The sequence below is a fragment of the Curtobacterium ammoniigenes NBRC 101786 genome, from assembly GCF_001571045.1.
Classification (GTDB): Bacteria; Actinomycetota; Actinomycetes; order Actinomycetales; family Microbacteriaceae; genus Curtobacterium; species Curtobacterium ammoniigenes.
Genome location: NZ_BCSV01000002.1, coordinates 450,538 through 562,848 on the forward strand (window position 1 = coordinate 450,538; position 112,311 = coordinate 562,848).

Annotated in this window: 119 protein-coding genes (2 of these 119 cut by a window edge); 91 read left to right on the forward strand and 28 right to left on the reverse strand. The window is 67.8% G+C overall.

What is annotated here, in order from left to right; genetic code table 11:
• Both CAM01S_RS05880 and CAM01S_RS05885 read right to left on the reverse strand, forming a co-directional pair.
• Positions 1-2,264, reverse strand: partial view of an ATP-dependent helicase gene (locus CAM01S_RS05880; protein ID WP_066517604.1) — the 5' portion only. It extends 2,344 nt beyond the left edge of the window; only the first 2,264 of its 4,608 coding nucleotides appear in the window; it begins with the start codon at positions 2,262-2,264; its stop codon lies off the left edge, out of view.
• A gap of 57 nt (positions 2,265-2,321) precedes the next feature.
• A complete protein-coding gene (locus tag CAM01S_RS05885; RefSeq protein WP_066517606.1) occupies positions 2,322-4,289 on the reverse strand; it encodes a chloride channel protein in 1,968 nt (655 codons plus the stop codon).
• 98 nt (positions 4,290-4,387) lie between these two features.
• Here CAM01S_RS05885 and CAM01S_RS05890 point away from each other — a divergent pair, with 98 nt between their 5' ends.
• The 7 genes from CAM01S_RS05890 to CAM01S_RS05920 all read left to right on the forward strand — a co-directional run bounded on the left by CAM01S_RS05890 (position 4,388) and on the right by CAM01S_RS05920 (position 11,353).
• Entirely contained in the window at positions 4,388-4,882 is a 495-nt protein-coding gene (locus CAM01S_RS05890; protein WP_169795845.1) for a MarR family winged helix-turn-helix transcriptional regulator, read from the forward strand.
• A 129-nt stretch (positions 4,883-5,011) separates the two neighbouring features.
• Positions 5,012-6,988, forward strand: coding sequence for a bacteriocin-associated integral membrane family protein (locus CAM01S_RS05895; RefSeq protein ID WP_066517611.1), 1,977 nt, complete (start codon positions 5,012-5,014; stop codon positions 6,986-6,988).
• Positions 6,989-7,004: 16 nt separating this feature from the next.
• Entirely contained in the window at positions 7,005-7,670 is a 666-nt protein-coding gene (locus CAM01S_RS05900) for an ATP-binding cassette domain-containing protein (RefSeq protein WP_066517613.1), read from the forward strand.
• Between the two features lie 42 nt (positions 7,671-7,712).
• A complete protein-coding gene (locus CAM01S_RS05905) occupies positions 7,713-9,191 on the forward strand; it encodes a glycosyltransferase family 39 protein (protein ID WP_066517616.1) in 1,479 nt (492 codons plus the stop codon).
• Positions 9,192-9,332: 141 nt separating this feature from the next.
• Entirely contained in the window at positions 9,333-9,899 is a 567-nt protein-coding gene (locus CAM01S_RS05910; RefSeq protein WP_083527792.1) for a DUF421 domain-containing protein, read from the forward strand.
• Positions 9,900-10,041: 142 nt separating this feature from the next.
• A complete protein-coding gene (locus CAM01S_RS05915; RefSeq protein ID WP_245631552.1) occupies positions 10,042-10,752 on the forward strand; it encodes a PadR family transcriptional regulator in 711 nt (236 codons plus the stop codon).
• 58 nt (positions 10,753-10,810) lie between these two features.
• A complete protein-coding gene (locus CAM01S_RS05920) occupies positions 10,811-11,353 on the forward strand; it encodes an NUDIX hydrolase family protein (RefSeq protein WP_066517619.1) in 543 nt (180 codons plus the stop codon).
• Between the two features lie 83 nt (positions 11,354-11,436).
• Here CAM01S_RS05920 and CAM01S_RS05925 read toward each other — a convergent pair whose 3' ends face one another.
• Positions 11,437-11,631, reverse strand: coding sequence for a CsbD family protein (locus tag CAM01S_RS05925; protein ID WP_066517628.1), 195 nt, complete (start codon positions 11,629-11,631; stop codon positions 11,437-11,439).
• Between the two features lie 194 nt (positions 11,632-11,825).
• Here CAM01S_RS05925 and CAM01S_RS05930 point away from each other — a divergent pair, with 194 nt between their 5' ends.
• On the forward strand, positions 11,826-13,685 hold the full coding sequence (locus CAM01S_RS05930; RefSeq protein WP_169795846.1) for a cell wall-binding repeat-containing protein: 1,860 nt from the start codon (positions 11,826-11,828) through the stop codon (positions 13,683-13,685).
• A 7-nt stretch (positions 13,686-13,692) separates the two neighbouring features.
• Here CAM01S_RS05930 and CAM01S_RS05935 read toward each other — a convergent pair whose 3' ends face one another.
• The 5 genes from CAM01S_RS05935 to CAM01S_RS05955 all read right to left on the reverse strand — a co-directional run bounded on the left by CAM01S_RS05935 (position 13,693) and on the right by CAM01S_RS05955 (position 17,706).
• The gene (locus CAM01S_RS05935) at positions 13,693-15,279 is read right to left on the reverse strand and encodes a DEAD/DEAH box helicase (protein ID WP_066518661.1); all 1,587 of its coding nucleotides are present in this window, start codon (positions 15,277-15,279) and stop codon (positions 13,693-13,695) included.
• A 251-nt stretch (positions 15,280-15,530) separates the two neighbouring features.
• The gene (locus tag CAM01S_RS05940; RefSeq protein ID WP_066517635.1) at positions 15,531-15,902 is read right to left on the reverse strand and encodes a GntR family transcriptional regulator; all 372 of its coding nucleotides are present in this window, start codon (positions 15,900-15,902) and stop codon (positions 15,531-15,533) included.
• An 11-nt stretch (positions 15,903-15,913) separates the two neighbouring features.
• A complete protein-coding gene (locus CAM01S_RS05945; RefSeq protein WP_066517641.1) occupies positions 15,914-16,555 on the reverse strand; it encodes a DUF1684 domain-containing protein in 642 nt (213 codons plus the stop codon).
• Positions 16,556-16,560: 5 nt separating this feature from the next.
• Positions 16,561-17,058: a hypothetical protein gene (locus tag CAM01S_RS05950; protein ID WP_066517644.1), complete on the reverse strand. Its 498-nt coding sequence runs from the start codon at positions 17,056-17,058 to the stop codon at positions 16,561-16,563.
• A gap of 18 nt (positions 17,059-17,076) precedes the next feature.
• On the reverse strand, positions 17,077-17,706 hold the full coding sequence (locus CAM01S_RS05955; protein ID WP_066517647.1) for a GNAT family N-acetyltransferase: 630 nt from the start codon (positions 17,704-17,706) through the stop codon (positions 17,077-17,079).
• A 114-nt stretch (positions 17,707-17,820) separates the two neighbouring features.
• Between CAM01S_RS05955 and CAM01S_RS05960 the strand changes: the two genes are divergently transcribed.
• Complete coding sequence (locus CAM01S_RS05960) at positions 17,821-18,378, forward strand: 2-phosphosulfolactate phosphatase (RefSeq protein WP_083527835.1); 558 nt, start codon at positions 17,821-17,823, stop codon at positions 18,376-18,378.
• A gap of 61 nt (positions 18,379-18,439) precedes the next feature.
• A complete protein-coding gene (locus CAM01S_RS05965; RefSeq protein ID WP_066517652.1) occupies positions 18,440-18,742 on the forward strand; it encodes a DUF427 domain-containing protein in 303 nt (100 codons plus the stop codon).
• Here CAM01S_RS05965 and CAM01S_RS05970 read toward each other — a convergent pair.
• The 6 genes from CAM01S_RS05970 to CAM01S_RS05995 all read right to left on the reverse strand — a co-directional run bounded on the left by CAM01S_RS05970 (position 18,732) and on the right by CAM01S_RS05995 (position 23,994).
• Positions 18,732-19,961 (reverse strand): Nramp family divalent metal transporter, encoded by a 1,230-nt coding sequence (locus CAM01S_RS05970; RefSeq protein ID WP_066517655.1) that lies wholly within the window; start codon positions 19,959-19,961, stop codon positions 18,732-18,734. The two genes, CAM01S_RS05965 and CAM01S_RS05970, sit on opposite strands and share 11 nt — an antisense overlap.
• Positions 19,962-20,039: 78 nt before the next feature.
• Complete coding sequence (locus tag CAM01S_RS05975) at positions 20,040-20,744, reverse strand: CGNR zinc finger domain-containing protein (RefSeq protein WP_083527793.1); 705 nt, start codon at positions 20,742-20,744, stop codon at positions 20,040-20,042.
• A gap of 17 nt (positions 20,745-20,761) precedes the next feature.
• The gene (locus CAM01S_RS05980; RefSeq protein WP_066517658.1) at positions 20,762-21,241 is read right to left on the reverse strand and encodes a SprT-like domain-containing protein; all 480 of its coding nucleotides are present in this window, start codon (positions 21,239-21,241) and stop codon (positions 20,762-20,764) included.
• Positions 21,238-21,891, reverse strand: a complete 654-nt coding sequence (locus CAM01S_RS05985; protein ID WP_066517667.1) for a hypothetical protein — start codon at positions 21,889-21,891, stop codon at positions 21,238-21,240. The genes CAM01S_RS05980 and CAM01S_RS05985 overlap by 4 nt, the downstream gene beginning before the upstream one ends.
• 148 nt (positions 21,892-22,039) lie before the next feature.
• Positions 22,040-23,119 carry a DUF4190 domain-containing protein gene (locus tag CAM01S_RS05990; protein ID WP_066517670.1) on the reverse strand — a complete coding sequence of 360 codons (1,080 nt, stop codon included), beginning with the start codon at positions 23,117-23,119 and terminating at the stop codon, positions 22,040-22,042.
• Between the two features lie 44 nt (positions 23,120-23,163).
• Positions 23,164-23,994 carry a spermidine synthase gene (locus CAM01S_RS05995; RefSeq protein WP_066517672.1) on the reverse strand — a complete coding sequence of 277 codons (831 nt, stop codon included), beginning with the start codon at positions 23,992-23,994 and terminating at the stop codon, positions 23,164-23,166.
• A 126-nt stretch (positions 23,995-24,120) separates the two neighbouring features.
• On the opposite strand from CAM01S_RS05995, the gene CAM01S_RS06000 reads away from it, so the two are divergent.
• The 8 genes from CAM01S_RS06000 (at position 24,121) to rpoC (ending at position 36,165) form a co-directional block, all read left to right on the forward strand.
• Positions 24,121-24,615: a hypothetical protein gene (locus tag CAM01S_RS06000; RefSeq protein WP_066517674.1), complete on the forward strand. Its 495-nt coding sequence runs from the start codon at positions 24,121-24,123 to the stop codon at positions 24,613-24,615.
• A gap of 7 nt (positions 24,616-24,622) precedes the next feature.
• A complete protein-coding gene (locus CAM01S_RS06005) occupies positions 24,623-25,960 on the forward strand; it encodes a sensor histidine kinase (RefSeq protein WP_066517677.1) in 1,338 nt (445 codons plus the stop codon).
• The gene (locus CAM01S_RS06010) at positions 25,957-26,643 is read left to right on the forward strand and encodes a response regulator (RefSeq protein ID WP_066517679.1); all 687 of its coding nucleotides are present in this window, start codon (positions 25,957-25,959) and stop codon (positions 26,641-26,643) included. Before CAM01S_RS06005 ends, CAM01S_RS06010 begins: the two co-directional genes overlap by 4 nt.
• A 90-nt stretch (positions 26,644-26,733) precedes the next feature.
• A complete protein-coding gene (locus CAM01S_RS06015) occupies positions 26,734-27,711 on the forward strand; it encodes an aldo/keto reductase (protein WP_066517681.1) in 978 nt (325 codons plus the stop codon).
• 100 nt (positions 27,712-27,811) lie between these two features.
• Entirely contained in the window at positions 27,812-28,336 is a 525-nt protein-coding gene (locus CAM01S_RS06020) for a hypothetical protein (RefSeq protein ID WP_066517684.1), read from the forward strand.
• Between the two features lie 38 nt (positions 28,337-28,374).
• Positions 28,375-28,515 carry a hypothetical protein gene (locus tag CAM01S_RS14630; RefSeq protein WP_157071448.1) on the forward strand — a complete coding sequence of 47 codons (141 nt, stop codon included), beginning with the start codon at positions 28,375-28,377 and terminating at the stop codon, positions 28,513-28,515.
• Between the two features lie 233 nt (positions 28,516-28,748).
• On the forward strand, positions 28,749-32,240 hold the full coding sequence (gene rpoB / locus CAM01S_RS06025; RefSeq protein ID WP_066517689.1) for a DNA-directed RNA polymerase subunit beta: 3,492 nt from the start codon (positions 28,749-28,751) through the stop codon (positions 32,238-32,240).
• Positions 32,241-32,283: 43 nt separating this feature from the next.
• A complete protein-coding gene (gene rpoC, locus CAM01S_RS06030; RefSeq protein WP_066517691.1) occupies positions 32,284-36,165 on the forward strand; it encodes a DNA-directed RNA polymerase subunit beta' in 3,882 nt (1,293 codons plus the stop codon).
• 152 nt (positions 36,166-36,317) lie between these two features.
• Here the strand turns inward: rpoC and CAM01S_RS06035 are convergent, their stop codons facing one another.
• On the reverse strand, positions 36,318-36,719 hold the full coding sequence (locus CAM01S_RS06035) for a VOC family protein (protein WP_066517695.1): 402 nt from the start codon (positions 36,717-36,719) through the stop codon (positions 36,318-36,320).
• Positions 36,720-36,914: 195 nt separating this feature from the next.
• Here CAM01S_RS06035 and CAM01S_RS06040 point away from each other — a divergent pair, with 195 nt between their 5' ends.
• The 52 genes from CAM01S_RS06040 to glmM all read left to right on the forward strand — a co-directional run bounded on the left by CAM01S_RS06040 (position 36,915) and on the right by glmM (position 78,039).
• A complete protein-coding gene (locus CAM01S_RS06040) occupies positions 36,915-38,585 on the forward strand; it encodes a GspE/PulE family protein (RefSeq protein ID WP_066517699.1) in 1,671 nt (556 codons plus the stop codon).
• Between the two features lie 40 nt (positions 38,586-38,625).
• Positions 38,626-40,083 (forward strand): type IV pilus twitching motility protein PilT, encoded by a 1,458-nt coding sequence (locus tag CAM01S_RS06045; protein ID WP_083527794.1) that lies wholly within the window; start codon positions 38,626-38,628, stop codon positions 40,081-40,083.
• Complete coding sequence (locus CAM01S_RS06050; protein WP_083527795.1) at positions 40,083-41,312, forward strand: type II secretion system F family protein; 1,230 nt, start codon at positions 40,083-40,085, stop codon at positions 41,310-41,312. The genes CAM01S_RS06045 and CAM01S_RS06050 overlap by 1 nt, the downstream gene beginning before the upstream one ends.
• Before the next feature lie 183 nt (positions 41,313-41,495).
• Positions 41,496-41,963, forward strand: coding sequence for a type II secretion system protein (locus tag CAM01S_RS15195; protein WP_083527796.1), 468 nt, complete (start codon positions 41,496-41,498; stop codon positions 41,961-41,963).
• A 106-nt stretch (positions 41,964-42,069) separates the two neighbouring features.
• Positions 42,070-43,497, forward strand: coding sequence for a prepilin-type N-terminal cleavage/methylation domain-containing protein (locus tag CAM01S_RS06060; RefSeq protein ID WP_066517703.1), 1,428 nt, complete (start codon positions 42,070-42,072; stop codon positions 43,495-43,497).
• Positions 43,494-44,189, forward strand: a complete 696-nt coding sequence (locus tag CAM01S_RS14815) for a prepilin-type N-terminal cleavage/methylation domain-containing protein (RefSeq protein WP_066517705.1) — start codon at positions 43,494-43,496, stop codon at positions 44,187-44,189. The genes CAM01S_RS06060 and CAM01S_RS14815 overlap by 4 nt, the downstream gene beginning before the upstream one ends.
• Positions 44,186-46,042, forward strand: a complete 1,857-nt coding sequence (locus tag CAM01S_RS06070; protein ID WP_066517708.1) for a hypothetical protein — start codon at positions 44,186-44,188, stop codon at positions 46,040-46,042. Before CAM01S_RS14815 ends, CAM01S_RS06070 begins: the two co-directional genes overlap by 4 nt.
• Positions 46,039-46,872, forward strand: a complete 834-nt coding sequence (locus tag CAM01S_RS06075; RefSeq protein WP_066518670.1) for a prepilin peptidase — start codon at positions 46,039-46,041, stop codon at positions 46,870-46,872. The genes CAM01S_RS06070 and CAM01S_RS06075 overlap by 4 nt, the downstream gene beginning before the upstream one ends.
• A 27-nt stretch (positions 46,873-46,899) precedes the next feature.
• Positions 46,900-47,952: a type IV pilus assembly protein PilM gene (pilM, locus tag CAM01S_RS06080; RefSeq protein ID WP_066517713.1), complete on the forward strand. Its 1,053-nt coding sequence runs from the start codon at positions 46,900-46,902 to the stop codon at positions 47,950-47,952.
• Positions 47,949-48,779: a hypothetical protein gene (locus CAM01S_RS06085; RefSeq protein ID WP_066517716.1), complete on the forward strand. Its 831-nt coding sequence runs from the start codon at positions 47,949-47,951 to the stop codon at positions 48,777-48,779. The genes pilM and CAM01S_RS06085 overlap by 4 nt, the downstream gene beginning before the upstream one ends.
• A gap of 4 nt (positions 48,780-48,783) precedes the next feature.
• On the forward strand, positions 48,784-49,578 hold the full coding sequence (locus CAM01S_RS06090; protein WP_066517718.1) for a hypothetical protein: 795 nt from the start codon (positions 48,784-48,786) through the stop codon (positions 49,576-49,578).
• A 61-nt stretch (positions 49,579-49,639) separates the two neighbouring features.
• Positions 49,640-50,113, forward strand: a complete 474-nt coding sequence (locus tag CAM01S_RS06095) for a DUF6121 family protein (protein ID WP_066517719.1) — start codon at positions 49,640-49,642, stop codon at positions 50,111-50,113.
• A gap of 280 nt (positions 50,114-50,393) precedes the next feature.
• Positions 50,394-50,762, forward strand: coding sequence for a 30S ribosomal protein S12 (gene rpsL / locus CAM01S_RS06100; protein ID WP_066517721.1), 369 nt, complete (start codon positions 50,394-50,396; stop codon positions 50,760-50,762).
• Positions 50,763-50,767: 5 nt separating this feature from the next.
• Positions 50,768-51,238 (forward strand): 30S ribosomal protein S7, encoded by a 471-nt coding sequence (gene rpsG / locus CAM01S_RS06105; RefSeq protein WP_066517722.1) that lies wholly within the window; start codon positions 50,768-50,770, stop codon positions 51,236-51,238.
• An 87-nt stretch (positions 51,239-51,325) separates the two neighbouring features.
• A complete protein-coding gene (gene fusA, locus CAM01S_RS06110) occupies positions 51,326-53,440 on the forward strand; it encodes an elongation factor G (protein ID WP_066517725.1) in 2,115 nt (704 codons plus the stop codon).
• Positions 53,441-53,594: 154 nt separating this feature from the next.
• A complete protein-coding gene (tuf, locus tag CAM01S_RS06115; protein ID WP_066517728.1) occupies positions 53,595-54,785 on the forward strand; it encodes an elongation factor Tu in 1,191 nt (396 codons plus the stop codon).
• 160 nt (positions 54,786-54,945) lie between these two features.
• The gene (locus CAM01S_RS06120) at positions 54,946-55,920 is read left to right on the forward strand and encodes a DNA topoisomerase IB (RefSeq protein ID WP_245631553.1); all 975 of its coding nucleotides are present in this window, start codon (positions 54,946-54,948) and stop codon (positions 55,918-55,920) included.
• A gap of 45 nt (positions 55,921-55,965) precedes the next feature.
• Positions 55,966-56,793 carry a DarT ssDNA thymidine ADP-ribosyltransferase family protein gene (locus tag CAM01S_RS06125; RefSeq protein ID WP_066517733.1) on the forward strand — a complete coding sequence of 276 codons (828 nt, stop codon included), beginning with the start codon at positions 55,966-55,968 and terminating at the stop codon, positions 56,791-56,793.
• Between the two features lie 458 nt (positions 56,794-57,251).
• Positions 57,252-57,560, forward strand: a complete 309-nt coding sequence (rpsJ, locus tag CAM01S_RS06130) for a 30S ribosomal protein S10 (protein WP_055950912.1) — start codon at positions 57,252-57,254, stop codon at positions 57,558-57,560.
• 13 nt (positions 57,561-57,573) lie between these two features.
• Positions 57,574-58,227: a 50S ribosomal protein L3 gene (rplC, locus tag CAM01S_RS06135; protein ID WP_066517736.1), complete on the forward strand. Its 654-nt coding sequence runs from the start codon at positions 57,574-57,576 to the stop codon at positions 58,225-58,227.
• A gap of 2 nt (positions 58,228-58,229) precedes the next feature.
• Entirely contained in the window at positions 58,230-58,889 is a 660-nt protein-coding gene (gene rplD, locus CAM01S_RS06140; RefSeq protein ID WP_066517739.1) for a 50S ribosomal protein L4, read from the forward strand.
• A complete protein-coding gene (gene rplW, locus CAM01S_RS06145) occupies positions 58,886-59,185 on the forward strand; it encodes a 50S ribosomal protein L23 (RefSeq protein ID WP_066517741.1) in 300 nt (99 codons plus the stop codon). Before rplD ends, rplW begins: the two co-directional genes overlap by 4 nt.
• Positions 59,186-59,204: 19 nt before the next feature.
• Entirely contained in the window at positions 59,205-60,044 is an 840-nt protein-coding gene (gene rplB / locus CAM01S_RS06150) for a 50S ribosomal protein L2 (protein WP_066517749.1), read from the forward strand.
• Between the two features lie 12 nt (positions 60,045-60,056).
• Positions 60,057-60,338, forward strand: coding sequence for a 30S ribosomal protein S19 (rpsS, locus tag CAM01S_RS06155; RefSeq protein WP_066517750.1), 282 nt, complete (start codon positions 60,057-60,059; stop codon positions 60,336-60,338).
• Between the two features lie 25 nt (positions 60,339-60,363).
• On the forward strand, positions 60,364-60,756 hold the full coding sequence (gene rplV / locus CAM01S_RS06160; RefSeq protein ID WP_066517751.1) for a 50S ribosomal protein L22: 393 nt from the start codon (positions 60,364-60,366) through the stop codon (positions 60,754-60,756).
• Positions 60,756-61,541 carry a 30S ribosomal protein S3 gene (rpsC, locus tag CAM01S_RS06165; protein WP_066517756.1) on the forward strand — a complete coding sequence of 262 codons (786 nt, stop codon included), beginning with the start codon at positions 60,756-60,758 and terminating at the stop codon, positions 61,539-61,541. The genes rplV and rpsC overlap by 1 nt, the downstream gene beginning before the upstream one ends.
• Positions 61,542-61,543: 2 nt before the next feature.
• Positions 61,544-61,963 (forward strand): 50S ribosomal protein L16, encoded by a 420-nt coding sequence (rplP, locus tag CAM01S_RS06170; protein WP_066517758.1) that lies wholly within the window; start codon positions 61,544-61,546, stop codon positions 61,961-61,963.
• Entirely contained in the window at positions 61,963-62,292 is a 330-nt protein-coding gene (rpmC, locus tag CAM01S_RS06175; protein WP_066517760.1) for a 50S ribosomal protein L29, read from the forward strand. Before rplP ends, rpmC begins: the two co-directional genes overlap by 1 nt.
• Positions 62,292-62,585 (forward strand): 30S ribosomal protein S17, encoded by a 294-nt coding sequence (rpsQ, locus tag CAM01S_RS06180; protein ID WP_066517774.1) that lies wholly within the window; start codon positions 62,292-62,294, stop codon positions 62,583-62,585. Before rpmC ends, rpsQ begins: the two co-directional genes overlap by 1 nt.
• Positions 62,586-62,617: 32 nt before the next feature.
• Positions 62,618-62,986 (forward strand): 50S ribosomal protein L14, encoded by a 369-nt coding sequence (rplN, locus tag CAM01S_RS06185; protein ID WP_066517778.1) that lies wholly within the window; start codon positions 62,618-62,620, stop codon positions 62,984-62,986.
• A 3-nt stretch (positions 62,987-62,989) separates the two neighbouring features.
• Complete coding sequence (rplX, locus tag CAM01S_RS06190) at positions 62,990-63,337, forward strand: 50S ribosomal protein L24 (RefSeq protein ID WP_066517781.1); 348 nt, start codon at positions 62,990-62,992, stop codon at positions 63,335-63,337.
• The gene (rplE, locus tag CAM01S_RS06195) at positions 63,337-63,927 is read left to right on the forward strand and encodes a 50S ribosomal protein L5 (protein ID WP_066517784.1); all 591 of its coding nucleotides are present in this window, start codon (positions 63,337-63,339) and stop codon (positions 63,925-63,927) included. The genes rplX and rplE overlap by 1 nt, the downstream gene beginning before the upstream one ends.
• 171 nt (positions 63,928-64,098) lie before the next feature.
• The gene (gene rpsH, locus CAM01S_RS06200) at positions 64,099-64,497 is read left to right on the forward strand and encodes a 30S ribosomal protein S8 (protein WP_066517792.1); all 399 of its coding nucleotides are present in this window, start codon (positions 64,099-64,101) and stop codon (positions 64,495-64,497) included.
• Between the two features lie 6 nt (positions 64,498-64,503).
• A complete protein-coding gene (rplF, locus tag CAM01S_RS06205) occupies positions 64,504-65,040 on the forward strand; it encodes a 50S ribosomal protein L6 (RefSeq protein ID WP_066517795.1) in 537 nt (178 codons plus the stop codon).
• 3 nt (positions 65,041-65,043) lie between these two features.
• The gene (rplR, locus tag CAM01S_RS06210; RefSeq protein WP_066517805.1) at positions 65,044-65,418 is read left to right on the forward strand and encodes a 50S ribosomal protein L18; all 375 of its coding nucleotides are present in this window, start codon (positions 65,044-65,046) and stop codon (positions 65,416-65,418) included.
• Positions 65,415-66,122, forward strand: coding sequence for a 30S ribosomal protein S5 (rpsE, locus tag CAM01S_RS06215; protein ID WP_083527798.1), 708 nt, complete (start codon positions 65,415-65,417; stop codon positions 66,120-66,122). The genes rplR and rpsE overlap by 4 nt, the downstream gene beginning before the upstream one ends.
• A complete protein-coding gene (gene rpmD, locus CAM01S_RS06220) occupies positions 66,122-66,310 on the forward strand; it encodes a 50S ribosomal protein L30 (protein ID WP_066517808.1) in 189 nt (62 codons plus the stop codon). The genes rpsE and rpmD overlap by 1 nt, the downstream gene beginning before the upstream one ends.
• Positions 66,307-66,780: a 50S ribosomal protein L15 gene (rplO, locus tag CAM01S_RS06225; protein ID WP_066517810.1), complete on the forward strand. Its 474-nt coding sequence runs from the start codon at positions 66,307-66,309 to the stop codon at positions 66,778-66,780. Before rpmD ends, rplO begins: the two co-directional genes overlap by 4 nt.
• A 130-nt stretch (positions 66,781-66,910) precedes the next feature.
• Positions 66,911-68,233 carry a preprotein translocase subunit SecY gene (gene secY, locus CAM01S_RS06230; RefSeq protein WP_066517812.1) on the forward strand — a complete coding sequence of 441 codons (1,323 nt, stop codon included), beginning with the start codon at positions 66,911-66,913 and terminating at the stop codon, positions 68,231-68,233.
• Positions 68,230-68,820 carry an adenylate kinase gene (locus tag CAM01S_RS06235; protein WP_066517820.1) on the forward strand — a complete coding sequence of 197 codons (591 nt, stop codon included), beginning with the start codon at positions 68,230-68,232 and terminating at the stop codon, positions 68,818-68,820. The genes secY and CAM01S_RS06235 overlap by 4 nt, the downstream gene beginning before the upstream one ends.
• A 1-nt stretch (position 68,821) precedes the next feature.
• Positions 68,822-69,655 (forward strand): type I methionyl aminopeptidase, encoded by an 834-nt coding sequence (gene map / locus CAM01S_RS06240; protein ID WP_066517821.1) that lies wholly within the window; start codon positions 68,822-68,824, stop codon positions 69,653-69,655.
• 206 nt (positions 69,656-69,861) lie between these two features.
• Positions 69,862-70,083 (forward strand): translation initiation factor IF-1, encoded by a 222-nt coding sequence (infA, locus tag CAM01S_RS06245; RefSeq protein WP_017885509.1) that lies wholly within the window; start codon positions 69,862-69,864, stop codon positions 70,081-70,083.
• A 103-nt stretch (positions 70,084-70,186) separates the two neighbouring features.
• The gene (rpmJ, locus tag CAM01S_RS06250) at positions 70,187-70,303 is read left to right on the forward strand and encodes a 50S ribosomal protein L36 (protein WP_066517823.1); all 117 of its coding nucleotides are present in this window, start codon (positions 70,187-70,189) and stop codon (positions 70,301-70,303) included.
• A 170-nt stretch (positions 70,304-70,473) separates the two neighbouring features.
• Entirely contained in the window at positions 70,474-70,848 is a 375-nt protein-coding gene (gene rpsM, locus CAM01S_RS06255) for a 30S ribosomal protein S13 (protein ID WP_066517827.1), read from the forward strand.
• A 9-nt stretch (positions 70,849-70,857) separates the two neighbouring features.
• On the forward strand, positions 70,858-71,256 hold the full coding sequence (rpsK, locus tag CAM01S_RS06260; RefSeq protein WP_017885507.1) for a 30S ribosomal protein S11: 399 nt from the start codon (positions 70,858-70,860) through the stop codon (positions 71,254-71,256).
• A 187-nt stretch (positions 71,257-71,443) separates the two neighbouring features.
• Positions 71,444-72,436: a DNA-directed RNA polymerase subunit alpha gene (locus tag CAM01S_RS06265; protein WP_066517830.1), complete on the forward strand. Its 993-nt coding sequence runs from the start codon at positions 71,444-71,446 to the stop codon at positions 72,434-72,436.
• A 62-nt stretch (positions 72,437-72,498) separates the two neighbouring features.
• Positions 72,499-73,149 (forward strand): 50S ribosomal protein L17, encoded by a 651-nt coding sequence (rplQ, locus tag CAM01S_RS06270; protein WP_066517836.1) that lies wholly within the window; start codon positions 72,499-72,501, stop codon positions 73,147-73,149.
• A gap of 874 nt (positions 73,150-74,023) precedes the next feature.
• A complete protein-coding gene (truA, locus tag CAM01S_RS06280; RefSeq protein WP_245631554.1) occupies positions 74,024-74,947 on the forward strand; it encodes a tRNA pseudouridine(38-40) synthase TruA in 924 nt (307 codons plus the stop codon).
• Between the two features lie 54 nt (positions 74,948-75,001).
• Positions 75,002-75,505 (forward strand): GNAT family N-acetyltransferase, encoded by a 504-nt coding sequence (locus tag CAM01S_RS06285; RefSeq protein ID WP_066517848.1) that lies wholly within the window; start codon positions 75,002-75,004, stop codon positions 75,503-75,505.
• A gap of 164 nt (positions 75,506-75,669) precedes the next feature.
• Entirely contained in the window at positions 75,670-76,116 is a 447-nt protein-coding gene (rplM, locus tag CAM01S_RS06290) for a 50S ribosomal protein L13 (protein ID WP_066517855.1), read from the forward strand.
• A 41-nt stretch (positions 76,117-76,157) separates the two neighbouring features.
• Complete coding sequence (gene rpsI / locus CAM01S_RS06295; RefSeq protein ID WP_066517857.1) at positions 76,158-76,643, forward strand: 30S ribosomal protein S9; 486 nt, start codon at positions 76,158-76,160, stop codon at positions 76,641-76,643.
• Between the two features lie 22 nt (positions 76,644-76,665).
• Entirely contained in the window at positions 76,666-78,039 is a 1,374-nt protein-coding gene (gene glmM / locus CAM01S_RS06300) for a phosphoglucosamine mutase (protein ID WP_066517863.1), read from the forward strand.
• Here the strand turns inward: glmM and coaA are convergent.
• Positions 78,036-78,983 (reverse strand): type I pantothenate kinase, encoded by a 948-nt coding sequence (gene coaA, locus CAM01S_RS06305; RefSeq protein WP_066517866.1) that lies wholly within the window; start codon positions 78,981-78,983, stop codon positions 78,036-78,038. The genes glmM and coaA overlap by 4 nt on opposite strands.
• 80 nt (positions 78,984-79,063) lie before the next feature.
• Positions 79,064-79,546, reverse strand: a complete 483-nt coding sequence (locus tag CAM01S_RS06310) for a glutathione peroxidase (RefSeq protein ID WP_066517868.1) — start codon at positions 79,544-79,546, stop codon at positions 79,064-79,066.
• A gap of 95 nt (positions 79,547-79,641) precedes the next feature.
• On the opposite strand from CAM01S_RS06310, the gene glmS reads away from it, so the two are divergent.
• The 9 genes from glmS to CAM01S_RS15200 all read left to right on the forward strand — a co-directional run bounded on the left by glmS (position 79,642) and on the right by CAM01S_RS15200 (position 87,964).
• On the forward strand, positions 79,642-81,489 hold the full coding sequence (glmS, locus tag CAM01S_RS06315) for a glutamine--fructose-6-phosphate transaminase (isomerizing) (protein ID WP_066517870.1): 1,848 nt from the start codon (positions 79,642-79,644) through the stop codon (positions 81,487-81,489).
• A 5-nt stretch (positions 81,490-81,494) separates the two neighbouring features.
• The gene (locus CAM01S_RS06320; protein ID WP_066517874.1) at positions 81,495-81,869 is read left to right on the forward strand and encodes a holo-ACP synthase; all 375 of its coding nucleotides are present in this window, start codon (positions 81,495-81,497) and stop codon (positions 81,867-81,869) included.
• Complete coding sequence (alr, locus tag CAM01S_RS06325) at positions 81,866-82,969, forward strand: alanine racemase (protein ID WP_066517877.1); 1,104 nt, start codon at positions 81,866-81,868, stop codon at positions 82,967-82,969. The genes CAM01S_RS06320 and alr (CAM01S_RS06325) overlap by 4 nt, the downstream gene beginning before the upstream one ends.
• Positions 82,966-84,129: an alanine racemase gene (gene alr, locus CAM01S_RS06330; protein WP_066517879.1), complete on the forward strand. Its 1,164-nt coding sequence runs from the start codon at positions 82,966-82,968 to the stop codon at positions 84,127-84,129. Before alr (CAM01S_RS06325) ends, alr (CAM01S_RS06330) begins: the two co-directional genes overlap by 4 nt.
• Positions 84,126-84,689, forward strand: a complete 564-nt coding sequence (gene tsaE / locus CAM01S_RS06335) for a tRNA (adenosine(37)-N6)-threonylcarbamoyltransferase complex ATPase subunit type 1 TsaE (protein WP_306306284.1) — start codon at positions 84,126-84,128, stop codon at positions 84,687-84,689. The genes alr (CAM01S_RS06330) and tsaE overlap by 4 nt, the downstream gene beginning before the upstream one ends.
• 56 nt (positions 84,690-84,745) lie before the next feature.
• On the forward strand, positions 84,746-85,408 hold the full coding sequence (gene tsaB, locus CAM01S_RS06340; RefSeq protein ID WP_066517881.1) for a tRNA (adenosine(37)-N6)-threonylcarbamoyltransferase complex dimerization subunit type 1 TsaB: 663 nt from the start codon (positions 84,746-84,748) through the stop codon (positions 85,406-85,408).
• Positions 85,405-85,905: a ribosomal protein S18-alanine N-acetyltransferase gene (gene rimI, locus CAM01S_RS06345; RefSeq protein WP_066517884.1), complete on the forward strand. Its 501-nt coding sequence runs from the start codon at positions 85,405-85,407 to the stop codon at positions 85,903-85,905. Before tsaB ends, rimI begins: the two co-directional genes overlap by 4 nt.
• Positions 85,892-86,947: a tRNA (adenosine(37)-N6)-threonylcarbamoyltransferase complex transferase subunit TsaD gene (gene tsaD / locus CAM01S_RS06350; protein WP_066517889.1), complete on the forward strand. Its 1,056-nt coding sequence runs from the start codon at positions 85,892-85,894 to the stop codon at positions 86,945-86,947. Before rimI ends, tsaD begins: the two co-directional genes overlap by 14 nt.
• 138 nt (positions 86,948-87,085) lie before the next feature.
• The gene (locus CAM01S_RS15200; RefSeq protein WP_066517891.1) at positions 87,086-87,964 is read left to right on the forward strand and encodes a DUF4190 domain-containing protein; all 879 of its coding nucleotides are present in this window, start codon (positions 87,086-87,088) and stop codon (positions 87,962-87,964) included.
• Between the two features lie 127 nt (positions 87,965-88,091).
• Here CAM01S_RS15200 and CAM01S_RS06360 read toward each other — a convergent pair whose 3' ends face one another.
• A complete protein-coding gene (locus tag CAM01S_RS06360; protein WP_066517893.1) occupies positions 88,092-89,306 on the reverse strand; it encodes a class I SAM-dependent methyltransferase in 1,215 nt (404 codons plus the stop codon).
• A 179-nt stretch (positions 89,307-89,485) separates the two neighbouring features.
• On the opposite strand from CAM01S_RS06360, the gene groES reads away from it, so the two are divergent.
• Both groES and rarD read left to right on the forward strand, forming a co-directional pair.
• The gene (groES, locus tag CAM01S_RS06365; protein ID WP_066517895.1) at positions 89,486-89,782 is read left to right on the forward strand and encodes a co-chaperone GroES; all 297 of its coding nucleotides are present in this window, start codon (positions 89,486-89,488) and stop codon (positions 89,780-89,782) included.
• 175 nt (positions 89,783-89,957) lie between these two features.
• Positions 89,958-90,944 carry an EamA family transporter RarD gene (gene rarD, locus CAM01S_RS06370; protein ID WP_066517901.1) on the forward strand — a complete coding sequence of 329 codons (987 nt, stop codon included), beginning with the start codon at positions 89,958-89,960 and terminating at the stop codon, positions 90,942-90,944.
• Between the two features lie 66 nt (positions 90,945-91,010).
• Here rarD and guaB read toward each other — a convergent pair whose 3' ends face one another.
• Positions 91,011-92,513, reverse strand: a complete 1,503-nt coding sequence (gene guaB, locus CAM01S_RS06375; protein ID WP_066517905.1) for an IMP dehydrogenase — start codon at positions 92,511-92,513, stop codon at positions 91,011-91,013.
• A 166-nt stretch (positions 92,514-92,679) separates the two neighbouring features.
• Here guaB and CAM01S_RS06380 point away from each other — a divergent pair, with 166 nt between their 5' ends.
• From CAM01S_RS06380 to guaA, 7 genes are all read left to right on the forward strand, one after another.
• Positions 92,680-93,801 (forward strand): GuaB3 family IMP dehydrogenase-related protein, encoded by a 1,122-nt coding sequence (locus tag CAM01S_RS06380; protein ID WP_066517907.1) that lies wholly within the window; start codon positions 92,680-92,682, stop codon positions 93,799-93,801.
• A gap of 39 nt (positions 93,802-93,840) precedes the next feature.
• Positions 93,841-95,667, forward strand: coding sequence for a glycerol-3-phosphate dehydrogenase/oxidase (locus CAM01S_RS06385; RefSeq protein WP_066518681.1), 1,827 nt, complete (start codon positions 93,841-93,843; stop codon positions 95,665-95,667).
• Between the two features lie 62 nt (positions 95,668-95,729).
• Entirely contained in the window at positions 95,730-96,260 is a 531-nt protein-coding gene (locus CAM01S_RS06390; protein ID WP_066517912.1) for a cation:proton antiporter regulatory subunit, read from the forward strand.
• 2 nt (positions 96,261-96,262) lie between these two features.
• Entirely contained in the window at positions 96,263-97,690 is a 1,428-nt protein-coding gene (locus CAM01S_RS06395; protein ID WP_066517915.1) for a cation:proton antiporter, read from the forward strand.
• Between the two features lie 44 nt (positions 97,691-97,734).
• Positions 97,735-98,583: an SURF1 family protein gene (locus tag CAM01S_RS06400; RefSeq protein ID WP_169795847.1), complete on the forward strand. Its 849-nt coding sequence runs from the start codon at positions 97,735-97,737 to the stop codon at positions 98,581-98,583.
• 10 nt (positions 98,584-98,593) lie between these two features.
• The gene (locus CAM01S_RS06405; RefSeq protein ID WP_066517927.1) at positions 98,594-99,055 is read left to right on the forward strand and encodes a DUF3817 domain-containing protein; all 462 of its coding nucleotides are present in this window, start codon (positions 98,594-98,596) and stop codon (positions 99,053-99,055) included.
• On the forward strand, positions 99,052-100,644 hold the full coding sequence (gene guaA, locus CAM01S_RS06410; RefSeq protein ID WP_066517934.1) for a glutamine-hydrolyzing GMP synthase: 1,593 nt from the start codon (positions 99,052-99,054) through the stop codon (positions 100,642-100,644). The genes CAM01S_RS06405 and guaA overlap by 4 nt, the downstream gene beginning before the upstream one ends.
• Before the next feature lie 104 nt (positions 100,645-100,748).
• Here guaA and CAM01S_RS06415 read toward each other — a convergent pair whose 3' ends face one another.
• Positions 100,749-101,597, reverse strand: a complete 849-nt coding sequence (locus tag CAM01S_RS06415; RefSeq protein ID WP_066517937.1) for a Bax inhibitor-1/YccA family protein — start codon at positions 101,595-101,597, stop codon at positions 100,749-100,751.
• Positions 101,598-101,784: 187 nt separating this feature from the next.
• Here CAM01S_RS06415 and CAM01S_RS06420 point away from each other — a divergent pair, with 187 nt between their 5' ends.
• Positions 101,785-102,810: a glycerophosphodiester phosphodiesterase family protein gene (locus tag CAM01S_RS06420; protein WP_066518687.1), complete on the forward strand. Its 1,026-nt coding sequence runs from the start codon at positions 101,785-101,787 to the stop codon at positions 102,808-102,810.
• A 56-nt stretch (positions 102,811-102,866) separates the two neighbouring features.
• Positions 102,867-105,347, forward strand: a complete 2,481-nt coding sequence (locus CAM01S_RS06425) for an ATP-dependent helicase (protein ID WP_066517940.1) — start codon at positions 102,867-102,869, stop codon at positions 105,345-105,347.
• A 19-nt stretch (positions 105,348-105,366) separates the two neighbouring features.
• Here the strand turns inward: CAM01S_RS06425 and CAM01S_RS06430 are convergent, their stop codons facing one another.
• The 8 genes from CAM01S_RS06430 to CAM01S_RS06470 form a co-directional block, all read right to left on the reverse strand.
• Complete coding sequence (locus CAM01S_RS06430) at positions 105,367-105,732, reverse strand: hypothetical protein (protein ID WP_157071450.1); 366 nt, start codon at positions 105,730-105,732, stop codon at positions 105,367-105,369.
• A complete protein-coding gene (locus CAM01S_RS06435) occupies positions 105,729-106,325 on the reverse strand; it encodes a hypothetical protein (protein ID WP_066517945.1) in 597 nt (198 codons plus the stop codon). The genes CAM01S_RS06430 and CAM01S_RS06435 overlap by 4 nt, the downstream gene beginning before the upstream one ends.
• Entirely contained in the window at positions 106,322-106,984 is a 663-nt protein-coding gene (locus CAM01S_RS06440) for an enhanced serine sensitivity protein SseB C-terminal domain-containing protein (protein WP_066517948.1), read from the reverse strand. The genes CAM01S_RS06435 and CAM01S_RS06440 overlap by 4 nt, the downstream gene beginning before the upstream one ends.
• 219 nt (positions 106,985-107,203) lie before the next feature.
• Entirely contained in the window at positions 107,204-107,668 is a 465-nt protein-coding gene (locus CAM01S_RS06450) for a hypothetical protein (RefSeq protein ID WP_066517953.1), read from the reverse strand.
• Positions 107,669-107,701: 33 nt separating this feature from the next.
• A complete protein-coding gene (locus CAM01S_RS06455; protein ID WP_066517963.1) occupies positions 107,702-107,995 on the reverse strand; it encodes a WXG100 family type VII secretion target in 294 nt (97 codons plus the stop codon).
• A 116-nt stretch (positions 107,996-108,111) separates the two neighbouring features.
• Positions 108,112-108,837, reverse strand: a complete 726-nt coding sequence (locus tag CAM01S_RS06460; RefSeq protein ID WP_066517966.1) for an oxygenase MpaB family protein — start codon at positions 108,835-108,837, stop codon at positions 108,112-108,114.
• 43 nt (positions 108,838-108,880) lie between these two features.
• On the reverse strand, positions 108,881-109,126 hold the full coding sequence (locus tag CAM01S_RS14820) for a hypothetical protein (protein WP_066517969.1): 246 nt from the start codon (positions 109,124-109,126) through the stop codon (positions 108,881-108,883).
• Between the two features lie 279 nt (positions 109,127-109,405).
• Positions 109,406-111,145 (reverse strand): RecQ family ATP-dependent DNA helicase, encoded by a 1,740-nt coding sequence (locus tag CAM01S_RS06470; RefSeq protein ID WP_083527838.1) that lies wholly within the window; start codon positions 111,143-111,145, stop codon positions 109,406-109,408.
• 166 nt (positions 111,146-111,311) lie between these two features.
• Here CAM01S_RS06470 and sucC point away from each other — a divergent pair, with 166 nt between their 5' ends.
• On the forward strand, positions 111,312-112,311 hold the 5' portion of the coding sequence (sucC, locus tag CAM01S_RS06475) for an ADP-forming succinate--CoA ligase subunit beta (protein ID WP_281176688.1). The gene runs 185 nt beyond the window's last position; 1,000 of the gene's 1,185 nt are visible here — the first part of the coding sequence; it begins with the start codon at positions 111,312-111,314; the stop codon falls past the right edge of the window.

Consider the following 112,311-nt stretch of genomic DNA (forward strand, 5'->3'; position numbering starts at 1 on the left):
TCGTCTCGTTCGAACACGAAGAGCTCCGCACCCGGCGGCTCGGCGTCCGTCTCCGGAATCCGGACGACGATGCCGTCGTCGCTTGCCATCGCGCCGCCGTCGATGCCGAGCCGTTCGCGAAGGCGGGCACCCACCGCGAGTGCCCACGGCTGATGGACCTGCATGCCATACGGGGAGTGGAGGACGAGCCTCCAGTCGCCGAGCTCGTCGCGGAACCGTTCGACGACGAGGGTCGTGTCGGTTGGCACATGGCCGGTCGCTGCGCGTTGTTCGACGAGGAACGCGAGCAGGTTTGTGACGGCCCGGGCGTCGAGCCCGGCAGCGGCGACACGGCGCTCAGCGTCGGCGGGCGCTGCCGTGTCGATCTCCCGGAGGTATGCGCCGAGCGCTCGCCCGAGTTCTGCGGGTCGGCCGATGCCGTCACCCTTCCAGAACGGGACCCGGCCCGGTTGTCCGAAGGCGGGGCTGACGAGCACGCGGTCGTGGGTGATGTCCTCGATCCGCCAGCTGGTCGCACCAAGCGCGAAGACATCGCCGACGCGCGATTCGTAGACCATCTCCTCGTCGAGTTCACCGACGCGCGACGCCTTCTCGCCGACCATGAACACACCGAACAGGCCGCGATCGGGGATGGTTCCGCCGCTCGTCACGGCGAGCCGCTGCGCACCGGGTCGACCGGTGAGCGTGCCGTGCACGCGGTCCCACACGAGCCGCGGCCGCAGTTCAGCGAACTCGTCGCTCGGATAGAGACCCGTGACGAGATCGAGCGTGGCGTCGAACGCGGATCGCGGGAGCGCCGCGAACGGCGCGCTACGCCGGACGACGTCGTACCAGTGATCGACGTCGACGGTGTCGACCGCGCCCGCGGCGACCGTGTGCTGCGCCAGCACGTCGAGCGGATTCGACGGAACGGCGATCGCTTCGATCTGTCCGGACACCATGCGCTCGACCGTCACCGCGCAGTGCACGAGGTCGGCGCGGTGCTTGGGGAACACGACGCCCTCGGAGATCTCGCCGACCTGATGGCCGGCGCGGCCCACGCGCTGGAGGCCGCTCGCAACCGACGGCGGAGCCTCGACCTGGATCACGAGGTCGACCGCGCCCATGTCGATGCCGAGTTCGAGCGAGCTCGTGGCGACCACGCAGCGGAGACGGCCGGACTTCAGGTCGTCTTCGATGATCGCGCGCTGGTCTTTGGACACCGAGCCGTGGTGCGCACGGGCGAGCACGGGGATCCCCGAGCCGTCGGCCTCCGGTTCGCTCCGGCTGCCCGCCGTCTGTCCGGAGGCGCCGATCACCTGTGCCGCGACGCCGACGAGCGCCGGCGCCTCCTGCAGAAGCGTTCGTTCCTCGTGGATCTCGTTGAGTCGCGCGGTCAGGCGTTCGGCGAGGCGGCGCGAGTTCGCGAAGACGATGGTGGAGCGGTGCGTCTCGATGAGGTCGACGACCTGCTCTTCGACGTGCGGCCAGATCGACCCGTTCGTCGGCGTCGCCGAGGCATCGTCGCCGACGGCAGGCGCTCCGAGCTCGGCCATGTCGTCGACGGGGACGACGACGCGCAGGTCGAAGGTTTTCGTGCTCGGCGGCGCGACGATCTCGACCGGAGCGCGGCCGCCGAGGAATCGGGCGATCTCTTCATGCGGCCGCACGGTCGCCGAGAGCCCGATGCGCTGCACCGGCCGGTCGAGGAGGTCGTCGAGGCGTTCGAGCGACAGCGCTAAATGGGCACCGCGCTTCGTGGCGGCGACCGCGTGGATCTCGTCGATGATGACCGTGTCGACGTTGCGGAGGGTCTCTCGCGCCGACGACGTCAGCATCAGGTACAAGGATTCAGGCGTCGTGATGAGGATGTCCGGCGGTGTGCGGACGAGTCGCTGACGATCGGTGGAGGGGGTGTCTCCGCTGCGAACGCCGACCGTGACATCCGGCGGCTCGATGCCAAGCCGTCGCGCCATCTGCGTGACCCCGACGAGCGGGCTGCGGAGGTTCCGCTCGACGTCCACGCCGAGCGCTTTGAGCGGCGACACGTAGAGCACGCGAGTCCGCGACGGAGCGGGGGGTTGGCTCGGTGTGGCGATCAGCCGGTCGATTGCGGACAGGAATGCCGCGAGGGTCTTCCCGGAGCCGGTGGGCGCGATCACCAGCGCGTGCTGCCCCGAGCCGATCGCCCCCCACGCGCCCACCTGCGCGGCGGTCGGCGCGGAGAACGCCCCGCGGAACCAGTCGGCGGTGGCACGCGAGAATCGGCTGAGGGCGTCGGTCATTGCCGACCATCCTGCTCCGCCCCGCTGACATCCGGGCGGGACCGCTGCCGCCTCCGATCAGGACCCGGCGACCTGCATCGGGATGGTCGAGGTGTTCGCCTTCGCCGCGGTGACCAGCAGCGCGACGACGTCGCCGGCCTGCACAGAGGTGCTCGGCTCGATGGCGCGGACGTGCCCGTTGCGCGTGATCGACACGGCGACGGAGCCTTCAGGCCATGCCGTCGCCTCGGCCGGACGGCCGACGGCCGGCGAATCCGCCGGAATCGCGAGCTCGACCAGTCGGAACCCCGGCAGGGGTGCCGAGCTCAGCTCGGGCGCGACCGCGGGTCGTGTCTCCGCCCGCAGCGAGGCGCGCACGGCGCGGAGGACGCTCGACGCCGTCACCCAGCCCGTGATCCGGGTGCCTTCCGACGAGAGGACCGGCATGCCCTCGCGCCCGTACGCGTCGAGCTGACGGAGCGCCTCGGTGACCGGCTCGCCTTCGAAGACCACCTGCGGATCGCGATCGCCGATCACCGAGCCGAGCTGATCGAAGCGTTCGAGGCCCAGGTCGTCGTCCGCGGCCATGCCGGGGATCCGCCGCGGGATCGCCAGCGGCTCCTTCAACGCGTTCATCGTCGTCCCAGCGGTGAGCTGCGTGAACGCGCGCCAGGGAGCGATCCGGTCGAGGTCCTGTCCGCGGCGCAGAAGCTTGGTGGTGTAGACGGTTCCGTAGCTGATCCCGCGGGAGACCGCGGTGCTGATGCCGACGGTGAGCATCACCGGCAGCGTCAGCGTGAAGTCCCCGGTCATCTCGACGACGCTCGCGAGCGCGGTGAGTGGTGCTCGCGTCGCAGAGCTGAAGACGCCGGCCATCCCCATCGCCGCGTACAGGGCTGGGTTCCCCGCGCCCGGGCCGAAGATGTGGTCTGCGGCGACGCCGAACGCGGTGCCGGACATGAGTCCGACGAACAGGGACGGCGCGAATACGCCACCCGAGCCTCCCACCCCGAGCGTGACGCTCGTCGCCAGCACCTTGCCGACTGCGAGGACGAGGAGGAACCACAGGGAGTAGTTCCCGGCCAGTGCCCGGAACATCACCGGGTAGCCGACGCCGTACATCTGGGGGAGCGCGAGGATGATGAGGCCGACCAGGACCCCGCCGACCGCCGGCCGAGCCCACTCCGGCCGACCCTGCCACAGTCGATCGAACAGGTCCTCGATCAGGTACAGGAACTTCGAGAAGCCCTGCCCGATGAGCGCCGCGATGACGGCGAGCAGTGCGACGAGCACGTAATTGCCGGGGTGCTGCAAGGCAGTGTGCAGGGGGAACTGGCTGAGGAACGCCTGCGAGCCGAGGAAGGGGATCGCGACCGCGTCCGCCACCATCGCGGACACCATCACTGCGAAGAGCGCCTCCACGGACAGCTCGCGGAGGATGATCTCCGCGGCGAAGAACACCCCGGTGATCGGCGCATTGAACGTCGCGGCGATGCCACCGCCCGCACCGCAGGCAACCAGGATCCGGAGGCGGTTCTCCGGCACGCGAATCGCCTGTCCGAAACTCGACGCGAGCGCAGACCCGATCTGGACGATGGGACCCTCACGACCCACAGACCCGCCGGAGCCGATGGTGAGCGCGGAAGCGAGCGCCTTGACTGCCGCGACCTGTGGACGGATTCGCCCACCGTTTTCCGCGACAGCGATCATGACCTCGGGGACGCCGTGGCCGCGCGCCTCGCGGGCGAAGCGGTAGACGAGCGGCCCGTAGAGGATGCCGCCGACGATGGGGGCGAGGACGAGGAACGCCAGTCCGAGCCACGGCACATGACTGCTGCCCACCCAGCCGTCCTGCCCGAACTCAGCCTTGCCGGTGAACAGCCAGGTGATCCCGGAAACGAGATATCGGAAGACGACGGCCCCGAGTCCTCCGCCGACGCCGACGACGACGGCGAGTGCGAGCAAGCCGATCCGGGACTGCCGCGCAAATCGCCCCACCGAATCGGAGGCGCGCGCGAAGGCGGCGGAAGTGGGCGTGCTCGACATTGATCTCCTCTCGCATCGCGCAGGAGGGCGCGATCGGGTAAACATGTATGGAGACAATTATTGCCTATCAGCAACAAAAACGCGAGGGAGGGTCGCTCGTGGCAGAAGTCCGATCGTCCGTGACGGGGGATGCGGCGGTTGATATCGCCGCTGTAAGTGCAGTATTCGCGGCGTCGCGCGCGCTCCTCGGGGTGGTGGCCCAGTCGATGGGCGACGCGCTCGAGCTCGTGACCTTGCCGCAGTTCCGGGCGATCACGATCCTCAGCGTGAGCGAGCCGATGCCTGCTCGCGATCTCGCCGAGCGGCTTGGAGTGGCCGCCTCGACGATGTCGCGCTCCGTCGAGCGCATGGTTGTCCAGGGATGGGTCGAGCGCGCCTCCAATCCGAACGACCGGCGTGAGACCGTGTTGACGGCGACGCTGAAGGGGCGGCGGCTCATCGCCGACGTCGCCGGGCGTCGGCGGGCATTGCTCGAGGCGATCGTCGCGCGAGTCCCTGAAACGGAGCGGCCCGCGCTTCTCGCGTCATTCCAGACCTTCGTGGAGGCTGCGGGCGAGCCGTCCGCGACGGATCTGCAGCTGCTCGGACTGTAACGTCTGCCACCCGTCGACTCGGGCGGCCGTTCGGCATGCAGAATTGCACATTTCAGAGTTTTGGTGCAGGGTGGAGCTTGCTTCACTCGGGGTCCGCCGGATCTGCCACACGCCGGAGGACGCGCGACCATGTTCCGTTTTCTCGTCGGGGGCGCCGTTGCCGTTGTCCTCGTGCTGTCCTTCCTTGTCACGCGGGTTCTGGACGAGCTCGCACCGGTGGGGTCGACCGACATCGTCACGGTCTGGGACCAGAGCGCCCCGCCTTCGGGCTCCTTCCAAGCATTGGTGGAACGGACTGCCGTCGCGAACGGGATGACGATCCTGAAGGAAGTGCGAACCGAATCGGGGCCTGCGGTCGTTCGTCACGAGTACGTGGCGAACCTCCGAGAGGCACGCGCCTTTCAGGTCAGCGACCACGACGTGACGGGCTTCGATCCCACGCTCATCACCCGCTTTCGTCCGATCTCGGAATTGTCGTCCAACCGGATCAACGGGACGTACCTCACCGATGCTGGCACCGCGGCCGCGAATGGATTTGCGGCGTCGCTTCGTGAGCAAGGCGTCACGGTCACGGTTCACCCACTCAGCCCGGTCTCCGTCGCCTTCTGGGTGGCGAGCGAGGTTCCGGCGGTGCCGCTCGGCGCGGCGCTGCTCCTCGTCGTCCTGGCCGGTGTTGTCGCTTGGCAAGCATCGCGGCGGAACAGCGCTGCGATCAGTGCTTCCTTCGGCCGGAATCTGCGGAGATCGAGTTACCGGGACGCTGCCGGTCTTGCCGCGGTGCTGACGGCCGGAGGGTTGGTGGGAATGGCCGCGAGCGCGGCGGCGCTCCTCGCATTCAACGGCGCTGCCCGCTCCGCATTGTTCCTCACGGTCAGCGCAGCCGGGCTCGCGCTCGTGATCTGCTTCGCACTGGTCGTATTCCTCATAGCGGCTGCCTGCACGCGTGCGTCGCTCACCCGCGTCATCAACGGAGCCCGGCCGTGGCGGAGCGTGTTGACGGTCGCGCTTCTCGGCAACGTCATCGCGCTGGCATTTGCAGGGTCCGCCGCGACGACGGCGTGGCAATCGATCACGCTTGCCGCATCCGATTCGTCGGAGCGCGGCATGTGGCGATCCTCACTCGACCACGTACGTCTCAACTTCTTCTCCTCCAACGCCGAGCTCGATGCCGCCGAACCGGAGCTCGCGGCGCTCTTCACACGCCTCGATGCAGCCGGCGCCGTCGTGCTCGCCGATCACGTCGTCAACCCGGACCTGACAAGCCACGAACCGAACACCGGAAACGTGCTGCTCGTGAACAGCCAGTACCTCAACGAGCAGGTGATCCAGGAGCCATCCGGCACACGGATCACACCCGCGGCCCTCGATCCAAACGCGCTGACGTTGCTCGTCCCCGAAGGAGTCCGGGTCAGCGAACGTGACAAGCATGCCTGGGAAGCATTCCTGCGCTTCCAGCGGGGCAACGCCACGAACCCAGAAGTCATCCCCGCCACCATCAGAGTGACAACGCTTCTGACGACAACACCCCGTGTCTTCACGTACGCCACGGACGATCTCTGGTCGACGAGCTCCGCGGCGGACACTGTCGTCGCGGTGCTCCCGTCAGCGACGCCGTCCATGTCAGCAAACATGATCACGTCGAATATGACGACCGGCGAAGTGGTCTTCACCGACCCCGAGCTGCTCCGAGCCGACCTCGCCGCACATCACCTGACCCTCGCGGAGATTGAGCCGCTCCGGAACTCGGTCTCGTATCGATCCGTCGTCATCGAGCGCGCACTCTGGCAGTCGCTCGCGGCCGTGGGAGTCCTCGTTCTCGTTCTTGGAGTCTCCGCCGCCGTGACAGCACACACGCTGACGATGATCTGGAGTCGACGCACGATGATCGTCAGGACCCACGGACGTTCGATGGTCCGCGCTGTGGGATCGTCGCTCGCACTGCCACTCGCGGTCCTCGCCAGTGCCGGGTCGGTTCTGGTCGCGACCACGGCCGAATCGTCCATTCCAATAGTGATCGGTTCGGTGGTGGTCGATGCGCTCGTGGTGATCGTCGCCACCGCGATCCACGGCATTCGGTTGGCCCGACCCCGCCTTCGTCGCCCCTGACTCGATGGAAGAAGTAATGCACCTGCACCCACCTGTCCTTCATGCGAGCGGAATCGCAAAAGCGTACGGGTCGCGTCGCCTCTGGCACGGCATCGACGTCACCGTCCCGCGAGGGGGATCGCTCGCCATCACCGGACCGAGCGGCAGCGGGAAATCGACACTGGTCCGATGCCTCGGGCTCCTCGAGCACGTCGACATGGGCCGCATCGAGATCCTCGGCGAGACAGTCACGCATGTCACGTCTCGGCGTCGGATGCAGCTGTACCGGTCGACGATCGGACACCTCTTCCAAAACGGCGCCCTCGAGGACACCTGGACCGTGCGGCAAAACCTCGACGTCGCGTTCATCGGATCGACCCTGCGCGGGCGCGCCCGAGTCCCTGTTCGGCAGGACGCGCTTGCCCAGGTCGGGATCACGGCGCCCGACTCCGCGACGGCGCACACGTTGAGCGGGGGCGAACGGCAGCGCCTCGCGATCGCGCGACTCCTCATCCGGCGGCCACCGGTGGTGCTCGCCGACGAGCCCACCGCAGCACTCGACGCCGCCACCGGGTCGGACATCCTGCAGCGGCTGTCCGACCTTCGCGACGGTGGCAGCGCGATCGTCGTGGCGACGCATGACCCCGCCGTCGTGGACTGGGCCGACGAATGTCTCGACCTCGGCTCACCCGTGAGCAGGTGACCAGGTGAGCAGGTGCGCAGGTGAGGAGATGAGCAGATCAGCGTGACGGCCGTCGGTCCTCACGAACCGGGCCGCGCGTCAGCGGCCTTCTCGCGCGGCGTCCGCCGACCGCTCTCAGCCGCTCTGATCGGTGTGGGTGCTGCAGCGGTGACGGTTCTCGGCTCCTGGATTCCCTCGTACTGGAACGACGAGGCAGCCACGCTTCGGCTGACACGACTCCCACTCGGTGACTTCTTCGGCTTCGTGCTCGAGAAGGATGCCGTTCACGCGCTCTACGCACTGTTCATGCGTCTGTGGATCGGTCGGTTCGGCGAATCCGAGCTGGCCGTTCGCGCTCCATCGGCGCTCGCGATCGGGGCGGCCGCATGCGGCCTGTTCGTCCTCGTGGGCGGGTTCCGAGGGCCTCGGACGGCAACCATTGCCGCCGTCGTGTTCACGGTCCTCCCGCGTGTCTCCTTCATCGGCACCGAGGGCCGTTCCTTCGCGATCGCTGTCGCTCTCGTCACCTGGGCAGCGGTGTCGGGCGTCTGTGCAGCTCGTCGCGGCGACCAGTTGTGGCGATGGGGACTCTTCACGGCCGTGACGGGCGTGGCGATCGCAACGTTCCTGTACTCGGCACTGGTGATTCCCGCGTTCATCGCACTCGTCATGCACGTCGCACCGGCGGATCGGCGCATCCTGCGGGTCGCGGGCGCGTCGCTTCTCGGAGCGGTCACCATCGCATCGCCCGTTCTCCTCATCGCGGCACGGCAGCGCAATCAAATCAGCTGGCTCGGTACGCAGCCGGTCACGCCCTGGACGGTGCTCGTGGAACCGTTCTTCGACCAGGCATGGTGGCTCGCCGCTCTCCTCATCAGCATCGCGCTCGCCGCGTGCTTCCGCGGCCGTCGAGCGTTCGGTGCGCACCGAGGACTCGTCGTGGCGCTGGTGCTCTGGCTGGCCGTTCCCGCTGCCGCGCTCCTCATCGGCACCGTGCTGCTCAGCCCGATGTTCACGCCGCGGTACCTCAGCATTGCCAGCCCAGCCGTTGCATTCGTCGCGGCGCTCGCACTCACGCGTTGGCGGTCCAGAGTGACGACCGCTCTCACCATCGCGATCACCGTCGCGGCTGCGCCGAGCGCCATCATGATGCGCACCCCGGTCAGCAAGCCCGCGCACGTCGATCTGCGCAGCATCGCTCGGACGATCGAGCGTGAGGCGCACCAGGGCGATGCGTTCCTGTTGTCGGACACCGGGACGGTCTCGCTGCGTCCCCGTGTGGCCGTCGGCGCATACCCGGCCGCATTCGAACGGGTGCGCGACATCGCCCTGCACCGCAGCTACGCACGCACCGGCACGTACTCTGACGTTCCGGTCGACTCGCGGGTCTTGGATGCACGGCTGCGGCGCGTGACACGTGTCTGGGTCGCCGTTGGTGATGCCGGCGATCGGCCACTTGCCGAGCGCCTTGCGCGCGCCGATCTCGCTCCGGGCCGCACCGTTCGTGTTCGCGGCGCCTCCCTCACGCTCTGGCGGCGCTGACACCGGCTCTCGTGCGAGACGCTGGCGAATTGCCGGGAGACGCTGGCGAATCGCCGGTCGCGCCGCGCCGGATGAGCAGGCTCGCCGCTGTCGGCGCGTAGCGTCCGCTCCGACCGGACGGCACGGGAAGGGATCAGCGCCATGTGGCAGCGGCTCGGAGTGGATGGAACAGGAGCGGGGGCGGTTGTGATCGCCGCAGTCGGGATTGCGGTGGCGATCCTCGTGCTGGTGCGGGTGTTCGGGCAGCGCCCGCTCGCCCGGATGTCGATGCCCGACCTGATCGTGGTGCTGACACTCGGGTCCATCGCCGGCCGTGCGGTGCTCGGGTCTTCCGTGACGCTCGTCGCAGGGGTGATCGCGCTGGTCACGATCTTCACGCTGCATTGGGCGGTCGAGCTGATCGGCCGCGGTCGGCGGTTCCGCGGTGTGCTGAATGCGCGCCCCGTGCTGCTGGTCGCCGATGGCGAACTCCAGGTCGATCTGCTGCGGCGGGCGCGCGTATCCGAGGCGGAATTGCGGGAGGCGCTGCGAGCCTCCGGTGTGGTCAGTCGGTCCGAGGTCGCCTGCGCGATCTTCGAGGCGACGGGCTCGGTCAGCGTGTTCCGCGCGGGTCGGCCGATCGAGCCGTGGATGGTCGAGGGCGTCCTCGGGTGGGAGCGGCTCGCGACGCACCTCCTCGGGCCGGCGGAATCCGATCACGCCGTCTGACGGCCCGCGACTCCGCACGGGAGAGCCCGAGGACCGACTCACGCGCTCGACGACGCCGTCTTGACATGCGACTATCAACGACATATCGTTACATATCGCGATAGAACAATTCGTCGCGACTCATCATGAAACGGAGGTCATCATGCACCCCATGTATGACGGCAATCACAGCGGCCGAGACGGCCGCAACACCCCGTGGGGCGGTGGCCGCTTCGGCGCGCACGCCCCGCGGATGCACGGCCACCACGGTCGGGCGATTCCCGGACGCGGCCCCGGCGGCCACAGCGGGTTTCCCGGCCAGGGCGGTCACGAATCCCACGGCCACGAGCACGGCGGTCGTGGTCGCGGCTTCGGGCAGTTCCCCGGGTTCGGCCCGGGCTTCGGTCCGGGATTCGGCTTCGGACGAGAAGGGCGTCGCGCGCGCCGCGGCGACGTGCGCCTCGCGATCCTCAGCCTCCTCGCGGACGGGCCGGCGAACGGCTACGCGCTGATCAAGGCGATCGCGGAGCGGACAAACGGCGCCTGGCGCCCGAGCCCCGGTTCGGTGTATCCGACGCTGCAGCAGCTCGTCGACGAGGGGCTCATCGCCGCAGCCGGCGAGGACGGCAGGAGTGTGTACTCGCTGACCGATGCTGGCCGCGCTGAAGTGGAGGCGCAGGCGGACGAGATCGGCCGGGCGTGGGACACCGGCTCGGACGTGTCCGACGGCCACCGCGCACTCGTGGAAGCGCTGCGCCGGTGCGCCGGGCTCGTCCCGATGTACCGGACGTCTGCGACCGACGCGCAGGCCCGTGCCGCTGCGGAGAAGATCGATCAGCTCCGAAAGGACCTGCTGCAGATCCTCGCCGACTGACGCCGCTTGCGAGCGCGGCTTGGTCCGCGAACGAGTCGGGGCCTGGTAAGAACGGTGCATGGCGTCGCTTCGCACCCCAGACCCCGACTCCGGCTGGCTCTCCGACGAGGAGCTCGCACAGATCCGGCGTCGCCTGCCGATCTGCTACGTGGAGGCGATCCCGGTCCGAACCGACGGGCTCGGTGTCGTGACCGAGGTCGGCGTGCTGCTTCGCGTCGCACCGAGCGGCGGAATCGCCCGAACGCTGGTCTCCGGACGCGTCATGTACGGCGAATCCGTTCGGAGCGCGCTGTTCCGTCACCTCGAGAAGGACCTCGGTCCGATGGCGTTCCCGCAGCTGCCGACGAGCCCGACGCCGTTCACCGTGGCCGAGTACTTCCCGCTGCCGGGGGCCTCAGTGTTCACCGACGAACGGCAACATGCGATCTCGCTCGCGTACGTCGTCCCGGTCACCGGAACGTGCGAGCCGCGCCAGGACGCGCTCGAACTCACCTGGATGAGCCCGCTCGAAGCCGCAAGCGAAGCCGTCTCGAATGAGATGGAGGGAGGCCGGGGGAGCCTCCTGCGCGCCGGACTCGCGTCAGTCGGAGCGCTCGCGTAAGCAGCGACACGACGAACCCCCGGCCGCGACAGGCGGGACCGGGGGCTCGCAGCACCAGCGTGCGCTGGGCTTTCCTCGTGAATTCAGTCCTTGAAGCTGTCGGCGACGCCCTTCGCGGCGTCCTTCACGTCAGCGGCGCCCTGCTTCACCGAGGCTGAGGCCTGATCGGTCTTCCCTTCGGCCTTCAGTCGGTCGTTGCCGGTCGCGTCTCCGACGGCTTCCTTGCCTTTGCCAACGAGCTTCTCGCTCGTGTTCTTCATGTCGTCCGAGGCACTCATAGGCGACTCCCTTCGTCGGCTGCGCCGAGGGAATGACGCCCTCGACTCGTGCAACCTACGCTGCGTGCCGGCTCGTGTCCTCAGGATTATTTCGAGGCGGGCTCGATTTGACGCGGGATGCCCATAGGATCAGTTCGTCGGGGGGAACGACCCGCCGCTGATCTGGGGGAACCATGCGTCGTCCTGTGCTCGGAATGCTGCGAACGACGGGGGTTGCAGCGCTCGCGACGATGCTGCTCATCACCGCCGCTCCAGCCGCGAATGCGGTCACCGACCCGTCCACCGGAGGCTCCAGCGCCGCCCAGCAGAACGCGACGGCGAACCACTCGATGGGCGCGACCCTGCGAACGACCCCATCCGTCGCGCCCTCCGGGCGAAGCGCAGCTGGGTCCGTGGTGCCCGCGGCGGTGACCGCTCCGAGCGGTCTGCCCGGAATCGACGTGAGTTCGAGCCAGCAGAACTTCGACTTCGCGGGCGCCGCTGCATCCGGCGACAAGTTCGCGTTCATCAAGGCGACCGAGGGCACGCCCGGCACCTCGCCCGCGTCCGGCAACGTGGAGGGCAGCGTCAACTCGCTCTCCGCCTCGCAGTTCGCCGCGGCGACCGCCGCCGGCCTCGCCGTCGCCACCTATCACTACGCGCTGCCCTACTACTCGTCCGGTCCGACCCAGGCGCGGTTCTTCCTCGATCACACCCCGCAGTTCGGTTCCGCCGCGCCGTCGCTGCCTCCGGTCCTCGACATGGAGGTTGCGACGGTTCCGTCAAAGGAGGGTGGCGACTGCTGGGGGCTCACCAACGCCGACATGGTGAGCTGGATACAGGGGTGGGTCGCCACGGTCGTCGCGAAGACCGGAGTGCAACCGCTCATCTACACGAACCAGAACTTCTGGCACGAGTGCACGGGCGACAGCACCGCGTTCCCCCACGACCGCCTGTACGTGGCGTACTACCCGACGACGACGACGAACTCGCCACTGATGCCATCCGGGTTCTCGACCTGGACGTTCTGGCAGTGGGCGCCGGGCACCAATTCGGGACCCGATCAGGACGTCTTCAACGGGACCGAGAGTGAGCTGCAGGCGCTCGAGACGCCGAGCGGGATCTCGGTCGGCCGCTTCTCCGGCGCGGATGCCTATGCGACGGCAGCGAATCTCGCGGCCGGCGGCTTCACACCGTCGGCGGCCATCGACTCCAACGGCGATGCGCCCCAGCGCGGGACGGTCCCGGTCGTCTACGTTGCGACCCGCGGGAACTACCCGGACGCGCTCGCCGGAGCGGCGGCGGCGGGCCACACCGGGGCGCCGATCCTCCTCACCGATCCGAACACGCTTCCGGACGCAACGAGAGCGGAGCTGACCCAGCTGCAGCCGCGCTCGATCGTCGTGCTCGGTGGTCCGAACGCGGTCAGTGACACCGTCGTCAGTCAGCTCGGCTTCTACGCCACCGTGTCCCGCATCGCGGGGAGCGATCGGTCGCAGACATCGGCGCTCATCGCGACGTCGGGTGCGTTCGGGACCGGAGGCACGGTGTACGTCGCGACCGGCTACAACTATCCCGACGCGCTCGCCGGAGCAGCCGTCGCCGGCGGCACCTACCGCCCGGGGCCGATCCTGCTCGTGCAGCCCACCGACCTGACCGATTCCGTGCGGAGCGCGTTGACGACGCTGAAACCGAGCCACATCGTGATCCTCGGCGGAGTGAACGCGGTCAACGGAACGCTTGCCAGCGATCTCGCCGCGTACCTGCCGGCGGGCGAGACCGTCAACAACGTGGAGCGATGGTCGGGCAGCGACCGGATCGGAACCTCCGTCGCGATCGCGCAGAACGGTTTCCCGAGCGGGGCGACGGCGGCATTCGTGGCCACCGCGTACAACTTCCCGGATGCACTGTCCGGCGGCCCCGTCGCTGCCGCGTTCTCAGCGCCGGTGCTGCTCACCGATCCGTCCAGCCTGTCGGCTGCCACGATCAGCGAGCTCAGCGCCCTCCACGTTCAGGGCGTCGACTTCCTCGGCGGACCGAACGCGGTCAGCGCCGCCGAGGAAGCCGGCCTGTAGCGCGGGATCAGTCGCGCGCGCTGCCCGCGGGCCGGGAGGCGCGGCGCGGCCCGTTCCGTCGAGCGCGCGTCGGCGTGCGGTCGCCCTTCACCTCGCTGAAGTCGGACGAGTAGGCGAGGGTCGAGCCGCCGCCGGACGCGCGGGCTGGACGCCCGCCAGTGCTCCCCGTCGACGCCTGTCCGCGTCCACGGCCTCGGCGGCGCCCCGACCCGCGGCGCTCGTCGCCACTGGTCTGCGTCTCGGTGCCGCCGGATCGGCGACCGCCCTGGCCGGAACGGCTCTGCGGCTCAGCGCGCCGCGCCTCGGTGCTGCCGGAGCGAGTGCGCTGCCGTCCGGCGCTCCGTGGGGCGCCCTGCTGCTGGGGTGCCGGCTCTGCCAGGTACCGTGGCGCAGCGACCTCGCCGACCAAGGCGACCACCGCATCCGCGGTGGCGGTCACCTGCTGCGGGGATGCGGCGATGGCGGCGCGTTTCATCATCTGAACGACCTCGCGACGCTGCTCGGGCGTCACCACGGTGACCACATCGCCGGACGATCCGGCACGCGCGGTACGCCCGGAGCGGTGCAGATACGCCTTGTGCTCCGTGGGCGGATCGACGTGGACGACGAGCTCGACGCCGTCGACGTGCACGCCGCGGGCCGCGACGTCCGTGGCCACCAGGACCACTGCCTCCCCGGAGGAGAACCGTGCGAGGTTCCGCTCACGCTGCGGCTGGGACAGATTGCCCTGCAGGTCGACGGCCGGGATACCGGAGGCGCTCAGCTGCTTCGCGAGCCGCTTCGCGTGGTGCTTGGTCCGCATGAAGAGGATGCGGCGGCCCGTGCCGGAGGCGAGCGCGCGGACGATGTCCTTCTTCGCGTCGGCGTCGGGAACCTCGAACAGGTGGTGCGTCATCGCCTCCACGGGAGACGTCTCGTCGTCGACGGAGTGCAGCACCGGGTTGTGCAGGAATCGGGCGACCAGCTTGTCCACGCCGTTGTCGAGCGTTGCGCTGAACAGCAGCCGCTGGCCCTGCTCCGGGGTCGCCTGCATGATCTTCGTGACACCGGGCAGGAAGCCCATGTCCGCCATGTGGTCGGCCTCGTCGAGCACGGTCGCCTCGATACCGTCGAGGTGCACGTGGCCCTGCTGCATGAGGTCGGCGAGACGACCGGGGCAGGCGACGACGATGTCGACGCCGCGGCTCAGCGCCTCGACCTGGCGCCCCTGGGACACCCCGCCGAACACGGTCGTGGTGCGGAGACCCATCGATTCGGCGAGCGGCGCGAGGGTTGCGTCGATCTGGGTGGCGAGCTCGCGGGTCGGCGCAAGGACAAGCGCACGCGGGCGGCCGGCGCGGCGCTTCCGTGGCGCAGCCGCGAGCCGCGCGACGAGCGGGATCGCGAACGCGATCGTCTTGCCGGAGCCGGTCCGTCCGCGGCCGAGGACGTCGCGACCCGAGAGGGAGTCCGGCAGGGTGTCGGCCTGGATCGGGAACGCGTCGGACTTCCCCTCAGCGGCGAGCAGGGCGACGATCGGCTCGGGAACGCCGAGGGCGGCGAACGACGGTGCGCCGCCGGTTGCGGCGTCGGTGGTCGGGGATTCGGGCAGCATGGTGCTGGAGGTCACGAGGGCCTTTCATTGGCGCGCCGAGGACGCGCAAGCGGGACGTGCGACCAGGACCGGTGCACGATGTCGCCGCAGAGAGCCGCGCGCATCCGCTGGGAGAGGGAATGCGCGCTCGAACCGTATCGGCCGGGCCTCTGCAGGCTGATGCGCTTGCTCGGGCTGGAGGCCGGGAAGATCGGGGGCGTCCGTACGACGCACGAGGCGACGGGCGCCTCGAGTGCAGTCAGTCTAGCGCCTCAGGATTCCGGCGTCGGCCAGGCGTCTCGGAGCGCGGCAATCGTTTGGTCCGCGGACATGCCGGCGGTGACCGCAGCGGTGACGAGCGCGCGGATCGCGGCTGCAGCCTCCGGAGAGGTGTCGGCGGGGCGGACGACGCGCGTGCCGCCGCCCCGTGCGGTGGTGACGAGGCCGGCCTCTTCGAGGAGCGCATACGCTTTTGCGACCGTTCCCGGAGCGAGCCGGAGATCGGCCGCGAGCCCGCGCACGCTCGGGAGGCGCGTGCCGTCCACTAGATAGCCGGCGGTGATCTGCGCGGCGATCTGCGATCGCACCTGCTCGTACGGGGGGATACGACCGTCGGCGTCGATCGCAACGAGCTGCGCTGGCATGGTTCCCTCCGTCAGGCTTCGCGCTCCGTGGCGTGCGGGTATCGCTCGCCGACCGGGATCGGTACAGCAACCGTATTCCCTGGTGGCGCCAACGGACAGGCCCATGCCGGGTCGTATGCGCACGACGGGTTGTACGCAAAATTGCAGTCGATGACGATCGAACCGTCACTGGAACCGAGGTCGGCACCCTTGATCGTGTCGAGCAGGTACCGACCACCGCCGTAGGTGCCCCCTGCGGTGCCCGCGGATGCGTCCTTCACCGGGACGAACAGGCCGCCTCCGTACCCGGCGTGCCACCACACGTCGAGTGTCCCGACGTCCGGGATCCGCACCATGCCGACCCGGTCGAATGCGACGATCCCGTCGGTGCCGGTGGGAACGTCGAGGTGTGCGGGAGGAGCCTCCAGGACGGGGAGCACGAACCGCCAGGCCGGGTCGTAGTCGGCGACCGGCAGAGCGCTGAAGCGTTCGCGGTCCTCGTCGAGCAACGGACTCGCCGGGTGCTCGCGGAACATGGTGTCGCGAGAGGTTTGCCACAGCGCATGCGCCGCCGCGGGATCCGCCGCAGCGCGCACGGACCGGTAGCAGTCGAATGTGCGGCGCCGCCAGTCAGCGACGTCGATCGCGGTGCGTGCCGCGGCCGGGAGGCCCATCCCGCTCACCGCTCGTCGGTCCGGTCGCGCGCGCCCCACGTCGGCGCAAGCGCGCGCATCCGCGCGGCTCGCCACTGCCATGTCACCCACAGGCCCGGCCACATGGCGTATGCGAGCAGCCGAGGCGACATCGAGTAGTCGAGGCGGTCACGCAGCAGCGTGCGGCCTCCAGGGAGCGGACTTGCCGCCATGCGGTGCTGCATGTCCATTCGGCCGAACACACCGCTCGTGCCGCCACCGTTGTCACGCTGCACGGGCACTCCATGCAGCGTGAACCGGTTGATATTTACGTGCGAGTCGCCGGCGGGGAGCACACCGAACACCCGTGCAGTGATCGGATGCGGCTCGCCGTCCGTCCAACGGCGCGGGAATCCAGTCGCTGCGCGCGACCGGTACATGAGGAGCGGCGTGGTGACCGCGACCATCACCCGAGGATCGGCAAGCGCATCGCGAACGGTCTCGACGGGCGCGTCGAGCTCGATCCGGAGTCCGACATGAGGCATGCAGCCGACGGTACGCGGTCAGGCGTGACGACCGCTGTGGCGCGCTCCGGCGCGCCGATCGTGGAGCCGCAACTGCTCGCGCAGCGCGAGGCGAACCGTGGGCCACTCGCTGTCCAGGATCGAGTAGACGACGGTGTCCCGCCGCGAACCGTCCGGTCCGAGCCGGTGGTTCCGCAGGACGCCGTCCTGCTTCGCGCCGAGCCGCTCGATCGCGGCCCGCGACTGCCGGTTGTGCCAGTGGGTTCGGAACTCGACCGCGATGCAATCCCAGGTGTCGAACGCGTGCGCGAGCATGAGGAGTTTCATCTCGGTGTTCACCCCGGACCGCTGCGCCGATTGCGCGAGGTACGTGCCGCCGATCTCGACCCGGCGATTCAGCCGATCGATGTTGAGGAAGGAGGTCGCGCCGACGACCCTGCCCGTCGGACGGTCCCGCACCGCGAACGGGATCACCGTTCCGGCCTGCGCCGCCGCCCGGAGGCGCTCGATCTCCGCGTCCACGCCATCGGGCGCCGGAACGTTCGTGTACCAGATTCGCCAGAGCTGACCGTCGTCGACGGCCAGGCGGAGGTCGTCCGCATGCCCGGCCTCGAGTGCTTCGAGTGCGATCCGATCACCGACGAGTGACGAGAGCGGCCCGATCCCCATGCTCCGATCGTAGTGGCGCGTCCGCGCCTGCTTCGACGATCGATCGGACCCTGTGCGGATCCGCCGCGACTGGCGAATCGGGTCGATGGAACCCGCTACCGTCGCATCGTGCAGATGGATTCGACCGGCCGACCTGGTGCCGCGCAAGCCCGATATCAGGTGCGATTCGCGTGGGGTGCCGCGGGTGCGACACGCGTCGCGACCGACGCGCACCTGCTCGTCTGGGTCGACGTGCTGCCTGATCCATCCGGCGCCGTGGCGCCCGAGCCGGACCCGTCCAGCATCGGATCGGCCGAACCCACCGAGGTGCTCGCGGTCGGACTGACGGACGGAACCGTGGTCGTGGATCGGGTGATGCGCCTCCAGGCCGAGCGAGGGGACCGATGCGTCGTCGCGGTGGTCGCCGCCGGCCACCATGGCGGCTACGCGGTCGAGGACCAGCTCGCTGCAGGCGCGGTCATCGACGCGCTCGTCCGCGCGGGCATCGATCACACCGCTCCGGAGGCTGCAGCGGCCGCCGCGGTCTGGTCCGGGCTGCGCGGCGCGGCCAAGCACCTCGTCAGCGCCTCTGAGTCAGCGGCCGCACTCGACGCTGCGGGACGCCGAGACCTCGTCGATGCAGCCATCGGTCGAGGGCGGCCAGCCGGACGCGGGAACACCGCTCAGGACTGACGCGTTCACTGATGACGGGCCCGCGACCTGCGCGCCCGTCGGATCACCAGAGGAGTGCACCATGAAGGCCGTGGTCAACGGAACCGTCATCGCCGAAGCGCCCAAGGAAGACCTCATCAGCATCGAGGGCAACTGGTACTTCCCACCGTCGAGCGTCAAGACCGAGCTGCTCGAGAAGAGCCCCACCCCGTACCGCTGCCCGTGGAAGGGCGACACGCAGTACTTCACGATCACCGTCGACGGCAAGCAGTTCCCGGACCGCGCATGGTCCTACCCGGAGCCCCTGCCGACCTCCTTCGACCGTGTCGGAAAGGACTACAGCAACTACGTCGCCTTCTGGAAGGAAGTCCAGGTCACGGACTGACCGCAAGGACCAGCAGGGCCACGTTCAACGCGATGATGACGGCGGCGATCACCCAGGCGATCGTCGCCGTCACGCGTGTGTTGCGCGCATCGCCCATCAGCCGGGCACGCGAGGTGTAGACGACCAGCGGGACGAGTGCGAACCCGATCCCGAAGCTCAGGACGACCTGACTGTTCACCAACAGCGCCGTCGGATCGGTGCCGATGGCGAGCAGCACGATCGCCGGCGCGAGCGTCACCGCGCGGCGCACGATCATGGGCACCCGCTTCCGGAGCAGGCCGTGCATGATCTCGGCACCGGCCATCGACCCGACGGATGTCGAGGCCAGCCCCGACGCCAGGAGCCCGATGGCGAACAGCACTGCCACGCCCGCACCGAGATGCACGCGCAGGGCGTGCTCGGCCCCCGTGATGGTGCCCGTGCCGTGTGCGCCGCCGAGGCTCGCAGCCGCGATCACGAGCATCGCCACGTTGACGGTCCCGGCCACGAGCAGCGCCAGGCCGACGTCCCAGCGCGTGGCGCGAAGCACCCCGTCCTGCGCGGGCCCGGGCTCGACCCGACCGTGGTGGTCTCGGCTGAGCGCCGAGTGCAGATAGATCGCGTGCGGCATCACGGTCGCGCCGAGGATCGATGCGGACAGGAGGACCGCGCCGGAGTCCTGGAATCGCGGCACGATTCCGCCCAGCACGCTGAGCGGGTTCGGCCCGGCGACGAACAGACCCGCGCAGAACCCGACCGTGAGCACAGCGAGCAGCCCGGTGATGACCCCCTCGATCGCGCGACCGCCTCGACGGTTCTGTGCCGTGAGGACGATCATCGACACGACGCCCGTGATGAGTCCGCCGATAACCGGCGGAACCCCGAACAGCAGTTGCAACGCGAGCGCCCCGCCGATCACCTCGGCGACATCGGTCGCCGCAGCCACGATCTCCGCCTGGAGCCAGAACAGCACGCGGGGTACCGGCCCGAGGCTGATGCCGATGAGCTCCGGCAACGACTTGCCCGTGACGATGCCGAGCTTTGCCGACAGGTACTGCACGAGGACGGCGCACCCGTTCGCCGCGACGACTGCCCAGACGAGCGAGTAGCCGTACTTCGCCCCGGCGGTGAGGTTCGCCGCGACATTGCCGGGATCCACGTAGGCGATGGCGGCGACGAACGCCGGACCGAGCGCGGTCAGCCCGGCGATCCGAGAGCGCCGAGCGGCCGTGGTCGTCATCGATCCAGCATGCCAGGCGCAGGTTTCGAGCCCGTGACGATGTGCGCTGAGCGGTTCAGCGGGGTCCTGGCCGGCCCGTCAGCGGTCGGCGCGCTCGCGGTGCGCGCGGACCTTCGCGCGGTTGCCGCATCGCTGCATCGCGCACCACCGGCGGGTACCGCCGCGGGATGCGTCGTAGAACACGAGACCGCAGTCATCCGCGCTGCATCGGCCGAGACGCGCCCTGGTTGCGCGGAGGCCGCCCGAGCCGTCAGCGGTGGCGCCGAGGCCGATCTCGTCGAAGAGCGCGACCGCGTCGCGCGCGACGGTGGACAGCGCCTGGGCGAGCCGAACGCGTCCAGTTCCGGCGCGTCGCCGACCTCCCGACAGGACCGGTGGCACGTCGGGAAGTGCCGCGAACAGGTTCACGGTGTCGACGTCGTCCGGCGAGACTCGATGGAGGGCTTCCGCCGCGGCCGGTTGGTTGTCAGCTCTGCCGCCGGAAGCGTGCGGCGCGGGCGGCGGCGCCGCGACGACGGCCAGCCGCGCGATCGCAGCCCGAAGGGCGCGCGCGTCCGTCAGCTCCCGATCCGTCGCGCCGACGTCGACCGGTCGCGTATGGGCGCTGAGCCACTCGTCGAGATCGGCGGGCGACGCGAGCAGCTCGCCGAGATGCGCCCGGGGACGAACGCCGAGTGGATCGTCGTCGAACCCTCCGGTGTGCGCGAAGTCGAGGCACACGCGACCTGCATCGAAGAACCATGCGCCACCGGCATCGGTCCTGATGTCCTGCCCGGTGCGCATTCGATCAGGCTAGTGCGTCAGCGAACTGCCGAGGGGGTCCGGTCCGGCGTCCGGCGCTCCCACTGGATCGCGTTCGCTGGATCGTATCGGCGTGCGCATCGCGCGCACGAGGTGGGTCGCGTCGGGCGACGGTAGCGCACGTGCTCGTGACCGGAGGGACAGCGACCGACCCACGGTGCGAGGTCGTCGGCGATGGGCCCGTCGTGGAGGCGGTCGCCGCGATATCCAAGCTGACGGGCCGTCGATCGCCAGGACGGGCCGTGCCCCGCGGCCGCTCCAACGAGGGCGTGCGCGATCTCGTGGAGCACGACCTGCTCGAGCGCATTCGCGTCCGCTCGGGCGGCGAGGTGGCGGCTGACCGTGATGCGGTGCCGGCCGAAGTCACACTGCCCGGCACGCGTACGCGCATTGTCGAAGCCGAACGTCCAGGTGTCCGCGGGAAGGTGCACGGCGATCAGCGCCTCGGCCTGGGCGCGAACCGCCGCGAGTTCGCTCATCGCGGGCGGTCGACGCGTGTTGCCGCGGCACGCACCGGATCTGCACGCTCGTCCGGCGCGGCGTGCGGCTGCGTCATGGAGGCGCGCATCGACGCGTCGATCGCCTCACGGAGCGCCTGTGTCCGTTCCTGCGGCGCGCCGGCGGCTCGGAAAGCGTCGTAGGCGCGGCTCAGTGCCGCGCGTGCTTCGGCGAACCGAGCGAGCTCGTACAACGACCACCCCTCGATCTCCGCGGCTGCGCCCTCCAGCTCCGACCATTCCTCGATCGTCGCCGTATCCCGCGCGAGTGCGGCTTCGGCCGCGGCGCGTTCGTAGCGACCGAGATCGTGGAGCACGTGCGCCCGACGCACCCGGGCCGCGACGAGGTCCGCGCGATCGCCTGTGAACATCACCAATCGGTAGGTCTCTTCCGCGACAGTCAGCGCCTCGTCGAGACGTCCGAGCAGACGGAGCAGTTCGGTCCGCTCCGCCATCGCGGTAGTGCTGCGCGTCTGCCCGAGCGCGCGGAGCTGCTCCTGCACCTCGGCGACGTCGATGGCCGGGCGGAGGCTGATGGGCGCGAAGCCGGGATCGTGCGCCTGCTCGGACCCGGTTCGGTCGGAACGAGTGTCCGGGCGTGGGTCAGTGGGGTCGATCGGAGCAGCGCACATCGGTACTGAGGGTAACCGCGCGCGCCCCGAACGGGGGCTGAGCGCGCCGTTCGCGGACAGCCCCGCCATCCGGCGATCAGCCGCCCGGACGCGGACCGCCGCACGAGCCGGACGCGGATCGCGCGCAGGAGCCGGCGCGAGGCCGGGCTCAGGAGCCGGCTGCCGCCCCTGCGATCATCACGGACACCAGGATGACCAGGATGATCGGGGCGATCACACCGATCACGATCCCGAAAATGCCCAGTCCGCGGCCACGACCCGTCGCCGCTGCAACGATGCCCTGGATGATCGCCCACAGGCCTGTCACGGTGCCGAGCAGTGAGAGCAGTGAGGCCCAGAGGAGCGGAGTCAGCAGGGTGGGATCGCTGCGGAGCTCCCGTGAGAGCTCCTGGTTCAACTGCTGCTGTTGGGTCGGGGTCAGGCCCCCGTGCTGGCCGGCGATCACGATCTGACGGAACGCAGGGAGATGCCCGAACGTCTGCCCGTAGAGATACCCGGCGACGACCGCCGCGACGAGTGCGACGAGTGCGACGATGAACGCGATCGCACCGACGGTGCCCCGCTTGCGGCGGCGCTCGACCCGCTCACCCCACGCTGGACCCGGAGCGGCAGCGGGCGCCGCGGCGTACCCCGGAGCACCCGTCGCGCCGGGGGTCGACCACGGCTGGTGCGGCTGGGTGGGTTGCTGCGTGTACGGCTGCTGCGCGGAGGGCTGCTGCCCGTACGTCGGTCGCTGCCCGTAGGTGGGTTGCTCGCCGTACGGCTGCTGGCCCTGGCCGTTGTACGGCGCCTGCTGATCGCCGTACGGCCGCTGGCCGTATTGGCTAGGTGGACCGGGCGGGCTCCACCGTGCGGTCTCCGGTGACGCTTCGCGATCCGACCCCCAGCCGGCAGCGCTGGCGCTTGGGAACGCCGTGGTTGGTTGGTCATCCGCCGGGGCATCCGAGGCGGGCCCGTCGGGCGTGATGCGCTCGCCGTACCGGGGCTCGGGCGCTGCCGGAGGGGTCGTGCGGTCGATCCGTTGCGTGGCCGGATCGACGTGATCGATGCGTTGCGTCGCCGGGTCCAGCTGGTCGAACCGTTGCGTGGCGAGGTCCTCATCGGCCGAGGCTGCGTGCGCAGTCGAATCCTCGGCGGCCGATGCGCCGTCGGCGTCGTGCGGTTCCGGAGCTCGCTCCCCCCAGCGTGGTTCGTCGTTGCTCATCAGATCCCCGATCTCAGCGGTCATCGTCGGCCTTGTGGTGCCACCATCCTGGCAGGCCGTGCGCCGGATCAGCCGAAGATCGACCGATTCGGCTCGGGCGATCCGATCGCGGTCGCATCGGTCACGATGGGCGCTCCGGCCGCGAACGCGATCAGCTCGTCGCCGTGCACCACCTTGCTGGGCAGGGGGTCGGACGCGAACAGTCGCGGCATGGCGTCGAGCGGAAGTTCGGAGCCCGACGCCAGCACGACGATGTTGCCGAAGCGGCGACCCCTGAGCATCCCGGTGTCGGCGACTGCCGCGACAGACGGCCACACCGCGCCGACGGTGGACACCTGGCTCCGTGCAAAGGCGAGCCCCGCCCCATCGGCGACATTGATGGCGAGCACCCCGCCCGGAGCGAGGAACCCGGCGACTGCCCGATAGAACTCCACGCTGGTGACGTGCGCGGGTGTGCGTGCGCCGCTGAAGACGTCGACCACGATGAGATCCGCGCTGGCATGCAACCCCGCCGGGAGCTGCTCGAGTGCGGCTCGTGCATCGCCGTACCGGACTCGGATCGAGGCAGCGCGGGGGAGCGGCAGCTGCTCGCGGACCAGGTCGACGAGCCCCCGTTCGAGCTCGATCACCTGCTGACGGGATCCCGGACGCGTTGCTGCAACGTATCGGGGAAGTGTCAGCGCGCCGGCCCCGAGGTGGAGCGCGGTGATCGGACCAGGCGGCAGCAGATCGATCACGTGGCCGATGCGACGGATGTACTCGAATGTCAGGTTGGTCGGATCGTCGAGATCCACGTGCGACTGCGGCGTGCCGTCGACCACCAGCGTGAACGACCCGGGCCGATGACGATCCGGCTCGATCGCAGCGAACCCGGCCCCGACGCGAATTGCATCCTCCATACGGCCATCCTTCTCCACCCGATCACCACCCCGTTCCCCACCCAGGGGTGGTGTTGACCGATCCGCGGCTCCGCGATTGTGGAGGACATCGGCTGAGACCTCGGCCCAGTGATCGAAAGGTGCATCATGAACCTGCAGTCGGCCGCGGATATCGCGCTCGGACTCATCATCGTCGGCGTGCTCGCGTTCCGGCAGCTGACCTGGCGGTACGTCGACCCCGCCCGGATCTGGCGACTCCCGGTCATCCTCGGAATCATCGGACTTGTCGAGCTCGCCGGCACGCATATGGCTGTCGGCCCCGCCGACATCGGATTCTTCGCACTCGAAGCCATCGTCGGCATCGCGGTCGGGCTCGGCATGGGGTTCCTCACCACCTACCGGATCGCGCCGCAGCCCGACCAACGGGGTCGGTCCGTCCAGGCGCGCACGGGCGGCTGGGGCGCTGCCCTCTGGATCGTGCTCATCGCCACCCGCGTCGGGATCGACGTGCTGGCCGGCATGAACGGCGCACATCTTGCGGCCTCGGGGGGATCGATTCTTCTGGTCCTGGCCATCAACCGGGCTGCACGCGCCTTCGTCATGGACCAGCGCCTCCCGCGCGAACGACGCATCAGGGCATGATTGCACCGTGACCTTGCGGGACCACGATCCACGACGCGCCGTCGCTCCCGGCGGCGCGTCGTGGTTCTCGCGAGCGCTGAACCTCGTCGGGATCCTCGTCGTCGCGTACTGGGCGATCACGCTCGGCGTTCGCCATGGGCATGCGCCGATCGTCTGGGCGCTGTCGGCTCTCGCGCTGGCTGGATGGATCGTCCGCGCCGTTCCCGGAACCCGAGCACTGCTCCGCGCGGCGGCGGCGACGATGGTGATCGCTGGGGCCATCGTCACGCCGCTGACGGACAGCATTCTGATCGTCCCGGTGATCCTCGGCATCATCGTGCTCGTCACCGATCCCGGCCTTCCGATCTGGGCCGGCGTACTCGCGGGCCTCGGGGCGAGTGCGATCTTCGGCACGATCGGAGCCGTTGTCGGCATCAGCGGCTCGAACGTGCTCGGCGACGTTGGCGGTGTCCTGCTCGGCATCCTGATCGGCATCAGCCGCCGGCAGTTCCGCGACGGGCAGGCCCGCGAACGCGAGGCCGAGCGGCAGGCTGAGCGGACCGCGCTCCTCGCCGAGCGCTCGCGGGCAGCGCGGGACATCCACGATGTCCTCGCGCACAGCCTCGGTGGCCTCGTGCTGCAGCTCGACGCGGTCGAGGCGCTGCTCGATGACGGGCAGATCGACCAGGCTCGCGACCGTGCGGCCCAGGCGCGGACGCTCGCCGCGGACGGTCTCGCGGAGGCGCGGCGTGCGGTTCGAACCCTGCGCGACGACGCCTTCCCCACCGATCAGGACGGGCCAGCAGGCGCACCGGCACTGGCACGCAGCGCCGAGGCAGCGCAGTCGGACCAGCTCGCGCGGGCATCGGTCGAGGTCGCCGTCGTGCCGGAGTCGCTGCGGAGCCTCATCGACGCGCACCGCGGTTTCGGCGGAGCCATCGCCGTGGACGGAGATCCGAGCCTCCCCGGTGTCGATGACGCCCATGCGGCCGCTGTCGTCGCCGTCGCCAGGGAGGCCCTCACCAACGCCCGCAAACACGCGCCGGGAACGCCCGTGTCGCTCTCCGTCATCGTGGACGGGGATGCGGTGGACGTGGTGATCGCGAACCCGCTTCGTGCGGACGGCAACGGCATCGTCGGCATGCGTGAGCGCTTCGCCGAGCTCGGCACGGCGGCCACGATCGAGGCGGAGGAATCGGAGGGCGAGTTCGTCGTCGCCATGCACGTGCCCGCGGGCGAGCCGGGGGCGTCGTCCTCCGACCCGGCGGTGCCCTCCGGTCTAGCGGTGCCCTCTGATCTGGCGTCGTCCTCCGACCCGGCGCCCTCCGACCGTGGGTCGCAAGCGCTGGAAGGCCGCGCCGGATGACGGCGATTCGCGTGCTGGTCGTCGACGACCAGGCAATCGTCCGCGACGGCCTGGTGACCGTGCTGGGTCTCGTGCCCGACCTGCTCGTCGTGGGTGAAGCCTCCGACGGCGAGCAGGCGATCGCGCTGGTCGACCGTGTTCACCCGCACGTCGTGCTCATGGACCTCAACATGCCCGGGGTCGACGGCACCACGGCGACGGAACGCATCCTGGACGAGCACCCCGACATCGCGGTGCTCGTCCTCACGACCTTCGCCGACGACCGGTCGATCATCGGCGCGCTCCGTGCCGGCGCACGCGGGTACTTGACGAAGGATGCCGGGCGCGGCGAGATCGCCACCGCGATCCGCGCCGTCGCGCAGGGGCAGACCACGGTGGACGCGAGTGTCGGCGCTCGGCTCGTCGCCAATCTCGGGGGCGTATCGGACGCGCAGGGGGGAGCCGAGCCTCCCGCTCCGACGGCGCAGCCGTCCGTGCAGGAGCGTTTCCCGCAGCTCACCCCGCGGGAAGCGGAGGTGCTCGCGCTCATCGCGGACGGCCGGACGAACGGCCAGATCGCGACGGAGCTGTTCCTCACCGTCCCGACCGTGAAGAGCTACGTGAACCAGGTGTTCGGCAAGCTCGGGGTCGGCAGCCGCGCCGAGGCGGTGGCCCGCGTTCTCCGCGGGCCCGGTATGCCCTGAAGCCCGGTATGTCGTGAAGCCGGCACGCACTGAACCCGGTATGCCCTGAAGCCCGGCATGTCCTCAAGCAGCGGGCGTACCGTCCGAGCCATGCGACATGTGAAGCTCGGAACACTCGACGTCTCCCGTATCGGCCTCGGCTGCATGGGGATGAGTGCCTTCTACTCCGGGATCAACGAGGACGACGATGCGTCGACCGCGACGATCCACCGCGCCGTCGAACTCGGCGTGACCTTCTTCGACACAGCAGAGATGTACGGCCCATACACGAACGAGCGGCTTGTCGGCGCGGCGCTCCGTGACCACCGCGACGACGTGGTCATCGCGACGAAGGGCGGCACCTACCGCCACATCGGCCCGAACGCGGGCGAGCGCGGCATCGACGGCAGCGCCGCGAACATCCGCGCGGCGGTCGAAGGCTCGCTGGAGCGACTCGGCACGGACCGGATCGACCTCTACTACCAGCACCGCCCGGACCCGAACACCCCGATCGAAGAGACGGCGGGCGTGTTCAAGAAGCTCATCGAGGAGGGCAAGATCCTCCACTACGGCCTGTCGGAGGCGGCCCCCGACCGGATTCGCGCCGCGCACGCCGTGCACCCGGTCACCGCTGTCCAGACCGAGTACTCCCTGTGGACCCGTGACCCCGAGGAGGCTGTGCTCCCCGCCGTCCGCGAGCTCGGCATCGGCTTCGTGCCGTACTCGCCGCTCGGCCGCGGATTCCTCACCGGGAAGTACCGCGACCCGGCTCAATTCGACTCCGAGGACTTCCGCCGAGCGAACCCCCGATTCAGCGACGAGAACTTCCGCGCGAACCTGGCGATCGTCGATGAGGTCGAACGCATCGCGAAGGAGGCCGACGCGACGCCGGCGCAGGTCGCGATCGCGTGGGTGCTGTCGAAGGGCGATGACCTGGCGCCGATTCCCGGAACGAAGCGGATCGAGCGCCTTGAGGAGAACCTCGCCGCGGACTCGCTCGTGCTGACCGCCGATCAGCTCGCCGCACTCGACGCGCTGCAGCCGGCAGCGGGGGACCGCTACCCCGACATGTCCTCGGTCAACATCTGACCGCCGCACACGCGGCAGCTGCACACGCGGGTGATCGCTGAGCAAATCGAAGATGAACAATCAGGAAACTTCGATAACGAAACAGTAACGTGGCGCGGTCATGACGACCACGACCATCGCGCTCGATACCGCGCGCCCCACAGTTCAGGCTGGGGCGCGCGGTGTCGCGTTCGACGAGCGCGAGACCGTCCCTGCCTGGATGCGCGCAATCGGCGCCTTGCTGATCCTGGCCGGGGCGCTTCTGACCGCCGCGATCGTCGCGTGGCCGCGGAGCGCACCGGAGGTCTCCCTCCTGTTGCCGGCGCTGGCTGCGGTTGTCTGCGGCGTCGTGCTCGTGACCGCGCGCACCGGCCTGACCGTGCACGCCGATGCGGTCGTGGTGCACATCCGACCGTTCCCGTCTCGACGCATCGCGCTCGACCGGATCGTGACCGCCCGGGTCGCGGACTCGGCGGGCCTCGGCGCGCCGCATCTCGGGCCGTGGGGCCCCGGATCCCATCGGGTGCTGATGCTCTCCGACGGCGCGGGCCTGCACCTGTTCGACGACCGTGGGAGGAGCGTCTTCGTGCGGGTTGCGCACCCGGAGGACGCCATCCGTGCGCTTATACACGCATCCGGAGAATAAGGTCAAGCGGAGACTGGACAGCAGCCGAACCGCGACCTATGATGAATGTTCGCGCTCCCTGGCATTCGTGTCGTCATATTGCGGTCGACGCAGCGCTCTTGCCCAACGTGATCGTCGCGAACGCGTTCCACCGGAACCTGTTCGTCGCGAGCGGCGTCGAGCAGTGCGTGCCCTGGTGAGCCTCCCGCATATCGCGGCGGGGGCTTCGCTCACCTGACCATCCCACAGCGCTCCGCTGACAGCACGTAACCCACAGGCAGGTTTCGCACCGTCCCCCGCCGGACAGCCATGTGCCCGTGCTCGTCGAAGGAGCGCCGCAGGAGAGTCAATCCGGGTTCGGTGAGCGATCAATCATCCACCTACATACTGTCCGTCAGTATCGGCCCCGCGGGGCCTACCGGAGGTCAAACCCTTGGCTGCTGCGCCCAACGCATCCACCAACACCCCCAAGAACGGACGCGCACACCAGCGTCTCTCGTTCGCCAAGATCAAGGACACCCTCACGGTTCCGGATCTGCTCGCCCTCCAGACGGAGAGCTTCGACTGGCTCGTCGGCAACGACGCCTGGAAGGCTCGGCTCGCCGAGGCCCAGGAGCAGGGCCGGACGGACATCGCCCTCCACTCGGGCCTCGACGAGATCTTCGAAGAGATCTCTCCGATCGAGGACCTCGGCGAGACGATGCAGCTCTCGTTCACCGCACCGGAGCTCGAAGACCCCAAGTACTCGATCGACGAGTGCAAGGAGCGCGGCAAGACCTACGCGGCGCCGCTCTACGTGAACGCCGAGTTCATGAACCACATGACGGGTGAGATCAAGACCCAGACCGTGTTCATGGGCGACTTCCCGCTCATGACCGAGCGCGGCACGTTCATCATCAACGGCACCGAGCGCGTCGTCGTCTCGCAGCTCGTCCGTTCGCCGGGCGTGTACTTCGAGCGCGCCCAGGAGAAGACCTCCGATAAGGACATCTACTCCGCACGCGTCATCCCGTCGCGTGGTGCCTGGCTCGAGTTCGAGATCGACAAGCGCGACCAGGTGGGCGTGCGCATCGACCGCAAGCGCAAGCAGTCCGTCACCGTCTTCCTCAAGGCGCTCGGCCTGACGAGCGAGGAGATCCTCGACGAGTTCCAGGGCTTCGCCTCCATCGAGTCCACTCTTGAAAAGGACGCCATCCTCACCAAGGAAGAGGCGCTCAAGGACATCTACCGCAAGCTCCGTCCGGGCGAGCAGGTCGCCGCCGAGGCCGCGCGTGCACTCCTCGACAACTTCTACTTCAACCCGAAGCGCTACGACCTCGCGAAGGTCGGTCGCTACAAGATCAACCGCAAGCTCGGCATCGACGCGCCCCTGTCCGACTCCGTGCTCACGGTCCAGGACATCGTCGCCACGATCAAGTACCTGGTCTCGCTGCACGCCGAGCGCACCACCATCAACGGTGTCCGCGACGGCAAGCCGGTCGAGCTCCGCCTCGACGTCGATGACATCGACCACTTCGGCAACCGTCGTATTCGCGCGGTCGGCGAGCTCATCCAGAACCAGGTGCGCACCGGTCTGTCCCGCATGGAGCGCGTCGTCCGCGAGCGCATGACCACGCAGGACATCGAGGCGATCACCCCGCAGACCCTGATCAACGTGCGTCCCGTCGTGGCCGCGATCAAGGAGTTCTTCGGAACATCGCAGCTGTCCCAGTTCATGGACCAGAACAACCCGCTCGCCGGTCTGACGCACAAGCGTCGTCTTTCGGCGCTCGGCCCTGGTGGTCTGTCCCGTGAGCGTGCCGGTGTCGAGGTCCGCGACGTCCACCCGTCGCACTACGGCCGCATGTGCCCGATCGAGACCCCGGAAGGCCCGAACATCGGTCTGATCGGCTCGCTCGCCTCGTTCGCGCGGATCAACTCGTTCGGGTTCATCGAGACGCCGTACCGTCGCGTGGTCGACGGCCAGGTGACGACGCAGATCGACTACCTCACCGCCTCCGAAGAGGACGACTACGTCGTTGCGCAGGCGAACGCCCCGCTCACCGACGACTTCCGCTTCGCCGACGATAAGGTGCTCGTCCGGATCAAGGGCGGCGAGGTCGAGCTCGTCGACAAGGCCGAGGTCGACTACATGGACGTCTCGCCGCGCCAGATGGTCTCCGTCGCGACGTCGCTCATCCCGTTCCTCGAGCACGATGACGCGAACCGCGCACTCATGGGTGCGAACATGCAGCGCCAGGCCGTGCCGCTCCTCCGTTCCGAGTCGCCGCTCGTCGGCACCGGCATGGAGGGGTACACCGCGATCGACGCCGGTGACGTGGTCACCGCCGACGCCGCGGGTGTGGTGGCAGAGGTCTCCGCCGACGCGGTCACCGTGCAGCTCGACGAGGGCGGCACGCAGACCTACTACCTGCGCAAGTTCGACCGCTCGAACCAGGGCACCAGCTACAACCACCGCGTGATCGTCAACGCCGGCGACCGGATCGAGGTCGGCGAGGTCATCGCCGACGGTCCCGCCACCGAGAACGGCGAGCTCGCGCTCGGCAAGAACCTGCTCGTCGCGTTCATGCCGTGGGAGGGGTACAACTACGAGGACGCGATGATCCTGTCGCAGAACCTCGTGAAGGACGACACGCTCTCCTCGATCCACATCGAGGAGTACGAGGTCGACGCCCGCGACACGAAGCTGGGCAAGGAAGAGATCACCCGCGACCTGCCGAACGTCAGCCCGGACCTCCTGGCCGACCTCGACGAGCGCGGCATCATCCGCATCGGCGCCGAGGTTCGCCCCGGCGACATCCTCGTCGGCAAGGTCACACCGAAGGGTGAGACCGAGCTCTCCGCCGAGGAGCGCCTGCTCCGCGCCATCTTCAACGAGAAGTCGCGCGAAGTCCGCGACACCTCGCTCAAGGTGCCGCACGGTGAAGAGGGCACGATCATCGGCGTCAAGGTGTTCGACGCGCAGGACGGCGACGACGAGCTCGGTTCCGGTGTGAACCAGCGCGTGGTCGTGTACATCGCCCAGAAGCGGAAGATCACCGCCGGTGACAAGCTCGCCGGTCGTCACGGCAACAAGGGCGTCATCTCGACGATCCTGCCGGTCGAGGACATGCCGTTCCTCGCGGATGGCACCCCGGTCGACATCGTCCTGAACCCGCTGGGCGTCCCCGGTCGCATGAACTTCGGCCAGGTCCTCGAGATCCACCTCGGATGGCTTGCGAAGCAGGGCTGGAACGTCGAGGGCATCCAGGACTGGGCCGCGAACCTCCCGGAGGCGGCGCACAGCGCGGCTCCCGGCACGAAGGTCGCGACCCCGGTGTTCGACGGCGCGGCGGAGCGCGAGATCGAGGGTCTCCTCGACTCGACCCTCCCGAACCGCGACGGCGAGCGGCTCATCGGATCCTCCGGCAAGGCGCAGCTCTTCGACGGCCGCTCCGGCGAACCGTTCCCCGAGCCCGTGTCGGTCGGCTACATGTACATCCTGAAGCTGCACCACCTGGTCGACGACAAGATCCACGCCCGCTCGACCGGTCCGTACTCGATGATCACCCAGCAGCCGCTCGGTGGGAAGGCGCAGTTCGGTGGACAGCGCTTCGGTGAGATGGAGGTGTGGGCCCTCGAGGCCTACGGCGCCGCGTACGCCCTCCAGGAGCTCCTGACGATCAAGTCCGACGACATCCTCGGCCGCGTGAAGGTCTACGAGGCGATCGTCAAGGGCGAGAACATCCAGGAGCCCGGCATCCCGGAGAGCTTCAAGGTCCTCATGAAGGAGATGCAGTCGCTCTGCCTGAACGTCGAGGTCCTCTCGGCCGACGGTCAGACGGTCAGCCTCCGCGACACGGACGACGAGGTCTTCCGTGCCGCCGAAGAGCTCGGCATCAACATCTCCTCGCGGTTCGAGTCGTCCACGATCGACGACATCTGATCCCGCCCGTACATCGACGTCATTTCAGCAAGAGAGAAGAACATTGCTCGAAGCAACTTCCTTTGATGCACTGCGGATCGGCCTCGCCACGGCCGATGACATCCGCCAGTGGTCGTACGGCGAGGTCAAGAAGCCGGAGACGATCAACTACCGCACCCTGAAGCCCGAGAAGGACGGTCTGTTCGGTGAGCAGATCTTCGGGCCGTCCCGCGACTGGGAGTGCGCCTGCGGCAAGTACAAGCGCGTCCGGTTCAAGGGCATCGTCTGTGAGCGCTGCGGTGTCGAGGTCACGAAGTCGTCCGTGCGCCGTGAGCGCATGGGCCACATCGAGCTCGCCGCTCCGGTCACGCACATCTGGTACTTCAAGGGCGTCCCGTCGCGCCTCGGGTACCTGCTCGACATGGCCCCGAAGGACCTCGAGAAGGTCATCTACTTCGCGGCGTACATGATCATCGACATCGACGAGGAGGGCCGTCACGCCGACATGCCCGGCCTCGAGAACGAGCTGCGCCTCGAGATCAAGAATCTCGAGAACCAGCGCGACTCGATCGTCGCCGACCGCCTCAAGAAGCTCGAGGACGACCTCGCCGCGCTTGAGGAGGAGGGCGCCAAGTCCGACCAGAAGCGCCGCACGAAGGACACCGCCGAGAAGGAGATGTCCCAGGTCCGCAAGTCGTTCGACGAGGACATCAACCGCCTCGAGCGCGTGTGGGAGGACTTCCGCAACCTCAAGGTGGGCGACCTCAAGCCGGAGGACGCCGTCTTCCACGAGCTCCAGGACCGCTACGGCATCTACTTCGACGCCTACATGGGCGCCGAGGCCATCAAGCTCCGCCTCGAGGCGTTCGACCTCGCGGCTGAGTCCGACGCGCTGCACCTGCAGATCGCGGAGGGCAAGGGCCAGAAGAAGATCCGCGCGATCAAGCGACTCCGTGTCGTGAACTCGTTCCTGCAGACCGGCAACTCGCCGGCTGCGATGGTTCTCGACGTGGTCCCGGTGATCCCGCCGGAGCTCCGCCCGATGGTGCAGCTCGACGGTGGCCGGTTCGCGACGAGCGACCTGAACGACCTGTACCGCCGCGTGATCAACCGGAACAACCGCCTCCGTCGTCTGCTCGACCTCGGCGCACCGGAGATCATCGTCAACAACGAGAAGCGGATGCTCCAGGAGGCCGTGGACGCGTTGTTCGACAACGGTCGCCGTGGTCGTCCGGTCACCGGCACCGGCAACCGTGCCCTGAAGTCCCTGAGCGACATGCTCAAGGGAAAGCAGGGTCGGTTCCGTCAGAACCTGCTCGGTAAGCGCGTCGACTACTCGGGCCGTTCGGTCATCATCGTCGGCCCGCAGCTGAAGCTGCACCAGTGCGGTCTGCCGAAGCAGATGGCGCTCGAGCTCTTCAAGCCGTTCGTGATCAAGCGCCTCATCGACCTGTCGCACGCGCAGAACATCAAGTCCGCCAAGCGCATGGTCGAGCGTTCGCGCCCGCAGGTGTGGGACGTGCTCGAGGAGATCATCCGCGAGCGCCCCGTGCTGCTGAACCGCGCACCGACGTTGCACCGTCTGGGCATCCAGGCGTTCGAGCCGCAGCTCGTCGAGGGCAAGGCGATCCAGCTGCACCCGCTCGTGTGCGCCGCGTTCAACGCGGACTTCGACGGTGACCAGATGGCCGTGCACCTGCCGCTGTCGGTGGAGGCCCAGGCCGAGGCTCGCATCCTGATGCTCGCCTCGAACAACATCCTGAAGCCGTCCGACGGCCGCCCGGTGACCCTGCCCGCACAGGACATGATCATCGGTCTGCACCACCTCACGACGGTCCGCGAGGGCGCCGAGGGCGAAGGCCGTGCGTTCTCGTCGGTCGCCGAGGCGATCCTCGCGAAGGACCAGGGCACGCTGCACCTCAACGCGCTGGTGAAGATCCGCATGACGGACCTCCACTTCGCCGAGGGCGAGGAGCCCGAGGGCTTCGTGGCCGGGCAGCCGTTCATCGTCGAGACGACCCTTGGTCGTGCGCTCTTCAACGAGACCCTGCCGGCGGACTACCCGTACGTGCAGAAGGTCGCCGACAAGGGCACGCTGTCCTCGATCGTCAACGACCTGGCGGAGCGGTACTCCAAGACCGAGACCGCTGCGGCGCTCGACCGGATCAAGGACGCCGGCTTCTACTGGGGCACCCGCTCGGGCGTCACGGTGGCGCTGTCCGACGTCGTGACCCCGCCGCGCAAGGCGGAGATCATCGCCGGCTACGAGGCGCAGGCCGCGAAGGTGCAGAGCGAGTACGACAAGGGTCTGATCACGGACCACGAGCGTCGTGCCGACCTGATCAAGATCTGGACCGAGGCCACGAACGAGATCGCGCAGGAGATGCGCGACAACTTCCCGAAGGACAACACCATCAACCGCATGGTGTCGTCGGGTGCTCGTGGTAACTGGCTCCAGGTCCGCAACATCGCCGGTATGCGTGGCCTCGTGAACAACCCGAAGGGTGAGATCATCGCCCGACCGATCATCAACTCCTACCGGGAGGGCCTGACGGTCGCGGAGTACTTCATCGCGACGCACGGTGCTCGAAAGGGTCTCGCGGACACCGCACTCCGGACCGCGGACTCGGGCTACCTGACCCGTCGTCTCGTGGACGTCTCGCAGGACGTCATCATCCGTGAGGACGACTGCGGCACCTCGCGTGGCCTCGAGCTGCCGATCGCGTTCGTCGACGCGGACGGCAAGCTGACCCGCGACGCATCGGTCGAGAACACGGTGTACTCCCGCACGCTGGCGACGCCTGTCGTCGACGCGCAGGGCACCGTCCTCGCCGAGGCCGGTGAGGACGTCGGTGACGTGCTGATCGACCGCCTGGTCGCCGCCGGCATCGAGTCCATCAAGGTCCGTTCGGTGCTCACCTGTGAGTCGAGCGTCGGTGTCTGCGCGAAGTGCTACGGGCGCTCGCTCGCCACGGGCAACCTCGTCGACATCGGAGAGGCAGTCGGCATCATCGCCGCCCAGTCCATCGGTGAGCCCGGAACCCAGCTGACGATGCGTACCTTCCACACCGGCGGTTCGGCGTCGGCTGACGACATCACGCAGGGTCTGCCCCGTGTGACCGAGCTGTTCGAGGCCCGCACCCCGAAGGGTGCATCCCCGATCGCGGAGGCCGCAGGCCGCGTCGTGATCGAGGACACCGACAAGCAGCGTCGGATCATCCTCACCCCGGATAACGGCGACGAGCCGTTCATCTACCCGGTCCTGAAGCGTGCGACCCTCCTCATCGAGGACGGCCAGCATGTGGAGCTCGGTGAGCAGTTCATCGCCGGCACCGTCGACCCGAAGGAAGTCCTTCGCGTCAAGGGTGTCCGCGAGGTGCAGAAGCACCTCGTGGGTGGTGTGCAGGATGTCTACCGCTCGCAGGGTGTGCCGATCCACGACAAGCACATCGAGGTCATCGTTCGTCAGATGCTCCGCAAGGTGACCGTGGTCGACCACGGTGACACGGACCTCCTGCCCGGTGAGCTCGTGGACCGCTCGCGGTACAACGAGATCAACCGCGCGGCGCTGCAGGAGGGTCGCAAGACCGCCTCGGCTCGCCAGGAGGTCATGGGTATCACGAAGGCGTCGCTTGCGACCGAATCGTGGCTGTCCGCCGCATCCTTCCAGGAGACCACCCGCGTGCTCACGCAGGCGGCCATGGAGGGCAAGCAGGACCAGCTCGTCGGCCTCAAGGAGAACGTCATCATCGGAAAGCTCATCCCCGCGGGGACGGGCCTCAGCCGGTACCGCAACGTGGACGTGAACGCGACGGAGGAGGCGAAGGCGGAGCGCTACCCGAACCGCATCTTCGCGGACGACTCGTCGTTCTCGGACGCCGACCTGAGCTTCGTCGACTTCGACAGCTTCTCGTCGGACGACTTCACGCCCGGCACCTACAGCTGAGCCGACTGACTCCTGTCAGACGACCAACGGAAACGGCCCTCGCACCACGCGGTGCGGGGGCCGTTTCCCGTTGTTGCAGGCGTCGCGCCGGACCAGGGGGAGCCTCCCGATCGGCACGCGGGCCGTCGCCGGGATTGGAGGCGCCGTCCGGGTCAGCTGGTGCCCGCGCGACCGGCGCCGGAATCGCGGCCGGTGCTCGGACCGCCCTCGTCGACGAGCGAATAGAGGCCGAGGACGTTCCCGTCGGGGTCGCGCACGTCGAACTCGTCGACCTCGCCCGGAACGTGTTCGATCGGCCCCACGTCGATCCCGAGCGCGGCGATCCGTGCGCGCTGCGCGGCGACGTCGTCGACGCCGAAACGGACGGTGACCGGGTTGTCGTCGGCGTGCGGATCCTCGTACAGCTGGATCCAGATCCCGGCGACCTCGTACTCTGCGACGCCGTTGGACGGTTCGAGGTCCGGCTCGGCGCGTTCGAACACCGCGCCGTACCAGAGGCAGCTCGCTTCGAGGTCGGTGACGGGAAGTGCGATCGTCACGCTCGTGATGTCCATGGCTTATCTTCCGTCACCGGCGACGGTCACGTCGAGAGGCCCGCGCCCGATCGGTGCAGCACGGACACCAGGTGCGCGATTCGTCCCTCATTCTGGGACTGCTTCCCTGATTGCCCCTCGGCTTAGCGTTGACCCGCATCCGTCAGCCGCGTCGCGCCCCGACGCGGGACGCAGAGACCGTGGAGGTGAGGGCGCGTGGCAACCCTGTCGGAGATCCTCATTCTCAATGGCGCGCTGCCGATCGAGCATCTCGACACGCTCACCGGCGACGAAGACGTCGACGAGCGCGCCATCCGGGCCCTCGTCGAGCAGGGCGTCGTCAGCGAGTCGCAGTTCGTGACTGCCCGGGCGGCGTCGAACAACTCGAAAGTCGTGCCGCTCACCGACTACCCCGTGGACGGGACAGCCGTCTCGATGCTGCCGGCAGCGCTGTGCCGCCGTCATGGCGTGCTCGGTGTCGGTTTCGAGGGCGAGGCGCTCGTGCTCGCCATGGTGAACCCGGCGAACGTGCTCGCACTCGACGACGCGCGCACCGCCTCCGGACGGATCATCAAGCCGCTGCAGGTGGAGGAGCGCGACCTCGCCGCGGCGCTCGACCGATACCTGCGTGCGGACGACGAGCTGAACGACCTGACCACCTCCCTTGAGGAAGAGGGCGCGGGGGCCGCTGAAGAGACCGTCGATATCGGCTCGAGCTCGATCGATGACGTGCCGATCGTCCGGTTCGTGAACCTGCTCGTCTCGCAGGCGATTCAGGACCACGCCTCCGACATCCACATCGAGCCGGCTGAGCACGAGGTGCGGGTGCGGTACCGCATCGACGGTGTGCTCCACGAGATGACGCCGGCGCCGAAGAACATCCAGAACGGCGTGATCTCGCGGCTCAAGATCATGAGCGACATCGACATCGCGGAGCGGCGCAAGCCGCAGGACGGTCGGATGTCGGTGCGGCACGGCGGCCGCCAGATCGACCTCCGCGTCGCAACCCTGCCGACGGTGTGGGGCGAGAAGGTCGTCATGCGAATCCTCGACAACACGAACACGTCGATGACGCTGAAGGACCTGAACCTCCTCGACCGGAACTTCGACGCGTACCAGCGGGCCTACTCGAAGCCGTACGGCATGATCCTCGTCACCGGACCGACCGGGTCCGGCAAGTCGACGACGCTCTACACGACGCTGAACGCGGTCTCGAAGCCGGAGATCAACGTGATCACCGTCGAGGACCCGGTCGAGTACCGGATGGCGGGCGTCAACCAGGTGCAGGTCAATCCGAAGGCGGGCTTGACGTTCGCCTCGGCGCTGCGGAGCATCCTCCGCTCCGACCCGGACGTGGTCCTGCTCGGTGAGATCCGCGACCACGAGACCGCACAGATCGCGATCGAAGCGTCGCTCACCGGCCACCTTGTCCTCTCGACGCTGCACACGAACGACGCGCCGTCCGCGATCACGCGGCTCACGGAGATGGACATCGAGCCGTTCCTCGTCGGGTCCGCGCTCGACTGCGTGGTCGCGCAACGTCTCGCGCGCAAGCTGTGCGACCGGTGCAAGTCGCCGTCGACGCAGAACGAGGACCAGCTGCGGTCGCTCGGATTCGTGACCGACCGCGACCCGTTCGTGCCCGAGGTGTTCGCGCCCGTCGGCTGCTCGGTGTGCTCCAACACCGGCTACCGGGGCCGCATCGCATTGCACGAGGTGATGACGGTGTCCGAGGAGATCGAACGCCTCGCCGTGGCACGCGCATCGAGCGCTGAGATCGGCCGTGTGGCGCAGGAGCAGGGCATGCTCACGCTGCGTCAGGACGGGTGGGAAAAGGTCAAGCTCGGCATGACGAGCGTCGACGAGATCCTCCGCGTGGTCGCGTGAGCGCGGGCCGGAACCCGGGGAACGACAGGAAGACGAACTGATGAGCGACGTGTACGACCTCTCGAACATCGGCGACGAGCCGGTCGCGGGCTGGCATCCCGGTGCGCCGGGCACCGAGATCGGGTCGCGTCGGGCGGCGCGCGCAGCGGCGCAGTCCGCATACGCCGCCCCCGCCGCTGCGCCCGTCTACGATCTGGAGGCCCCGCTCACCGCACCGACCTACGCGGAGCCCGTCGCGCCTCCCGCTGCGTACCCCGCCCCGGCGCCAGCACCGGCCGCGCCGGTGTCGCCCGCGGTGCCAGGCACGGCGCTCGGCTCCGACATCGCGTACACGCGTCACGCCCGCGAGGTCGCCGACCCCGACCTGATCCTCGCGCTCTCGCAGGTGATCTACCAGGGCGCATCCGACCTCCACGTGACGGCTGACGCGCCGCCGACGGTCCGTGTGGATGGTGCGCTTCGCCCTGCGGTGCCGGGAGGCCCGTGGTCGCGCAACAAGGTGATCGCCGCGTTGAAGACGCTGCTCACCGTCGAGCAGGCCGGCCAATTCGACCACGAGCAGGAGCTCGACTTCGCGTACTCGCTGTCGGAGGATGCCCGGTTCCGCGTGAACTACTACCAGCAGCGCGGCAACTGGGGAGCCGCGTTCCGCATCATCCCGACCAAGATCAAGACGCTCCAGCAGCTCGGTATCCCCGACCACGTGGGTGACTTCGCGAAGCTGCCGCGTGGACTCGTGCTCGTGACCGGCCCGACGGGGTCCGGGAAGTCGACGACACTCGCTGCGCTCATCGACCTCGTCAACGAGACGCGCGCCGACCACATCGTCACGGTCGAGGACCCGATCGAGTTCATGCACGATCACAAGCGCGCGATCATCAATCAGCGCGAGGTCGGCGCCGACACGCACTCGTTCGCGAACGCACTGAAGCATGTGCTCCGGCAGGACCCGGACGTCATCCTCATCGGTGAGCTCCGTGACCTCGAGACGATCTCGGTCGCGCTGACTGCCGCGGAGACCGGCCACCTGGTGTTCGCGACCCTGCACACGCAGAGCGCGCCGGGGACGATCGACCGTGTGATCGACGTGTTCCCGCCGCACCAGCAGGGCCAGATCCGCACGCAGCTCGCATCGACGCTGCAGGGTGTCGTCTGTCAGACGCTGGTGCCGAAGGCGAGCGGCATCGGCCGGACCGTCGCGACCGAGATCATGGTGACGACGCCCGCGATCGGGAACCTGATCCGCGAGGGCAAGACCTATCAGATCACGTCCGCGATGCAGGCCGGTCGCGATCTCGGAATGCACACCATGGACCAGGATCTCGCCGACCTGGTGAACACGGGCACAATCACCCGACGTGCCGCGATGGAGAAGGTGCACGACGCCGAAGGGTTCGACCGCCTGGTCCAACGCGTCGAGTCACCGTCCGACCACTCGGCCGCGGCCATCGCCGCCTCGGGCATCGATTTCGGCGACAAGTTCTCCGGAGGGTACTGATGTCACTCGCATTCGACTACCGCGGCCGCGACACGGCCGGCAAGGTCGTCAAAGGGAGGCTCGACGCAGCCAGCGAGGGCGCTGCCGTTGCGCGCCTCCGCACGATGGGCGTCTCGCCGATCTCGCTGTCTGAGGCGAAGGCGGGAACCGGGCTCCAGACTGAGATCCACATCCCCGGGTTCGAGAAACGCGCGAGCCTGAAGGACCTGGCGATCATGGCGCGGCAGGCGTCGACGATGCTGTCGTCGGGGCTGTCCCTGCTGCGGGCGCTGTCGATCCTGGCCGACCAGACCGAGTCGAAGAAGCTGAAGGAGATCCTCGGGAAGGTCCGCGACGACGTCGAACGGGGCGTCTCCTTCTCGGAGGCTGTGGCCCAGTTCCCCGTGGACTTCCCGCCGATCATGATCAACATGATTCGCGCCGGCGAGGCGGGTGGGTTCCTCGATAAGGCGATGGACTCGATTGCGACGAACTTCGAGAAGGAGCACAAGCTCCGCTCGACCGTGAAGTCGGCCATGACCTATCCGGTGGTGGTGCTCATCATGTCGCTGGTGAGCGTCGTGGTGATGCTCATCTTCATCGTGCCGATCTTCGCGAAGATGTTTGCCTCCCTCGGCAGCAAACTCCCGCTGCCGACGCAGCTCCTCGTCGATCTGTCGCACGCGATGGTGTATATCGGGCCGGTGCTTGCCGTCGGGATCTTCGTCGGCTGGCTCTGGTATCGATCAAATAAGAACACCGACCGGGTCCGAGGATTTCTCGACCCGTTGAAATTGAAAGTGCCGATCTTCGGGCAGCTCAATCGGAAGATCGTGATCGCCCGATTCGCACGAAACTTCTCGAACATGATCGGCGCCGGCGTGCCGATTCTGCAGGCGCTGCAGATCGTGGGTGAAGTCTCGAATAACTTTGTGGTGCAGAAGGCACTGGATCGGGTTGCTGAGTCCGTGCGAAAAGGCGAGTCGATCGCGGGCCCGCTGCAGCGCGAATCGGTGTTTCCGCAGATGGTGAGTCAAATGGTCGCCGTCGGTGAGGACGCCGGGTCGATGGAGATCATGCTTGAAAAGATCGCGGTCTTCTACGACGACGAGGTCGAGGCGACGACGGAGGCGCTCACCTCGCTGATCGAGCCGCTGCTCATCAGCTTCCTGGGCGTCGTGGTCGGCGGCATGATCGTTGCTTTGTACCTGCCGATCTTCGATATCACCTCGGCGATCCAACAGCACTAGCTGTCGCGAAAATGCCCCCTGAGCGGGGGTAGTTTGCCCCCAAAACCCCCCGGTTCTGGGGGCATTTCGCTATCCGGATTACCCCCGTTCTCGGGATTCTGCCGAGAAAAGGGTGCCAATACGCTTGGTCTCGGCGGCGAGCAAGCCCCCACACCCCAAACCACATTTCCCGAAGGAATGAAAATGTACTTCCGTCTTATGGGCAAGCTCAACGCTCGCCGTCAGAACCTGACCGAGGATGCCGAAAAGGGATTCACCCTGATCGAGCTCCTCGTCGTCGTGATCATCATCGGCATCCTCGCCGCGATCGCAATCCCCGTGTACCTCGGTGTTCAGAACAACGCGAAGAACTCGAACACGCAGTCCGACGTTGCGAACCTCAAGACCGCCGTCGTGAGCTTGCAGACCCAGAACGGCGGTCTGCCGAGCGGGATCGACTGGACGGCAGCGTCGGGTGCTTCGGGGATGCCCTCTGCGGGCTCAAGCCCGGCTGACTGGGCTGGCGCGGGTGCGACCTTTAGCCAGAACACCAAGGAACTCAAGTACGCGACGAGCGCGACGTCCGGGTTCTGCATCACTGGGACCAGCGTGGGCGGCGGCACCTACTACGCGACGGCCTCGAGCGGCGTGACGACCACACCCTGCAGCTAAGCCTTCCCATACGCACCTGAGGGGCGGGGCGTTCTCACCATCGTGAGCGCCCCGCCCCTTCGGGTCGAACGTTCGAACATCGCTCGAGCCACCCGAGGAGGTGAGCATGATCCGTCGACTTGGCACCGTCCTTCGGCCCCGCGACCACCGCGAGGGCGAGGCCGGCTTCACGGTCATCGAGGTCATGGTCGCCATGATGGTGTTCGCGATCATGTCGATCGGCATCGCGTACGGCATTACCAATGCGTTGCAGCTGACGCAGTCGAGCCGGGGTCGCGAGACCGCTGTCGCCCTGGCATCGCAGGACATCGACCAGATGCGGCAGCTCGCAGCGCTGTCCGCGACCGGCGTCCAGAACGTGGTCTCGACCTCCTACACGAAGCTCGTCGGAGGCGTGACATACACGGTCAATCGGTCGGCGAACTGGGTCTCGAGCGACGGCACCCTCAGCGCGTGCGGATCGAGCTCCTCGGAGCTGGCCTACAAGAACGTCGCTGAGACGGTGTCGTGGTCAGGTGGCCACGGCGCCTCCTTGTCGACGACGATGACGTCGTCGATCGCGCCGCCATCCGCCGTGTCGATTCCCGGTGACGGCACCATCACGATCTCCGTGCTGAATGCAGCGGGGACCGGGAACGCCGGCGTCACGATTGCGATCACGCCCGTGAGTGGCGGTGGCGGCGCGGCGCTCGCGACACAGCCTCCGGTCACGAACAGCTCCGGGTGCTCGATCGCGACGAACGTTCACCCCGGTACCTACACGGTCACCGCAACTGCACCAGGCGGCATCGATACAAAGCAGTCCGCGGTCTCGCCGCCGGCACCGATCCCGTCGAAGACCGTCGTCGCGGGTGGAAGCACATTCGTGTCCTTCACCTACGACCAGGCGGCGACGATCACGACCACGTACGCATCGGGCGGTGCGATCCTCCCGATCAGCATGCCGACGACGCTCTACTCCACCGGACAGTATTCGACAATGACGCCGTGGGGGAACACCGTTGTCACCTCGGCGACGAGCGAGTCGATGACCGTCTTCCCGTTCCCGAGCTACACCATGTACGCGGGCACGTACAACGGGAACCCCGGCTCAACGAATTGTCTCAGCCCGAACCCGGCGCAATGGACCGTCCCGAATGCGTCCGGGCAGGTTGGCACGCCCGTGACACCGATCGGCACATCCCCCGGGCAGACGACGGTGACAACCAGCCCGATCATGATGGGCGTTTTCAGTGTCTCGGGACTCAGCGTTGGTTCGTGGCTCGTTGCGACGACCACAACCCCCGCGTCGAACTCTGGAGATCCCGGGTGTTCGGCGGGTATGACGCTGCGGTTCCCGCGCATCACGGCGGCCAACGAGACCTTTGCATTGCCATTCGGCACGTGGTCACTGCAGTACTCCACGAGCCTGACGGGCACGGTGCTCAGCGTGCTGGGCGGAACCAATGTGAACACCGTCAGCCCGGGCACCGTCAGCGGTTCCTCGCTCACGGGTTGGACGGTCATGCTCGACCCCCGGGGGCAGACCTCATGACCGGGCCCCTCCTGCGGCGGTTTCACCGAGACGAGCGGGGTCTGACCCTCATCGAGCTCATGGTGGCCATGAGCATGTCGATCATCATCATCATCGCGGTCGGCGGCTTTTTCATTGCATCCACCAAAGCGGCGAAGACCGACTCGACAAGCGAGACGAGCATCCGGCAGGCCTCGAACATGATGGACGCGATGACGCAGTACGTGCACGCGGCCACCGTCCTTCCCGTGAGCGGTGGGTCCCCGGTCGCCGCGGTGGAAGTCGCGAAGCCCACCGACCTCGTCTTCTACGCGTACGTCAATCTGACGAACGGCACGGTCACGCAACCCGTCCAGGTCGAATACACGCTCGACGGTTCCAACAATCTCGTCGAGAAGATCTGGAACATCGCGAGCTCGACCGGCGGGTACTTCACGTTCAACAGTTACACGACGGCACCAGACCGGACGGTGGTCCTCGGCGGACCGATCGCTTCACCCACCAGCGACGGCACATCGCTCTTCACCTACCTCGACGCGAACGGAAATGCGCTCGCGTCGCCTGGCACCGGTCTCGGTCTCATTCGTGCGGTGCAGGTCAACCTCGAGGTGGGATCCACCACAGCGGGGACTGCCGGCGATACCCACATCCAGAGCACGCTGTACCTCTTCAACGTCGGCTACTCCGCAACGACAGCGAGTCCTTCCCCATGACACGACGATTCTGGAGCCGTTTCCACCGCGCGGCGGACGACGAGCGCGGCATGGTCCTCGCGAACGTGATCATCTTCGGCACGGTCCTGATGACCGTCGTTGCGGGCCTGCTCGCGCTGTCTACCTCCGGGGCGGTCAAGTCAGCAAGCGACCGCAACTACCAGAACGCCATGGCCGCCGCCTATGCCGGCCTTGCGGACTACCAATCGAAGATCTCGAACAACAACAGCTACGAGCAATTCGGGAGCACCGGTTCAACGGCGAACTTCAGTAGCACCAGCGGGTCGACCTTCTCCGGAGACAACGGAAACACGGCGTTCACCGGCTGGGTGGCCGTACCCGCCACCACTGACGAATGGTTCCACTACGAGGTCGACAACTCGAAGTTCTCGTCCCAGGGGATTCTGAAGGTGCGCGTGACCGGCAAGAGTGGCTCGACAACCCGAAGCCTCGTTGCCAATCTCAAGGGCGACGGCTTCATCAACTACCTCTACTTCACAAACTACGAGTCGTCGGATCCCAACATCATTCCCAGCGGGAACTGCACGGTGGACTACCAGTGGAGCTCCACGTCGAACAAATGCACGCCGGTGCAGTTTGCGACCCGAGACGTGCTGAACGGCCCGATTCGGACGAACGACGACTTCACCTCGTGCGGAGCGACCTTCAACGGCCAGGTTGAAGACCACGACGGCAACGTCCTGACTCCAGGCGGCTGCACGTCGTCCCGGTTCAACGGAGGCAATCCCGTCAGCGCGCCCTCGCTGGACATGCCCGCCCTCAACAGCAACATGGCCCAGGAGGCGCGAACGGACGAACCGAGCATCGTCCCGCGCCCCGGGTGCCTCTACACCGGCCCGACGAAAGTCCGATTCAATGGCGATGGCACGATGACGGTGTGGTCGCCCTGGACGCGCGCCACGCAGATCACCGTCAACTCGACTTCCGGCGCGGTGAGCGCCTCGAGCGCGAACAGCGTGAGCGCACAGGGGGAGTGCGGTGCGATCAGCGACCTGCAGAGCGCGGCGGGCGCGACCATCCCGACCATCCCGACGAATCTCATGTACGTACAAGACGTCCCGCAGACCAACAACCCGTCGAACGTCAACTACTGGGGGTCGTCTCTCCCCACCGGCTACGCAAACACGTACTGCAACACGCAGGTCAGCTTCACCAACCGTGGGGCTGTCCGCACCAGCAACACGAGCAACTACAGCAACGGCGTCGGCTTTCCCGCCTCGAACGAGTGGCTGAACAACGGGGGCTACTACCAAGCACCCGCGTCGTCCGTCTACAACTGCACGACCGGAGACGTGTTCGTGAGCGGCGGCTTCGGGGGCGCGATGACCATCGCGTCGTCCGGCACGGTCTGGGTGACCGGCGACATCACCTATGACGACCCGACGAAGGACATCCTTGGCCTGGTCGGCCAGAACGCGGTCGAGGTCTACAACCCGACGTACTGCGTATACCCCTCCGGCAGCAGTGGCTGCAATGGCGTCGCGCCCATACAGAGCCCGGGAAGCAACCGGACCATCGACGCGGCAGTCGCGAGCAATGCTGGCACGTTCTGGGTGCAGAACTACGACGTCCAGGGGTATGGCGCGCTCGGAACGCTCACCGTCGTCGGATCGATCGCGCAGAACTGGCGTGGCCCGGTCGCGACCGGCGGCAGCTCCATCTATTCCGGGTACTCGAAGAACTACGCGTACGACAATCGCCTGCAGGTCACTGCACCGCCGAAGTTCCTCCAGCCGGTCTCCACAAGCTACGGAATCACGACCGAGGTCGAGGTGCAGCCCGCATACGATGCCTCCCTCAACTGCTTGACGACCGCGGGAGTGTGCCGATGATCGCGACAGCCGGAATCGAAACGGTGATCGCCACGCTGGGAGGCGTGTTCGGCCTCCTGATCGGCTCGTTCCTCAACGTCGTCGTCTACCGCGTGCCAGCGGGCATCTCGATCGTCGCGCCGCCGAGCGCATGCCCGAAGTGCGGGCAGCACATCCGCGGCTACGACAACATCCCGGTGCTGTCGTGGCTCGTCCTCCGGGGCAAGTGTCGTGACTGCAACGCACCCATCTCGTCGCGGTACCCGCTCGTGGAACTGGCGACGGGCCTCCTGTTCGTCGTGGTCGCGGTACGGTTCTGGCCGACCGGCAGCGGTACGAGCCTCGTCGCGGCGCTCGTCACGCTCGTGGCATTCCTATACCTGATGGCGATCAGCGTCGCACTGGCGCTGATCGACGTCGACACGCATCGATTGCCGAACGCCATCACCTACCCGTCCTACGTCGTCATCGGCGTCCTGCTCGCTGTCGCGTCCGCACTCACCGACGACTGGGGTGCCTTCGTCCGCGGGGTCATCGGGGCCGCGATCCTCGGCGCGGTCTACCTGGTCCTCGCCATCGCTGTCCCGGGCGGAATGGGTCTCGGCGACGTCAAACTCGCCGGTGTCCTCGGCCTGGCGCTGGCGTACCTCGGATGGGGACCCCTCGCAGTGGGTGCTTTCGGCGCATTTCTCGTCGGCGGTATCTTCGCGCTCGTCCTCATGCTTCTCCGCCGCGCGAGCTGGCGCGGTGGCATCCCGTTCGGCCCATCCATGCTCATCGGCGCATGGATCGGCGTCCTCGTCGGCTCAGCCGTCTGGACCACCTACCTCGCAACCCTCGGCCTGGCCTGACCAGCGCTCATCACGGAAAGCAGTCCCATGGGCAAGAGCATCGTCGGCGTGGACCTGGCGGGCACCTCGATCCGAGCGGTCGAAGTCGCTGACGCCGACCGCGGCAAGCCGACCGTCGTCCGCTTCGCGGAGGTCCCGACGCCCCCCGGCTCGGTCAGCCGTGGCGAGGTCCTCGAACCGAACACCGTCGCCGGAGCACTGAAAGAGCTCTGGTCGATCGGGCGGTTCCGATCCCGTGACGTCGTCCTCGGCATGGGAAACCAGCGCGTCCTCTCCCGCGACCTCACTGTGCCGCGCGCGCCGCTCGCTCAGATCCGCGAATCGCTGCCCTTCCAGGTGCAGGACATGCTGCCCGTCCCCGTGATCGACGCGATCCTCGACTTCTACCCCACCGGCGAGAGCATGGCTGAGAACGGCCCCGTCGTCCACGGCCTGCTCATCGCAGCCATCAAAGACGCCGTCCTCGCGAACGTGAAGGCCGTCCAGTCGGCCGGGCTCAACCCCGCCGGCGTCGACCTCATCCCGTTCGCGCTCAGCCGAGTCCTCGTTACACGACAGCAGATCCCCGGAACGGTCGCACTCATCGAGCTCGGCGCCGACACGACGAACGTCGTCATCGCCCGCAACGGGCTTCCCCAGTTCGTGCGCATCATCCCGACCGGCGGCAGCGACATCACCAAGGCGCTGAGTGCGCGCCTTGACATCGCTCCGCAGGAGGCCGAGGCCGTCAAGCGCTACCTCGGCATCGGCACCGGCGCGAAAACCGCTGACGATGCGCGGGCTGTCGCGATCAGCCGCGAGCTCGTCAACGAGCTGCTGGCGAGCCTCCGCAACACCATCAACTACTTCGTCAACACCCACAACGGCGAGCCGGTCTCCCAGATCGTCATCTCTGGAGGCGGTGCTCGCCTCACCGGGTTCGCCGACGCGCTTGCCGAATACACGCGAATCCCCGTGATGCACGGCCAGGCGTTCAGCGGCGCAGCCCTGGCGCGGTCGGTTCAGCGCGACGAGCTCGCCGCCCGAGGCGACTCCATCGCCGTGGCCTACGGGCTCGCTATCGGAAGCAGGGCGGCATGAGCAAGGTAGAGACCAAGGTCATCAAGGACCAGCGGCGCCGCACCGCGGCAGCCCCGCGCGTGAAAAAGGCGCGCGGCTCGAAGGACGCGATCCCGCCGCAGCCGCCGGTGCCGCCCGGAGCCGGCCGTGGGTCGGCGGGCAAGAATCCCAAGCAGCCACGTCAAGCCCGGGCGCAGCAATTCCAGCTGGTCGGCCGGGAACCCCGCGTCGATCTGCTCCCCACCGAGGTGCATGTCGAGCGGCGTGCCCGGGCAATCGCCCGACGCGCCTGGCTCGGCGTGATCGTCGTCGTCGTCATCGCCGGCCTCGGTGTTGGCGCCGCCACCATCGGCGCTGTGCAATCCGCCGTGAAGCTCGGCCTCGACGAGAACCAGGGCACCTCCATCCTGCAGCAGCAGGTGCAGTACGCGAACGTCCGTGTGCTCCATCGAGAGGTCGCGCTGCTCCAGGCCGCACAGGGCGTGGGCGGAGGCGAAGAGATCGACTGGTCGACGTATCTCACCAGGATCGCAGCCGCACTGCCGGCCGGCGTCTCCATCACGAACATCAGCATCACGTCGTCGTCGCCCATCGCGGCCTTCGGCCAGTCGGCGGCTCCGCTCGACAAAGCGCGGGTTGCGACAATCGACCTGACGGTGAGCAGCTCCTCGATCCCGGCGGTGCCGGACTGGACCGCCGCACTCGGGCAGATCACCGGCGCCTCGAACCTGAGCATCACGTCCATCACCGGCGGCTCATCCTCGAGCGGACCGACCGCCTATCAGGCGCACATCGCGTTCGACATCAACGCCGACGCCTTCGACAACAAATACAAGACGAAGGGCTGACCCGATGAACAAGCACACGCTCTCCCTCGTCATCGCGATCGTCGCAGCCGTCGTCGTCCTCGCCGGGGCCTGGTTCGTCGGAGTGCAGCCGGCGCTCTCGGCAACTGCCGCGAATGACTTGCAGCGCGCCTCCATCCAGTCCACGAATGCGCAGAACCAGGCAGCCCTCGTCCAGTTGGAGCAGGACTACAAGCAGCTTCCGCAGTCGCAGGCCGCGCTCGCGGCGCTCGAGCAGTCAATTCCTACGACCGCGAGCACCGACCTCTTCACCCGCGAGATCAACACGGTGAACGCCGCAGCCGGCACCACCATCTCTTCCATCACGTACGGCACCGTCCAGGCCTACGCGCCCCCCGCCGGCGCCTCCGGAGGCTCGTCCTCGTCAGCCGCGTCCGGCACCTCCGCGACGCCCGCACCCACAGCGTCGGCGTCCGCTTCTGCCTCCGCAGCACCCGCCGCACCCGCGACACCGGCCGCAGCGGCTCCGTACACGAATCCGTCCATCACGGCCGCCAACTTCAATCTGATTTCTGTCACCATCGCGTTCGACGCGCCGTCCTATGACAAGGGCGTGGCATTCGTGAAGGCGATCCAGTCCGGACAGCGCCTGTTCCTCATCGACACCCTGTCGCAGACCACCGGATCCGGATCGTCGAGCAGTGCGGGCGCCCAGTCCTGGTCGCTGAGCGGGTACATCTACGTGATCGACACCACCTCGGTGACCGGGGCCAGCACGACGGCCGCGACCGGCGGCTCGTCGGTGCCGGCGGCGACCGCGACCGCTGCAGCGCACGGCTGACGCCAGCGGCGCGGCGGCGGAGCGGCGCTGCGGAGCAGCGGCGCGGACTACAGTGGCCCGCATGTCCCGGTGGCTGCTCGCAGTGATGGCGGTGTCGCTCTTCATCGCGCTCGTTGTCGCCGTCACCGGGTTCGAGGCGCTGTTCAGTGGGGTTGACCCCATCCGGGAGCCTGACGCGACTCCATACCTCGGGCCGTCGATGGTCACGTCCGTCGCGGCGGTCGTCTTCTTCACGACCGCGGGAGGCGCCCGTCGCGGCAACCCGATCGTCTCGGGGCTCGTCGCCGCGGCCCTGGGGTACCTGGTCATGCTGCTCGTCGGATCATTCGGCTACACGATGATCACCGGCAACGTCGCCGATCTCGTCGTGTTCCCGGCCGGCTACGCACTGGGGCCGTTCGTCATCGGCACAGTGATCATCGGTTTCGCTGTTGTCGTCGGCGCCGTCGCCGTCAGTCGGCACGCCGATCGCTCGCACCGAAACGGGGCGCCCCCGCAGGGTGCACGCGGGTCGGACCCGCATGGCCTCGGTTGATTTCGCGCACTCCCCCGAGTACGATTTTCCGAGTGTGCGCCATACGGCGTGCCCAAATGTCCGTCCGCATCACACCGGAACGGACGACTTCCGTCCCAGATGCGTCCGCCTTCGCGGACCTGCCGCGCGAGCGGGCATTGGCTGCAGGTCGGCCCTGACAGGCGCGATCGGCAAGCAGTCGAACGGCGACACGATTCCGTGTCCTGCTCGTTCGTCATGGGACGAGGAAGCCGGCGGAGAGCGCCGGCCGGAGATACGAGACAAGAACCAGGAGCAGTAGTTGCCTACTATTCAGCAGCTGGTTCGCAAGGGCCGGACGCCCAAGGTCGTCAAGACCAAGGCGCCGGCACTCAAGGCGAACCCCCAGCAGCGTGGCGTGTGCACGCGCGTGTACACCACCACCCCGAAGAAGCCGAACTCGGCACTGCGCAAGGTCGCTCGTGTCAAGCTCTCGAACGGCACCGAGGTCACCGCTTACATCCCCGGCGAGGGCCACAACCTTCAGGAGCACTCGATGGTGCTCGTCCGTGGCGGTCGTGTGAAGGACCTCCCCGGTGTCCGCTACAAGATCGTCCGCGGTGCGCTCGACACCCAGGCCGTCAAGAACCGTAAGCAGGCGCGCAGCCGCTACGGCGCGAAGAAGGGCTGAGATCAATGCCTCGTAAAGGACCAGCCCCCAAGCGCCCCGTCGTCGCCGACCCGGTGTACGGCGCCCCGGTTGTCAGCCAGCTCGTCAACAAGATCCTGCTGGACGGCAAGAAGGGTCTCGCTGAGCGCATCGTCTACGGCGCCCTCGAGGGCGTCTCGGCGAAGAACGGCCAGGACGCCGTCGCAACCCTGAAGAAGGCGCTCGACAACGTGCGCCCCACCCTCGAGGTTCGCAGCCGCCGCGTCGGCGGTTCGACCTACCAGGTCCCCGTCGAGGTCAAGCCGCACCGCGCGAACACGCTCGCGCTCCGCTGGCTCACCTCGTACGCCAAGGCCCGCCGTGAGAAGACGATGACCGAGCGTCTCATGAACGAGATCCTCGACGCCTCGAACGGTCTGGGTGCTGCGGTCAAGCGCCGCGAGGACACCCACAAGATGGCCGAGTCGAACAAGGCCTTCGCCCACTACCGCTGGTAGTACCGGCAGCGTCCGGGCGTCGGCGGTCAAGAACCCCGACGCCCGGACGGACGCCAACCTCTCCTACAACTTTTTCGGAGGAACCCTGTGGCACAGGACGTGCTCACCGACCTGAACAAGGTCCGCAACATCGGCATCATGGCGCACATCGATGCCGGCAAGACCACGACCACCGAGCGCATCCTGTTCTACACGGGCATCACGCACAAGATCGGTGAGGTCCACGACGGCGCCGCGACGATGGACTGGATGGCGCAGGAGCAGGAGCGCGGCATCACGATCACGTCGGCCGCGACGACCTGCTTCTGGAACAAGAACCAGATCAACATCATCGACACGCCCGGCCACGTCGACTTCACGGTCGAGGTCGAGCGCTCGCTCCGCGTGCTCGACGGTGCCGTTGCCGTCTTCGACGGCAAGGAAGGTGTCGAGCCGCAGTCCGAGACCGTCTGGCGACAGGCCGACAAGTACGACGTTCCCCGCATCTGCTTCGTGAACAAGATGGACAAGCTCGGCGCGGACTTCTACTTCACCGTCGACACGATCATCAACCGCCTCGGTGCCGAGCCGCTGGTCATCCAGCTCCCCATCGGCGCCGAGAACGACTTCGTCGGCGTGATCGACCTCGTCGAGATGAACGCGAAGGTCTGGCCCGGCGACGCCAAGGGTGACGTGACCATGGGCGCCTCCTACGAGACGCAGGAGATCCCCGCGGACCTCCGCGACAAGGCGGACGAGTACCGCGCGAAGCTCGTCGAGCGAGTCGCCGAGTCCGACGACGCGCTGCTCGAGAAGTTCTTCAACGGCGAGGAGCTCTCCGTCGCCGAGATCAAGGGCGCCATCCGGAAGCTCACGATCAACTCCGAGCTCTACCCGGTGCTCTGCGGCTCCGCGTTCAAGAACCGCGGTGTGCAGCCGATGCTCGACGCCGTGATCGACTACCTGCCGTCGCCGGTCGACGTGCCCGACGTGTCTGGCCACGACGTCAAGGACGAGGAGATCATCCTCCACCGCAAGGCGGACGCGTCGGAGCCGTTCTCGGCGCTCGCGTTCAAGGTCGCCGTGCACCCGTTCTTCGGCCGCCTCACCTACGTGCGGGTGTACTCGGGAACGATCGAGTCCGGCTCGCAGGTCATCAACTCGACCAAGGGCCGGAAGGAGCGCATCGGCAAGATCTTCCAGATGCACTCCAACAAGGAGAACCCGGTGGACAACGTCACCGCCGGCCACATCTACGCGGTGATCGGCCTGAAGGACACCACGACCGGCGACACCCTGTGCGACCCGGACCACCAGATCGTCCTCGAGTCGATGACGTTCCCGGAGCCCGTGATCGAGGTCGCGATCGAGCCGAACACCAAGGCCGACCAGGAGAAGCTCTCCACCGCGATCCAAAAGCTCGCCGAAGAGGACCCGACGTTCCGCGTCGAGCTCAACGCCGAGACCGGCCAGACCACGATCAAGGGCATGGGCGAGCTCCACCTCGACATCCTGGTCGACCGGATGAAGCGCGAGTTCAAGGTCGAGGCGAACGTCGGCAAGCCGCAGGTCGCCTACCGCGAGACCCTCACGAAGCCGGTCGACCGCTACGACTACACCCACAAGAAGCAGACCGGCGGTTCCGGTCAGTTCGCGAAGGTGCAGATCGCGCTCGAGCCGATCCCCGTCACGGCGGAGAAGGTCTACGAGTTCGAGAACAAGGTCACCGGTGGACGCGTCCCTCGCGAGTACATCCCTTCGGTGGACGCCGGCATCCAGGACGCCATGCAGGTCGGTGTTCTCGCAGGGTTCCCGACCGTCGGTGTGAAGGCGAGCCTCCTGGACGGTCAGTCGCACGACGTCGACTCGTCCGAGATGGCGTTCAAGATCGCCGGTTCGATGGCGTACAAGGAGGCCGCCCGGAAGGCCGGTCCCGTGCTCCTCGAGCCGATCATGGCGGTAGAGGTGCGCACGCCCGAGGAGTACATGGGCGACGTCATCGGCGACCTGAACTCCCGTCGTGGGCAGATCTCGTCGATGGAGGACGCATCCGGCGTCAAGGTGGTTCGCGCGAGCGTGCCGCTGTCGGAGATGTTCGGCTACGTCGGCGACCTCCGCTCCAAGACCTCCGGTCGGGCGGTCTACTCGATGACGTTCGAGACCTACAACGAGGTCCCGCGGAACGTCGCCGACGAGATCATCCAGAAGAGCAAGGGGGAGTGAGGTCCTCCACCGCTCGATGAGCGGTGGGCCCCACTCCACAGGCGGGGGCGGTCGGCGACGGCCCCTCCGCCACCAACTACAGTAGACACACACACCCGCACTCCCCGGGGCACCAATCCGGGGAACTGCATCCGAGTCCTGAGGAGGACCCACAGTGGCCAAGGCCAAGTTCGAGCGGACCAAGCCGCACGTCAACATCGGAACGATCGGTCACGTCGACCACGGCAAGACCACGCTCACGGCGGCGATCACCAAGGTTCTGCACGACAAGTTCCCGGACCTGAACGAGGCCCGCGACTTCGCGCAGATCGACAACGCTCCTGAGGAGCGTCAGCGCGGTATCACGATCAACATCTCGCACGTCGAGTACCAGACCGACAAGCGCCACTACGCGCACGTCGACGCTCCTGGTCACGCCGACTACGTGAAGAACATGATCACCGGTGCGGCCCAGATGGACGGTGCGATCCTCGTCGTCGCCGCCACCGACGGCCCGATGCCGCAGACGCGTGAGCACGTGCTCCTCGCCCGCCAGGTTGGCGTCCCCTACATCGTCGTCGCGCTCAACAAGGCCGACATGGTCGACGATGAGGAGATCCTGGAGCTCGTCGAGCTCGAGGTCCGCGAGCTCCTGAGCTCGCAGGAGTTCCCCGGCGACGACGCCCCCGTGGTCAAGGTCTCGGCGCTCAAGGCGCTCGAGGGCGACGCCAAGTGGGTCGACTCGGTTGCCGAGCTCATGCAGGCCGTCGATGACAACGTGCCGGACCCGGTGCGCGCCACCGACCAGCCCTTCCTCATGCCGATCGAGGACGTCTTCACGATCACCGGTCGTGGAACAGTCGTCACCGGCCGTGTCGAGCGTGGCACGCTCAAGGTGAACGAAGAGGTCGAGATCGTCGGCATCCGCCCGACGCAGAAGACCACCGTCACCGGCATCGAGATGTTCCGCAAGCTGCTCGATTCGGCGGTCGCCGGTGACAACACCGGTCTCCTCCTCCGCGGTACCAAGCGCGAAGAGGTCGAGCGCGGCCAGGTCGTCGTGAAGCCGGGTTCGGTCACCCCGCACACCCAGTTCACCGCGAACGCGTACATCCTGACCAAGGAAGAGGGCGGTCGTCACAACCCGTTCTTCGCGAACTACCGTCCGCAGTTCTACTTCCGCACCACGGACGTCACCGGCGTCATCTCCCTGCCCGAGGGCACCGAGATGGTCATGCCCGGTGACACCACGTCCATGACCGTCGAGCTCATCCAGCCGATCGCCATGGAAGAGGGCCTCCGCTTCGCCATCCGCGAGGGTGGCCGCACGGTCGGCGCCGGTACGGTCGAGACCATCATCAAGTAACTCCGGTTACCGCTCAAGCGGGGTCGGCCCTTCGGGGTCGGCCCCGCTTTTCGCATGCTCGTCGCGTCGCGCACGACTGCCGCATTGTCCGCGAACCGCGCGCATTGTCCGCGGACCGCGCATGGCGCCCCGTGCAGCGCGCTTCCGATTAGATCGAATCGTGCCGCGCCTCCGTCGATCCGATTCCTCCGGGAAGGGCTACCACCGTGAGCGTGCCGGAACCGGGTTCACCTACCGCGACCCGGACGGCAACACCGTCACCGATCAAGCGCTCCGTGCCTGGTTCGAAGAGCTCGTCATCCCGCCCGCCTGGACCGACGTGTGGATCTCCCCGTACACGAACGGTCACATCCTTGCCACCGGCCTCGACGGGGCAGGCAGACGGCAGTACATGTACCACCCGTCCTGGCGCGAGCGCATGGACCGCATCAAGTACGACCGAGCGCTCGCGCTCGCGGAGTCCCTGCCCGCCGCACGCCGGCAGGTGACCATGGACCTTCGTCGACCCGAACCCGACGAACTGCGCGGTCTTGCTGCGGCGTTCAGAATGCTCGACCAGGGATCGCTCCGCGTCGGATCGGAGCGGTACGCGACCGAGCACGGAAGCCGCGGCCTCTCGACGCTGCTGTGCGCGCACGTGCACGTCTCGGGCGACCTGATCGACCTGAACTTCCCGGCGAAAAGCGGGCAGGAGTGGTCCTCGACCATTCGCGATCACGACCTCGCCCACGTGGTTCGGGGCATGCAGCGGCGCGGAGCCAACGCGCGGCTGCTGGCGTACCGGCCTCGTCGCGGCGCGGAGTGGCTCCCACTGTCCGCCGAGGACATCAACGAATACATCAAGGAGCGCGCGGGCGACATCTTCACCGCGAAAGACTTCCGGACGCTGCACGGCACCGTCGCAGCGGCGATCGATCTCGCAACGACCGGCCCCAAGTCGTCGAAGACTGCCGCGGACAAAGCGATCTCCCACGCGATCCGCGCGGCGAGCGAGGTGCTCGGGAACACACCATCGGTGGCACGGGCGAGCTACGTCGACCCGCGCCTCCTCGAGGCGTACCGCCACGGCGAAACGATCGACCCCACCAGGCTGCGCTCGGCAGAGGCCGAGGTTCGCGCCCTCCTCTATCGCTGAGGTCTGGTCGCGAGCGGTGTCAGCGATGACGTACGGTTGATCCACGTGACGGACGAGTGCATCCACGGCTTCCCGACCGAACTCTGCGACATCTGCTCGCCCCGTCGTCCCGCCGAGCCAGCAGCGACTCCTGCGCCGACACCGCGTCGCCCGCGCGCCACGTCGTCGCTGCGGTCGCCCAGCGGTCCAGCCGCGGGCACCGCCTCGTCGGCCGCGAGCCGCGGTGGGTCGCGGAAGCCGGAGAGCCCCGCCGCCGCTGCGCGCGCCTTCGCGTCGCTGCGAGCGCACCACTTCACGCACATCGACAATCTGCCGGCCATCGTCGCCGCAGGCGCGCTGCTTCCGCGGAGCGCTGCCGCGCCATCCATCGACGTCGCGTCCGTCGAGCTCGTCGGCGCGCGCCGGAACGTCACCGTGCCCGAAGGAACGGCTGTCATCGACTACGTCCCCTTCGCGCTCACACCGGACGCCCTCGCCTGGGAAGCCGTCCGCAGCGGCGCGGACAGCCCCCTCTGGTCCGACGCAGCGCGTGCGAGCCGCGCTACCGACTTCGTGATCCTCGTCGTCCCGACCACCGCATTCGACGACGCCGTCGCACTCGCAGACGGCAACGCCATCGACCCCGGTGTCCGCTTCGCAACCGGTCGGGAGGCTGTTGGCAGCCTCCTGCGCCGCGCCCGTCTCACAGACCCCGAGCTGCAGAGCGTCGAACTCCTCAGCGCAACGCCTGTCCCACTGTCCAGTGTGGCTGTCGTCGGCGTGGCGAACGAGCGCAGCCGCGAAGTCGCACGCCGCACGCTCGCGGCTGCGGGTGCAACGCCCCCACGCGTTGCCGTGTTCCCGCCGTGGTTCGTCCCTGCCACAGCAGTGTGACAACACTCCGCCCGACCGCGACACGCCCGGGTTGCACGGATACCAGCGCTATGCGAGGATAGTCCGGTTCCAAATTCCGAGGGCGTTCGCGCCCTCCGGATCACTGCCCTGGCAGTGCACAGGCCCCGCGCGCAACTCCGGTTGTCGTTGACGGCAGCGCCTGGGCCGCGGGCAGCAGAACACAATCGACTCCACCTCGGGCGGTGTCGGATCGACATGTGGTCACCTCGGTGTCCACAGCCGTGACGGCCAGCCACCTGTGAGACGGCCACGTGCCGATCAGGGTGTGGCACGCCTCCGGAGCCGATATGTCCGCCTGCGGGCGGGTTCATAGGAGAACAGCGGTCATCTCGCAAGATGCGGCCGGTGATTCAGGCAAACAGTCCTGCACGTGCGAACGGAGCAGGACGGCGTCAGGCGGCCAGAGGGTGCGCGGCGCAGAGAGGAACAAGAGACACATGGCGGGACAGAAGATCCGCATCCGGCTGAAGTCGTACGACCACGAGGTCATCGACACGTCGGCGCGCAAGATCGTTGACACGGTGACCCGTGCCGGCGCGACCGTGGTCGGCCCGGTGCCGCTCCCCACCGAGAAGAACGTGGTCGTCGTGATCCGTTCGCCCCACAAGTACAAGGACTCCCGCGAGCACTTCGAGAAGCGCACGCACAAGCGCGTCATCGACATCGTGGACCCGACGCCGAAGGCCGTCGACTCGCTCATGCGTCTCGACCTGCCGGCCGACGTCAACATCGAGATCAAGCTGTAAGGGGGCGACACTGATGGCAATCGCAACCAAGACCGTCAAGGGCCTGCTCGGCAAGAAGCTCGGCATGACCCAGGTATGGGACGAGAACAACAAGCTCATCCCCGTCACCGTGATCGAGGTCATCCCGAACGTCGTGACGCAGATCCGCACCGTTGAGAAGGACGGCTACGAAGCCGTCCAGATCGCTGCCGGTGCGATCGACCCGCGCAAGGTGAACAAGCCCGCCTCCGGCCACTTCGAGGCTGCCGGCGTCACGCCGCGCCGCACGCTGACCGAGGTCCGCACCGCAGACGCCGCCGACTACACGCTGGGCCAGGAGCTCGCGGTCGACACGTTCGAAGCAGGGCAGAAGATCGACGTCGTCGGCACCAGCAAGGGCAAGGGCTTCGCCGGTGTCATGAAGCGCCACAACTTCCAGGGTGTTTCCGCATCGCACGGTGCGCACCGCAACCACCGCAAGCCCGGCTCGATCGGCGCTTCGTCGACCCCGTCGCGTGTCTTCAAGGGCATGCGCATGGCCGGTCGCATGGGCGGCGAGCGCGTGACCGTCCTCAACCTCACGGTTCACGCCGTCGACGCCGACAAGAACCTGCTGCTCGTCAAGGGTGCGGTTCCCGGGGCTCGCGGTCGTACCGTCTTCGTCCGCACCGCCGTGAAGGGTAAGTGAGCATGGCCACCACGACTGCAACCACGATCGACGTGCTCGACGCGTCGGGCGCCAAGTCCGGCACGGTCGAGCTCCCCGCCTCGATCTTCGACGTCGAGACCAACGTCGCACTGATCCACCAGGTCGTCACCGCGCAGCGCGCGGCGGCACGCCAGGGCACCCACAAGACCAAGAACCGCGGCGAGGTCCGCGGCGCCGGTCGCAAGCCCTTCAAGCAGAAGGGCACCGGCCGTTCCCGTCAGGGTTCCGTCCGCGCGCCGGAGCACACCGGCGGTGGCGTCGTCCACGGACCGACCCCGCGCGACTACGCGCAGCGCACCCCGAAGAAGATGATCGCGAAGGCACTGCTCGGCTCCCTGTCCGACCGTGCTCGCGGCGGCCGCATCCACGCGGTCGAGGCGTTCGTCGCTGCGGAGGCGCCTTCGACGAAGACCGCTCGCACGCTCATCGAGAAGATCACGCCGAACAAGAAGGTCCTGGTCGTCCTCGAGGCCGCCGACGAGCTCTCGCTGAAGAGTGTCCGCAACCTGCCGCACGTGCACGCGCTCACGTTCGGCCAGCTGAACGCCTACGACGTCCTCGTCTCCGACGACATCGTGTTCAGCAAGAGCGCTCTCGACGCGTTCGTCGCGTCGAAGACGGAGAAGGAGATCACCGCATGAGCGGCTTCAACAAGGATCCGCGCGACATCATCATCGCGCCGGTCGTGTCGGAGAAGAGCTACGGCCTCATCGACCAGGGCAAGTACACCTTCGTGGTGGACACCCGGGCGAACAAGACCGAGATCAAGCTCGCGATCGAGAAGATCTTCGACGTCAAGGTCGCTGGCGTGAACACGCTCAACCGCGCTGGCAAGACCCGTCGCACGCGTTTCGGCACCGGCAAGCGCAAGGACACCAAGCGCGCCATCGTGACGCTCAAGTCCGGTTCGATCGACATCTTCACGGCTGTCGGCTGAGGACCAAGGGAAGAACAACATGGCTATTCGTAATTACAAGCCGACGACCCCGGGTCGTCGTGGTTCGTCCGTCGCCGATTTCGCCGAGATCACGCGGTCCACGCCCGAGAAGTCGCTGCTGCGTCCGCTGCCGAAGACCGGTGGCCGCAACAGCTCCGGCCGGATCACCACGCGTCACATCGGCGGTGGCCACAAGCGTCAGTACCGCGTCATCGACTTCCGTCGCAACGACAAGGACGGCATCGACGCCAAGGTCGCACACATCGAGTACGACCCGAACCGCACCGCGCGCATCGCGCTCCTCCACTTCGTGGACGGCACGAAGCGCTACATCCTCGCGCCGAACCGCCTGAAGCAGGGCGACGTCGTCGAGTCGGGTGCCGGCGCCGACATCAAACCGGGCAACAACCTGCCCCTCCGCAACATCCCGGTGGGTACGGTCGTGCACGCGATCGAGCTTCGCCCGGGAGGCGGCGCCAAGCTCGCCCGCTCTGCGGGCGCCTCGGTGCGTCTCGTCGCGAAGGACGGCCCCTACGCGCAGCTGCGTCTGCCGTCCGGCGAGGTCCGCAACGTCGACGCTCGCTGCCGCGCGACCATCGGCGAGGTCGGCAACGCCGAGCAGTCGAACATCAACTGGGGCAAGGCCGGCCGTATGCGCTGGAAGGGCGTTCGCCCGACCGTCCGTGGTGTCGCGATGAACCCGATCGACCACCCGCACGGTGGTGGTGAGGGCAAGACCTCCGGTGGCCGTCACCCCGTGAGCCCGTGGGGCCAGGCCGAAGGCCGGACGCGCAAGCCGAACAAGCCGAGCGACAAGCTCATCGTCCGCCGCCGCAACGCCGGTAAGAAGCGCAAGTAGGAGTTGTAGAAGATGCCACGCAGTCTGAAGAAGGGCCCCTTCGTCGACGAGCACCTGCTTCGCAAGGTCGTCGCGCAGAACGAAGCGAACACCAAGAACGTGATCCGCACCTGGTCGCGCCGATCGATGATCGTGCCGAACATGCTCGGACACACGATCGCGGTGCATGACGGTCGCAAGCACATCCCGGTGTTCGTCACCGAGTCGATGGTCGGCCACAAGCTCGGCGAATTCGCGCCGACCCGCACCTTCCGTGGTCACGTGAAGGACGACAAGAAGGGCCGTCGCCGCTAACGCGGGGACGCAGAGGAGGAACGAAATGGTGGAGTCGATCGCACGCGTGCGACACATCCGCGTCACGCCTCAGAAGGCCCGTCGCGTCATCGAACTGATCCGGGGCAAGCAGGCGCACGAAGCGCTGGCCATCCTGAAGTTCGCGCCGCAGGCGGCTTCGGAGCCCGTGTACAAGCTGGTCGCTTCGGCAATCGCGAACGCGCGAGTCAAGGCCGACGCGTCGAACAGCTTCCTGGACGAGCGTGACCTCTACGTGAGCCGCGTGTTCGTCGACGAGGGCACGACCCTGAAGCGGTTCCAGCCGCGAGCGCAGGGACGCGCCTTCCGAATCAACAAGCGCACCAGCCACATCACGGTGGTCCTCGCGACCCCGGACGAGGCCGAGGTGGCCGCGACGAGCAAGAAGGCGAGCAAGTAATGGGCCAGAAAGTCAACCCGTACGGCTTCCGACTCGGGATCACCACGGACCACGTCTCGCACTGGTTCACCGACAGCACGAAGAAGGGTCAGCGCTACGCCGACTACGTGGCTGAGGACGTCAAGATCCGTCGGATGCTGTCGAAGTCCCTCGACCGCGCGGGTGTCGCCAAGATCGAACTCGAGCGCACGCGTGACCGCGTTCGCGTCGACATTCACACCGCCCGCCCGGGCATCGTGATCGGCCGCCGCGGCGCCGAGGCGGAGCGCATCCGTGCCGAGCTCGAGAAGCTCACCGGCAAGCAGATCCAGCTCAACATCCTCGAGGTCAAGAACCCCGAGACCGAGGCGCAGCTGGTCGCCCAGGGAATCGCCGAGCAGCTTTCTGCCCGTGTCGCGTTCCGTCGCGCCATGCGCAAGGGTCTGCAGGGCGCACAGCGCGCCGGCGCCAAGGGCGTTCGGATTCAGGTGTCCGGTCGCCTCGGCGGCGCCGAGATGTCGCGCTCGGAGTTCTACCGTGAGGGTCGTGTGCCGCTGCACACGCTCCGCGCGAACATCGACTACGGCTTCTACGAGGCCCGTACGACGTTCGGTCGCATCGGTGTGAAGGTCTGGATCTACAAGGGCGACATCACCAACAAGGAGCTCGCACGCGAGCAGGCGAACCAGCGTTCGTCCCGTCCCGAGCGCCGCGGCGACCGTCGTGGCCCGGGTCGCGGGGAGCGTGGCGACCGCCGCGAGCAGGCCCCCCAGGAGGCGCCGGCCGGCGCAGGAGTTGAGGCGTAAGCATGCTTATCCCCCGTCGAGTCAAGCACCGCAAGCAGCACCACCCGACCCGCTCGGGCCAGGCGACCGGTGGCACGAAGGTCTCCTTCGGTGAATTCGGTATCCAGGCCCTCACGCCGGCCTACGTGACGAACCGCCAGATCGAGTCCGCTCGTATCGCGATGACCCGTCACATCAAGCGTGGTGGCAAGGTCTGGATCAACATCTACCCGGACCGTCCCCTCACGAAGAAGCCCGCCGAGACCCGCATGGGTTCCGGAAAGGGCTCGCCGGAGTGGTGGGTCGCGAACGTCAAGCCGGGTCGTGTGCTCTTCGAGCTGTCCGGTGTGAACGAGGACATCGCTCGTGAGGCGCTGACCCGTGCAATCCACAAGCTGCCCCTCAAGGCACGCATCATCAAGCGCGAGGAGGGCGACGCATAATGGCGATCGGTTCCAAGGAGCTCCGTCCGACCGAGCTCGACACGTTCGAGGACGAGCGCCTCGTCGACGAGCTGAAGAAGGCCAAGGAGGAGCTGTTCAACCTCCGCTTCCAGTCGGCCACCGGCCAGCTGGAGAGCCACGGCCGTCTCCGTGCCGTCAAGCGCGACATCGCGCGTATCTACACGGTCCTGCGCGAGCGTGAGCTCGGCATCCGTGCCACCCCCGCCCCCGTCGAAGCGCCTGCGAAGGCCAAGCGCTCCAGCAAGAAGGCCGCCCCCGCGGCGGACGCTGCTGAGGCCACGACGACCGACGCTGCCGAGGAGAAGTAATGGCAACCGAGAAGAAGACCGAGGTCGACTCCGCGGCTGTCGTCCGCGGCTACCGCAAGACCCGCCGTGGGTACGTCACGAGCGACAAGATGGACAAGACCATCGTCGTCGAGGTCGAAGACCGCGTGAAGCACCCGCTGTACGGCAAGGTCATCCGTCGCACCTCCAAGGTGAAGGCCCACGATGAGCTCGGCACCGCCGGTGTCGGCGACCTCGTGGTGATCAGCGAGACCCGTCCCCTCAGCGCCACCAAGCGCTGGCGCCTGGTCGAGATCCTCGAGAAGGCCAAGTAGGCCGCGGCCCGCTTGAGAAATAGGAGACAGCAGTGATTCAGCAGGAATCCCGGCTCAAGGTCGCCGACAACACCGGCGCCAAGGAGATCCTCGCGATCCGCGTGCTCGGAGGCTCTGGTCGCCGATACGCCGGCCTCGGCGACGTCATCGTCGCGACCGTGAAGGACGCGATCCCCGGTGGCAACGTGAAGAAGGGTGACGTCGTCAAGGCGGTCATCGTTCGCACCAAGAAGGAGACCCGTCGTCAGGACGGCTCCTACATCAAGTTCGATGAGAACGCGGCAGTGATCCTCAAGGCCGACGGCGACCCGCGCGGAACGCGCATCTTCGGACCGGTCGGCCGCGAGCTTCGCGACAAGAAGTTCATGAAGATCATCTCGCTCGCACCGGAGGTGATCTGACTCATGGCCAAGATCAAGAAGGGCGATCTCGTCCAGGTGATCTCGGGAAGCCGCGCGAACCGCGGCAAGCAGGGCAAGGTCATCGAGGTGCTGCCGGGCGAGCAGCGCGTGGTCGTGGAGGGCATCAACTTCGCGACGAAGCACGTGCGTGTGGGCCAGACGCAGCGCGGATCGAAGACCGGCGGGATCGAGCAGCACGAGGCACCGATCCACGTGTCGAACGTCGCCCTCGTCGACCCGAAGACCAAGAAGCCGACGCGTGTCGGCCACCGTCTCGACACGGTCGAGAAGAACGGCGAGACCAAGACCGTCCGGGTCCGGTTCGCCAAGAAGTCGGGTGAGGACCTGTAATGAGCGACACGACTGCCGCGACGACTGGCACCATCCAGCCGCGCCTCAAGCAGAAGTACAAGAACGAGATCGCCAAGGCGCTGACCGAGCAGTTCGGCTACACGAACGTGCACCAGGTTCCCGGCCTTGTGAAGGTCGTCGTCAACAGCGGTGTCGGTGAGGCAGCGCGTGACTCGAAGATCATCGAGGGCGCGATCAAGGACCTCACCGCGATCACCGGTCAGAAGCCCCAGGTCACGAAGGCCCGCAAGTCCATCGCGCAGTTCAAGCTGCGCGAGGGCCAGGCGATCGGTGCGCACGTCACCCTTCGCGGCGACCGTGCGTGGGAGTTCCTCGACCGGCTGCTCAGCCTCGCACTGCCGCGCATCCGCGACTTCCGCGGTCTGAGCGACCAGCAGTTCGACGGCAACGGCAACTACACCTTCGGTCTCACGGAGCAGAGCATGTTCCACGAGATCGACCAGGACCGCATCGATCGCGTCCGCGGGTTCGACATCACCGTCGTCACCACGGCCAAGACCGATGAGGAGGGTCGCGCGCTGCTCCGCCAGCTCGGCTTCCCGTTCCGCTCCAACGAGCAGACGGTCTAAGCTACTTCGGGCGGTCCGGGCCGGAGGGAACACCCCTCCGGCCCGCCGCGCGAGAACACCTGTCCGGGCAGCCGCCCGCACAGCCCCTGATCGCCGGATCCGGCGGTCACGATCATCCAGGTCGGCACTCGTGGAACGGGTGTGGAAACCAGATGAGAACGGATACGCATCATGACGATGACCGATCCGGTCGCAGACATGCTGACCAGATTGCGGAACGCGAACTCGGCGCACCACGACGCCGTGTCGCTTCCGAGCTCCAAGCTCAAGACGCACATCGCTGAGATCCTCAAGCGCGAGGGCTACATCAGCAACTGGAAGGTCGAGGACGCACGCGTCGGTCAGACGCTGACCATCGACCTCAAGTACGGTCCCGACCGCGAGCGGTCGATCGCCGGCATCAAGCGCGTTTCGAAGCCGGGCCTCCGGGTCTACGCGAAGTCGACGGAGATCCCGCAGGTCCTCGGTGGCCTCGGCGTGGCGATCCTCTCGACGTCGTCGGGCCTCCTGACGGACCGCGAAGCCGAGAAGAAGGGCGTGGGTGGGGAAGTCCTCGCCTACGTGTGGTGATCGACAATGTCTCGAATCGGACGTCTCCCCATTGACATCCCCGCCGGCGTCACCGTGACGGTCGACGGGCAGAACGTCGCCGTCAAGGGCCCGAAGGGTGAGCTCGCGCTCACCGTGAAGTCGCCCATCCAGGCTGCGGTCGAAGACAACCAGGTCCTCGTGACCCGTCCGGACGACGAGCGTGAATCACGCTCCCTCCACGGGCTCACCCGGACGCTCATCGCGAACCAGATCCTCGGCGTCACCCAGGGCTTCTCGAAGTCCCTCGAGGTCGTCGGCACCGGGTACCGCGTGCAGGCCAAGGGCTCGAGCGTCGAATTCGCGCTCGGCTACTCCCACCCCATCACGGTCGAGCCGCCCGCGGGCATCAGCTTCGCCGTCGAGGGCAACAACCGTCTCACCGTCAGCGGCATCGACAAGCAGGCCGTTGGCGAGGTGGCTGCCAACATCCGCAAGCTGCGCAAGCCCGAGCCCTACAAGGGCAAGGGTGTCCGCTACGCCGGTGAGGTCGTCCGCCGCAAGGCCGGAAAGGCTGGTAAGTAAGCCATGGCACTCACCGTTATCCGCGGCAAGAGCAAGGCGGCCGCGAAGGCTCGCCGCCACACGCGTCTCCGCAAGAAGATCACCGGCACCGAGGCGCGCCCGCGTCTCGTCGTGACCCGGTCGTCGCGCCACGTCTTCGTGCAGGTCATCGACGACACGAAGGGCCACACGCTGGCGAGCGCATCGACGATGGAGGCCGACCTCCGTTCGTTCGACGGCGACAAGACCGCCAAGGCGCGCAAGGTCGGCGAGCTCGTCGCCGAGCGTGCCAAGTCCGCCGGTGTCGAAGCAGTCGTCTTCGACCGCGGTGGCAGCAAGTACGCCGGTCGCGTCGCCGCGATCGCAGATGGTGCCCGTGAAGGAGGGCTGAACCTGTGAGCGACATCGCGAACACCCCCACCAACCAGGAAGCTCCGGTCGAGCGACCGGTCGAGACCGCGGCCGGCTCGGCTTCGGCCAACCGTGACTCGAACGACAACCGCGGCCGTCGTGGCGGTGGCCGCGACCGTCAGCAGGGTCGTGACCGCAACAACCGCGGCAACGACAGCCAGTTCCTCGAGCGCGTCGTGACGATCAACCGTGTCTCGAAGGTCGTCAAGGGCGGTCGGCGGTTCAGCTTCACCGCGCTGGTCGTCGTCGGTGACGGCAACGGTCTCGTCGGCGTCGGCTACGGCAAAGCACGTGAGGTCCCGACGGCCATCTCGAAGGGCGTCGAGGAAGCGAAGAAGAACTTCTTCCGCGTTCCCCGCGTCGGCAACACCATCCCGCACCCGGTGCAGGGTGAGGCCGCTGCCGGTGTCGTGCTCCTTCGTCCGGCCGCCGCAGGTACCGGTGTTATCGCCGGTGGCCCCGTGCGCGCCGTGCTCGAGTGCGCCGGCATCCACGACGTGCTGAGCAAGTCGCTCGGCTCGTCGAACACGATCAACATCGTCCACGCGACCGTCGAGGCGCTCCAGCGTCTCGAGGAGCCGCGCGCGGTTGCAAGCCGCCGCGGTCTCGACGTCGACGCTGTCGTGCCTGCACGGCTGCTCCGCGCCGAGGAGGCCGCTCGCGTGGCCGCGACCGAGAAGGCGGGTGCGTGATGGCCGGCAAGCTGAAGGTCACCCAGATCAAGTCCGTAATCAGCGAGAAGCAGTACCAGCGCGAGACGCTCCGCAGCCTGGGTCTCAAGCGCATCGGCCAGACGGTCGAGCGTGAGGACAACGCCCAGAACCGCGGATATGTCGCAACGGTCGCGCACCTCGTGAAGGTCGAGGAGGTCGACGCATGAGCGACGACAAGAACGAGACGCCGGAGCGCGTGCAGATCCTCAAGGTCCACCACCTCCGTCCCGCCGCCGGTTCGAAGAAGGACCGGACTCGCGTTGGACGCGGTGAGGGTTCGAAGGGGAAGACCGCGGGCCGTGGTACCAAGGGTACGAAGGCGCGCTACCAGGTCAAGGTCGGCTTCGAGGGTGGGCAGATGCCGCTGCACATGCGCACCCCGAAGCTCCGCGGGTTCAAGAACCCGTTCCGTGTCGCCTACCAGGCGATCAACCTGGAGAAGCTCGCCGAGCTGTACCCGGACGGTGGCACCGTCACCGTCAGCGACCTCGTCGCCAAGGGTGTCGTCCACAAGAACGAGAAGGTCAAGGTTCTCGGCCAGGGCGACATCAGCGTGAAGCTCGATGTCACGGTCGACGCGGTCTCCGGCTCCGCCGAGCAGAAGATCGTCGCGGCAGGCGGCACCGTCACCAAGTAATACCCGTCGGCGGCCCGTGCGATTTGTGCACGGGCCGCCGTTACGGTTTCCTTGACACGATCGGCGTTGTCGGTTCTGCTGGAATCTCGTCTGGCAGAAGACCGAGCCGGTCCAGAAGTTCGGAGACATCGTGTTCAGAGCGGTCGCGCGGATCCTGCGCACCCCGGATCTTCGGAAGAAGATCGGCTTCACTCTCGCGATCATCGCGCTGTTCCGCCTCGGGTCGTACATCCCGGCGCCGTTCGTGGACTACTCGAGCGTGCAGTCCTGCCTCGCCGCGGCGAGCTCATCCTCGGGGCTCTACCAGCTCATCAACCTGTTCTCCGGCGGCGCGCTGCTGAAGCTCTCGGTCTTCGCGCTGGGCATCATGCCCTACATCACGTCGTCGATCATCGTGCAGCTCCTGCGCGTCGTGATCCCGCACTTCGACGCCCTCTACAAAGAAGGGCAGTCCGGCCAAGCCCGGCTGACGCAGTACACGCGCTATCTCACGATCGCGCTCGGCGTGCTGCAGTCCACCACGCTGATCACGGTGGCTCGATCAGGTGCGCTGTTCGGGACGTCCGCGTCGAGCTCCTGCTCCACGATCATCTCGAACTCGAGCTGGTACGCGATCCTCCTCATGGTGGTCACGCTGACCGCCGGGACCGGCCTCATCATGTGGATGGGCGAGCTCGTCACAGAGCGCGGCATCGGCAACGGCATGTCGCTGCTCATCTTCACCTCGATCGCGGCACAGTTCCCGTCGGCGCTGTGGAGCATCGAGCAGTCGCAGTCGTTCGAGCTCTTCCTGCTCATCATCCTGATGGGCATCGTGATCATGGCGCTCGTCGTGTTCGTCGAGCAGTCGCAGCGGCGCATCCCCGTCCAGTACGCGAAGCGCATGGTCGGGCGCCGGACGTATGGTGGCAACAACACGTACATCCCGATCAAGGTGAACATGGCCGGTGTTGTTCCGGTCATCTTCGCGTCCTCGCTGCTGTACCTGCCGGCGCTGATCGCGCAGTTCAACCAGCCGCCGGCGGGCAAGCAGCCCGCGCCGTGGGTCACCTGGATTCAGAACAACCTGACCACCGGCGACAGTTCCTTCTACATGGTGCTGTACTTCCTGCTCATTGTCGGCTTCACCTACTTCTACGTCGCGATCACGTTCAACCCTGAAGAGGTCGCCGACAACATGAAGACGTATGGCGGCTTCATCCCGGGCATCCGCGCGGGTCGGCCAACTGCCGAGTACCTCGACTACGTGCTGACGCGGATCACGCTTCCGGGTTCGATCTACCTCGGCCTGATCGCATTGATCCCGCTGGCGGCGCTCGCCCTGTTCGGCGCCAACCAGAACTTCCCCTTCGGAGGCGCGAGTCTGCTGATCATCGTCGGCGTCGGTCTCGAGACGGTCAAGCAGATCGACTCGCAGCTGCAACAGCGTCACTACGAGGGGTTGCTGCGATGAGCGCTCGGCTGATCATCGTCGGGCCTCCCGGCGCGGGCAAGGGCACGCAGGCCGGCCGAATCGCTGCCGCGTACGGCGTGCCAGCCATCTCGACCGGCGATATCTTCCGGAAGAACGTTGCCGACGGCACGCCGCTCGGAAAGCAGGCGAAGGCGATCATGGACGCGGGCGACTACGTTCCGGACTCGCTGACGAACGAGCTCGTGAAGTCGCGCCTTGCTGAGCCCGATGCGGCGGAGGGCTTCCTGCTCGACGGGTACCCCAGGACCCTCGGCCAGGTCGATTTTCTCGACGCCCTGCTCGCCGACCAGGGCGCTGCGATCGACGCGGTGATCCAGCTCGTGGCAGATCAGGACGAACTTGTTCGGCGCCTCCTGAAGCGAGCACAGGAGCAGGGTCGGACCGACGACAACGAGCAGACGATCCGTCGGCGCCAAGAGGTCTACATCGAGCAGACCGCACCGCTTGTCTCCGCCTACGACGCCCGAGGCATCGTGCTCGCGGTCGATGGACTCGGTGACCCCGACACCGTCGGTGACCGGATCGCCGCTGCCCTCGCGGGGCGGGGACTGACGGCCGGCGTCTGAGGTGGCGCGCGTTCGGAAATCCGCTCTCTACAAAACGCCCGACGAGCTGCGCGCGCTCGTGCGACCCGGCCTGGTGACGGAATCAGCCCTTCGCGCCGTGCGGGACGCGATCGTCCCTGGAGTCCGTACCGCTGAACTTGACGCGATCGCCGAGCGAACGATTCGCGATGCCGGGGGCGTCCCGAACTTCCAGTTGGTTCCGGGCTATCGCCACACGATCTGTGTGTCGGTCAATGACGAGATCGTGCACGGCATTCCCGGCGATCGAGTCCTCCGTGCGGGCGACATCGTGTCGATCGACGCCGGAGCGGAGGTGGATGGGTGGAACGGCGACAGTGCGTTCACGCTTGTGGTGCCGGGCGGCGATGCGTCGACGGCGGCCGCTCGGAACGCGCTGAGTGCCACCACTGAGAACGCGCTGTGGCACGGGATCGCTGCGCTCGCGTTCGCGAAACACCTCAACGAGATCGGGAGCGTGATCGAGCAAGCGATCGACGAGACCGGCGAGTGGGGGATCGTGGAGGACTACACCGGGCATGGCATCGGCCGCTCCATGCACGAGGATCCGCCGGTCTTCAATTACTCGGTTCGGGGCAACGGGCCAGCGGTGCGACCAGGCCTCGTCGTCGCGATCGAGCCGATGGTGACCGCCGGCACGATCGATAGCGCCACCGACCCCGACGGCTGGACCGTGCGCACGCTGGATGGGTCCGATGCTGCCCACTGGGAGCACTCCGTCGCCGTGCACGCGCAGGGCATCTGGGTGCTCACCGCATCGGACGGCGGCGCGGCGGGTCTCGAACCGCTCGGCGTCACGCCGGTGCCGATCCCGTAGGACCGAGCCGCGCCTCCAGTCCGGGATCGCGATCGCGTCGAAGGGCTCGCCCTCCGCGAACGGGAGGCTGCACCGGCTTGGCAAAACCGCTCGCTACCACATAAGATCGATCTTTGGTGTGTCATGCCCTTTTTGGCGTGGCGTCCGACCCGCAGACCGGCTCGGGAATCACCGCACACGACAGTCAACCAAGCGACAGTGAGGCTATGGCCAAAAAAGACGGTGTCATCGAGATCGAGGGCTCGGTGCTGGAGGCGTTGCCCAACGCGATGTTCCGCGTTGAGCTCACCAATGGACACAAGGTTCTCGCGCACATCTCCGGGAAGATGCGCCAGCACTACATCCGTATCCTCCCCGAGGACCGCGTGATCGTGGAGCTGAGCCCATACGACCTGACCCGCGGCCGGATCGTCTACCGCTACAAGTGATCGTCGTTCGTGCGTCATCAGACGCGCGTGCGGTCCCTGAGCTGGAAAGGAACGGCTCGACGAACCCGTCGAGCACGAAGCCAGCGAGATCAAGGAAACGAATATGAAGGTCAACCCCAGCGTCAAGCCCATCTGCGAGCACTGCAAGGTGATCCGCCGTAAGGGCCGCGTCATGGTGATCTGCAAGAGCAACCCGCGCCACAAGCAGCGCCAGGGCTGATCGGGCGCCGTCGCTCGTCGACGGCGGTCCGGTGCCACAACTCAATACCGATCTGCAGCGTCAGAACCCGTCCGAACCTCTGTTGAGGGTTCGGCCGGGGGACACCCCGGGGCGGAGGCCCGAGCACCGATGCTGCACCAAACCTCCATCACCAACAGGAGCAGCCAGACATGGCACGTCTAGCAGGCGTCGACATCCCGCGCGAAAAGCGCGTGGAGATCGCACTCACGTATATCTACGGCGTCGGCCGTACCCGTTCCCTCCAGACGCTGAAGGAAACCGGGATCTCCGGCGACATCCGCGTCAAGGACCTGACCGACGACCAGCTCGTCGCGTTGCGCGACTACATCGAGGGCAACTTCAAGGTTGAGGGTGACCTCCGCCGTGAGGTCGCCGCCGACATCCGCCGCAAGGTCGAGATCGGTAGCTACGAGGGTCTCCGCCACCGTCGCGGTCTTCCGGTGCGCGGTCAGCGCACGAAGACCAACGCGCGCACCCGCAAGGGACCGAAGCGCACCGTGGCAGGCAAGAAGAAGGCCCGATAGGAGATCACCATGGCTACCCCGAAGACTGCCGCTCGCAAGCCGCGGCGCAAAGAGAAGAAGAACGTCGCCGTGGGCCAGGCTCACATCAAGAGCACGTTCAACAACACCATCGTCAGCATCACCGACCCGTCGGGTGCCGTCCTCAGCTGGGCGTCCTCCGGCGCCGTCGGGTTCAAGGGCTCCCGCAAGTCGACGCCGTTCGCCGCGCAGCTCGCCGCCGAATCGGCCGCGCGCCAGGCGCAGGAGCACGGTGTCAAGAAGGTCGACGTCTTCGTCAAGGGTCCGGGCTCGGGCCGCGAGACCGCGATCCGTTCGCTCCAGGCCGCTGGCCTCGAGGTCGGGTCTATCAACGACGTCACCCCGCAGGCGCACAACGGCTGCCGGCCGCCGAAGCGCCGCCGCGTCTGAGCCGATGAGCAGTCGGCCGCGCCCTACGGCCCTCCACGGAGCGTCGTAGGGCAGCGGCCATTCCTGGTCGTTCGATCGCGCACAGCACGTGCGCGTGATCACAACTCAACAGACCCGTCGGAGCCCAGAAGCGCCGACGTACCGCCAAGTGTCATATAGCGGACACTTCGCCGAAAGGAATTCCACAGTGCTCATTGCACAGCGCCCCACCCTGACCGAAGAGCCGATCTCCGACTACCGCTCGCGGTTCGTCATCGAGCCGCTCGAGCCGGGCTTCGGGTACACGCTCGGCAACTCGCTGCGTCGCACCCTGCTGTCCTCGATCCCCGGCGCCGCCGTCACCAGCATTCGCATCGACGGCGTGCTGCACGAGTTCAGCACGGTCCCCGGTGTCAAGGAAGACGTCACCGAGATCATCCTGAACATCAAGAGCCTCGTTGTCTCCAGCGAGCACGACGAGCCGATCACCGCGTACCTGCGCAAGCAGGGTGCCGGTCAGGTCACGGCTGCGGACATCTCCGCGCCGGCCGGCGTCGAGATCCACAACCCGGAACTCGTCATCGCCACCTTGAACGACACCGCAAAGTTCGAGCTCGAGCTCACCATCGAGCGTGGCCGTGGCTACGTCTCGGCCACGCAGAACCGCTCTGAGTTCAGCGAGGCGGGCCAGATCCCGATCGACTCGATCTACTCGCCGGTCCTCAAGGTCACCTACCGGGTCGAGGCGACCCGCGCAGGCGAGCGCACCGACTTCGACCGCCTCGTGGTCGATGTCGAGACGAAGCCGGCGATCTCCCCGCGCGACGCGATCGCGTCGGCCGGTCGCACCCTCGTGGAGCTGTTCGGTCTCGCCCGTGAGCTCAACACGGCGGCCGAGGGTATCGAGATCGGCCCGGCGCCGGTCGACGCGGTCCTCTCGAACGAGCTGCAGACCCCTATCGAGGACCTCGACCTCTCCGTCCGGAGCTACAACTGCCTCAAGCGCGAGGGCATCAACACGGTGTCCGAGCTCGTCGCCCTGTCGGAGACGCAGCTCATGAACATCCGTAACTTCGGTCAGAAGTCCGTCGACGAGGTCAAGGACAAGCTCACCGAGCTCGGTCTCTCGCTCAAGGACACGGTTCCCGGTTTCGACGGCGCCCACTTCTACAGCGGGTACGACGAGGACGAGTCGAACTGACCTCAGCAACGCTTGTGCGCTGCTGACGCGGTGCGCACTACTTTCACCACTGGAGAACTGACATGCCCAAGCCCACCAAGGGACCCCGCCTCGGTGGCGGACCCGCCCACGAGCGCATCCTTCTGTCGAACCTCGCGAACGCGCTGTTCACGCACGGTCGGATCACGACCACCGAGACGAAGGCCAAGCGCCTCCGTCCGGTGGCCGAGCGCCTCATCACCTTCGCGAAGCGCGGCGATCTGCACGCGCGCCGCAAGGTGATCAGCGTTCTGCGTGACAAGAGCGTCGTCCACACGCTCTTCACCGAGATCGCCCCGCAGGTCGCCGACCGTCAGGGTGGCTACACGCGCATCACGAAGCTCGGATTCCGAAAGGGCGACAACGCGCCGCTCGCGTCGATCGAGCTCGTCCTCGAGCCGGTTTCGGGCACGCCCGCACCGGTGAACAGCCGTCGCCGGTCGGCCGGTGCCAACGGCTCTGCAGCCGCTGAGGTCGCTGAGACCGCCGCGGCCGAAGAGACGGCCGCCGAGAGCGCCGAGGCAGAGGACACGGCCGCCGAGGAGGGGTCCTCGACGAACGAGGCAACGGAGGCCGCTGAGGTCGAGACGACCGACGCCGTGGAAGAGTCCGAGCCGGTCGCCGCCGAGGATGAGACGCCGGCTGCCGCCGAGGTCGAGGCTGACGCCGCCGAGAAGGCCGACGACGCCAAGTAGTCCCGAACGAAACAGCTGTGCCCTCGCCGACTGGCGGGGGCACAGCTGTTTCATCCCGCCCGTGGTCCGTGCCCGCGAGCAGGAGAGTATCGCGAACCAGCCGAAGGCCCTGCCAACGCCTGCTCGTCCTCGGGGTGAGCCTCCTGTCGTGACGGTCCGCGACGACTTCGAGCGCCGCTCGGGCTAGCTGCCCTTGCGTCGCTCGTGGCAGTGATTCGAGTCTGACGGGGCACGGTCCGAGCGCTGGTGTGCAGTCGGAGAGGGTGCAGTCGGGACGGGTCCAGGCGTCGCCGACGAATCGGATGCAGTTGCTCGAAGCACACGGCCGCGCGACAGTGCGATGACGTATCTCCGGAAGCCCCGCGCGTTGGCAAGTGCCGCGTGATTTCGCCACAGGTAGGTCTCGTAGAGCGGCGTCAGGATCGCGACTGCTCCCGCGTAGCACAGTGCGAGCGTGGCCATCCCATTCGCACACGACAGGACGGCGACCGCAACAGAGATCCCGGCGAGCGCGGTCAATTCAGCGCGACGGAGCACCGGAACGCGACAGCGCGAGGCAATGACTGCGACCGACAGTCCGAGACCGAGCCCGCATGCGATTTCAGCTGCAGGCATCACCGGCAGTCCCTATCCGCGGGGCGCGAGACGGTTGACTCGCGTGCAATCGACACAAACCTTGCTCCTCTCCGTGCGCCAGCGCCGCGCCGAAACGGCGCTCGAATGCAACACGAAACATATCAGCGGAGTCGCCTTGTCTCCTTGTGAGCGGGCAAGGCCCCGAAATCGCTGTCGAGCGACCGGTCTGCATCCCGAGATTGTGAAGTGAGATCAATCCGGCTCGCCCGCCGACCGAGCCCCCAGTACCGTGGTGCGTGTGAACGACGTGACTGGGGCGGTGCGTCTCCGCCTCGATATCGCGTATGACGGCAGCGGCTTTTCCGGGTGGGCACGGCAAACGGACCTCCGGACCGTGCAGGGGGTCCTCGAGGCGGCGCTCGCGACGATCGTTGCGCGTCATGGGGCGGCGCCGACGATCACGGTCGCCGGTCGCACCGATGCGGGGGTGCACGCGATCGGACAGGTGGCGCACGTCGATCTTGACGCGGACCAGTGGGCTTCGCTACGTCGACCGCATCGTTCCAAGGGAGCGGCGGCGGCGCATATCGCTCCCGAGTCCGCGCTCCGGAAGCGACTGAACGGGATCGCCGGACTCGACAGCGACGTCGTCGTCACGCGAATCTCGATTGCACCGGCCGGATTCGATGCCCGGTTCTCGCCGATCTGGCGGCGGTACGAATATCGAGTGGCGGACACCAGCGCGGTTCGCGATCCACGGCGCCGCGGGCACACGCTCTGGTACCCGGCAGCGCTCGATGAGCGTGCGATGGAGGCCGCGGCCCTGACGCTCCTCGGTCTCCACGACTTTGCGACGTTCTGCAAGCCGCGCGACGGCGCGACGACCATTCGTACCCTGCAGGAGTTCCGCTGGACACGTGACGCGGACGGCGTGCTCGTCGCCGCGCTGCAAGCAGACGCGTTCTGCCACAGCATGGTCCGCGCGATGGTGGGCGGTGCGCTCGCCGTCGGCGAGGGCACGTTGGAGCCGTCCGCGCTCGACGTGCTCCGACGCGCGGAGACGCGCACAAGCGCGTTCAAGGTCGCACCGGCGAAAGGGCTCACCCTCGTCGAGGTCGGGTACCCGCCAGACGACGAGCTTGCCGCGCGGGCGCAGCAGACGCGGGCGCGACGGGCATCGCCCGGAACCGGTGTACCGGCGGTCCCGACGCCGACCGGGTAGCTGCACGAGACGAGCCCGACCAGTGCTGGCCCGCCGAACCCCTAGCCTGGTCAGATGACCATTCGTGCTGCCGAGCCCCGCGATGTCCCGCAGATCCTCGAGCTGATTCGCGATCTCGCCGAGTTCGAGCGCGAGCCGGAAGCCGTCGTCAACACCGAGTCGCTCATGCACGCGATGCTGTTCGGACCGAACCCCAAGGTGTTCGCGTTCGTGATCGATGCGCCGGATCAGCCGTCGCAATCGGCTGGGAGGCTCGCCGCCATCGCCGTCTGGTACCTCACCTACTCCACGTGGACGGGTGTGCACGGAATCCATCTTGAGGATCTCTACGTTCGCCCCGAACATCGCCGAGCCGGGTACGGCAGGGCAATGCTCGCGCGACTCGCCGAGGAGTGCACGTCGGAGGGGTACGCCCGGCTGGAGTGGGATGTCCTCGACTGGAACGAGAATGCGATCGGCTTCTATGCGGCGATCGGTGCCCAGTTCAAGGATGATTGGCGGACGTGTCGCCTGGATGGGCACGCCCTGGAGGCAGTCGCAACCACCGCCTCCGTTTGACCGACTCGCAGTGATCCGGTAGCCTCGACCATTGGTCTGCGCGCCACGTGCGCCGGACTGTCAGATGGGCCCTCCATCGGGGTGTTCCTGCTGTGTCTGCAGCGCGAACCTCCACCGGAGCGGGATTCACGGACACCTCACCTCGACACGAAAGCAGCACACCTGTGACTCGCACGTTCTCACCGAAGCCGGCTGACGTCCAGCACGACTGGGTCGTCATCGACGCGACCGATGTCGTGCTCGGCCGCCTCGCCTCGCACGCCGCCGCGATCCTCCGTGGCAAGCACAAGGCCACGTTCGCCCCGCACATGGACATGGGCGACTATGTCATCGTCATCAACGCCGAGAAGGTCGCGCTGACCGGCTCGAAGCTCGCCCAGAAGAAGGCCTACCGCCACTCCGGGTACCCGGGCGGCCTGACGGCGACCAGCTACACCGAGCTCCTCGAGAAGCACCCGACGCGCGCCGTCGAGAAGGCGATCCGCGGCATGCTGCCGAAGAACTCGCTCGGTCGTCAGCAGCTGAAGAAGCTCAAGGTCTACGCGGGTGCCGAGCACCCGCACGGCGCCCAGCAGCCCAAGCAGTACACCTTCGACCAGGTCGCGCAGTAACGACGGCCACGACGACTTCGACTTCCAAGGACAACGAACTCATGGCTCAGATCGCCGACTCCATCGACCAGACCCCGGAGAGCTACACGACCGAGAGCGCGCCTGCCGCGTCCGAGTCCGCTCCCCGCCAGATCCTCAACGTCTCCGGCGCAGCCGTCGGCCGCCGCAAGGAGGCCATCGCCCGCGTTCGCCTCGTGCCGGGCTCCGGCACGTTCGCGGTCAACGGCCGCTCGCTCGAGGACTACTTCCCGAACAAGCTGCACCAGCAGCTCATCAACGACCCGTTCAAGGTGCTCGAGCTCCTCGGCTCCTACGACGTGACGGCGCGCATCACGGGCGGCGGCCCCTCGGGTCAGGCCGGTGCGCTGCGCCTCGCGATCGCGCGTGCGCTCAACGAGATCGACCGCGAGAACAACCGCCCGGCCCTGAAGAAGGCCGGCTTCCTGACTCGCGACGCTCGCGTCATCGAGCGCAAGAAGGCCGGTCTCAAGAAGGCCCGCAAGGCGTCGCAGTTCTCGAAGCGCTGATCGCGCTCCTCCGGGACACCTCATGCCGCGTCTGTTCGGAACCGACGGCGTCCGTGGTCTCGCGAATGGCGAGTTGACGGCCGCGCTCGCACTGGGTCTTGCCCAGGCGAGCGCGGCCGTTCTCACCCGCGGACACTACGCCGAGACCCGCCGTGCCGCGGGTCGTTCACGGCCCCTCGCCGTCCTCGCCCGCGACCCTCGCGTGTCCGGCGAGTTCCTCGGGTCGGCGGTCGCCGCAGGCCTTGCCAGTGCTGGAGTGGACGTGCTGGACGCGGGAGTGATCCCGACGCCGGCGGCGGCGTTCCTCGTCGCGGACATCGACGCCGATTTCGGCGTCATGGTGTCGGCATCGCACAATCCGGCGCCGGACAACGGGATCAAGTTCTTCGCAGCCGGGGGCCGCAAGCTGCCCGACGAGGTCGAGGACCGCATCGAAGCGGCCATGCACGACTCGACGATTCCCATGCCGGTCGGCGCTGACGTCGGCCGGATCAGCCGCTTCGCGGACGCCGAGGATCGCTACATCGTCCACCTGCTCGGTACCCTCCCGCACCGACTCGATGGACTGCACGTGGTGCTCGACTGCGCCAACGGCGCGGCCGCTGCCGTCTCGCCTGAGGTGTTCGTCAACGCGGGCGCCAAGGTGACGCTGATCGGCGCGGACCCCGACGGCATCAACATCAACGACGGCGTCGGGTCGACGCACATCGACAACCTCGCGCGAGCCGTGCTCGAGTACGGGGCCGATGTCGGCATCGCGCACGATGGCGACGCGGATCGGTGCCTCGCCGTCGATGCCGCTGGCACCCCGGTCGACGGCGACCAGATCATGGCGATCCTCGCGCTCTCGCTGCACGAGCGCGGGCGGCTCGCCGCGAACACGCTCGTCGCGACCGTCATGTCGAATCTCGGTCTCCGCCGAGCCATGTCCGACGCGGGAATCACGCTGCTCGAGACGGCGGTCGGCGACCGCTACGTGCTCGAGAAAATGCTCGAGGGCGGGTTCACCCTCGGCGGCGAGCAGTCCGGACACATCATTTTCAACGAGTTCGCGACCACCGGCGACGGGATCCTCACCGGTCTGCACCTCGTCGCGGAGATGGCCCGGACCGGCAAGACGCTCGCCGAATTGTCGTCGTGCATGACGGTCTTCCCGCAGGTGCTCACGAACGTTCGCGGTGTCGACCGGCACGGCCTCGCAGACGAGGGTGTGCAGGCCGCCGTGGCGGAGGCGACCGCAGAACTGGGTGACTCGGGGCGGGTGCTGCTGCGACCCTCCGGAACCGAGCCTGTCGTGCGCGTCATGGTCGAAGCCGCCAGCCAGGCTGATGCGGAGCGCATCGCCGAGCGGCTCGCCGCGGTCGTCCAGGACCGACTCGCGCTCGACGCCGCCTAGATCTTCCGAAGCAGGATCGACGCGACCTTGTGGTCGGCGGCCTTCCGCAGCACGAGCGTGGCACGGGACCGCGTCGGCAGGACGTTCTCCACGAGGTTCGGTTCGTTGATCGCGCGCCAGACTTCCGTCGCCGTGCGGACGGCGTCCTCGCGGGAGAGCGTCGCGAACCGGTGGAAGAAGGAGTCCGGATCGCTGAACGCGGCCTCCTGCAACGCGAGGAAGCGATCGACGTACCAGCTCTCGATGTCGCGGGTCTTCGCGTCCACGTAGATCGTGAAGTCGAACAGATCGGACAGCGCCAGGCCGCTGTTGATCGGCGGCGCGAGGACGGTCAAGCCCTCCACGATGAGAATGTCCGGCTGCCGGACCACGATCTCCGCACCAGGGACGATGTCGTACCGCAAGTGGGAGTAGAAGGGCGCGCGCACCTGCGCCGCGCCGCTCTTCACCTGGCTCACGAATCGGAGGAGTGACCGCCGGTCGTACGATTCGGGGAACCCCTTCCGGTCCATCAGGCCGCGACGCTCGAGCTCCGCGTTCGGGTACAGAAACCCGTCCGTCGTGACGAGCTCGACGCGCGGCGTCTCCGGCCAGCGCTTCGTCAGCTCGCGCAGCAGCCGCGCGACGGTCGACTTCCCGACCGCCACCGACCCGGCGACGCCGATCACGAACGGCGTCGTCGCTCCGGCCCCGTCACCGAGGAAACTGCTCGTCGCAGCGTGCAACTTGCGCGCCCCGAGCGCGTACAGGTTCAGGAGGCGCGACAGCGGCAGATAGACGGCCTGCACCTCCGCCATGTCGAGGCGATCGCCGAGACCCCGCAACTGCACGATCTCGGCTTCGGTCAGACTGAGCTGCTCCTTCGGCGCCAGCGCCGCCCACTGATCGCGGCTGATTTCGACGAACGGCGTCGGATGCGCGACAGTCTCCGTGGCGTTGGGCATGCCATCGAGCGTAGACGGCGGGGAATCAGGGCGGTGACCGGAGCCTGGGGAGGCGTGGCGCGCCTCCCGCCCGATGCTGGTCAGCGGGGGAGCGCGGCTTCGATCGCCTCGATGACCTGCGGGTCGTCGGGCTTCGTCGTCGGGCGGAATCGGCGCACTGTGCCGTCTGGTGCGATGAGGAACTTCTCGAAGTTCCACATGATCCGCCCGGCCTTGCCGGAGTCGTCCGGCGCCTTCGTGAGCTCCTGATAGAGCGGGTGGGCGTGCTTGCCGTTGACCCGCACTTTCTCGGACATGGGAAACGTCACCCCCCACGTGGTTGAGCAGTATTCGGAGATCGCCTCAGCGGAGCCGAGCTCCTGCAGGAACTGGTTGCTCGGAAATCCGAGGACGGTGAACCCTCGATCCGCGTACTGCCGCTGCAGCGCCTCGAGTTGCTCGTACTGGGGTGCCAGACCGCAGCGGGAGGCGACGTTCACGACGAGGACCGCCTTGTCGGCGAACTGCCCGAACGTCGTGTGCTCACCCTGTAGCGTCGTGATCGCAATGTCCTCATAGGCCATGATCTGACGCTAGCGCCGCAAGCTCGGAGGGCGCCGCACCGCACTTGTCCCCATCGAATGCCGGAGGCTCGTCAACTCCCCGTAGGATCGTCGCCATGTGTGGCATCGTCGGCTATGTCGGAAGCGCTCGCAGCACGGAGGTGCTGCTCGGCGGTCTCCGTCGTCTTGAGTACCGGGGATACGACTCCGCGGGCATCGCGGTCATCGACGCGGACGGTGCGCTGTCGAGCGCGAAGAAGGCAGGCAAGCTCCAGGTGCTCGCAGACGAGCTCGCGGAGCATCCGATCGCGGATGGGCCGACCGGGATCGGGCACACGCGCTGGGCGACCCACGGCGGCCCGACCGACGGCAATGCGCACCCGCATCTCGCGGACGGCGGCCGACTCGCGCTCATCCACAACGGCATCATCGAGAACTTCGCCCCGCTGAAGGCCGAGCTGCTCGCCGAGGGTGTCGAGTTCACGAGCGAGACCGATTCGGAGGTCGCCGCGCATCTCGTCGCGCGCGAGTTCCGCCAGACCCATGACCTCACGGAGGCGATGCGTCGCACGGTCGCGCTGCTCGAGGGTGCGTTCACGCTGCTCGCGGTGCACGCCGACCAGCCCGGTGTTGTCGTCGGAGCGCGCCGCAACTCGCCGCTGGTCGTCGGACTCGGCGACGGCGAGAACTTCCTCGGCTCGGACGTCGCCGCGTTCGTCTCGTACACGCAGCGCGCGCTCGCGATCGGTCAGGATCAGATCGTCACGATCCGTCCCGACTCGGTGTCCGTCATCGACTTCGACGGCAACCCGGCCGACGCCTCCGAGTTCGAGGTGAACTGGGACGCATCCGCCGCCGAGAAGGGCGGCTGGTCATCCTTCATGGCGAAGGAGATCAGCGAAGAGCCCGAGGCGGTCCAGAAGACGCTCCTCGGCCGCGTCCACGACGGCGCGATCACCCTGCACGACCTCGAGCCGATCGCCGACCGCCTGCAGCAGGTGGACCGCGTGATCGTGATCGCCTGCGGGACCGCCGCCTACGCGGGTCTCCTCGGGAAGTACGCGATCGAGCAGTGGGCTCGCGTTCCGGTCGAGGTGGAGCTCGCACACGAGTTCCGCTACCGCGATCCGGTGCTCGACGGCCGGACGCTCGTCGTGTCGATCAGCCAGTCCGGCGAGACGATGGACACGCTGATGGCGGTGAAGTACGCACGGGAGCACGGCGCTCAGGTGCTGTCGATCTGCAACACGCAGGGCGCCACGATTCCGCGCGAGTCCGACGCCGTGATCTACACGCACGCCGGACCAGAGGTCGCCGTCGCGTCGACGAAAGCGTTCCTCGCGCAGGGAGTCGCGCTGTACCTGCTCGGCCTGCACCTCGCCACGCTCCGCGGGACCCTGTCGAGCGAGGAGATCGCCGCGCAGGTCGCGGAGCTCGAGGCGCTCCCGCCGAAACTGCAGCAGACCATCGACGACGCGGCGGACGTGACGACACTCGCCCGCTGGATGGCCGACACCCGCAGCGTGCTATTCCTCGGCAGGCACGTCGGATACCCGATCGCGCTGGAAGGCGCGCTCAAGCTCAAAGAGCTCGCCTACATCCACGCCGAGGGCTTCGCGGCCGGTGAGTTGAAGCACGGGCCGATCGCGCTCATCGAACCGGGGCAGATCGTGTTCGTGATCGTGCCGAGCCCGCGCGACCCGCGATCGCTGCACCCCAAGGTGGTCTCGAACATCCAAGAGATCCGCGCCCGGGGCGCCAGGGTCATCGCGATCGCCGAGGAAGGCGACGCCGCGGTGCTGCCGTTCGCCGACGAAGTCCTCCGCATTCCGCTCGCGAGCCCGCTCATCGAGCCGCTGCTCGCCGTCGCACCGCTGCACATGTTCGCGATGGAACTCGCCACCGCCAAGGGGCTCGACGTCGACCAGCCCCGCAACCTGGCGAAGTCGGTCACGGTCGAGTAGTCCCGGTGATCATCGGCATCGGCGTGGACGTCGTCGATCTCGCGCGGTTCGCCGGGGTGCTCGACCGCACACCGGCGCTGCGGTCGCGCCTGTTCACGCCCGCGGAGCTGCTCCGCGACGGCGAGCCGCGCCCGGCGGCCTCCCTCGCCGCGCGGTTCGCTGCGAAGGAGGCCCTCATCAAAGCCTTCGGGTCGAGCGCGGGACTGAGCTGGCAGGAGCTCGAGGTCGTCGCCGACGACCAGCGCAACCCGTCCCTCACGCTGCATGCAGGCGCTCAGCGCGTCGCCGCCGACCGCGGCGTGACCGCCGTCCACCTCTCGCTCTCGCACGACGGCCCCGTCGCCACCGCATTCGTCATCATCGAAGGGGTCGCCGCATGAGCGCCTTCACGGGCATCACCGTCGACCGGGAGGCGCTCATCGCCAACTATGCGACGGTCGCCTCCGTCGTCGCTCCCGCCGGCGTTATCGCCGTCGTCAAGGCCGACGCGTACGGCCACGGAGCGCTCGAGTGCGCGCAGGCGTTCGTCGACGCCGGCGCCGAGTGGCTCGGAGTCGCCGACATCGACGAGGCGCTTGCCCTCCGCGCTGGTGGCATCGGCGACGACGTGCGGATCCTCGCCTGGCTGCATGCGCCGGACGAGGACTTCCGCCGCGCTGCGGCAGCGGACATCACCCCGGCAGTCTCGTCCGTCGAACAACTCGCCACCGCGGTCGACGCGGAGGTTCCGCGCGTGCACCTGGTCGTGGACACCGGGTTGAGCCGCAACGGCGCGGTCGAGTCCGAATGGCCGGAACTGTTCGCCCTCGCCGGATCCCTCGCCGCCTCCGGCGCCCGCACGCGCATCGAAGGCGTGATGTCGCATCTGTCGAACGCGTCCGAGCCCGACGACGCCGCGCAGGGGGCCGCGCTGGAACGGGCGCTCGCGGGCCTCGCCACGGTCGGTGTGGTCCCGGACGTGGTCCATCTCGCGGCAAGCGCGGCCGCGCTGAGCCTCCCGAGCCTGCGGCATGACCTCGTGCGGACGGGTATCGCGCTCTACGGCCTCAGCCCAGTGCCGGGGCGCACGTCCGCGGAGCTCGGATTGCGCCCGGCCATGACGGTGACGGCGAGCGTGCTCCGGCTCATCCCGGTGCGCGCGGGGGAGGGCGTCTCCTACGGGTACACGCATCGCGCCGAGCGGGACACGACGCTCGCGATCGTCGGCCTCGGCTACGCGGACGGCTTCGACCGGGCGTTCGGGAACCGGGTGGACGTCGCCATCGGTGGGCGGCGGTTCCCCGTCGTCGGGCGTGTCGCCATGAACGCGATGCACATCGACGTCGGAGATGCCCCGGTGGCCGTCGGCGATGAGGTCGTGCTGTGGGGTGACCCCGCGACCGGCGTGCCCGCCGTCGAGGAATGGGCCGCCGCGATCGGAACGATCAACTACGAGATCGTCGCCCGGCTCGGTCGTGGCGTGCCGAGGAGGATGTCGTGAACGCACCGCTCCGGCAGGCAGTGATCGACCTCGACGCGTATCGCGCGAACATCGACCTCGTCCGCGAATGGATGGATCCGGTCGAGGTGATGGCGGTCGTCAAGGCCGACTCATACGGTCACGGACTCGAGCCGGTCGCGCTCGCCGCCGTCGATGCCGGTATCGGGTGGCTCGGCGTGCTGACCGTGGGCAACGCGTTGCGGCTCCGGTCGATCGGGGTCGGCGACGAGGTCCGGCTCTTCGCCTGGCAGCACGACCCGGATCTCGACTTCCGCGACGCCGTCGATTCGGGCGTCGACCTCGGGGTCTCCGGACTCGACGAGCTCGAACGGATCGCCGCTGCGGTGGACCAGCGGATCGCCCGCGTGCATCTGGGCGTGGACACGGGCCTCCACCGCGACGGCGTCGCGCTCGACGCGTGGCCGGCGCTCGCGCGGCGGGCGCGCGAACTGGTCGACGCAGGACTGGTCGAGGTCGTCGCCGCCTACACGCACCTTGCCGAGACATCTGACGATGAGGATGCGGCGGCGGTTGATCGCTATCGGGGAGCGCTGCAGGTCGCTGACGAACTCGGACTGCCCATCCCAATTCGGCACGCGGCGGCCAGCCTGCCCGCCCTGACGCGGCCCGAGTTCCGATTCGACATGGTCCGCATGGGCTCCAATCTGCTCGGCATGCCGGGCGCGCCTGGTGTGTCGGCGTCCGACCTCGGGCTGACCCCGGTCATGACGCTCCGCGGCTCTGTCGCGAAGGTGAAGCGGGTCGCGGCCGGCACCGGCGTCTCGTACGACTACACGTTCCGCGCCGATCGGGAAACCACCCTCGCGCTGATCCCGATCGGCTACGCGGATGCGGTACCGCGCTCAGCGCAAGGGCGGATCGCGATCGCAATCGACGGCCAGCGGTACCCCATCGTCGGTCGCGTCGCGATGGATCAGTTCCTCGTCGACGTCGGCGACGACGATGTCCGCGTCGGCGACACAGCAACGCTCTTCGGCACGGGCGAGGACGGCGAACTCACGGTGCTGGAGTGGGGGCAGGCGCTCGACGTCATTCCGGAGGAGATCACCTGCCGGATCGGTGGACGGGTGCCGCGTGTGTACGAGGGCCACGCCGTCGACGGGCGCGTTTCTGCATACCTCCGCGGGGAACCGCAGTGAACGAACAAGAACCCGTCGCCCCGGTCGTTCTCTTTGACGGCCGCGTGGACACCGTCGATGCGATGGGTGCGCTGGGTGCTCGCATCGCTAATGCGGTGGATGCGGGTGACCTGATCGTGCTCACCGGCCCGCTCGGCGCCGGGAAGACGACGCTCACCCGCGGACTCGGTGCCGCCCTCGGCGCTCGGGGCCAGATCGCGAGCCCGACGTTCGTGCTCGCGCGGACCCATCCGACCGCGTCGGGCGTGGACCTCGTGCATGTCGACGCATACCGCCTCAGCGACCCGGTGGAGCTCGACGATCTCGACCTCGACTGGGACGCGTCCGTCGTCGTGGTCGAGTGGGGTCGCGGCATGGTGGATGCGATCGCAGACTCGTACCTTGACGTGGAGATCGAGCGTTCGATCGGAAGCGGCGACGTGGGTATCGTGCCGAGTCCAGTGCCAGGTGCCGAGCTCAGCGACGCGACCGGCCCGAACGACCCCGACGACGTTCCTGACGAACCCCGGCGTGTGGTGATCGTCGGACACGGCCCGCGCTGGGCAGCGCGCACGCTCTGACGCATACCGCACCGCGCACGCTCTGACGCGCACCGCACCGCGCCTACGATGGTCTGGTGCTGCTCGCGATCGACACGTCCGCCGGAACCTCCGTCGCGGTCGTCGATCCGGTCGGACCCACGGTCCGCGCGCTGCGTGCCACGTCCGACACGCGTCGGCACGCGGAGGCGATCGGGCCATTCATCGCGGAGGCGTTGGTTGCGGCAGCGGTGTCATCGACGGACATCACAGCGGTCGTCGCCGGGATGGGCCCCGGCCCGTTCACCGGCCTGCGGGTCGGCATCGTCGCCGCGAGGACGTTCGCATCCGCTCGGGGGATCCCGCTGCTCCCGGTGGTGAGCCACGACGCTGCCGCAGCCCAGATCGTCGCCGCGAAGGCACCGGACGCGGTTGGGGCGAGCTCGTCTGCGGACGAGTTCGTCGTCCTCACCGACGCCCGACGTCGGGAGCAGTACTGGTCCGCGTATCGGGGCGGAGCCTCCGGTGTGTTCGAGCGGGTCGCCGGTCCCGGACTCGCGAAGCCAACGGACCTCGACACGGCGCTCGGACCGTTCGCGGCGGCGCCGCGGACCCTGATCGACGCGATCGACGCCGGATGGCTGGGCGTGCTCGCCGCAGAGCGGCTCTCGTCCGGCGCCGCGTTCGCACCCGACAGCCCGCTGTACCTGCGCGACCCAGACGTCACGATGCCGGGTGCGCCGAAGCGAGTCGCGTCGTGACCTGGCGGCTGCGAAACGCGGTGCCCGCGGATCTGGACGACATCATGTGGCTGGAGCGCGCCTCCTTTCCGACGGATGCGTGGTCGTCCGCGCAGATGGCAGCGGAACTGCATTCGCCGTACGGGTTCTACGTGATCGCCGAGCAGGTCGACGACGAGACCGTACCCACCGTCATCGGGTACGCGGGGATTGCGTCGCTCCCTGCAGACACCGTTGCCGACGTGCAGACCATCGCGGTCGACGCCGCGCGGCGGGGCTCCGGCATCGGTCGTGCGCTCTTCCAAGCGCTCCTCGACGAGGCACGCCGACGTGCGGTGCGCGAGGTGTTCCTCGAGGTGCGTGCCGACAATCCCGTCGCCCAGCACATGTACGAGCGATTCGGGTTCGAGGCGATCGCGACGCGCCCCCGCTACTACCAGCCGGACGGCGTCGACGCGATCGTCATGCGGCGGACCACGCCGACTGCCGAGGAGGAATCGTCCGATGGCCACCGCTGAACCGCTCGTTCTCGGGATCGAGACGAGCTGCGACGAGACCGGTGTCGGCATCGTTCGCGGACGATCCCTGCTCGCGAACGTGATCGCGTCGAGCATGGAGGAGCATGCGCGGTTCGGCGGCGTCGTCCCGGAGGTCGCCGCGCGTGCCCATCTGGAGGCGCTCACCCCGACCCTGCAGGAAGCGCTGCGGATCGCAGACGTCCGGTTGGAGGATCTCGACGCGATCGCCGTGACCGCGGGGCCTGGCCTCGCCGGTGCGCTGATGGTGGGTGTCGGGGCCGCGAAGGCATTGTCCGTCGCGACGGGAGCCCCGCTCTACGGCGTGAACCACTTGGTCGGCCACGTCGGTGCCGACGTCCTCCGTGCCGACGGGTCCGACATCGCGTTGCCGACGGTCGCGCTGCTCGTGTCGGGCGGTCACACGTCGTTGCTTCTGGTGCGCGACCTCGTCGACGACGTCGAGCTTCTCGGTGAGACGATCGACGATGCGGCGGGGGAGGCATTCGACAAGGTCGCGCGCCTCATCGGTCTCCCGTATCCAGGCGGGCCGCAGATCGACCGAGCCGCCGCGTCCGGTGATTCGGCAGCGATTCGCTTTCCGCGCGGGCTGACGCTTCCGAAGGACATGGCGGCGCACCGCTACGACTTCTCGTTCTCGGGTCTGAAGACCGCCGTCGCCCGGTGGGTCGAGCGCGCCGCCGACGAGGGGCAGCCGATCCCCACGGCGGACGTTGCAGCGAGCTTCCGCGAAGCGGTCGTCGACGTTCTGATCCGCAAGGCGCTCGCCGCCTGCGCCGACACCGGTGTACCGCGGCTCCTGCTCGGCGGCGGCGTCGTCGCGAACGCGCGGTTGCGCGCTGTTGCGGAGGAGCGATGCGCCGAGGCAGGCGTCGCCCTCCGGATACCCCCGCTCGACCTGTGCACCGATAACGGGGCGATGATCGCAGCGATCGGGGCTCGGCTGGTCGCGGCAGGCCGCGCACCGAGCGACCTGGCGTTCGCGGCGGACTCGACCCTGCCCGTGACGACCGTCCAGGTCTGACGCGCCTCGGCCCCCGGTGGTGCTTGTTGCCGGTCGGCCCGGAGCGCGGGCTGGAAGCGTTCCAAGACCTCACGCCGACATGGCATGATTCGACCGGGAGGCCCGTCCCACCTTCCCGACACCGCGCAAGGAGGCCCCGTGACCGAGCAGCAGGAATCAGCAGCTGAGGACGATCCGACGACGCCGAGCGAGGGCGGCGCCGAGCAGGCGAATCCATCGGCTTCGGCTTCGGCGCCGGCGCCGGGAGAGTCGGCGGATGCGGAATCGCGAGCGCCGTCGCCCTACGGTGATGCATGGAGCGGGACCGTTCCTGGCCGGGCATCGGCAGACGCCCGGCCTACCCGGCAGCCAACGGATGGTGCGCGAGCCGCATACGGATCGCCGCCGCCCGGACAGCCGGGCGTCTCCCAGCAGCCCACCGGCCCCGGCCAGGCCACCGGCCCTGACCAGCGAGCCGGGTACGGTCAGCAGGCCGGATTCGGTCAGGCCGCCGGGTATGGCCAGGCCAGCGCGTACGGCCAGCAGGGCAGGGTCGGCTACCCCTCCGCCGCCGGCCAGCCGGGAGTTTCCGGCCAATACGGCGCACCGTCGGGGTATGCCGCGCCGCAATACGGTTCGCCGTCCGGGTACCCGGGTGGCCAGTACCCCGCACCGTCCGGCTACGCCGGGCAGTATGGCTCGCCCGCTGGCTATGGCGCGAGTCCCTACGGCACGTCATCTCCCTACGCGGGTTCTGGTCCCTATCGGGCAGCGCCGTGGAATCTCATGTCGATCCTGTCGATCGTCTTCGCGTTCGTGTTCGCGCCGGTCGGGGTCGTGCTCGGCCACATCGCGCTCACGCAGATCCGCCGCACCGGTGAACAGGGTCGTGTGCTCGCGATCATCGGTCTCGTGGTCGGGTATCTGGCGGTGCTCTGGACGATCTTCATCATTGCGATGTTCATCGTCCTCGCCGCGTCGCACTCGACCTTCTCAACCGGCGGGAGCCCGAACGCGCTGTTCGGTCTCCCACACTGAGCGCGCACGACAGCCCGGTCAGGCCCTAGGCACTGATCGGGCCGCTCGATGCCGATCGGACCGCTGATTGCCGATTTAACCGCTGCAGGCCGATCTGACTGCTGCATGCCGCTCAGACCGCTGCACTCTAATCACGTCGCGGAGACTCGTCGCGCAGGCGCTCACACAGGATGGCGACGTGGCGGCCGTCGATCCGTGTCGCGATGAGCGTCGCGGAACGGACACCACCGTTCAGCCGCAGGCGTTTGCGGAATACCGCCGGATCGATGTCGACGCCGCGCTTCTTGATCTCGAGGCGTCCGATGCCGTCGGCGCTCAGCCTGCGGCTCAGTTGTTTCACGTCGAGCGGGAGGACGTCGAGGACGCGGAACGGGGTGGCGAACGGCGTGGACACCAGACGATCGCTTGTGAAGTACGCGATGTCCGCCGACAGCATCCGGCCGTCGAGCTCACGGACGACATCGCCGATAAGCCGCGCCCGGATGACTGCGCCGTCGGGTTCGTAGAGGTAGGCGCTGAGCGGCCCGGTGTCGGCGTCTGGAGCATCGGCCGGACCGGTCCGTTCTGCAACCCCATGCGTGCCGATGACGAGTGCGCTGCGGCGAATCGCAGGGCGCGCGAGCGGGCCGAACCAGAGCGCAAGCTCGACGACCTCGCGGTCGACGCTGACCCACTGCGCCTCCGCCGTGTCGGGGATGAGATCGCGATCGATCCCGGGCCCCAGCTTCACGCCCGTTGGGCGCACTGTCGCCGCTGCGAACACCGTATCGAGCGACGGCGACCAGTCCTCGGGATCCCATTGACGGCGCGTGTTCGCATGGCCGGAAGTGCGTCGCGCCGGATCGAGCCAAACGGCATCGACCGACTCGAGATCGAACGACACGGCATCACCCAACCGCACCGTCGCGCGGGGCCACGGGGCCAGATTGTGCGTTGCCACCGCTGCCGTCACCTCGTCCCGGTCGACGGCAATCACGTCTCGGTCGAGCGCAGCGAAGGCCATGGCGTCACCGCCGATGCCGCACCCGAGGTCCGCGATCCGCGTCAGACCCGCGTGCTCGAAACGGCCAGCGTGGTGCGCTGCGACCTGGAGGCGCGTCGCCTGCTCAAGGCCGGCCTCCGTGAAGAGCATGCGGGTGGCGAAGGCGCCGAACTTGTCGCGCCCGCGTTGGCGGAGGCGGGCTTGCGTGAGCACCGCCGCCACCAGCTGCGGGTCGTGGCCTTCGCGCCGCAGTCGACTGACGACGCGCACGATCTCGCCCGGGTCGCCGATCGCCGGAGTCCGGTCGAGCAGCGCCATGCCGCCTGGGGTGAGCAGCGCTGCGAGTTCGCCTGCGTTCATGCAGCGATCCTCCCAGGTCATTCTGGACCGGCGGACCGTCTCCCCGGCCGGTGGTGAGAGGGCTGCATCCACAGGTTGGCACTCGGATTGACCGAGTGCCAACAACCCCCTACAGTTGGACCTGGCACTCTCCCTCGCGAAGTGCCAACCGGTCAGCAACCGACAAAAGAGAGGTCACCGTGGCTGTCAGCATTAAGCCGCTCGAAGATCGCATCGTCATCCGTCAGGTCGAGGCGGAGCAGACCACTGCCTCCGGTCTGGTCATCCCGGACACCGCCAAGGAGAAGCCCCAGGAGGGCGAGGTCGTGGCCGTCGGGCCGGGTCGCATCGACGACAACGGCAACCGCGTGCCGCTCGACGTGGCCGTCGGCGACAAGGTCATTTACTCCAAGTACGGCGGAACCGAGGTCAAGATCGAAGGCGACGACCTGCTCGTCCTCTCCGCGCGCGACGTCCTGGCGGTCGTCGTCCGCTAAGCACCCTTTCGCACAACGACCCCGGATGGCGCCCGCAGCCGTCCGGGGTCGTTGTCGTATGCCGGTGCTGGCACCACGCGCTCGTGCCGCCCTCTGTCTGACGGCTGCGCATTCCCAACCGCCCGCAAACGCATGGGCCACCGCTGGCACCTCCACGCTTCCGTAGGATCAGGGCATGTCGAGCTTCCGCAATACGTCCGCGCTCGGCTCAAGGAGCCGACCGGAGCGCTCCGAGACGTCGGTTGGCATCGGTCAGGCCATCGGCGCCTACGGGCTCTGGGGAGCGCTTCCGCTGCTCTTCGCTGCGATGGCGCCCGCGGGACCCTTTGAGATCGTGGCGTGGCGGATCGTATTCGCGCTTGGCTTCTGCATTGTTGTCATCGGCGCGGGACGAACCTGGCCGCGCATTCGCGCCATCCTCGTTCGCCCAGACGTCCTCCGCACGCTGGGACTCGCGGCGTTCCTGATCGTCATCAACTGGACCGTCTACGTGTCCGCAACGACGTCGGGACGCACTGTGGAGGCGGCACTCGGCTATTTCATCAACCCGCTCGTGACCATCGCGCTCGGCGTGATCGTCCTCCGCGAGCGGCTCCGGCCGGCGCAGTGGGTCGCGGTCGCGCTCAGCGCTGTGGCGGTCATCGTCATCGCGGTCGGGTACGGGCAGCCGCCGATCATCGCGCTGACCCTCGCGTTCTCGTTCGGCCTCTATGGACTCGTCAAGAAGCGGGTCGGTGCCGCAGTCGACGCGCTGAGCGGGCTGACGATCGAGACCGCATGGCTCGTGCCGTTCGCGGTCGCCGCACTCGTCGTGTTCGGCGTCACCGGGTTCGACGGCGGAGTGACGTTCGGAGCGCTCGGTGTCTGGCACGCGCTGCTGCTCGTGCTCGGCGGACCGGTCACCGCGGTTCCGCTGCTCCTGTTCGCGTCGTCGGCACGCCGACTGCCGCTCTCGCTGATCGGGCTCTGCCAGTACCTCACCCCGGTGCTGCAGTTCATCGTCGGCGTTTGGCTCCAGCACGAGGCGATGTCGCCGGCCCGCTGGTTCGGATTCGCGATCGTCTGGTTGGCGCTCGTGGTCCTGACCGTCGACGCATTTCGGGCAAGCAGGACGAGCGCTGGCGCTTCCCGCTCAGCTGCGGCGCCAGCACCGGTCGACTGACGTACGAGACCGCCGCTCACGGGCGCCGATGCGGCCGCGAAGCGGTGGGCAGCCTCTTCGGTGGTCCTAACCGCGGTAGTTCGGCGCCTCGACGACCATCTGAATGTCGTGCGGATGCGACTCCTTCAGACCCGCCGGCGTGATCCGAACGAATTTTCCGCGCGCCTTGAGCTCCGGCACCGTGCGTCCACCGACGTAGAACATTGACTGTCGAAGGCCGCCGACCAGCTGGTACACGACGCCGCTCAGCGCTCCGCGGTAGGGCACCTGGCCTTCGATGCCCTCGGGAATGAGCTTGTCGTCCGACGGCACGTCAGCCTGGAAGTAGCGGTCCTTCGAGTACGAGGTCTTCTTGCCACGCGTCTGGAGCGCACCCAGGGAACCCATCCCGCGGTACGCCTTGAACTGCTTGCCGTTGACGAACACGAGATCCCCGGGAGACTCGTCGCACCCGGCGAGCAGCGAGCCGAGCATGACCGTGTCCGCGCCAGCCACGAGTGCCTTCGCGATGTCACCGGAGTACTGCAGGCCCCCGTCCGCGATGACCGGAACGCCGGCTTCGCGTGCGGCAAGGGAAGCCTCGTACACGGCGGTGACCTGTGGCACGCCAACGCCGGCGACGACGCGCGTCGTGCAGATCGATCCCGGTCCGACGCCGACCTTCACGGCGTCGACCCCGGCGTCGACGAGGGCCTGCGCGCCCTGCCTCGTCGCTACGTTCCCGCCGATCACGTCCACGCCCGCGAACGCCGGGTCGGCCTTGATGCGGCGGACCATGTCGAGCACGCCCTCGCTCTCGCCGTTCGCGGTATCGACGACGAGCACGTCCACGCCCGCGTCGAGCAGTGCGCCCGCACGCTGCCAGGCATCCCCGAAGAAGCCGATGGCAGCGCCGACGCGGAGTCGTCCGGCAGCATCCTTGGTCGCGTCGGGGTACTTCTCGCTCTTGTCGAAGTCCTTGACGGTGATGAGCCCCTTGAGCTTGCCGTCGCCGTCGACGAGCGGCAGCTTCTCGATCTTGTGCTGCGCGAAGATGGCGACCGCATCCTCCGGGTCGATGCCGACCGGAGCCGTGATGAGCGGCGCCTTCGTCATGACGTCACGGACGAGCGTGGTGTGGTGCTCGAACGGAGCGACGAAGCGCATGTCGCGGTTGGTGATGATGCCGACGAGCGTGCCGTCGCCCTCGACGACCGGCAGGCCGGACACACGGAACTGCCCGCAGAGCGCGTCGACCTCGGCGACGGTGGCATCGGCGGTCGTCGTCACCGGATTCGAGATCATGCCGGATTCGGACCGCTTGACCTTGTCGACCATGCTCGCCTGATCCGCGATCGAGAGATTGCGATGCAGGATCCCGAGGCCGCCCTGCCGAGCCATCGCGATCGCCATGCGCTCCTCGGTCACCGTGTCCATGGCAGCAGAGAGCAGCGGGACGTTGACGTCGATGCGCTTGGTCAGCCGGGTCGTCGTGGACGCCTCACTCGGGATGACGTCGGTGTGCCCAGGCAGCAGCATGACGTCGTCGTAGGTGAGTCCGATGAATCCGAACGGATCCGGCTGGTCCATGGGTCTCCTTCATGTCCGGGAGCAGGAGGGTGCGACACCGGGCACACGACGTCGGGTTCCGGATAGGAAATGGTAACGCGCAGGTGGGAGCGCGCTATTCCACGCGCGATTCCACAGGGCGCCGTCGCTCGTGTCGTCCAGACGGGGCCGCCGGTAGGCTGCACTGGTGAGCGAAGTCGAGATCGGGGCAGGCAAGCGCGGCCGCAGGGCGTACGCGTTCGACGACATCGCGGTCGTGCCGTCGCGGAGAACGCGCGATCCGCGCGACGTGTCGGTGCAGTGGACGATCGACGCGTTCACATTCGAGGCGCCGATCCTCGCGGCTCCGATGGACTCGGTGGTCTCACCGCAGACCGCCATCCAGTTGGGTCGACTCGGCATGCTCGGGGTCCTCGACCTCGAAGGTCTTTGGACGCGATACGAGGATCCGGAGCCCTATCTCACCGAGATTCGTGCGCTCACCGACGGCTCGGTCACCGCACGCATGCAAGAGATCTATGCCGAACCGATCAAGCCGGAGCTCATCTCGGCTCGGCTCGCGGAGATCCGCGCCGCAGGCGTCCCGGTGGCAGGTGCGCTCAGCCCGCAGCGGACACAGGAGTTCTCCCAGGTCGTCGTCGACGCCGGTGTCGACCTGTTCGTGATCCGCGGCACGACCGTCTCCGCAGAGCACGTCTCGCAGAACCAGGAGCCGCTGAACCTCAAAAAGTTCATTTACGAGCTCGACGTTCCCGTGATCGTCGGTGGCGCATCGACCTACACGGCCGCACTGCACCTGATGCGTACCGGCGCAGCCGGCGTGCTGGTCGGGTTCGGTGGCGGAGCGGCGTCGACCACACGTGCGGCACTCGGCATTCACGCGCCCATGGCGACCGCCGTCGCCGACGTTGCGGGCGCCCGGCGCGACTACATGGACGAGTCCGGCGGCCGATACGTGCACGTGATCGCCGACGGCGGCCTCGACACGTCAGGCGACATCGTGAAAGCGATCGCGACCGGCGCAGACGCCGTCATGCTCGGGACCGCGCTCGCGCGAGCCACCGAGGCGCCCGGTGGCGGCTACCACTGGGGCTCGGAGGCGCATCACCCGGAGCTCCCGCGCGGCCGCCGCGTCGATGTGGGCACGATCGCGCCGTTTGCGAACATCCTCGGCGGCCCGACGCCGACATCAGACGGCAGGGCGAACCTCGTGGGTGCGCTCCGACGTTCCATGGCGACCACTGGGTATTCCGACGTCAAGGAGTTCCAGCGAGTAGAAGTTGTCGTAGCGCCGTACCACCCGCACTGAGCGGCGACGCGTCCGGCGCCCCAAGCGACGGAGGCGATGATGGCGAAGACGACGAGTTCGACGACACTCGACACGACGACCGGCCTGAATCCGGCGCAGCGAGCCGCTGCGATCGCGACCATGCGCGACACGGAACTCGACATCCTGGTGATCGGCGGCGGCATCGTCGGTGCTGGTTCCGCGCTCGACGCGGTCACACGCGGGCTCACTGTCGGTGTCCTGGAGGCCCGTGACTGGGCCTCCGGAACCTCGAGCCGGTCCTCGAAACTGGTGCACGGCGGTATCCGCTACCTCGAGCAGCTGAACTTCGGCCTCGTGCGCGAGGCGCTCATCGAGCGGGGCCTGCTCTTGCAGCGCATCGCGCCGCATCTCGTGAAGCCGGTTCGATTCCTCTATCCGCTGAATCACCCGGTGTGGGAGCGCTTCTACATCGGGATCGGCATGGCGATGTACGACGCGTTCAGCTGGACGGGCGGCCGGCCTCCCGGCGTGCCGCATCACCGGCACCTGACCCGAACCCAGGTGCTCCGCGCCATGCCGAGCCTCGCCAAGGACGCGTTCGTCGGGGGGATGACGTACTACGACGCGCAGGTCGACGACGCGCGGTACGTCGCCTCGCTGGTGCGCACCGCCGTGAGCTACGGCGCGCTCGCAGCAAGTCGCGTCCGGGTCGAAGGCTTCGTCAAGGTCGGTGAGCGCGTCGTGGGCGTGCAGGCGCACGACATCCAGACGGACGAGCGCTTCGAGATCCGCGCGAAGCAGGTCGTCAATGCGACCGGGGTGTGGACCGACGACACGCAGGCGATGGTCGGCGAGCGCGGTCAGTTCCAGGTGCGGGCGTCGAAGGGCGTGCACCTGGTGATCCCGAAGGACCGCTTCCAGTCGACCATGGGGATGATCCTGCGCACCGAGAAAAGCGTGCTGTTCGTGATCCCGTGGGGTCGGCACTGGCTCGTCGGCACCACCGACACTGACTGGCACCTGGACAAGGCGCACCCAGCGGCCACTGCGGCAGACATCGACTACATCCTGGAGCACGTCAATCGGGTGCTGCGGGTGCCGCTGACGCGCGAAGACGTCGAGGGCGTGTATGCGGGACTCCGTCCGCTGCTCGCCGGTGAATCGGACCAGACCTCGAAGCTGAGCCGTGAGCACATCGTGGCGCACACGGTTCCCGGACTCGTGGTGGTCGCTGGCGGCAAATGGACGACCTATCGCGTGATGGCGAAGGACGCGATCGACGCCGCAGCGGACGCACTCGATGATCGCGTGGCACCGTCCGCGACCGACGAGATACCGCTTCTCGGTGCGGAGGGCTATCGCGCGGCCTGGAACAAGCGCGTCCGCACGGCGAAGCGGTACGGCATGCACCCGACCCGGATCGAGCATCTCCTGAACCGGTACGGCACCCTCGCCGACGAGGTCCTCGCGCTCGTCGAGCACAACCCCGCGCTGGCCGACGCGCTGCCGGGCGCGGACGACTACATCGGCGCCGAGGTCGTCTACGCAGCGTCGCACGAGGGAGCGCTTCACCTCGAGGACGTGCTCGCGCGGCGCACGCGGATCTCGATCGAAGCGTGGGATCGCGGCGAGAGCGCGGCTCCCGTCGCGGGCGCGCTCATGGCCGGTGTGCTCGGCTGGGATCGCGAGCAGACCGAGCATGAGGTGGGCAACTATCTCAAGCGTGTGGCGGCGGAGCGGGCCTCGCAGCTCGAACCGGACGACGCCTCCGCGGACCGCGTGCGACTCGAAGCGCCGGACATCGCGTTCGGATTCGAGGAAGACGACGTGAAGGCGCCGCCGAGCGATCATCGGACCGCGGCGGGCAGCCAGACCATCGGTGCGAAGACGACCGAACCCGAGTGAGGTTCGGAATGCCTGGCCGGCCCAGATCGTTACACTGTGCAGACTGAAAAGGGAGTCCATTCATGGTCGACGTTCATCGCGTCAAACTCCCCGGCGTCGGCGTACTGCACAGCTTCTACACCGACGACGGTGGGAAGTGCGGCGTCATCACTCACCGCTCCGGGCATTCGGATCTCATCTCGTTCGCAGACGTCTCCGACGGATCCGACCGTGCTGAGAAGGTCTCGCTCCGACTAAACGAGGACGAAGCACACACGCTCGCCGAACTCCTCGGAGGCACCCGCATCACGGAGGGTCTCTCCAAACTCGACGAGGTTCCCGGCCTCGCAATTGACTGGTTCAGCGTCGACTACGACGACGCCATCGCGGGGAAGCCGCTCGGCGATCTCACGCGATCCGGCGTCGTCGGAGTCACGGTGGTCGCCGTCGTTCGCGGCGATGCTGCGAACCCCGCTCCGTCGCCCGAGTTCACCGTGTTCCCCGGTGACACGCTGATCGTCGCGGGCTCGCCCGAGAAGGTCGCACGCGCGTTCTCGTTCTACCGCAGCGGTGCGCTCGCGTCGTCGGGCGTGGACGCTCCGCCCGGGGGCTGATCATGTCCCTGGGTGGTGAGTTGCTGACCATTGGCGGCCTGTTCCTCATCGCCTACGTGCTCGGGCGGCTGGGCAAACGGATCGGCCTCCCGGCAATTCCGATCTACATGCTCGTCGGGCTCATCGCGAGCCCCCACTCGACATGGATCGGGCTCAACATCGAGTCGCACACGATCGAACTGATCGCCACCTTCGGGCTGATTCTCTTGCTGTTCAACCTGGGGCTCGAGTTCGATCAGGAGGAGTTCTACGGCAACGCCGGCAAGCTGCTCATCTCGGGCGGTACCTATGTCGCGATCAACATGGGTGTCGGGTTCGTCTTCGGGTTCTCGCTCGGCTGGGGGACCCGGGAGGCGCTGATCGTCGCCGGCATGACGGCCACGTCGTCGAGCGCGATCGTCACGAAGCTTCTCATCGAGCTTCGCCGTCTGGCGAACGACGAGACCCCGATGATCCTCGGCGTCACCGTCATCGAGGACGTGTTCATCGCGATCTACCTCGCGATCGTGTCCGTTGTGCTGTCGGGCGACACGAACATCTGGGCCGTCGTCGGGAAATTGGCGCTCGCCTTCGGCTTCCTCGTCGTGATGTTCGCGCTGGCCCGGTGGGGCGGACGTCAGGTGTCCCGGATCTTCGCGACGCGCGACGACGAGCTCTTCACGATCTTGTTCTTCGGTCTCGCAGTGATGTTCGGCGGAATCGGTGAGCTGCTCGGCGTCACCGATGCGATCGGGGCGTTCGTCATCGGTCTGCTCTGCGGTGCGACGCGCTACCGCGACCGCATCGAACAGCTCGCGCTCCCGATGCGCGACGTCTTCGCCGCGTTCTTCTTCGTGAACTTCGGTCTGACACTGAACGTCGCGACGTTCGGGTCCGTGGTCTGGCCCGTCCTCGGCGCGATCCTCATGACGGTCGTGCTGAACGCAGTCGCCGGGCAGATCGTCGCCCGCATGAACGGGTTCAGCGTGCAGGCGGGCATCAACACCTCGGTGATCCTTGTGAACCGTGGCGAGTTCGCCTTGATCCTCGCGACCCTGTCGGCGGCAGCCGGTCTGGAGGCGCGGATCACCGCGTTCGCCGGCCTGTACGTGCTCGTCATGGCGGTGCTCGGACCGGTCCTCGCTGCAAATGCGGACAGGATCGGTGGGCTGGTTCGGCGCCCGCTCGACCGCCGCGCCGCTGCACGCGATGCCGCTGCCGCGGCGGCGCGTGCCGCGCGACGAGCCGAGCGCGACCGCGAGTTCGCGGAGGAGATCGCACTCGTGGAGGCGGCGGGCAGCGAAGCGCGCGAGAATAGACGATCTGAGGAGCCGGTGGCAGCCCGACGACGCGCAACCCAGCCACCGACCTCCCCGATGGTTATCGACTCGCCGGACACGGGCCTCCCGGACGGCCAGCGGGTCGAACGCGAGCGAGATCCGGAGTACTGACCGACATGTGGGCTGTGGCGCGGCGACCGAAATGGATCGCGTTATTGCTGCTTGCGCTCGCGCTCGCCGGCACCTTCGCGTTCCTGGGCCGGTGGCAGCTGCAACGCAGCATCGAGAACGGCAAGCCCGGTCCGGCAACCACGGAGACGCAGCATCGTCTGCAGGACATCACCCACCCACAGCAGCCGATGCCGTCGAAGCTCGATGGCCAGCGCGTCAGCGCGCGCGGGCATTTCGTCCCGGGCGACACTGTCGTGCTCACGGGCCGAAGCGGCGGAGGCACCTATCAGACCGTCGGCCGCTTCGTGCTCGACGCGAATGGCGCATCGCTCCCCGTCGTCATCGGCTATGCGGACTCGCGGGAGAAGGCGCTCGCCGGGGGCGAACGTGCGGCGAAAGGCACGACGATCACTGTCGTGGGGCGGTACTACCCGAGCGAGTCGCCCGATCAGGACGCGTTCGAGAAGGGGCAGTTCTCGGCCGTGTCCTCCGCGTTCCTCCCGAACGAATGGAAGGGCTTCAGCGGCGAGATCTACGGCGGGTACGTGGTCGCGACCGCACCGACCGCTGAACTCGCGGGGCTCGGGACGATCGCGGACCACAAGCCGGTTCGGACGGTACAACTCGACTGGCTGAACTTGTTCTACGCGGTCGAGTGGGTCGTGTTCGCCGGATTCGCGGTGTTCCTCTGGTGGCGGTTCGTCCGCGACGCCTATGAGCGCGAACAGGACGAGCTCGCGGAGGGAGCTGGGAGCGGCCGTGACGGTGGTGGTGCCGCGGATGGCGATGGCGGCGGCGGTGCCGCGGGTGGCGGTGCTGCCGATGGCGGGGCCGCCGCCGAGGAGCCGACGCTGCACGTTTCCGAAGGCGGAGCCCCCGCGGGGCGCCGGTAGACTGGATGATATGGCTCTGAGCGTCCGCACCCGTGATATCCCGAAGATTCCGGGCGCAGTCAATCTCTACCGGGTGTCCGCGTACATCACGGGTGTGATGCTGCTGCTGCTCGTCGCCGAGATGATTCTGAAGTACACGCCGATGCACGTGGAAATGGAGGTCGGCGGCTCTCGCGGCCTCTTCGTGCCCGAAGGCACGGCGGGCATTCACCCCGGCACCTTCAACCTGTCGATCGGCATCCTGATCGCCCACGGCTGGCTCTACGTGCTCTACCTGTTCGCGGACTTCCGCCTCTGGAGCATCATGCGCTGGAAGCCGCTCCGCTTCCTCCTGATCGCACTGGGGGGTGTGATCCCGTTCCTCTCGTTCTTCGTGGAGCACCACATGGCGAAGATCGCGCTGGCCACGTACCGCGAGCTGCAGGCCGAGCAGCGGGATGCTCCCGCCGTGCAGACGGGCGCGGCGCGGTGAGCGAGACCGCGCATCGTCCTGTCCTCGTCGTCGACTTCGGCGCGCAGTATGCGCAGCTGATCGCGCGCCGCGTCCGCGAGGCGAACGTGTATAGCGAGATCGTTCCGCACTCGATCACCGCGGCAGAGGTGCAGGCGAAGAACCCAGCAGCCATCGTCCTCTCTGGAGGCCCGTCCAGCGTCTACGAACCCGGCTCCCCTGCCCTCGACACCGGCATCCTCGAGCTGGGTATCCCCGTCCTCGGGATCTGCTACGGCTTCCAGGTCATGGCGCAGTCGCTCGGCGGAGAGGTTGCGAACACGGGGCTTCGCGAATACGGCGCGACCGATGTCGTCGTCGCCGGCGGCGGTGGAACGCTGCTCGCCGGTCAGCCCGAGGCCCAGACCACGTGGATGAGCCACGGGGATTCGGTGGCGACGGCCCCAGACGGCTTCGAGGTTCTCGCGTCGAGCGCGTCGACCCCCGTCGCGGCGTTCGCGTCGGATGAGCGCAAGCTCTACGGGGTGCAGTGGCATCCCGAAGTCAAGCACTCCACCTACGGCCAGGCGGTGCTCGAGAACTTCCTGCATCGCGCCGCCGGGCTGCCCGGCGATTGGAACCCGGGCAATGTGATCGCCGAGCAGGTGGAGCGGATCCGCGCGCAGGTCGGCGATGCCCGCGTCATCGCCGGGCTCTCCGGTGGCGTCGACTCCGCGGTCGCGGCCGCGCTCGTCCACCGGGCGGTCGGCGACCAGCTCACCTGCGTGTTCGTCGACCACGGCCTTCTTCGCGCCGATGAGCGGCGTCAGGTCGAGGAAGACTACGTCGCGTCCACCGGCGTCCGGCTTGTCACGGTCGATGCGGAGCAGCAGTTCCTCGATGCGCTCGCCGGCGTCAGCGACCCGGAGCAGAAGCGCAAGATCATCGGACGCGAGTTCATCCGCACCTTCGAGCAGGCCGCGGAGGCGCTTGTCCTCGAGGCCCGCGCCGAACAGGCGGCGCACGACGGTGCCGGCGAGGTCAAGTTCCTGGTTCAGGGCACGCTGTACCCGGACGTGGTGGAGTCCGGAGGGGGATCCGGCACGGCGAACATCAAGTCGCACCACAACGTCGGTGGTCTGCCGGAAGACATGACGTTCGAGCTCGTCGAACCGCTCCGAACGCTGTTCAAGGACGAGGTTCGTGCGATCGGTCGCGAGCTCGGCCTGCCTGAGGAGATCGTCGGGCGCCAGCCCTTCCCCGGCCCCGGACTGGGGATCCGGATCGTCGGCGAGGTGACGAAGGATCGACTGGATCTGCTCCGTCAGGCCGACAAGATCGTGCGCACGGAACTGACCGCGGCGGGTCTGGATGCTGAGATCTGGCAGTGCCCGGTGGTGCTGCTCGCGGACGTCCGATCGGTCGGCGTGCAGGGCGATGGGCGCACCTACGGCCACCCGATCGTGCTGCGACCCGTGTCCTCCGAGGACGCCATGACCGCCGATTGGACGCGTCTGCCGTTCGATGTGCTCGCGAAGATCTCAAACCGCATCACCAACGAGGTTCGTGAGGTGAACCGCGTCGTGCTCGATGTGACGTCGAAGCCGCCGGGCACGATCGAGTGGGAGTAGTCCTATGCAGAACGCCCCGGCTCGATTGCTCGAGCTGGGGCGTTCTGCATTGACTCGCTCGTCGGCCGGCGCCTTCTGGCGGACCGGTCGACGAGCGGCGGTCGTTAGTTGCGCTGGCTGCTGGCAAGAATCGCGAGGATGCGCAGAATCTCGAGGTAGAGCCAGACGAGTGTGACGACGAGCCCGAAGGCGGCGGTCCAGCCGTAGATGCGCGGGGCACCGCGCTCGACGCCGGTCTTGATCTGCTCGAAGTCGACGATGAGCGAGTACGCCGCCATCAGGACGACGAGGATGCCGATGGCCACGCCGAGCGGAATCCCGAAGATCGTCGTCGACAGGAGACCGAACGCTGAGTGCGTGACGCCGGTCCACATGAGGATCAGGTTGACGAGCGAGAACGCCATGTACCCGAACATGGCCACAAGGAAGAAGCGTGTGACGCGCGGGGTCGCCCGGACCTTCCCGAAGGAGAAGAGTGCGAGCGTGACGGCGAACACGCCGAGCGTGCCGAACACGGCCTGCGGCACGATCCCGCCGAACTGGGTGTTGTAGAGGGCGGAGATTCCGCCAACGAACAGACCTTCCATGCCCGCGTAGATGAGCACGAGCGTCGCGGAGGGCTTGCGCTTGAACGAATTGACGAGCGCCAGCACGAAGCCCGCGATCATGCCGACCCAGAGCAGGATCGGTGCATTCCAGCCGACGACTGCGCCGACGATGAGCACCCCGAACGTGATGACGGTCTTCACGATCGTGTCGTCGTACGACATGCGATCGGTCTGCATCGGCCCGGCGGCCGGCTGGTTGTAGAGGTACTGCAGCTGCTCAGCGCTCATGCCGGGCTGTGCATACCCGTTGGCGTAGCCGCTCTGAGATCTGCCGGGCGTGCCCCAGGCATTCCGGCCGGCCTCGTTGAAAGCGGGGGACTGGTCGAATCCAGGCTTGAAAGCCATCGTGTCCTCGTTGTCTCGTGTTCGTCGGTCTCAGGGACCTGTGGGTGCGTACAGCTTAGGCGATGGCCACCGACACTGTCGGGGGATTCGCCGTGAGCCGAACCGCGGGGAGTCGACCGTTGAACGGCGGGTCCCGGTGGTCGATCCTCGCGCTGACCTCTGGGAAAACGCCCGTAGGCTCGGGAACATGCCCGATGAGCCCGCTGCACGTCCGCTGGTCATCGCCCATCGAGGTGCGTCCGGTCTCTTTCCTGAGCATTCCCGGTCGGCGTACGCAGCGGCGATCGACATGGGCGCGGACGCGATCGAGCCCGACATCGTCGCCACGCGCGATGGCGTGCTCGTCCTTCGGCACGAGAATGAGATCTCGGGAACCACCGATGTCGCGAGTCGGCCGGAATTCCGCGAGCGTCGCACGGTGAAGGTGGTCGACGGCGTTCGGGCACGGGGTTGGTTCACCGAGGACTTCACCTGGGCGGAACTCCGCACGCTCCGCACGCGCGAACGCCTGCCCGGGCTCCGCCCACAGTCGGCGGCGCATGACGGCGCTGACCCGATCCTCCGGCTCGATGATCTGATTGCGATGCTCGACGCCGCTCCGCGCGAGGTGGGCCTCGTCGCAGAGATCAAGCACGCCACATACTTCGACGCCATCGGCCTGCCGCTGGGCGAGCTCGTCGACGACGCGCTCGGGAGGCTCGGCTGGCGAGATGATCGTCGGCTCACCATCGAGAGCTTCGAGAAGACGGTGCTCGATGATCTCCGCCGACGCGGCACCGGCGGTCGTCGTGTCTATCTGATGGAGCAACGCGGTGTCGCTGCGGACGAGCGCGCTCGGTACGGCGCGAATGCGACGACCTACGCAGCCGAGCGCCGTGCGCTCAGCTCGCTCGCCGAGCGGGTCGACGGGATCAGCATCAGCGTCGGCACGCTGATGGCCGGCGTCGACACGGTCGACCCTGCCACCCCGGGCGTCCTCCGGAGCGGCATCGTCGAACGTGCGCATCGAGCCGGGCTGCAGGTCTTCGCGTGGACGCTGCGGCCGGAGAATCGATTCCTGCCCGCACCCCTGCGACGCACCGGAGAGATCGCTGCTCGGGGCGACTGGATGCGGTGGTACACGTCCGTCATGCGCACCGGTGTCGACGCGGTGTTCGCCGACCACCCGGATCTTGCGCTCGCGGCCCGTTCCGCGGTCGGGCCGAGGTCCTAGTTCCGTCGTCGCCCGGTCGTGCCGTTGTCGGTGCCGCGGCTTAGACTGACGCGGTCATGACGATTGTGCTGGACCCCTTCGACTCACCATCCGGTCCCGGCGCAGCCTCGGGAACCCAGACCGCGCGCGGATACGCCGATCCGTTCACGGCGGGATTGAACCCGCAGCAGAAAGAGGCGGTCGAGTACCGCGGCGAGTCGCTGCTCATCGTGGCGGGCGCGGGGTCGGGTAAGACGAGCGTGCTGACGCGACGTATCGCGCTCCTCCTGGCCAACCGAGAAGCGTGGCCATCGCAGATCCTCGCGATCACGTTCACGAACAAGGCCGCCGCGGAGATGCGCGAGCGGGTGGAAGCGCTTGTCGGCCAGGCGGCGGAGGGCATGTGGATCTCGACCTTCCACTCCGCATGCGTCCGGATCCTGCGCCGGGAGAGCGAACGGTTCGGATTCACCGCATCGTTCACGATCTATGACGCTGCCGATTCGAGAGCGCTCCTGAAACGGCTCATCAAGGAGCTCGAGGCCGACTCGCTCGGACTCACCGTGGGCGCGGCGGCGTCGAAGATCTCAAAGCTTAAGAACGAGCTCCAAGACGTTGACACGTATGCGCGGAACATCAACTCGAATGATCCGCAGGAGGTCATGTTCCTCGAGGTCTTCCGCCGATACACGGCCGAGCTCCGGCGCGCGAACGCGTTCGACTTCGACGATCTCATCGGGCAGACCGTCTTCCTGTTCCGTGCCTTCCCGGAGGTCGCGGCGCTGTACCAGCGTCGGTTCCGCTATGTGCTCGTCGACGAATACCAGGACACGAACCACGCGCAGTACGCGCTCATCCGGGAGCTGACCCGCCCCGTGCCTCCTGAGCAGGTCGACGCCCTCGAAGCGCTCGGCCAGCACGTCGAGCGGATGCGCGAAGCAGACGGCTCGATCGCGCCGGCCTCCTTGACGGTCGTCGGCGACTCGGACCAGTCGATCTACGCGTTCCGCGGCGCCGACATCCGCAACATCGTCGAATTCGAACGCGACTTCCCGAACAGCAAAGTCATTCTGCTCGAACAGAACTACCGCTCGACGCAGAACATTCTCGATGCGGCGAACGCAGTGATCGCCAACAACTTCGATCGCCAGGCCAAGAACCTGTTCACCGATGTGGGTGCGGGCGAGAAGATCATCGGCTTCACCGGGTACACCGGCCACGACGAGGCGCAGTTCGTCGCAGACGAGATCCAGCGACTCCATGACGACGGGATGGACTACCGCGACATGGCGGTGTTCTACCGGACAAACTCGCAGACACGTGCGCTCGAGGAGATCTTCATTCGCTCGGCGATCCCGTACCGGGTGCTCGGGGGCACGAAGTTCTACGAGCGCGCTGAGATCAAGGACGCGATGGCGTACCTCATCACGGTCGCGAACCCAGCCGACCCGATCGCGCTGCGGCGCATCCTCAACGTGCCGAAGCGGGGCATCGGCGCGGTGACCGAGACGGCGCTGCAGCGCTACGCGGATGATCATGACACCACCCTTCGGGAGGCGCTGCGTCACGCGGATGAACTCGGATTCGGCCCGAAGGTGCGCACCGCGATCACTGCCTTCGCAGCGCTCCTCGACGACGTCGCTGCTCGCGCGGGCACGCAGCCGGTCGTCGACACGCTCACCCAGCTCCTCGACGGCTCGGGTCTGCTCGAGACCCTGCGCAAGTCGCCCGACGCGCAAGACGCAGCGCGCGCCGACAACGTCGACGAACTCGTCGCGGTGACGCGCGAGTTCCAGCGGAACAACCCGGACGGCACCCTGACCGACTTCCTTACCGAAGTGTCCCTGGTCGCGGCGGCGGACGAGCTCGACGACTCCTCCGGAACCGTCTCGCTCATGACCCTTCACACGGCGAAAGGCCTTGAGTACGACGCCGTGTTCCTCACGGGGATCGAGGAAGACCTCCTGCCGCACCGCATGTCGGCTGCGGAGCCGGGCGGTCCGGCAGAAGAGCGGCGACTCTTCTACGTCGGCATCACGCGGGCGAAGAAGCACCTGTTCCTGTCGCTCGCGATGACGCGCGCGCAGTTCGGCGACGTCAACGTCGCGATGCCGTCACGGTTCCTGCAGGAGATTCCCGCGGAGCTCATCGAATGGAAGCAGTCGCCCGGCATGGCGAACAGCCGGGGCGGAACCGAGCCCCGGGCGCTCAACGCTCGGCGGGGGGGCGGCACGGGCGGCTTCGGCGGCGCAGGCGGTTCTGGTGGCGGCTGGCGAGGGAGCGGCGCCGGGAACTGGGGCGGTGGTTCGTATGATCGCGCCGCGGCTGCGGCGAAAACTCGACCCAAGACGGAGTGGACGAATCGAGTGTCGGGTCAGGTCCGCGACAACGGCGATCTCGAACTCGCCGTCGGCGACCGGATCGCACATGTCGACTTCGGCGAGGGGCGTGTCACCGCGGTGACGGGTCAGGGGGCCAAACGCATCGCCGAGATCCAGTTCGATTCGGCTGGCCGGAAGAAGCTCCTCATCAAGATCGCGCCGATCGAGAAGCTGTAGCGGGGCGTCGCCGGGCGCCTCAGCGGAACGACGGGATGCTCGGGTTGTTCCGCCAGCCGTCGATTGCGGCGCGGGGGATGAGCGGCGCCGTCTCGTCGAAGACGATGGCATTGAACGCGCCGCCGACGGGTGCATGCACACCGGCGCCGACGCGAACGACTCGATCGCCGTCGCGCTCCACCTCGATCGGGTCCGGCGGGTATGCGAGCGAACGTCGCGGATAGCGATGATCCGTCGTCGCCTTCCACCGCGAATCGCATGCGATGCACCGATAGAACAGCATCCCCTCGGTCGGACCGAATCCGTACTGATCGAAGACGGTGGCGCGGCGGAGCCACGTCGCGTCGCAGGTCGGGCATCCGGGTGGGGGCTGAATCTCGTTCATGGGAGGCGCAGCGATGGCCACGAACCGGCCGAAGCGTCGGGCGGCATCCACGCGGCTGGGGCGGCCGAGCGATCGCACACACGCAGCGACGGGTGGGGGCGCCCGTGGAGCGTCGCCGCGATCGATGCTCCGACCTTTGCCGGGTCCGCGGCCAGGACCACCGTTTCGGAGCGGCGCGACCGGACGTCGACGAGCTCGACGCACCGGTCCCCAGGCGCGGCAGCCGTGAGTGCCTGCTGCATGCGGACGCGCCAGAGCACCTGCGGCAGCTGGCGCGAGTCAATAACTGTCACGTTTGCTCCAGCTCCGAGGCGATGATGCCGCCGCTCCGGTTCGAGCTGCAAGGACAGGCCCGGCCCCCCCGGCACCGCCTGATCGACCCACACGATATCGAGGCCTGTCTCCAGGCGACGGAGATCCTGACGCGCACGTTCTTCGGTCGGGCCGGGGGCGTCGTCCGGGAGGCTGTACGCGGCATATTCGCGCTGGCCCCGATCGCCCATGGTCGCCGCCGGGGAGCCGTCCGGGGCGAGGAGCAGGTGCAGGCGCTCGGGCAGCGGGACCGCGGGAATGACAAGGTCGTTTGGGCTCATGATGCGTAGAACGCCTCAGCATGCTGCTGCATCCACACAGTGAAGTCGTCTCGATCTGAGGTGAACACCAGGTCGACGGTGCTTGCCGGATGCTCGCGGGCTACGCATGCCCTGACAGCACTTCGCACCCGCTGTCGCGTGTCGGGGAGGTCAGGATCCACATCGACGCCGATCACGAGCCCGGGAGGCTCATCGTTCACCGCGGCCCAGCACCTCCGCGCCGATCGCACTGCCGGCAGTGCCGCGAACGCAGTCGCCAGCGCCGCCAACAGCGAAGCGGGCTCCTCTGCTGGGTCCCCAATGAGGATCCGGCTTCCGGTCGAGATGGTCACCTCATCACTGACGAGCTGCTGTAGCGTCTCGGCGAAGATCGGGAGTCCGAGGTCCCCCCCGGGATTGACGGCGAATCCAAGGTGGCGGGGCAACGTTCGGATCAGCGCCTGCGCCGGAACGCGTTCGATCGTGTCCGGTTCGCCGCCGCTCTGCGCTTGCTCCTCGCTGGTGTAAACGCGGACGTAGGCACGATTGTCGATTGTCATCGTGGGCAGCATCATGCCGCCGTCATCACGCTGGCTCGTGGCGACGAAGACCGTGCTGTTGGCGAGGCTCTCCAGGAATGCGTGCATACCGGTTGCCCCCGCAGCCGCGGATTGCAGCACCGCTTCAAGGGTGTTCGAGGGGAATGTCAAACGCAGTCCTGTTCAGAGGGGGCCTAGGGCACGACCGGTGATCGTGACGGCAACACGAACGCTCCCGCGTCGTCCGTCCATCCAACCCGTTCTGGGTGCTTCGCCCAGGGGAGCCAGGTCTCCTTGGGTACGAAGACCTGCTCGTAGCCGCCGGGAAGCACATTCAGCGGGTTTCCGTACAGAGTCGAGTCAACGGCGGGATCCCAACTGCGCACGGATTGTTCGCCGGCTGGCCCCTCGAACGTTCGAACGCCCGCGGGGAACTGTGCCTGGCGGTGCGGCGCCGGCGAGCGGCAGGTTGCGGACGTCGACGTGGAAATCGTCGCCGAGTGCCGCGACGCGGTCCGTCAGCGCTGTGATCGGGTCCATCGTTCCGGTCGGAGCCGGGAGCGCCGTGACCGCGAGCGCCCCGGACACGATGCCGTCGTCGGACGGCTCCGCGAATGCTCCGCAGTAGCGCGCTCCCGAGTCCCACGCCGAGCGGGCGAACCGCCGGAGGATCCGCACGATCTCTGCTCGGTGCGGGCGCAGTGCAGGGGAGGTCGGCAGCCGAGATGTGACGAGGGCTGCGATCGCATCGTCACGGTGAGCCGGGACGAGCGGTACTTCGAACCATGAGCGCGGGACGGTCACTGCGAACGCATCGGCCACCACGCCCAACACCGTACCGGGACCGGCACCGCGCGGCTAGCGAAGTGCCCCCGCCAGCTGCTCGTCGGTGGCCTGCAGCACATCGGCCGCGTCGTCGAGGAACCGGGCGAGACCGTCGACGGCGATGCCTACATGTCGAGCAGCGCGGTCGAACTCGGCGTATGCCTCATCGAATGCCACCGAGGCACGGTCGGTGACGAAGCCGTTCGACGTCAGCGCCTGAACCTCTGATCGGTGCCGGGCGAGCCGTTCGTCGATCTCCTGTCCGCCGGCACGGAGGCGCGCGGCTTGCGCGTGGAGCGAATCGAAGTTGACGGTGACGTTGGCCATAGGAGTCCTTCCTCGTCGACGGCGTGTTGCTGCGCCGGATGAGGGGACGCTACGCAGCCGAGCGAACGCCTGCCGGTGGCTCGCGTCGACGTGTGGAGGCGCTGTGCGCGGCGTGCTCAGTGGAGGGGACGGCGGAGGCGACGGAGCAGGAACCGTGAAGGCAGCCTCCGGACCGGCCCGGGAACGGCCTGGACGACGATCGAGACGCAGCGAACCAACCGGTTGAAACGGCGCGCCTCACGGGCGCCCCACGCAAACCCATACGCCGTTCGCACGGAGTCGGGGAGCAGGCCGACCGTGATCACGCGGACCATGGGCATCACCGCGCGGATCCACGCGGGCGCGAATCGAGGGAAGAGGAGATCCCGAGCCACGCGGCGCGCTTCCTCCGTCACCGTGAGACGCGCGAGGGCGTGCTCCCAATAGGCCTCGAACTCGGCGGGGCTGGACGGCCAGCGAGACGCTGGAAGGTGCAGCGCGGTACCGAGCGGAGCGTACCGGCCGAGCGCGACGGCCGCTGTCTCGCGGTCGATGGAACCGAAGATCGCCCCCTGCACGCGAAGCGCGGCGAAATACAGTGTTGCGGCAACCCAGAGCTGCCGGTCTTCATCGTTCGCGCCGACGACCGGTTGATGCGCGCGCTCGACGAACGCAGCCGCTCGTGCGGAGTCGACAGCGTCACCGAGCACAACCGCGTACACGTACATCAGTGTGTGCACGAGCCGCTGCTGCGGTCGGTGCGCAAAGTCGCTGTGTCGGTCGACTCCGGCCGCGACCACCGGGTCGGCGATCTGCAGGAGGATGGCCGCGCCGCCGCCGAGGACGAGGGCGCCGTCGGCCATAAGATTTCGCAGATGGACGCGTCGCCGCCTTACCGCGCGCCGGTCAGAGCGGCTTGTTGACATCCTCGCCGAGATCGACGCCTTCAGATTCGTCGTCGTGCTCGTCTTCAACCGGCGTGGACTCCTTCGGGGCGCCGCCGGTCGGGCCGTTGTCGGTTCCATCTCCGAGCTCCGGATACACGGTCTCACCGGCGACCGCGTCGTTCGCAATGGTGTTCAGCCGCTCGTCGACCGGATCGTCGCCGACCTGGCCCATATGGATCGGGTCGGTGCCGTTCGAGTCACTCATCCGCTGCTGTCCTTTCCGCTCGCGCCAGCCGGTCCGCGGTTCCGGGCCGGTAGTCCTTCCTACGCCGTGCCGCTGTGAGACGACGACCCCTTCGCGCCGTGGTGGGCCCGATCGACCGCATTCCGCGCCGTTCACCTGGCGGTAACCCGCCCGACATGCGGATCGACTTCACTGCTGTCGCTCGGGGGAGTGGAGCGCGGTCGCCGACGGGTGGTCGAGCGGCCGCGCCTTCCCTCGACCGGACTGCACCGCGGCAAATCGGCCGTTCGCCCTGATCCGTCAGGCCGGCACCCGCCGAAGCAGTTCGTGCTCGCGGATGTCGGCGAGGGCGAGCACCCGGTATCCGGCGGCCGGGAAGAACACCGTGATCCGGTCCTCCTCGGTGCTCATCACCGTTCCGCTGCCCCATTCCGCGTGCTCGACTGCCGACTCCGGCGGCCACTCTGCGTCGTGGGCTCCGTCCGCGGCGGTCGTCGCATCGTCGTACGCCGTCCCGGCCGAGCAGGTGTCGCAGTTGCCGCAGGGGTGGTCGAGCTCGTCGCCGAAGTAGCCGAGCAGGAACTGCCGACGGCACCCCCGCGTCTCCGCGAACTGCTGCATCATGGCGATCCGGGACTGCTCGACCTGTTCGCGCTCGGCGGCCTGCTCTGCGGCGGCAGCGGCGGCGGCATCTGCCGAAGCGCCCGCGGGACCGTCCGCGCGTCGCAGTCCTTCCTCGTCGTCCACCAGTGCATCCGCCTCCACCAGGGCGTTCGCGGCGCGCGTGGCCGTCCTCGCGGTCAACCCGGAGGCCTCGGCGAGTTGTGAACGACGCAGCGTCGAACCGGCGGGGACGCCCTCGAACACCGCCCGGAGGGTCGCCGGCTTGGGGGAACCCGCGGCGAAGAATCGACGCAGACCCAGATCCGCCTGCCGATAGTGGAGTGTCGCCACCGCGGGCTCGCCGTCCCGGCCCGCGCGCCCGATCTCCTGGTAGTAGGCGTCGACCGACTCGGGCACGTCCGCATGCGCCACGAACCGGACGTCCGGCTTGTCGATCCCCATCCCGAAGGCGGTGGTGGCGACCACGACGTCGACGGATCCGTCGATGAACGAGGTGTGAACGGCCTCCCGATCGGCTGCCCGCATGCCGGCGTGGTAGGCCGCTGCCGCTCGACCGCGATCCTGCAACGCGGTCGCGTACTCCTCGGTCTCTGCACGCGTGGCCACGTAGAGGATGCCGGCGCCGGCGATCTCCGCGACCTGTGCCACCACGGCCTCGCGCTTCTGCGCGTCGTCCTCATGCCGGACGACCTCGAGACGCAGGTTCGGGCGGTCGAATCCGTGGGCCATCACCGTCGGGTCGGTCATGTGGAGGCGTTCAAGGATCTCCGCCCGCACTGGGGCCGACCCTGTCGCCGTGAGCGCGAGGACCGGAGGGTGCCCGAGCTGGTCGACCACCTCGCCGAGCACGAGGTAGTCCGGGCGGAAGTCGTGCCCCCATGACGACACGCAGTGGGCCTCGTCCACCGTGATCAGCGAGACCGTGGCGGCGCGGAGCCGGTCGAGGACGTCCTCGTTCGCGAGCTGCTCGGGCGCCAAGAACACGTAGCGAGCCGAGCCGTCCTCGACGGCCTCCCACGCGGCGCAGACCGCCGAACTCGACCGGGAGGCATTGATCACCACGGCCTGTCCGTCACCGTCGTCCGCATCCTCCTCTCCGAGTCGTCGTTCGATTGAGGCGACCTGATCCTCCTGCAGCGCGACGAGCGGGCTGATCACGACAGTGAGACCGGGGAGGAGTTGCGTCGCGATCTGGTAGATCGCCGATTTGCCTGACCCGGTCGGCATCACGACGAGCGTGTCGTGTCCGGCGAGTACCGATGCCACCGCTTCGGCCTGACCCGGCTGCAGATCGGACCATCCGAACACGTCGCGCGCGACGCGGCGGATGTCGGACGTGCACGTGGACGTGGATGTGGACGGGGCATCGGGAGCAGCGGACTGGGCAGCGGGCGCGGCGGTATCGGGTGGAGCCATGTCCTCCACAGTGGTGAGCAACCCCTGACCGTCGGCACGATCTTGTCCGGCCACCGACGCTCCAGCGAACGGCGGTAGGCTTTCGGGCGGCCGATGTCTTGATGTCGAGCGATCTCGACGTCACTGAGCACGACCGTCCGAACGGTGCGACGCACGACAACGTGCGGTGAGGAAGAACAGCGTGGATCTTTTCGAGTATCAGGCCAGGGACCTCTTCGAGTCCTACGGCGTCCCCGTCCTGCAGGGCATCATCGCCGATACGCCGGAAGAGGCGAAGGCGGCGGCCGAGAAGATCGGCGGCGTCGTCGTCGTGAAGGCGCAGGTCAAGGTCGGCGGCCGCGGCAAGGCCGGCGGCGTCAAGGTCGCGAAGACCCCGGACGAGGCCTACGAGCACGCCAAGGCGATCCTCGGGCTCGACATCAAGGGTCACGTCGTGAAGCGAGTCATGGTTGCGCAGGGCGCCGCCATCGCCGAAGAGTTCTACTTCTCGGTCCTGCTCGACCGCGCAAACCGCTCCTACCTGTCGCTCGTCAGCGTCGAAGGCGGCATGGAGATCGAGCAGCTCGCCGTCGAGAAGCCCGAAGCGCTCGCCCGGGTCGAGGTCAACCCGCTGACCGGCATCAACGAAGAGGCGGCCGTCGCGATCGCGAAGCAGGCCGGATTCCCCGAGCACCTCATCGACGCGGTCGCGCCCGTGTTCGTCAAGCTCTACGACGTCTTCGCCGGCGAGGACGCCACTCTGGTCGAGGTCAACCCGCTCGTCCGCACCGAAGACGGCGCGATCCTCGCGCTCGACGGCAAGGTGTCGCTCGACGACAACGCCGATTTCCGCCACGAGAACCACAAGGCGCTCGAAGACACCGCGAGCGAGGATCCGCTCGAGCTCAAGGCCAAGCAGCACGGCCTCAACTACGTCAAGCTCGACGGAGAGGTCGGCGTCATCGGAAACGGCGCCGGTCTCGTCATGTCGACGCTCGACGTTGTCGCGTACGCGGGCGAGCGTCACGGCGGGGTCAAGCCCGCGAACTTCCTCGACATCGGCGGTGGCGCCTCGGCGCAGGTCATGGCGAACGGTCTCGATGTCATCCTCGGCGACCCGCAGGTCAAGAGCGTGTTCGTGAACGTGTTCGGCGGGATCACCGCGTGCGACGCCGTCGCGAACGGCA

Coding starts and splice junctions, on each gene's coding strand:
- coaA (WP_066517866.1), bottom strand. CDS start 78,983: ATGCCCAACGCCACGGAGACTGTCGCGCATCCGACGCCGTTCGTCGAA.
- CAM01S_RS06425 (WP_066517940.1), top strand. CDS start 102,867: ATGACGATTGTGCTGGACCCCTTCGACTCACCATCCGGTCCCGGCGCA.
- CAM01S_RS05895 (WP_066517611.1), top strand. CDS start 5,012: ATGTTCCGTTTTCTCGTCGGGGGCGCCGTTGCCGTTGTCCTCGTGCTG.
- CAM01S_RS06020 (WP_066517684.1), top strand. CDS start 27,812: ATGACGACCACGACCATCGCGCTCGATACCGCGCGCCCCACAGTTCAG.
- CAM01S_RS06360 (WP_066517893.1), bottom strand. CDS start 89,306: ATGAACGCAGGCGAACTCGCAGCGCTGCTCACCCCAGGCGGCATGGCG.
- CAM01S_RS14815 (WP_066517705.1), top strand. CDS start 43,494: ATGACCGGGCCCCTCCTGCGGCGGTTTCACCGAGACGAGCGGGGTCTG.
- CAM01S_RS05885 (WP_066517606.1), bottom strand. CDS start 4,289: ATGTCGAGCACGCCCACTTCCGCCGCCTTCGCGCGCGCCTCCGATTCG.
- rpsQ (WP_066517774.1), top strand. CDS start 62,292: ATGGCAACCGAGAAGAAGACCGAGGTCGACTCCGCGGCTGTCGTCCGC.
- rplX (WP_066517781.1), top strand. CDS start 62,990: ATGGCCAAGATCAAGAAGGGCGATCTCGTCCAGGTGATCTCGGGAAGC.
- CAM01S_RS06050 (WP_083527795.1), top strand. CDS start 40,083: ATGTCACTCGCATTCGACTACCGCGGCCGCGACACGGCCGGCAAGGTC.
- guaB (WP_066517905.1), bottom strand. CDS start 92,513: ATGGACCAGCCGGATCCGTTCGGATTCATCGGACTCACCTACGACGAC.
- CAM01S_RS06430 (WP_157071450.1), bottom strand. CDS start 105,732: ATGAACGAGATTCAGCCCCCACCCGGATGCCCGACCTGCGACGCGACG.
- CAM01S_RS06075 (WP_066518670.1), top strand. CDS start 46,039: ATGATCGCGACAGCCGGAATCGAAACGGTGATCGCCACGCTGGGAGGC.
- CAM01S_RS06285 (WP_066517848.1), top strand. CDS start 75,002: ATGACCATTCGTGCTGCCGAGCCCCGCGATGTCCCGCAGATCCTCGAG.
- infA (WP_017885509.1), top strand. CDS start 69,862: ATGGCCAAAAAAGACGGTGTCATCGAGATCGAGGGCTCGGTGCTGGAG.
- CAM01S_RS06395 (WP_066517915.1), top strand. CDS start 96,263: ATGTCCCTGGGTGGTGAGTTGCTGACCATTGGCGGCCTGTTCCTCATC.
- rpsC (WP_066517756.1), top strand. CDS start 60,756: ATGGGCCAGAAAGTCAACCCGTACGGCTTCCGACTCGGGATCACCACG.
- rplE (WP_066517784.1), top strand. CDS start 63,337: ATGAGCGACACGACTGCCGCGACGACTGGCACCATCCAGCCGCGCCTC.
- rplQ (WP_066517836.1), top strand. CDS start 72,499: ATGCCCAAGCCCACCAAGGGACCCCGCCTCGGTGGCGGACCCGCCCAC.
- CAM01S_RS05985 (WP_066517667.1), bottom strand. CDS start 21,891: ATGTGCGCTGCTCCGATCGACCCCACTGACCCACGCCCGGACACTCGT.
- rplF (WP_066517795.1), top strand. CDS start 64,504: ATGTCTCGAATCGGACGTCTCCCCATTGACATCCCCGCCGGCGTCACC.
- CAM01S_RS06060 (WP_066517703.1), top strand. CDS start 42,070: ATGATCCGTCGACTTGGCACCGTCCTTCGGCCCCGCGACCACCGCGAG.
- CAM01S_RS06455 (WP_066517963.1), bottom strand. CDS start 107,995: ATGGCCAACGTCACCGTCAACTTCGATTCGCTCCACGCGCAAGCCGCG.
- CAM01S_RS06000 (WP_066517674.1), top strand. CDS start 24,121: ATGAACCTGCAGTCGGCCGCGGATATCGCGCTCGGACTCATCATCGTC.
- rplP (WP_066517758.1), top strand. CDS start 61,544: ATGCTTATCCCCCGTCGAGTCAAGCACCGCAAGCAGCACCACCCGACC.
- CAM01S_RS06095 (WP_066517719.1), top strand. CDS start 49,640: ATGTCCCGGTGGCTGCTCGCAGTGATGGCGGTGTCGCTCTTCATCGCG.
- rpsM (WP_066517827.1), top strand. CDS start 70,474: ATGGCACGTCTAGCAGGCGTCGACATCCCGCGCGAAAAGCGCGTGGAG.
- rplD (WP_066517739.1), top strand. CDS start 58,230: ATGGCCACCACGACTGCAACCACGATCGACGTGCTCGACGCGTCGGGC.
- rpmJ (WP_066517823.1), top strand. CDS start 70,187: ATGAAGGTCAACCCCAGCGTCAAGCCCATCTGCGAGCACTGCAAGGTG.
- rpsH (WP_066517792.1), top strand. CDS start 64,099: ATGACGATGACCGATCCGGTCGCAGACATGCTGACCAGATTGCGGAAC.
- CAM01S_RS06035 (WP_066517695.1), bottom strand. CDS start 36,719: ATGGACATCACGAGCGTGACGATCGCACTTCCCGTCACCGACCTCGAA.
- CAM01S_RS05925 (WP_066517628.1), bottom strand. CDS start 11,631: ATGAGTGCCTCGGACGACATGAAGAACACGAGCGAGAAGCTCGTTGGC.
- rpsJ (WP_055950912.1), top strand. CDS start 57,252: ATGGCGGGACAGAAGATCCGCATCCGGCTGAAGTCGTACGACCACGAG.
- CAM01S_RS06045 (WP_083527794.1), top strand. CDS start 38,626: ATGAGCGACGTGTACGACCTCTCGAACATCGGCGACGAGCCGGTCGCG.
- rpsG (WP_066517722.1), top strand. CDS start 50,768: ATGCCTCGTAAAGGACCAGCCCCCAAGCGCCCCGTCGTCGCCGACCCG.
- CAM01S_RS05955 (WP_066517647.1), bottom strand. CDS start 17,706: ATGGGGATCGGGCCGCTCTCGTCACTCGTCGGTGATCGGATCGCACTC.
- tsaD (WP_066517889.1), top strand. CDS start 85,892: ATGGCCACCGCTGAACCGCTCGTTCTCGGGATCGAGACGAGCTGCGAC.
- CAM01S_RS06390 (WP_066517912.1), top strand. CDS start 95,730: ATGGTCGACGTTCATCGCGTCAAACTCCCCGGCGTCGGCGTACTGCAC.
- CAM01S_RS06385 (WP_066518681.1), top strand. CDS start 93,841: ATGGCGAAGACGACGAGTTCGACGACACTCGACACGACGACCGGCCTG.
- CAM01S_RS06405 (WP_066517927.1), top strand. CDS start 98,594: ATGGCTCTGAGCGTCCGCACCCGTGATATCCCGAAGATTCCGGGCGCA.
- CAM01S_RS14630 (WP_157071448.1), top strand. CDS start 28,375: ATGATGAATGTTCGCGCTCCCTGGCATTCGTGTCGTCATATTGCGGTC.
- rpmC (WP_066517760.1), top strand. CDS start 61,963: ATGGCGATCGGTTCCAAGGAGCTCCGTCCGACCGAGCTCGACACGTTC.
- rpmD (WP_066517808.1), top strand. CDS start 66,122: ATGGCCGGCAAGCTGAAGGTCACCCAGATCAAGTCCGTAATCAGCGAG.
- CAM01S_RS05935 (WP_066518661.1), bottom strand. CDS start 15,279: ATGCTGCCCGAATCCCCGACCACCGACGCCGCAACCGGCGGCGCACCG.
- CAM01S_RS05965 (WP_066517652.1), top strand. CDS start 18,440: ATGAAGGCCGTGGTCAACGGAACCGTCATCGCCGAAGCGCCCAAGGAA.
- alr (WP_066517877.1), top strand. CDS start 81,866: ATGAGCGCCTTCACGGGCATCACCGTCGACCGGGAGGCGCTCATCGCC.
- rplW (WP_066517741.1), top strand. CDS start 58,886: ATGAGCGGCTTCAACAAGGATCCGCGCGACATCATCATCGCGCCGGTC.
- CAM01S_RS06460 (WP_066517966.1), bottom strand. CDS start 108,837: ATGGCCGACGGCGCCCTCGTCCTCGGCGGCGGCGCGGCCATCCTCCTG.
- CAM01S_RS05900 (WP_066517613.1), top strand. CDS start 7,005: ATGCACCTGCACCCACCTGTCCTTCATGCGAGCGGAATCGCAAAAGCG.
- CAM01S_RS05990 (WP_066517670.1), bottom strand. CDS start 23,119: ATGACCGCTGAGATCGGGGATCTGATGAGCAACGACGAACCACGCTGG.
- CAM01S_RS05950 (WP_066517644.1), bottom strand. CDS start 17,058: ATGCCTCATGTCGGACTCCGGATCGAGCTCGACGCGCCCGTCGAGACC.
- CAM01S_RS06415 (WP_066517937.1), bottom strand. CDS start 101,597: ATGGCTTTCAAGCCTGGATTCGACCAGTCCCCCGCTTTCAACGAGGCC.
- rpsK (WP_017885507.1), top strand. CDS start 70,858: ATGGCTACCCCGAAGACTGCCGCTCGCAAGCCGCGGCGCAAAGAGAAG.
- CAM01S_RS05920 (WP_066517619.1), top strand. CDS start 10,811: ATGGCGTCGCTTCGCACCCCAGACCCCGACTCCGGCTGGCTCTCCGAC.
- rplC (WP_066517736.1), top strand. CDS start 57,574: ATGGCAATCGCAACCAAGACCGTCAAGGGCCTGCTCGGCAAGAAGCTC.
- CAM01S_RS06085 (WP_066517716.1), top strand. CDS start 47,949: ATGAGCAAGGTAGAGACCAAGGTCATCAAGGACCAGCGGCGCCGCACC.
- CAM01S_RS06010 (WP_066517679.1), top strand. CDS start 25,957: ATGACGGCGATTCGCGTGCTGGTCGTCGACGACCAGGCAATCGTCCGC.
- CAM01S_RS06090 (WP_066517718.1), top strand. CDS start 48,784: ATGAACAAGCACACGCTCTCCCTCGTCATCGCGATCGTCGCAGCCGTC.
- CAM01S_RS05960 (WP_083527835.1), top strand. CDS start 17,821: ATGGATTCGACCGGCCGACCTGGTGCCGCGCAAGCCCGATATCAGGTG.
- CAM01S_RS05940 (WP_066517635.1), bottom strand. CDS start 15,902: ATGCCAGCGCAGCTCGTTGCGATCGACGCCGACGGTCGTATCCCCCCG.
- glmS (WP_066517870.1), top strand. CDS start 79,642: ATGTGTGGCATCGTCGGCTATGTCGGAAGCGCTCGCAGCACGGAGGTG.
- CAM01S_RS15195 (WP_083527796.1), top strand. CDS start 41,496: ATGTACTTCCGTCTTATGGGCAAGCTCAACGCTCGCCGTCAGAACCTG.
- CAM01S_RS05995 (WP_066517672.1), bottom strand. CDS start 23,994: ATGGAGGATGCAATTCGCGTCGGGGCCGGGTTCGCTGCGATCGAGCCG.
- CAM01S_RS05915 (WP_245631552.1), top strand. CDS start 10,042: ATGCACCCCATGTATGACGGCAATCACAGCGGCCGAGACGGCCGCAAC.
- CAM01S_RS06470 (WP_083527838.1), bottom strand. CDS start 111,145: ATGGCTCCACCCGATACCGCCGCGCCCGCTGCCCAGTCCGCTGCTCCC.
- pilM (WP_066517713.1), top strand. CDS start 46,900: ATGGGCAAGAGCATCGTCGGCGTGGACCTGGCGGGCACCTCGATCCGA.
- CAM01S_RS05945 (WP_066517641.1), bottom strand. CDS start 16,555: ATGGGCCTCCCGGCCGCGGCACGCACCGCGATCGACGTCGCTGACTGG.
- CAM01S_RS05910 (WP_083527792.1), top strand. CDS start 9,333: ATGTGGCAGCGGCTCGGAGTGGATGGAACAGGAGCGGGGGCGGTTGTG.
- CAM01S_RS06435 (WP_066517945.1), bottom strand. CDS start 106,325: ATGAGCCCAAACGACCTTGTCATTCCCGCGGTCCCGCTGCCCGAGCGC.
- CAM01S_RS06015 (WP_066517681.1), top strand. CDS start 26,734: ATGCGACATGTGAAGCTCGGAACACTCGACGTCTCCCGTATCGGCCTC.
- CAM01S_RS06420 (WP_066518687.1), top strand. CDS start 101,785: ATGCCCGATGAGCCCGCTGCACGTCCGCTGGTCATCGCCCATCGAGGT.
- rplB (WP_066517749.1), top strand. CDS start 59,205: ATGGCTATTCGTAATTACAAGCCGACGACCCCGGGTCGTCGTGGTTCG.
- rpsI (WP_066517857.1), top strand. CDS start 76,158: ATGGCTCAGATCGCCGACTCCATCGACCAGACCCCGGAGAGCTACACG.
- rarD (WP_066517901.1), top strand. CDS start 89,958: ATGTCGAGCTTCCGCAATACGTCCGCGCTCGGCTCAAGGAGCCGACCG.
- CAM01S_RS06235 (WP_066517820.1), top strand. CDS start 68,230: ATGAGCGCTCGGCTGATCATCGTCGGGCCTCCCGGCGCGGGCAAGGGC.
- rplO (WP_066517810.1), top strand. CDS start 66,307: ATGAGCGACGACAAGAACGAGACGCCGGAGCGCGTGCAGATCCTCAAG.
- CAM01S_RS05930 (WP_169795846.1), top strand. CDS start 11,826: ATGCTGCGAACGACGGGGGTTGCAGCGCTCGCGACGATGCTGCTCATC.
- CAM01S_RS14820 (WP_066517969.1), bottom strand. CDS start 109,126: ATGAGTGACTCGAACGGCACCGACCCGATCCATATGGGCCAGGTCGGC.
- rplR (WP_066517805.1), top strand. CDS start 65,044: ATGGCACTCACCGTTATCCGCGGCAAGAGCAAGGCGGCCGCGAAGGCT.
- rpsS (WP_066517750.1), top strand. CDS start 60,057: ATGCCACGCAGTCTGAAGAAGGGCCCCTTCGTCGACGAGCACCTGCTT.
- CAM01S_RS06310 (WP_066517868.1), bottom strand. CDS start 79,546: ATGGCCTATGAGGACATTGCGATCACGACGCTACAGGGTGAGCACACG.
- rplV (WP_066517751.1), top strand. CDS start 60,364: ATGGTGGAGTCGATCGCACGCGTGCGACACATCCGCGTCACGCCTCAG.
- glmM (WP_066517863.1), top strand. CDS start 76,666: ATGCCGCGTCTGTTCGGAACCGACGGCGTCCGTGGTCTCGCGAATGGC.
- CAM01S_RS05975 (WP_083527793.1), bottom strand. CDS start 20,744: ATGCGCACCGGGCAGGACATCAGGACCGATGCCGGTGGCGCATGGTTC.
- CAM01S_RS06070 (WP_066517708.1), top strand. CDS start 44,186: ATGACACGACGATTCTGGAGCCGTTTCCACCGCGCGGCGGACGACGAG.
- CAM01S_RS05980 (WP_066517658.1), bottom strand. CDS start 21,241: ATGAGCGAACTCGCGGCGGTTCGCGCCCAGGCCGAGGCGCTGATCGCC.
- CAM01S_RS05970 (WP_066517655.1), bottom strand. CDS start 19,961: ATGACGACCACGGCCGCTCGGCGCTCTCGGATCGCCGGGCTGACCGCG.